We start from the raw sequence: 93872 nt of genomic DNA, 5'->3' as shown, positions 1-93872 counted from the left end.
TGGCTGCCTCGCGCGCCTCCAGCGCCGCCTTGCGCCGGGCGGCCTTCTCCTCGTCCGTCTCCTGGCGGCGGACGGAGGGCTTCTCGGCGGCGGGGGCCTCCGCAGCCAGCGATGTTGGAGCCTGCACAGCAGGCGTCGGCGCAGCCGGAGTCGCCGGCTCCAGCGCGGCTGGGGACTCTGCGGGCCGAGCAGCCTCCGCAGGCGGGGCAGACGGAGCCGGCTCCGGCGCGGCCGAAGCGTCCGCAAGCTGCTGCCCTTGCGAGTCCGGTGCGCTGCGCTCCGGTTCGCCGGTCACCTTTTCCCCCGTTGGCTTCTCCTCCTCGCTCATGCATTCGTCACCCGCTTCCCGGTTCTGGCCTCATAGCGGATCTTCTCCTGCAGCTTGTTAATGCCGTAGATAAGCGCCGCCGGATTCGGCGGACAGCCCGGAATATAGACATCGACGGGGACGATCTGATCGACGCCCTTAATTACGGAGTACGACTTGACATACGGCCCTCCCGCCGTCGCGCAAGACCCCATCGCGATGACCCACTTCGGCTCCGGCATCTGGTCGTAGAGCCTGCGGAGCAGCGGGCCCATCTTCTTCGTCACCGTGCCGGATACGATCATGACGTCCGCTTGGCGCGGGGACGTCCGGAACATAACGCCGAACCGGTCGAGATCGTAATGCGGCGCGCCGGCCGCCATCATCTCGATGGCGCAGCACGCCAGCCCGAAGGTGAGCGGCCACAGCGAGTTGCTGCGCACCCAGCCTTTGAGCGCTTCGATGCTTCCGACGAATACGTTGCGTTCCAGTTCCTTAACGTCTTCCGGCGACACTCCCGCTAGATTGAATTCCACTGCAGCACCTTCTTCCTCCAGGCGTAGACGAGGCCGACGAGCAGCAATCCGACGAAGATGAACATCTCCGCAAGCGCAAATAGGCCGAGTTGCTTATACGCCACGGCCCACGGATACAGGAATACGGTCTCCACATCGAAAATAACGAACATTAACGCATACAGATAATACCTGACGTTAAACCGAATCTGGCTGTCTCCCACCGGATCGTTGCCGCTCTCGTAGGTGGTCTCTTTCTCCGGGGTCGGGCTGCTCGGTCTCAACTGGCGGCCAAGCCAAAGCACGACGATCGGAAACGCGATGCCTAGTAACAAGAATACGGTTACAATGACATATTGATTCGCGTAATTCTCCACCTCATCGCCTCCAGAGCAAACTGGCATAAGAGACTGCGGATAAACTGGGAAAATGCTCCCACAATTATAACAAATGCTGCCAGTTGCGTCCATGATAAAAGCGTTTACATCGTTCGACGCGCTTCGTGTCTAACGAGGGCAAAGCGGCCCCGGACTTCTCGTCCGGGGCCGCCGTATTCTTCCATGCCATTAATCCCGCAGCAGCACCGTTGCCGTCTCGGCGTGCCAGCCGACCGCGATGCCCATCTGTTCCGCGATGAAGCGAATCGGCACATAAGTCCGGCCGCCGTTCACATACGGCGCGACATCCATCTTCGCCGTCGTCGCCGCTTCGCCAGCGATCTGAGTAACCTCCTGAGAGCCGACCGTCAGCGAGATCGTACTGTCCGCCCCCTTCAGGATCACGTTCGCGCCCTCGAAGGACACCGTATACCCGAGCGCCTCCGCGACCGCGCGTACCGGAAGCATCGTCCGGCCGTTCCGCAGCTCCGGCTGCGTATCGAGCTTGATCTCCTGCTCATTGTGCAGGACGCGGATCTCGCCGTTCGCCTTCCACCCGTTCGGCAGCTCGTAGAACTCCACCTTGCGAACCTTGTTGTTGAACGTATCCGCGACGTACAGATCGCCATCCTGATCTATCGCGACGTCCGATGGCAGGTACAGCCCAGCCTGCTCATCGACGCCGTTGGCGCTCCCGTATTCGCTGGCATTGCCGACGACCGTCGTCACTTGTCCGTCCTTCAAATAGCGGACGCTATGATTTAAGCTGTCGGCGATATAGAGGCCGCCTTCGGCATCAATGGCGAGCCCGTGCGGGCTGTTGAAGCGCGCGGCGGCGGCAGGGCCGTCGGCATACGCCCCTTCAGCGTACAGCTTGCCATCTGCAAGGTCTCCGCCGCCTGCCGCCGTCGTCACGGTGCCGGCTTCGAAGTCGATGTAGCGAATACGCTGATTCCCGGTATCGCTGACATACAGGTTACCCTTCGCATCGAGCGCCAGTCCGGACGGTTCATTGAACAGCGCCTCGGCGATCGGGCCGTCCCGGTAATCGCCGGTCGGCTCCACAATGCCGCCGAGCAATTCGGCGACCCGCTCCGACGGCGCATTCAGCGTCGTCACGTTACCGGCGGCATCGATCTTGCGGATCGCATGGTTCAGCGTATCCGCCACATAGATGTTGCCCGACGCATCGACGGCGACGTCGGACGGGGCATAGAGGGAGGCGCCTTTGCCTTGCCCGTCCTCATTCCCCAAGACGCCGTTGCCTGCGACGGTCGAGACGATGCCATCCGCCGAGATTCGGCGAATCGCGTGATTGCCCCGGTCGGCGACGTAGACGTTCCCTTCAGCGTCGGCAGCCATGCCCATGGGGCTGGAGAAGAAGCTCGCCTCGGCTTGGCCGTCTGCATACGCGCCTGTCGGAAGTCCGTCGTCTCCGAACAGAACCGCATACTCTGTCCCGGCATACACCTGAACGCTGCCGTTCTCAAGGATGCGAATCCGTTGATTGTCCGTATCCGAGACCAGCACCGAGCCGTCCGCGAGCGGAAGCACCGCGCCGGGATGGCGGAACGCCGCTTCCGCGGCCGCTCCGTTCCATTCCTCGTATTCGCCGCTGCCAGCTGCGTCGAACGCCTCGATCAACGGCCTTCCCTCCGGCGAATAGACCGCCGCGCTGGCGGAGACGGCTCCTCCAAGAAGGAGGGCTGCCGCCAATCCGCATATGCCGAATGTACGAATGATAGTCATAAGGTCTCCTTCTGATTAAATAGTAGGGTGAAATTCATCACCTTTGAAATAAATATGAGCCTCGATCGGATTGCCATCATAATCGAAGAACTCCGCGGATATCAGACTAAACGAATCGATAGACTGTCCATCGCCGTTGAACGAAATATAGGCCAGCCAATCGGTAGATTCGAACGTTACTCCCGTTCCCGAATAGAAATCGTACGTTGTTATGCCTTCGTCGGAGTTAACGCCTTCTTCAACCGTACTCGGGTCGATTTTATCGCTGTTATAGCACCCATACAGGCAAGTAGCTGTATCTCCGCCCGTGTCGAATTTAAGCTGCGCGTGGTATACCGCCGAATTGACGCTGAACCGGTCAAGCGAGATGGTCACATCGTACGACGAGTCGGGATAGAAGTCGACATCCACATATACCGATGGAGGAATCTCCGATTCATCCATCACCGTCAGCCTCGCCGCGCCTTCGCTTGCCGCCTGCTTATCCGTTCCGGTGAAGAATGCGCGATAAGTCCGTTCGTCTTCCGATGCGGTCTCCGGGATCTGCACGTCAAAGGTTACGATGCCTTCATCTTGTACGGTAAGTTCGTGTTGATCAAGCAATTCCCCGTTCTCATACAGTTCGACCTTCCCGACCGGCAAAGCGGCTCCTTCTACGACCGGGGATATCCTCACTTCAAACGGTACGGTCTCTCCCGGCGCAGCGAATCGACTCGGCGTCGACACTCTCGTCATCGTCTCGACTTGAGTTACGGTTACCTTAACAGGTTCAGAGACGCTCGGTTCCGTCGTGTCCGTCTCGGACGTGCTCGCCTCAATCCAATTGTCATCTATTGCGAGCAACTCCAAACTATCGTTCGGTGATAGGTACAAAGCGGTGACACCATTATCTGTGAATGCAGTACCAATCACCCGCTTCGTCTCATGATCGCGGAAGGTGACTTCCGTTCCATCCGGAACCGGCCGACCATCTTCCATGATGCTCACATTCGCGGTCAATTCGACCGATTCGCCCGCATAGATCGCATCCTTATGAACCGTTATACTCGTCTTTGTCGCTAATCCGGGCGCCTCCGGCGGCACCACCGTCAGCTCCGCACTGCCTTCGCTGCCTGCCTGCTTCTCCGTGCCGACATAGACGGCTCTGTACATGCGAGCAATATCCGAAGCCGGCTCATCGATCTGTACGTCGAAAGTCGCTGTGCCTTCCGCGTCCAGCGGCTTCGAGCCGATCTCCGTATCGCCCGCATACAGCTTGACGGTACCGACTGCTGCAGCTTGGCCGTGCTGCGGCGACACAGTGACGGTGAACGGCACCGTATCGCCGACCGAAGCGACTGGCTCCGGCGATGTCACTTCCGTCACGGTCTCGTTCTTATTCACCTTCAACATGACCGGCAAAGACGTGTTCGATTGGGTCGTCGATGTGCCTGCCGTGAACGCATTGATATAGTTATCTCCGACGTCGAACAGGGCAAGGCTGTCTTCTGGCGATAAGCTCGCCATGGCGACGCCGTCATGCGTCTCGGCCGTCGCGATCTGCTGCTTCGAGATTCGGTGTTGGAACGTTACCGTCGTACCGTCTGGAACCGGCTGACCGGTCCCGGAGAGACTCGCACGAGCGGTCAATTGGACGGACTCGCCTGCGTAGATCTCACTCTTGTTGAACGAGATCGTCGTTGTCGTCCCTGCCTTGGCCGGTTCGGACGAACCGCCGCCCGGGCTTTTGCCGGTCGTCGGTGTTGTCGGCGCCGTTGGCCTCATGGCGTCCGACTGTTGCTGCTTCTCGTCTTGCTTCTGCTGAACGCGCTGGTCCAACGCATCCCTCTGAGCATCTGTTAACTGGGACTTCAGCTTCTCAATCGCTTCTTGCTGCTTGCTCTCAGCCATCTTTTGATTCTGTTCCTTCAGCGCTGCCGCTTGCTGCTGGATCTGCTCGATCAGATTCTGATTGTTAGTCTCGAGCTTTTGCTTAATGTCTTCCTTCTGGTTCTGCTTCTGGTCTTGCTTCTGCTGCTGCAGTTCTCTCGCTTGTTCCAGCTGTCGCTGCTTCTCCAGAGATTCCTGGTTGCCTACATTCGGAATCTCCGGAATCTCGACTTCTCGATTCGGGCTATATTGAGCGGAATCCTCCAGCAGCTGTTGGATCTCTTCTTCCGGCAGCTTGCTCTGAGATGAGTTGATGATCTGCTGCAGAACACTCTGGAAGTAATCGAGGGAGGGAGGTGTCGAAGGGCTCGACGGCAATCCGTCACCGGATGAACCCGCCCCATTCGCAGCTTCGCCTGACTTCGCTTCCTCTCGGTTCTCCTGGTCGATCTTGTCAACCGCTTGGATGATGCTTGAGATGACCGAAGGCGGGACATTGTCGATCAGCGTCCCTGGATCGATCGAATTAGAGAACGGAATCGAATTCCCGATTACCTCCACTTGCTGTGCCGGACTCACGATCACTCCGCTTCCTCCAGCTGGCGTGCCTCTGCTCGGAGCGCTCGGCGGCGTGACGCCTACATGCCCCGACAGAACGGCCATGCTGGTCAAGCCGGTCACCGGGTCGGTCGTAACGACGTAATTCGTCCCCCGCGCGCTCATGATAGACGTCGGCGTCTCAACCTGATAGGAGCTGTTCGACCCGGTCAGCTTCTGGACGCTGTTCAACATGGTCCCCGTCCATGTATGGATGGCTGTCTCCGTGCTGCCGTCAGCGTTCCCTCTCAGCTTGGACAACGCTCCGTTCCAATTCTCGCCCAGCACGATCTCATCGTCGCGATCAGCGGCCTTCAGCGTCAAGCTGCCGCCCTTCCCGACTTTGATTCGGTCGCCTTCGTGGAACTCCATGCCTTGATACACACGAAGTTCCTTTGCTCCTCCGGCTTGCATCACGGTCACGGTGCCGACGACTTCGATAGCCGTCGCATAACGCGCCGAAGCCCCGAACGCCGTACCCGAGAATACGCTTAATATGATGGCAATGATTAGTGAAGATAAAGCCAATCGCTTTGCTTTCCTCAACCTCTCGTCCTCCTATTGGGCCAACTCTGATTTTTCCTCCGTTTACCATTCTAAAGGCAGAAGGAAGCGTTTTACAACGAAAATCTGAAAATAATAAAAACCGCCTATTCCGTAGGAACAGGCGGCTTAGGTCGTCGATATATCCTAATCGATGCCGTTATTGGCGCAGACTGCTGCTAGACACCGACAGGAAGCCCTTTGGCCGTAGCCGACAGGATCCAGATCTGCTTCTGAAGCTTCTCTACAAGACCGTTCAGGAAGTCCGATGTGACCGCGTCACCCGACTCATCCGCCTGCTTCGCCGTCTGCCTCATGCTGTCGGCCAGCTTCCGGAAGTCGTTAATGACCGCCTGCAGCATCTGCGTGTCCGTCGTCTCGTTGCCGGCTTCGGCGAGCGTCCCCTGCGACAGATACTGCTTCAACGAGGAGATCGGCTTGCCCCCGATCGCCAGAATGCGCTCAGCCACATCGTCCAGCGACTCCGCCGCGAAGTCGTACAGCTCCTCAAACTTCGCATGCAGCGCGAGGAAGTGGGGACCCGTCACGTACCAATGATAATGGTGCAGCTTCGTATAGAGGATGTTCCAATCCGCCAGATGAACGTTCAGCTTGTCCGCTATGTTCGCCATGTTCTTCGTACCTCCCGGGTGCTAGGTTCCCAAATATTGTACCCAGTTAAGGGAGGAAGCAATCCCTTGGACGTCAATTAGCTCTCTTGGCGGCGAGATGCTCGGCGATCATCCGCCCATGGAACCTTCCCGATTCGATGAAAATCTCGTTCGCATCGCGTCCCGTGGACACGACGCCAGCCAGATAGATGCCGGGGACGTTCGTCTCCATCGTCTCCGGATTGTGAGCCGGCGGAATCACGCCGTCCGGCGCGTCCACGCCCATCGCGCGAAGGAACGCGCGATCGGGCCGGAAGCCGGTCAGCGCCAGCACGAAGTCGGCTGGCAGCGTGGACTGCTCGCCTTCGGCAGCAGCCGCGGAGCTATCCGCCTTTTCGACCCGAATCCAGTCTAGCCCGATCTCCGCCACTCGCGACTGCAGCAAGAGCTGAATGGCGCCCTTCGCCACCTTGCCCTCGAAGAGAGGCCGTACCCAAGGCTTGATGTTGTCCGATACCGACTCGCCCCGGTAGACGACTGTTACGTTCGCGCCGACGCGCTCCAGCTCGAGCGCTGCGTCTACTGCCGAGTTGCTGCCGCCGATGATGGTGACTCGCGTGCCTGCATAGGGATGTGATTCGCGGAAGAAGTGGCTCACGTGAGGCAGGTCCTCGCCCGGGATGCCGATCCAGTTCGGATGATCGAAGTACCCTGTCGCCACCACGACGGCTCCTGTCCTCGTCGCCAGCTTCACGCCCGCTCGTGTCTCCGACTCCACCCGGAAGCCGTTCTCCTCTCTCACAACCGCAGTTACCCTCTCATAACGCCGAATTCGCAGCTCTCTGCGCTCCGATACGATGCGGTAATAGTGCAGCGCCTCCAAGCGGGAGGGCTTATCGTTCGGCGTCACGAACGGCACGCCGGCGATCTCCAGATTCGGGGCTGTGCTGAAGAATTGCATGTTCGTCGGGTAACAGCTGATCGAATAGGCGATGTTCTCCTTCTCGATAATAAGAGGGTTGAAGCCCTTGTCCTGCAGCTCGGCCGCGGCCGACAGACCGCATGGGCCGGCTCCGATAATGATGACGTCTTCCATGCCGATCGCCGCCTTCCTTGAACTCATATGTAACACTTATACCATAACGCCGAGGGTATCCCCAAATGGCAAAATCGCCGGGAAGCGCATCCTCACGGAATTAGCGCTTCTCGGCGATTCGGGTGAAGCTTATTGTTGACCGGACGTTTGAATGCGTGTCACGGCGCGTTGCAGAGCCAGTTCGGCGCGCTTGTGGTCGACTTCGTCGGCCTTAGCGGCTAGCCGCTGTTCAGCGCGTTCCTTAGCTTGCTGAGCGCGAGAGACGTCGATGTCGGAACCCAGTTCCGCCGCTTCCGCCAGGATGACCACTTTGTCCTTGCGCACTTCCATGAAGCCGCCGTGTACGGCGATGAACTCTTCCGAGTTCCCCTTCTTGGCCTTGATCGGCGCAATCTTAAGCGGAGTCACGAGCGGAATGTGATGCGGCAGAATACCGAGCTCTCCGGCGACGCCTTTGACGACGACCATGCTCACGTCTTCCTCGTAAACTTTGCGTTCCGGGGTCACGACCTCGAGCCGTAAGGTGCTCATCGGTATTCCTCCTTAGCGGCGGATTAGAGCCCTTGTGCGAGCTTTTTCGCCTTCTCGACGGCTTCCTCGATGGTACCAACGTTGTGGAACGCCGGTTCCGGAAGGTCGTCGTGCTTGCCTTCAAGAATTTCTTTGAAGCTGCGTACGGTCTCTTTGACCGGCACGTAAAGTCCCGGGATACCGTTGAACGCTTCGGCAACGTGCAGCGGCTGCGACAGGAACAGCTGTACGCGGCGGGCACGGTAGACGACCTGCTTGTCTTCTTCGGACAATTCGTCCATACCGAGGATAGCGATGATGTCTTGAAGCTCCTTGTAACGTTGCAGCAGCTTCTTAACGCCTTGAGCTACTTCGTAATGCTCTTGTCCTACAACTTCCGGCGCCAGAATCCGGGAAGAGGAAGCGAGCGGGTCAACGGCCGGGAAGATACCCATAGCCGCGATGTTACGCTCCAAGTTCGTCGTCGAGTCCAAGTGCGCGAACGCCGTCGCCGGTGCCGGGTCGGTGTAGTCGTCGGCCGGAACGTAGATCGCCTGAATGGACGTAACGGAACCCTTCTTCGTGGAAGTGATCCGCTCTTGCAATTGGCCCATCTCCGTTGCCAGCGTCGGCTGGTAACCAACGGCGGACGGCATGCGGCCGAGCAGCGCGGATACTTCGGAGCCCGCTTGCGTGAAGCGGAAGATGTTGTCGATCATGAGAAGAACGTCGCGTCCTTCTTGATCGCGGAAGTACTCGGCCATCGTCAAGCCCGTCAGAGCGACGCGCAGACGCGCGCCCGGAGGCTCGTTCATCTGGCCGAATACCATTGCCGTATTGTTGATAACGCCGGAATCGCGCATCTCGTGGTACAGGTCGTTACCTTCGCGGGTACGTTCGCCTACGCCGGCGAATACGGAGATACCGCCGTGCTCAGCCGCGAGGTTGTGAATCAATTCCTGCAGGGTAACGGTCTTGCCTACGCCGGCGCCGCCGAACAGGCCGACTTTACCGCCCTTGGCGTACGGGGCGATCAGGTCGATAACCTTGATGCCCGTCTCCAGCATCTCTTGCTGCGTGGACAGCTCGTCGAATGCCGGAGCCTTGCGGTGAATCGGGTTCTCAATCGAACGGTCGACATCGCCGTTTCCGTCGATCGGATCACCCAGAACGTTAAATACCCGGCCCAGCGTAGCCGGACCTACCGGTACCGTGATCGGTTTGCCCGTATCCACTGCTTCCATGCCTCTTACCAAGCCGTCCGTGGACGACATGGCGACGGCGCGGACCAGGTTGTCACCAAGGTGCTGCGCCACTTCAACCGTCAGGTTGATCTCGCGTTCACCGGTTTGCTGAATCTTGATCGCGTTGTAGATGTCCGGCAGGTAGCCGTGGTCGAACTCGATGTCGACGACCGGGCCTGTGATCTGGACAATGCGCCCCTTGCTCATGCGTGTCCCTCCTGTAACTTCTTAATCAATCCGCGCTTCGATTAGCTAAGCGCATTGGCGCCGCCGACGATCTCGGCAATCTCTTGCGTGATCGCAGCCTGACGCGCGCGGTTGTAGTGCAGCGTATATTGTTCGATCATCTTCGTAGCGTTCTTCGTCGCGTTGCCCATCGCCGTCATCCGGGCGCCGAATTCGCTTGCCTTGTTCTCCAGCAGAGAGCTGAAGACCAATGTCTCCGCGTACTTCGGCAGCAAGACGTTCAGCACTTCTTCTGGGGAAGGCTCGTACTCGTAATCCGCAGCAGGACCTTCCTTCTTGCTGAACTCCGCAGCATCCATCGGAAGCATCTGCTTGATCGTCGGGATCTGAGAGATCGCGTTGATGAAGCGGTTGTATACGACGAAGAGCTCATCGTATTCGCCGTTCTCGAAGCCCTTCACCGCAGCGGACGCGATCGATTTGATATCGGCGAAAGCCGGAGAATCGGGTACGCCGATAACTTCCTGCTGAATCGGGAGGCCGCGGCGCTTCAGATAATCATAGCCCTTCCGACCGATCACGAACAGAGTGAACTCGTCGTTCGACTTGTGCTTCGACTTGATCGTCTCCACCAGCTTCTTCAGCAGGTTCGAGTTCAGACCGCCCGCTTGTCCGCGGTCGGAGGAGATGACCAAATACGCGCTGCGCTTAATCTCGCGGCTCTGAAGCATCGGGTGCTTCACGCTGCCGCCGCCCGTCGCGATGCTCGCGACCACTTCCTTGAGCTTGTCGGAGTAGGGCCGGCTGGCGAGCGCCGCGTTCTGAGCGCGACGCAGCTTCGAAGCCGCGACCATCTCCATCGCTTTGGTGATCTGCTTCGTGTTCTGCGTGCTCTTGATCCTACGCTTAATCTCGCGCATTCCTTTAGCCATTCATGTCACCACCTTATTACCGGGCTGGTCCGATCGTTCGGCTGACAGCCCGGCGCAAGCTTATTCGGAACGTTAGCAGCCCGCCTTAAGCCGTCGGGGCAAAGCTCTTCTTGAAGGAGCCGATCGCTTCGATAAGAGCCTTCTCGTTATCGGACGTCAGGTCCTTCGTATCGCGGATGGAAGCGAAGATCGCCGGAGCGTTCGCATCCAGATAGGACAGGAATTCGGATTCGAAGCGGCGTACGTCTTGAACCGGAATGTCGTCCGTGTGGCCTCTCGTTACGAGGAACAGAGAGACGACTTGGCGTTCTACCGGCATCGGAACGTTGATGCCTTGCTTCAGAATCTCGAGCGTGCGCAGGCCGCGGTCGAGGCGGGATTGCGTCACTTTGTCGAGGTCGGAGCCGAACGCGGCGAACGCCGCAAGCTCGCGATATTGGGCCAGGTCGGTCTTGAGCGTGCCCGCAACCTTCTTCATGGCCTTGATCTGAGCGGAGCTGCCGACACGGGAGACCGAGATACCGACGTTAACCGCCGGGCGCTGGCCGGAGTAGAACAGGTCCGACTCCAGGAAGATCTGGCCGTCCGTGATGGAGATCACGTTCGTAGGAATGTAGGCCGATACGTCGCCCGCTTGCGTCTCGATGAACGGAAGCGCGGTAAGGGAACCGCCGCCCAGTTCGTCGTTCAGCTTCGCAGCGCGCTCCAGCAGACGGGAGTGCAAGTAGAATACGTCGCCCGGATAAGCCTCGCGGCCCGGAGGACGGCGGAGCAGCAAGGACAGCTCGCGGTAAGCGGCAGCCTGCTTCGAGAGATCGTCATAGATAATCAGAACGTGCTTGCCGTTGTACATGAATTCTTCGCCCATCGCGCACCCGGTGTACGGAGCGATGTAGAGGAGCGGAGAAGGCTCGGACGCGCTCGCCGATACGACGATCGTGTAGTCCAGCGCGCCTTGGCGGCGAAGCGACTCAACGACGGTACGAACCGTCGACTGCTTCTGGCCGATCGCGACATAGATACAGATAACGCCGTTGCCCTTCTGGTTCACGATCGTGTCAATCGCGATCGTGGTCTTGCCCGTCTGGCGGTCGCCGATGATGAGCTCCCGCTGGCCGCGGCCGATCGGGATCATCGAGTCGATCGCCTTGATGCCGGTCTGCATCGGTTCGAAGACCGACTTACGAGCCATAACGCCCGGAGCCGGAGCTTCGATCGGACGGAACTTCGTCGTGTTGATCGGACCGTTGCCGTCGATCGGCTGGCCCAGCGCGTTCACGACGCGGCCCAGCATCTCTTCGCCAACCGGTACTTCCATGATACGGCCGGTACGCTTCACTTGGTCGCCTTCGCGAATGCCAAGGAACGGACCCAAGATGACAACGCCGACGTTGTCTTCTTCAAGGTTGAGGGCCATGCCCACAGTGCCGTCAGCGAATTCAAGCAATTCGCCCGCCATACATTTCTCCAAACCGTGCACGCGCGCAATACCGTCACCGACTTGGATGACCGTACCGACGTCCACGACTTGAATATCGGATTGATAGTTCTGAATCTGCTGTTTGATCAGCGTGCTGATCTCTTCAGGCCGGATACTCAATTCGTTCACCCCTGTCTAATTTGCCGACGATTGCAGCGCTTTGTCCAGACGTTCCAGCTTGCTCCGGAGACTTCCGTCATACAGCGTGTCCCCGATGCGAACCGTCAGTCCGCCGAGCAGCGAAGCGTCCGTCTCGTTGTGCACGCGGACCGTCTTGCTCAGCAAAGCGCCGAATTTATTGGCCAATTTATCTTTGTCGCCTAGCGTCATCGGCTGGGCGGACTTTACATACGCGTCAACGCGTCCGAGCGCGTCGCCCGCGATCGTAAGGTATGCGCTCAGAACGCCGGACAGATCGTTATGACGTCCGCGCTCGACCAGAAGGCCGACCGTGTTCAGAACAATGGGCAACATCTGACCTGCGAAGGACGCCTTCACAGCTTCGATCTTGCTCGCCGCCGGAATGGCCGGAGCGGCGAGGAAGGCGCGATAATCCGCGTCTTGCTCGATCGCTCTTGTAAGAAGACTCAGCTGCGTCTCGACCTCGGCGACGACATTCTGTTCGCGAGCGAGCTCGAAGAGCGCCTTGGCGTAACGTTTAGCTACAACCGTGCCGCGGCTCATGACTTAGTCCCTACCTCTTGGAGGTACTGATCAACCAATTCCGACTGCGTCTTCTCGTCGATCTGCTTCTCGATGATCTTCGAGGCGATCAGGACGGACAAGCCGCTCACCTGTGCCTTCAAGGAAGCGATCGCTTTGTTCTTCTCGCTCTCGATATCGCGGAGCGCTTCTTCCTTCAGACGGTTCGCCTCGTTGCGGGCAGCCAGAACGATGTCGTCCGCTTGCTTCGAACCTGTCATTCTAGCTTGTTCGATAATATCGTGAGCTTCTTTGCGCGCTTGCTGCAGCGCTTGCTTCTGCTCTTCCAAGTAACGCTCCGCATCCGCGCGGCCCTTCTCGGCGCTGTCGATCTGCTCCTTCACCATCTGGCGGCGTTTCTCCATAATGCCGAACAGCGGTTTGAACGCAAACTTCGAGAGCAGAAGGTACAGGATACCGAAGGCTATGATCTGGATCAGGAAATTGGTCCAGTTAAAAAGGTTACCCACCGAGAGTCACTCCTTTCGCCTACTGCTGTCAAGAATTCCAAACTCTTAATTCATAAGGAAGGCGTGGAGGCCATTCGACACTCCGCGCCTAACGTGTGCGATGCAATTCTTAGCTCGCCATGAAGATGAAGGCAAGGACGAGGGAGATGATCGGCAGTGCCTCGACCAGACCGACGCCGATGAACGCCGTCGTTTGGAGAGCGCCGCGCAGCTCTGGCTGACGGGAGATGCCTTCTACGGTTTTGCTGAAGATCAGACCGTTACCAATACCGGCGCCCAGTGCGCCCAGACCGAATACGATAGCTGCTGCAAGCAGTGCATAAATTTCCATTGTGTAAATCCTCCTCAAATTTTGGGTGTGAAGCAGATCATTAAAAATTAATGTCCTTCTTCGTGGATGCTAGCTTGGCCGATATAGACCATCGTCAGCATCGTGAAGACGAACGCTTGAATCGCGCCTACGAAAATACTGAAGCCTTGCCAAACGAGCAGCGCCGGAATGCCGACCCAGCCCATCCCCAGAATAACGCTGATCATAACCTCGCCGGCATAGATATTGCCGAAGAGACGCAAACCAAGCGTCAGCGGCTTCGCCACCGTCTCGATCAGGTTGATCGGAAGGAAGAAAGGCCACGGCTCAAAGTAGTGCTTCAGGTAATGCTTGCGGTTGTGACGGAACCCTTGAATGTGGGACAGAACAATGACCGTCAGGGCAAGCGCCATCGTCATCGAGGCGTCGGCTGTAGGCGATTTCCACCAGGCGAATTCCGCTTCTTCCTGGCCGTTCATATACAGATCCATGCCGAGGAAGGTCGCGTGCCCGTGCGCCTCCGTGATGAAGTTGAACGGAAGGCCGAGCATATTGCCGATGAAGATGTAGAGAATCAGAGCCAGTCCGAGGCTGAGATAGACGCGTCCCCGTTTGAAATCGGTAGCCGTTCCGATAATGTTGCTGACGAACTCGACGACCCATTCCATGAAGTTCTGCAGCTTGCCGGGATTCTCTACCGAGAGGTTGCGAACGGCCAAGCGAGCGAGTACGAACGCCACGATGCTCGTTACGAGAATCATGATGATAGCCGCGAGATCGAGGTCGCCCCAGCTGAACTTAACGATTGGCGATAAGTGTTCCATAGTTAGTGCTTCTCACCCCTTTCATCTGTGGGATGGCCGTCCGATAGACGGCGTCTGGCGATAATACCCAACAGAAGTGTTGCCATCGACGGCACGATTAATCCCGCGGCCGTAGCCGCCAGATCGAATTCGAGCGTGCGCACCGAGACAACGCCGGCCAGAAGACCGATGCACGCCCGGGTCAGAAATCCGAGCCCGGAGCGAGGCTTGCGTCCCGCGGCGGCGGCATCGCCAAGCCTGACAAGCTTCCAAGCCAAATGCCAGGAAATCGCCAAGCCTCCGATTACGCCGATTAAGAACCCTCCAAAAACAGGCTTGTAACCGGGCAGAATCACCCAGCCAAGACAACCCATGGACAAAAAAAAGAAAGCGATTCTGGAAACTCTCTTGAGCAGAGCAGGCAATTCGTCCATTACTTCCGCCTTTCCCCTGCAAACTTCCGAATCAGGCCAATAGCGGAACCGATTCCGGCAACCAATCCGACGACAAGTCCGGCCAGATACCACTTCTCTGTTCCGTTATGGCGATCCGCTACCGCGCCGATCCACCAGCCCAAGCCAACGCAAACGGCCAGTTCAACGCCGATTGCCGTGACCAGTCCAGCAGCCCGCCAAGGATTCTCATCCGGCGGAGGCGGCGGCGGACGTCGGGATTCAGGCATAATATCCGCTCCTTCGACGCCCTTCGGACTTGAGAAAGGAGTAAAAGAAAGCCCTTTCCCTCCAAGGTTCCCGTTATATTGTATCTTTGCGGAAGGGCAATGTCAATTCAGCCATTTTCAAAATTTCTGTGAACTAGATCACAGAAATCCCTGTCGTGACGCGATTTGCAGGGATTAATAACCATACAGTTGCACTGTATGCTGTATGTTGGTTCCGTATGCGGGAATGCCAACATCTCCCGGCGTCTCTTCCCGGACCGTATGACATACCCATCTTCTGCCAAAAAAGAAGGGCCAAACCCCGACGATCCTTGCAATTTCGTCAGAATTTGGCCTTAATCCCCATCTCGCCATTATGCGGCGTTATTGTCTCCGGAACGGCTCCGGCCGCTCCCCGCGCCCGAAATGATGCAGAATCGCTTCGGCGATCCGTCTGGAGGCTTGCCCGTCGCCGTACGGATTGGCCGCATGGCTCATCCGCTCGTACAGGGCGGTATCCGTCAGCAGCGCGCGCGTCCTCTCGTAGACGGCCTGCTCCTCCGTGCCGACAAGCTCCAGCGTTCCCGCTTCGATGCCCTCCGGCCGCTCGGTCGTCTCTCGCAGCACGAGCACCGGAACGCCGTAGGACGGCGCTTCTTCCTGCAGACCGCCGGAATCCGTCAGGATGAGGTGCGCATGCGGGTAGAAATTATGCAGATCGACGACATCCAGCGGGTCGATCAGCTTGATGCGCGGATGGCCGCCGAGGATCGCTTCGGCCGGTCCCTTCACGGCCGGGCTCAGATGGACCGGGTAGACGATCGCGATATCGTCGAACTCGTCCGCGATTCGCCGCACGGCCTGGAAGATCCGGCGGTGCGGTTCGCCTTGGGCTTCGCGGCGATGGGCCGTCATGAGCACGAGCCGCTTGCCCTTCGCCCAGTCGAGCACTGGATGAGCGAAGTCGCTTCTCACCGTATATTGGAACACATCCGTCACGGTATTGCCCGTCACGTAGATGCTCTCCTCCGGCTTGTTCTCCTTGCGCAGATTGCCCGCGGACCAGTCCGTCGGCGCGAAGTGAAGATCGGCCAGGACGCCTGTCAACTGACGGTTCATCTCTTCGGGGAACGGAGACAGCTTGTTCCACGTCCGCAGTCCCGCCTCCACGTGGCCTACCTTGATCTGCTGCATGAAGGATGCGTAGCTCGCCAGGAAGGTCGTCAGCGTGTCCCCGTGCACGAGCACGAGATCCGGCTTGGCTTCCATGAGCACCGGCTCCAGCCCTTGCAGCACGCGAATGGAGATATCATTCAGCGTCTGGCCGGCTTGCATGATATCCAGATCGTAATTCGGCTTGATCTTGAACACGTCCAGCACTTGATCCAGCATCTGCCGATGCTGCGCGGTGACGCAGACGATCGGTTCGATCTGGCCGGGATACTTCTGCAGCTCCAGAATGAGCGGCGCCATCTTGATCGCTTCCGGACGGACGCCGAATATGGTCATGACTTTAATTGCGCTCACGTGCGTTCCCTCTTCTCGAACGGATGCTAGTCCCGCTTATTTGGTGCCGTACAGCCGATCCCCCGCATCGCCAAGTCCCGGCACGATGTAGCCGTGGTCGTTCAGGCACTTGTCCAGCGCGGCGACGAAGATATCGACTTCCGGATGCGCATCCTGCACGGCCTTGACGCCTTCAGGCGCCGCGATCAGGCAGACGAGCTTCGATGGACGGCAGCCCTTCTCCTTCAGCGACTGGATCGCCGCGTTGGCGGAACCGCCCGTCGCGAGCATCGGGTCGAGGACGATCAATTCTCTCTCGGTCACGTCGGAAGGCAGGCTGAAATAGTATTCAACCGGCTTCAGCGTCTCGGGATCGCGGTACAAGCCGATATGGCCGACCTTGGCCGACGGCAGCAGCTTCAGCATCCCGTCCACCATGCCGAGTCCGGCGCGCAGAATCGGGATCAAGCCGAGCATACGGCCCGCGACGACGCGGCCTTCCGCTTCCGTCACCGGCGTCTCGATCTTGACGGTCTCAAGCGGGATGTCCCGCGTGACCTCATATGCTAATAATGTCGACAATTCGTCCACCAATTCGCGGAATTGCTTGGTGTCCGTATTCTTGTCGCGTAAGAAAGTCATTTTATGCTGGATCAATGGATGATCGCAGACGACGAAACGACCCAAAACGTTCCTCCCCTTCCTCCGTACAGCTTGCCCGTACATTATATCATTGTCTCCCCGCCCGCGCACTCCATCCGTCTGCATGAGATTGAACGAATATCAACCGTTTGCCGGCGATCGACAATGGCGTATATGGCAGTCGGATTATGCGGATTTGAATTTGGAGATTAACCGGTGTTCGGGGTAAAATAAGATCCGATATCAGGCCATTCTAATTAGAGCCTGAATTTGGAGGAGGAGAGCCGTTATGAGCCGCTTAGGTTCGCCCTATACGTTGAAGTCGCTGTCTCTGCGCAATCGCATCGTTATGAGCCCGATGTGCCAATATTCCGTGGACGCGGAGGACGGGAAGCCGAATGACTGGCACTTCGTCCATTACGCCTCCCGCGCGATTGGCGGCACCGGCCTCATCATCATGGAGATGACGGATGTCGAGCCGGACGGCCGGATTACGAATCGAGATCTCGGACTATGGTCGGACGAGCACGTACCCGCCTTTAAGCGGGTGATCGGCGAGATGCATAAATACGGCGCCAAGGTCGGGATTCAGATCGCCCACGCCGGACGCAAGGCGCTGGACGCCGAACCGCCCGTCGGGCCGTGGAACGAGCCGTTCGATAAAGGGGAGAAGACGCCGCGCGCCTTAACGACCGAAGAGGCGTGGACGATGGTCGGCAAGTTCGCCGACGCTGCCCGCAGAGCCGTGGAAGCCGGCGTCGACACGATTGAGCTGCATGGCGCGCACGGGTATCTGATTCACCAGTTCCATTCGCCGGGCATCAACAAGCGCGACGATGAGTTCGGGCGCGATTATGCGAAGTTCGGCGTGGAGGTGATCCGCGCGGTCAAGAAGGTGCTGCCGCCGGAGATGCCGCTCATCATGCGCGTATCGGCGATCGAGTACGCGGAATACGGCTACGACGCGGAGCACATTCTGGAGATGTGCAAGGCATATCGCGACGCAGGCGTCGACATGTTCGACGTCTCCACCGGCGGCGAAGGCGGCCCTGCCGTGAAGCGCAAGCCCGGCAACTATCCGGGCTACCAGCTGCCATTCGCGCGGGCGGTGAAGGAAGCGCTGAACGTGCCGGTCATGGCGGTCGGCCTGCTGGACGATCCGAAGCTGGCCGAGAGCGCTCTTGGCAATGGCGACGCCGACCTGATCGCCGTCGGCCGAGGCATGCTGCGCAACCCGTATTGGGCGGTTGACGCCCTGCGCGAGCTGGGAGACACGGCGCCCGTCGTCGAAGCGTACAAGCGCGGCTATTGATGGAACCCAAGTTAAGAGCATCACAATAACAAGACCCGCTGCCGATTCGCAGTTCGCTGCGCCCGGCGCGGGTCTTCTTGCGTGCGGATCATCATCATCGTCATCGTCGCCTCGACACTCGGCCGAAGCCGCCGACCTTCGTTCGCGGAACCGTCGACTTGCGCGGCGTCAGCCATCCCGACGACTTGGAGCTTCCCGAGCTGCCGCTCCCGTCCCGCGTGATCGAACCCGTCGTGCCGGGCGACGTCGTGCTCTTCTTCTTGTTGAACAAGCCGCCGGAGCCGACGCCGCCGTCATCTCCGGACGTCGTTCGCTTGAAGATCGAGCCCTTCTTCTGCACCGTCATCGGCGGCGCCGCTTGGGTGTCCGCCGCCGTCGGCACCCGGTACGCGCCTTTGGCCGGCGGATTCGTGTTCAGGCTTCCATAGCCCTTGTAGCTGCCATAGCCGCCGGACGGGATCGAATCGAACAAGCTTCCGACCAAGGCGGCCACCAGGTAGCCCTCCAGGAACGAAGGGCTGTAATTCTGCCGCACGTACTCCTCGCTGTCGACCTCGATCAGCGAGTCGGCGGGGTTCTGCTCGTCCTTCTGCACATGAATGATCTGGTCCGAGTAGACCAAGAACATGTGATCCGGGTCTTCCTTCGACATCTGCTGGGGCTTCTGCTGCTCCGCAAGCTCCTTCGCCGCTTCGGGAACGGCCACTCCCGCCGCCCGGTAGACATAGGAGGTCTGGCCGCCGTCCTTGCTGACCGATTCCAGCGGATACGTCGCTTCGACGTTAACGGTGCCGCAAGCGGACAACAGCGTGACGACTAACGCCAGGATCACCGTTAGATGCAGCCGGGCCGCCTGCTTGCGCCAGCGGGGACTCATCTGTCCGTCCCCCGCAGCCACTCGACATCCGCCGGCAGAATCGACTCTCCCTCATACAGCATGAACCGGCCGTCCTGCCACTCGATACGAAGCAGCTTGCGCCCGTCCGATTGATACTGCCAGACATACAGCTCGCCGCCCGCCGAAGTGAACGGGGCGTTCCCCGCCTCTATAATCCGGGTGGAATACCGCTCTTCGAGAAAATAGTGGATGCCGTCGAGCTCGACTTCCGTCGGCACCTCGTCCACCGAATCCAATCGGCCGTCAATGACCTGGTACAGCCCGTAAGTCGTCTCTGCCCTCTCCTCCACGGATAGATAGCGGATATCGGCGCCGTCCCGAAGCGTCAGCCAGACGGCATTGCGCGACAGCGGCTTCGTGCGGCCGACGACCTGATACGTCACCAGCGAGACCTCGCACACGTCGCCTGGCCCAAGCGTCAAGACGCTTCTCTCTTCTTGGAGCGCTTCCGGCGCCTTGAAAATATTTCTGACTCGTTTGAACAAACTCATATCCGGTCCTCCCCCAGCCTAAGGCTTCACAAGCATGCGCCGATAATGAGCGCGCCTACGGCGTGAAGCGATCCGGCGATCAAGCCGTAGCCGACCATCCCGCCGCGCACCCCTTCTTCCAGCCGAAGATCGGCCAGCTTCCGAAGGATGACTTCGACAAGCCACTCCAGCAGGAACAGTATCACGAATGAGATGAACGAGACGAGCAGCGCTTCGGCCAAATTCTCGGAGGTGGCGATCGAGCGCGAGAGGATATAGCCCTGCGCCGCCAGCTTCAGCACGAAGCGGACGGTCACCGCCATATTGCCGTTCTTCATCTCCACCAGATCGCGATATTTCGTAAACAGCGCATCGATGCTCATCAGAATGAACAGCAGCACCGCACCGGACGCCGTCCACAATAAGGTTCCCAAAATCTCGTTCCACGTCAACTTGAACGCCTCTCCTTAAAAAGAAGGAACCCCCTAAGGGGTTATCCTTCTCGCGCTATATTCGCACTTCTTGATTCGCGCTCCCTTACTCTTACTCGTACTTCTTCATCAGCGCGGCCAGTTCGTCTTCGACCGCCTTATCCTTGCCCAGCGCGGCGATCTCTTCGTCGAGCGACTTGCCCTTCGCTCCGCTCAGCTCTTCGGTCGCTTCCGCGTGAGCTTCCATCTGCATGACCTTCTCTTCCATCCGCTTCAGCCCGGACATCGCGGTGTCGGAGCTGAAGCCCGTCATCGCCTTGTTGATCTCGGCTTGCGCTTTGGCGGCGTTGGCGCGCGCGACCAGCGTCTCGCGCTTGTTCTTCATCTCGGTGAATTGCTTGCGCATCTCATCGAGCTTCTCGCGCAGGCGCTCGGCAGCCGCTTTGTTCTGATCGTAGCTGGCCTTGTACTCGGCCGCCTTCTGCTCGGACGCCTTCTTCTCTTCCAGCGCGCGGCGCGCCAGTTCGATGTTCTTCGCTTGCGCGGCAATGTTGGCCTGCTCTTCGCGCTTCTGAACGAGGGCGGCTTGCTCCTCGTACAGCTGCTTGAACTTCTTCTCCAGCGCGATCTGGGCGGCGACCGCCTTCTCGGCGTCCTCCAGGTCTTCCTGCATGTCGCGCAGGTATTGATCGGTCATCTTGATCGGATCTTCCGCCTTCTCGATCAGAGCGTATACATTGGACAGAGTCAAATCACGCAATCTCTTGAAAATAGACATCGTTCATATCCTCCCTCGGGGTCAGCCCCGTTCTTTATGTAACTGTATACGCGCGAGGCATATTCGGGGTTTCACCCTATAGACAATGAGTCCCAGAAATCAGTCTCCGGTCTAGGCCGCGATGGCCCATCCATGGCTGCCGGGGCTCTACGAACATTATAATTTGCCAGCGTCGGAAATACCAGTATTTAGAAGTTCACATTGCGTCGGATGAGCAAAAAAGGCGACGGCAGGAGATTCTCCCCCCCGTCACCCTATTCGACGATCGCTCTATCAGTCCGGAATCTCATACGGAACCTTCAAGTAAGTCGTATCGCTCGGCGACTTGCCCGTTCGCTCGGAAGGCTCGTAGCCCTTCAATTCCTCGAAGGAGGACGCCTCGGCAGGACAGTCCAGAATCATGAACCGGCCATTCGCATCGCGATTGGACAGATGGCCCTTCACATAGGCTTTGCCGTTCTCGATCGCCAGTATCTCCACATAGCCGGACGAATGCTTCATCGTCAGCCTTGCTCTCCGGGCAGGTCCGGAGATACGGGACTTCACCGTCTCAGCCAGCCGGTAAGCCTCTTCGAGCGTCAACCGCGGCTGCCCGCTGCCTTCCGCCGGCTGATGCAGAACGAATTGATAAGGGATGACGTTCGCCCTCGTCAACCGTTCCAGCAGATCGACGATCGCATCCGGATCGGCATCCGATCCCGGCAGGAACGGAACCTCGCCCACAAGTCCGACTCCGGCAGCGCTAAGTGCACGGAACGCTTCGGCCGCACGGTTGTTCACTTCCTCCGGACGATGGAATTGCATCATCAGATGGAGGCTGCGGTTCGGGTTGGATTGGGCCGAGAGCAGATCGAGCAGCTCCCCGTTGCCGATAATACGCTCCGGCTGAAGAGCGGGAATTCTCGAGCACAGCCGAATCATCCGGATATGCTCAACCGCTGCGAGCAGTTCCATGACCTCGCGCAGGCGGCCGATCGGCAGATCCAAGCTGTCCGAGCCGGCTAACAGCACGTGGCTGATCTCTTCATGGCCGGCCAGATAGCGCATCGCTTCGGAATCATCGGCGATGAGACGGTCGGGCAGAATCAGCGTGGAACGATTGACGTGCAAATGCTTTATAGAGGCTTCAGCTCGGGGAGCAGTGTTGGCGTCGGATTCGGATTCGGCCATCGACAGCGGGCCAATCATTCCCATCACAGGGCCTAAAGCGTCGGCTTCGGCGTTATTGTCTAAATAGTCATGGGGCAGCGACATCTTACATCCTCCTTGTCCGGTTGATCGTTCTAGAGCCGGCGGGCTCGCTATTCATCTACACACGCGGCTTAGAAGAACGGGCACGCTTGCCAGCAAGGGGTCAAGAAAACAGAAAATGACCCTGGTTAACAGGGTCAATGTTCGCGGATAATCTATGGATTGACCCATCCTACTGCTGACGAGGTTAGCTGTCGGGCTCGGGTCAGATGGTACCCTATGCGCCAAGCTCGAGACTCGCGCAATTCGCCCCTATTGATTGGTTCCCCCGCTTTCCGGCGAGAACAGCCGGAAATTAAGCGTATTCCAAGTATAACCCTTATCTCTTGGCCGCGTCAAACGCAAAGGGCTGATTTTGCTTATTTTTAACCGATCGGCGCCGCTCTAATAGTTAATGCAGCTGGGCCTGATTGTGTGCGTCAAGCGAGGATTGCGGAGGGAAAGGAGGAGAAGGGAGGCAGCGTGTATGAAATATCGACCACATTCGGGCTTACGCCCCCTGTTCGGAACGATAAAAAAAAAGCGGGACGCCGCGGCAGCTGCCGTGCGTCCCGTCCATTCTGGCCCAGTCTTGCGCGAATTCGAGCGAGGCGATCGATTAATAGGCCAGTCCCGGATAGAGCGGGTATTGCGAGGAGAGGCCGCGCACGATGCCGCGGGCTTGCTCCAGCTTCGCTTCGTCGCTTGGGTTCTTCAGCGTGAGCGCGATCACTTGGCCGATCGTCTTCATTGCGTCCGCGTCCATGCCGCGGGAAGTGACGGCCGGCGTGCCGACCCGGATGCCGCTCGTGACGAAAGGGCTCGTCGGGTCGAACGGAATTGCGTTCTTGTTCACCGTGATGCCGACGGAGTCGAGCACGTGCTCGGCGTCCTTGCCGCTGATGTTCAGGTTGCGGGTATCGATCAGCATCAGGTGGTTGTCCGTGCCGCCGGAGACGAGGTTCAGCCCTTCGGCCAGCAGCGTGTCAGCCAGCACCTTCGCGTTCGTCACCACGTTCTGCGCATACTCCTTGAACGACGGCTGCAGCGCTTCGCCCAGCGCGACCGCCTTGGCCGCGACGATGTGCATGAGCGGACCGCCCTGCGTGCCCGGGAAGACGGCCTTGTCGATGGCTGCTGCCCAAGGCTTACGGCACAGGATCATGCCGCCGCGCGGTCCGCGCAGCGTCTTGTGCGTCGTCGTCGTGACGAAGTGCGCGTGCGGCACCGGGCTCGGGTGCTGGCCGCCGGCGACGAGGCCCGCAATGTGGGCCATGTCGACCATGAACAGCGCGCCGACATCTTGGGCGATCTTGCCGAGCGCTTCGAAGTCGATGATGCGCGGATAAGCGCTGGCGCCGGCGACGATGAGGCGCGGACGGTGCTTAAACGCCAGTTTGCGGACTTCGTCGTAATCGATCGTGAACGTCTTCTCGTCCACGCCGTAAGCGACGAAGTTGTAGAACAAGCCGGAGGCGTTGACCGGGCTGCCGTGCGTCAAGTGGCCGCCGTGCGCGAGGTTCATGCCGAGCACGGTGTCGCCGGGCTTCAAAGCCGCGAGGTAGACGGCCAGGTTCGCTTGCGCGCCGGAGTGCGGCTGGACGTTCGCATGATCGGCGCCGAACAGCTCCTTCGCGCGGTTGCGGGCGATCTCCTCCGGAATGTCCACGTATTCGCAGCCGCCGTAGTAGCGTTTGCCCGGATAGCCTTCCGCGTACTTGTTCGTCAGCACCGTGCCCATCGCTTGCAGAACGGCCTCGCTGACGATATTCTCCGAAGCGATCAGCTCCAGATTGTCGCGCTGGCGCGTCAATTCCAGATTCATCGCTTTGACGATCTCGGGGTCTTGCTTGCGCAGTTGTTCCATGCCGATACATCCTCCCTGGGATTCAAGAATGGTAAGTTCGATCGAATATTCCGATAAAAATCTATTGAAGCCCGCGCCGCCTAGTCGCAGCTTCCCGAAGCCGGCGTCTCGCCGTCACGCTCCGGCAGCGCGTAGACCGCGCGCTCCCCGCCGATCAGCTTCGGCCGCGTATACGCCATCGTCAGCCTCGCCGCGCCGATCCATGGCACGGACGGCCGGACCGGCACCGCGACCGGCCGCAGATGCATGCCGATCAGCGTCTCGCCGATGTCGATGCCGGCGTCCGCCTGCAGCGACTCCACCAAGCACGGATCGGCCAGCCTGCGATACGCATAGGCGGCCATCGACCCGCCGGCCTTGCGCACCGGCACGGCCGAGACGATCGTCCAGCCCTTCGCCTCGGCCAGCCCGCGAGGGACGACGAGCGCGCGATTGAGATGCTCGCAGCATTGCCAGACCGGCTGGAAGCCGATCTCCGCGCGAACCCGCTCGACGCCTTCGTAGACGAGCGCCGCAATCTCTTCGGCGCCGGAAGTGCCGATGCGCTCGCCGCGCACCTCGCTGGTGCTGCAGCCGATGACGAGGATGCGGCCTGCGCGCAGCCCGCCGGCAGACGCCAGCTCGCGGAGCGACCGCTCTACTTCGTCCGCTATCTTCGGGAGCTCACGGGAAGGTACATTTTCGAACATGGTCATGCCTATATTCCTCCCCTGTCAGCCGGGGTGATGTTAGGGATGAAGCGAATATTGCGACTCAATCGCCGCTACCTTGCCGAGACGGCCCTTGTGGCGCTCGCCTTGCGAGAACGGCGTATCGAGCCAGATCTTGATGATCTCTTCGGCCACGCCCGGTCCGATCACCCGCTCGCCCATCGCCAGCACGTTCGTATCGTTATGCTCGCGCGTCGCCTTCGCGGAGAACAGGTCGTGCACAAGCGCGCAGCGGATGCCGGGCGTCTTGTTGGCGGCGATCGACATGCCGATGCCGGTGCCGCAGATCAGGATGCCGCGCTCCGCCTCGCCTTGGACGACTTTGTCGCAGACCGGAACGGCGTAGTCCGGGTAGTCGACGGAATCGGCGCAATTGCAGCCTACGTCGATGATCTCATGGCCTTGAGCCTTCAGAAAAGGCACAATAACGTCCTTCAGGCGATAGCCGGCGTGGTCGGCCCCTATTGCGATAATCATGCTTGTCATAACCTCCCTTATAGTCAACTTGTATTATACCTAAAAGCGCGAAAAAAGACGAAAAAAGAGCAAACGCGCGAAAAGACGCACGCTGCTCTCTGCCCAGGCGACCGGCCGTTATTCCGATGCTCCACCGTGGTTAGGCCCACCTTGTGTCGCCAGTTACATCGGAACCGCAACTTGTATTCTCATCATAACGGAGGCTTGGGGAAAAATCAATCGGATTCCGCCATCTTGCTCGCGGCGATCTCCAGCGCTTCCGCAATCTCCTCCGCGCAGCTCTCGTACACTTCCAGCGGCCCGCCGAACGGGTCGGCGACATCGAAGCTCGGGAGTCTCCGCTGCAGCTCCAATAGCCGCTCCCGATCCTCCGCGGACAAGCTCTCGCCAAGCGCCTGCTTCAGCTGCCAGTCGGCGTAGATTCGCTCCGCTTCGGCCAGATCGGCCATGGCGGCTTCTCCGCTAAGCGCGTACTCTTTGAGCGTGTAGATCTTGCCGGCCGCGGATGGGTAGCGCTCCAGAACGGCTCTCTTGTGGCCGGATGTCATGGTGAGAATCAGGTCCGCCCATTCGGCCGTCTCGGCCGTCAGCGCCGAGGAGCCTTCCGGAACCGGCAGGTCGCGCTTGCGCAACGCTTCTGCGGCATGGCTGGAGACCGGCAGCCCGTTCACCGCGGATACGCCGGCGGACTTGACTTCGATGGGGAGAGACTTCTGTTCCGCCAGCTTACGCAGCATCGACTCCGCCATCGGGCTCCGGCACGTGTTGCCTGTGCAGACGATGAGAATTCTCGACGGTTGGGACATGCCATCTTCCTCCTTCCCGCAGCGCGAACGCTGATTGGGTGTTGCTAGCAGATCGGTATATGGTGAATCTAGTTATAGCAGAAATAGGATTCCGAATGCAAACAGAATCGCGCCGCCGAGCGCTTCTCCGTAGCCGCCTAGCGTGCCGCTGATCCGCCTTCCGAGCATCAGTCCCATCACGCTCATCACGCCGCCGAAGAAGCCGAACGTCAGCACCGTAACCATAATATGCGACGCGAACATTCCTAACGATACGCCGACGGAGAAGGAGTCGACGCTGACGCTCATCGCGAAGACGAGCACGCCCCAGAATGTGCGGTGGTTGAACGATTGGACCGATTCGCCGCGCAGCGAGCTGTAGATCATATGCCCGCCCAGCAGCAGAAGCAGCGCTCCGCCCGCGGAGGTGGCGACGCCGCCCAGCAGGCCGCTCACGTAGTAGCCCATTATCATGCCGGCGAGCGGCATTAGGACGTGGAACAGCGCGATGACCGTGCTTAACTTGAGAACGTCCAGCTTGCGCACGCCTTTGAGCCCGATGCCGACGCCGAGCGAGAAGGCGTCCATGCCTAGAGCGACGGCCATAATGATGATGGTGAGCATGTGCCCCGCGGACGCGGACATTGTATCCATCCTTCTGGTTCCCCCTTGCCGCATGCACGTGACGCGCGGTACTGTCGGCGGCGAGCGCGACACGAACAAGCCTCGCGCGCCGATACCTCAACATATGCGGACAAGGAGAGGAACATGTCCCTTGGGTTGCTTGGAGGCGGCGGGGCGGGGCGGCGGCGGGGGCTCGGAGTTAGTTCGATTTGAGATTAAATCCTGCTTTTGATCAAACGCTAATAACGCGTCCTCCGGCGGCTTTGCGCATCCGGTTCATGAGCGCGGCGCCGATGCCGTCCTCGGGGTAGCCTTCCGCGAGGATGAAGCCGATGCCGCGCTCGTCGCATTCGCGGAGCGCGGCGTAGAGCGCCTGCGCCGCCTGCTCGGGCTCGGCGCGTGAGCCGAGCCCGAGCACCGCGTCCGCGCGATAGCCAGGCGCGTGCTCGGCGCACGCGAGCACGGCGACGCGGCGGCCGCCGGCGCGTTCGCGGTCGGCGGCTTGCTGCACGGCCTCGCGCACGCGGGCCGGGTCGGCGCCGGTCACGACCGCCATCTCGCCTTGCGGGGCGTAGTGCGTGTACTTCATGCCGGGGGAGCGCGGGGCTTCCTCGGCGGCAGGTATGGCGCGGGCGCCGGCGTCGGCGTCCGCTGCCATGGCGGCATCAGCAGGCTCGACTGACGCGGATACAGCGTTGGCGGCAGCCCCGGCTAATGCGGCGTCGGCGCCGGCGAGCTTGCCTGCGGCAGGAGCTGCCGCTATGGCGTCGGCGGGCTGAGCTTCTGCCGCCGCAGCTTCGCCGGCCGATGCCGCGATCACTTCGGCATCGCCGCCGGCCGCTTCGCGAAGCTGCTCGGCCGTAATGCCGCCGGGGCGCAGCACATGAATCGCGCCGTCCAGCACGCGGACGACGGTCGATTCCAAGCCGATGCCGGTCGGGCCGCCGTCCAGCACGCCGTCGATGCGGCCGTCCAAATCCTCGAGCACGTGATCGGCGCGCGTCGGGCTTGGCCTGCCGGAGCGGTTCGCGCTCGGCGCGGCGATCGGGCAGCCCGATTCGGCGATGAGCCGGCGGGCCAGCTCATGGTCCGGCACGCGCACCGCGACGGTGTCGAGCCCGGCGGTCACCCGCGCGGAGACCGCGCCCGGCCGGACCGGCAGCACCAGCGTGAGCGGTCCGGGCCAGAACCGCTCCATCAGCCGGCGCTCGAGCGAGCTGATGGCAGACGCCAGCTTGGCCGCGTCCTCCGCGCCGGCCAAGTGCACGATCAGCGGATTATCCGACGGCCGCCCCTTCGCCGCGAAAATCCGCTCCACCGCTTCCGCGTTCCGCGCATCGCCGCCGAGACCGTACACCGTCTCGGTCGGAAACGCAACGACGCCGCCGGAAGCGATCGCCGCGGCGGCCTCGCGCACGCCGGCGTCCGTCTTCTCCGGCGGCCAGTAGATCGTTAGCTTCGTCATGGAGTATCCTCTTCTTTATCAGCAGATGATTGATGCCGTATATTATATCACACGGGCCGAGCGCTCTTTAAGAGAACAGGGAGGCCAGCCACGCGAACAGCTTCTTCAGCATCACGACGAGGAAGAATTCCGTCTTCGGCTCATCGCGATCCGGCGCAGCCTGCTGTGCAGCCGTTGCCGAGTCTTCATGAGACGCTTGGGCAACTGTATTAACGGCTTGCGTGGACTTCGCGGGCTTCGGCGCATCGGATCGCTCAGCGCCGTTCGCCTCAACACCTTTTTGACCCTGAGCATCTTCGTCCGAAGTCGCGCCAGCCAGACAGAGCGCCGGGAACAGCACGCACCACCAGTTCGCCCCTTCTCCTTCGCCCAGCGTGACGCGCAACGCTTCGTATTCGCCAGCCGGATAGACGCGGCCTTCGAACGTCTTGTCCGGGAATGGGACGACGGCCAGCTCAACCTTCGCGCCATAATCGGCGCCTTCCGCCTCCAGCACGCTGTCCGCCGCCTCTTGAATGTCCTGCAGGTGCGAACGAATGAGCGCTCTGGCGTCATCGATCGTGGAAGGCATCTTGCCCCAGGATACGATCTCCTCTGATACGCGGCTCTGAACCGCTCGCTTCACTGCCTGATCTTCATCGCTGTCCGAATTGGCAAGAATGCGAATCCGGATCGCTTCATCTGGAATGGCTCCTGCCCCAGAGGAAGCCGGGCCTGCCGCAGAAGAGAAATGGGAGGACACCGCCGTCCCGCCGATCAATACAACGGTCATAAGAATAATTGCCGGGATAAGACCACGCATCGTGCTCGCTCCTTGTGAGCGCCCGTCGGCGCCGTGCGATGCGTTCCGGAACGTCTTAGCCCTAGTATGTCCGGCAGCCGATTCTATAAACCTACGAATGGGGAAATGGTAGAGAAGTCACGGAGGCGCGGCGGGATGCGAAGGAATGCGATAGGATGCGACGCGAGATTACTTGCCGTGAAGGCGGAAAATGTACTGCATGAAGGCGGAAGCCCCGGGGGACAGCGGACGGCGAGAATGGGAGGAGAGGCCAATCGTGCGCAGCAGCCTCGGCATCAGCTCGCAGGTGCGGATACCTGGCATGCCGTCAGGTACGGACATCTTGGGCAATACGGTAATGCCGAGTCCGGATTGCACCATGGCCAATATCGCGAATGTGTCGCGAACGCCAAACTGATAAGGGGGCTGGCGGGCAGGATCGGGAAATAGCCGCTCCAGGAAGCGTTCGCAGCCGGTATCCCGAATGAAGGGCTCGTTCAGAAGCTGATCGACGGGAACTTCGGCCAGCTCCTTCAAGCTGTGGTCGTGCGGGATCACCGCCACGAGCGGCTCCTCCATGAGCGGAGTAAACTGAAGCGGCGCTTCGGCGAATACGTTAAAGCCGACATCGATAGATCCTTCCAGAAGCCAGCCGGCAATCTCTTCGTAATTGCCCTCCCGAAATTCAATGTCGATTCCGGGATAGAGGTCTTTGAATCCTTTGATTAGACGCGGCATATGCGCAGCCATGAAGCTGGGAAAGCAGCCGATCGTCAAAGCGCCGATCTGAACCCCCCGGATTGCGGCGGCCGCTTGCTGGAGCTGTTCCTCGCCTTGAAGCAATTCGCGGGCGAAGGGAAGAAGCGTCTGTCCGGCATCGGTTAAGGAGACCCCGGACTTGCTGCGGTGAAAGAGCGTCAGCCCCAATTCCGATTCCAGCGAAGCGAGATGCTGACTGACGGCGGATTGCGTGAGATTAAGCTGATCCCCCGCTTTGGTGATGCTTCCGCTGCGCGCAATGGCAAGGAAGACGCGTGCTTGAAGAAGAGTCAACCGATTCACCCTTTTCACCATTTATCAATTAGTAAATCTAATTATCTGGATTATAAACATTAATTTGTCTAATGGAAAGGAGCGTCTTACAATGGACCTATCTTCTTACATTGAGCCTATCTATTAAATAAGTCGGAGGCATACGCATATGGAGATGGACATGGATCAGATCAAAGTCGGCATCATTGGATTAGGCAGCGTCGGCAGCAAGGTCAAACAGGCTTTGGACGCTCACCCTGCCATGGAGGTCGCCGCGCTTTGCGAACAGAACCTTGATTTACTGCACAGCCACCTGGGTTCAAGCGAAGGGGTTGCCGCTTACAGCGATTATCGGTCCCTGCTGGAGAGAGAACAGGTCGACCTGATCTACCTCGCCGTTCCCCCGAAGCATCACCATGCGATAGCTTTGGATATTCTGCGCGCCGGGAAGCATCTTCTCTGCGAGAAGCCTCTTGCCAATTCGGTCGAGGAAGCCGAGGAGATGCTGGCGGCAGCCGACCGGGCCGGCGTGGTTCATGCGATGAATTTCCCTACCTATTATCGGCCTTCCGGCAGAGCGCTTCTGAATCTGGTTCGGGAAGGGAAGCTCGGCGCTATTCGCAAGATCGCGATCAAAGCCCATTTCCCGCAATGGCCGCGTTCTTGGCAGCGCAATTCGTGGATATCCTCCCGGGAGCAAGGCGGATTCGTAAGGGAAGTGCTTCCGCACTTCCTCCAGCTCGCGCATCGATGCTTCGGCAAGGCCGGCGAGATCATCACCCGGGTAGAGTATCCCGCCGACTCCGAGGCGTGCGAGACCGGCATTACCGCGTGGATGGCATTGACGGACGGCGGGAATGACCCGATTCCGGTGCTGATCGACGGATTAAGCCAGGCGGGCGTCAAGGAAGAAGCGTCCCTCACGATCTACGGCAGCGAGGGAACCGCTCAGTTGATCGATTGGTCTGGCCTGCGAATTGGCCGCGCCGAAGAAGACTTCACGGAACTTGCCCTGGAGCAGCATGACCATCTTCTCGAGCTGGTCGATCATGTAGCCAGAGCCATTCGAGGCGACCATCACGACCTGATCACCTTCCGCGAAGGACTCGAGGTCCAGAGAACGTTGGAGATGCTGAGGGGCAACTGAGGGGAAGATGAGGGGAAGATGAGGGGCAACTAAGAGGCAACTAAGAGGCAACTGAGGGGCGGCTGGGGCAAAAAGTAAGACGCCGCACGGCCTCCGGCGAGTAATGGGATTCCTCTCTTGGAGTCACGCGCGGCGTTGTCGCCTCGGTCTATTCGGAGCGGATCGCGAGGACATGCCGGTCGATGCCGGCGTAGTCGCGCACGAACCAGATCCGCTCCCACTCCGCGGCCTCGCGGAGCAGGGCGGCGGCGTCCTCGGCTTGCCCGGCGCCGACCTCCCACGCGACCAGCCGCGGCAAGCGCGGCAGACCGCGCAGCTGCGCCGCCATGCGGCGGTACGGCGCGAGCCCGTCCGGGCCGCCGTCCAGCGCGAGGCGCGGCTCGTGATCGCGCACCTCGCGCTGCAAGCCCGGCAGGTCGGCGGAGGGAATGTACGGCGGGTTGGACACGAGGATGTCCACCGCCAGCCCTGCCTCCCCGAACTGCCCGCCGCCCGCGCCGCCGACGAACGGCGCGAGCAGGTCCCCGCGGACGAACGTCACCCGTTCGTCCGCATCATTGGCGCGGGCATTGCCCCGCGCCACGGCAATCGCGTCCGCCGACAGGTCGGACGCGTACACGCGCCACGCCGGCCGCTCGGCCGCCAGCGTGACGGCGATGGCGCCGCTGCCCGTGCCGACGTCGAGCGCCGTCAGCGCACCGCCGCCGCATGCGGCCAGCACGGCCTCGACAAGCAGCTCCGTCTCCGGCCGCGGAATGAGCACGTCGGGCGTCACTTCGAACCAACGCCCGTAGAACGCTTGCCGGCCCATGATGTATTGGACCGGCTCACCCGCCGCCTTGCGCGCGAGGCTCCGCTCCCACGCCTCCAGCTTCGCCGCCGGCATCGGCTCGCGAAGATCGCGCAGCAGCTCGGCCTTGCCGATGCCAAGCGCATGCAGCAGCAGCAGCTCCGCGTTCGCGTCCTCTTCGCCGACGCCTGCTTCGCGCAGCTTCGCCGCGCCGGCGCGCCAGGCCTCGCCGATCGTCATCGGCCGGGGCGGTTCGTTCGCGCCCGACTCCAGTGCGTTCGGCTCTGCCACATTCGGATCCTCCGCGCTCGGCTCTGTCACATTCAGCTCCTCCGCGTTCGCTTCTGTCACATTCGGATCCTCCGCGCTCGCTTCTTGCACGCCTAGTTCCTTTGCGCTGGGGGCCTTCGCATTCCGCTTATTCACGCTTGGTTCCTCCACGCTCGGCTCCTTCATGCTCGGTTCCTTCACGCTTGGCTCCTCCATGCTCGGCTCCTCCGCGTTCAGCGCCGCGCTCTCCCGTTCCCGCTCCATCGTCAGCCGACTCCTCTCCCGCGCTCGCACTTCTTTCGTCATCTCAACCGTCTCCGGCGTTCAATATGTATTAAATTTAGCCCACATTTTCCGAATTTCTCACGATGGAGCAAATTATGCATTCCAAGCGCAGATGTATATTAATTTTAATACACAATCGCCGCCCTTTGCCCGATAGCGCTATGACCAGCCGGTCCATCTGCGCGCCGATCCGTCGGATCAAGCCAAACAGCAGCAGAAAGGCGGCCTCCCCCTCACTCGGAAGGGTTGGCCGCCGCCGCGCGTCTTATTCATCCGCAGGCCGTCAGCGCCAATCGTGCCGGACGATGCGCCCGAATGAGGGTGCCGCGCTCCGACCAACGCCCCGCTTCAAAAGCTGAGCACACAGCTCCATCGGTCCAGCCTTACGCCATGCCTTCCCGCTCCATCAGCTCGGTCTGCTCCGCCAGCGTGAGCGCCTGCACAATCTCGTTCATCTCGCCGTTCAGCACGGCGTCGAGCTTGTGCAGCGTCAAGCCGATGCGGTGGTCGGTCACCCGGCTCTGCGGGAAGTTGTACGTGCGGATCCGCTCGCTGCGGTCGCCCGTGCCGATCTTCTCCTTGCGTTCGCCCGCATACTTCGCTTCTTCTTCCTGCAGCTTAATATCCATGATGCGCGTCCGCAGCACCTGCAGCGCCTTCGCCTTGTTGTCGTTCTGCGACTTGCCGTCCTGACACGTCGCGACGATGCCCGTCGGAATGTGCGTGACGCGAACCGCCGACTTCGTCGTGTTGACGGACTGGCCGCCCGCTCCGCTGGAGCAGAACGTGTCGACGCGGATGTCCTTATCGAGAATCTCGATGTCGAGCTCTTCCGCCTCCGGCATGACGACGACGGTCGACGTCGACGTATGGATGCGTCCCCCCGACTCCGTCTCCGGCACGCGCTGCACGCGGTGAGCGCCGCTCTCGAACTTCATTTTGCTATATGCGCCGGCGCCGTTAATGGTGAAAATCACTTCTTTGAAGCCGCCCAGGTCGCTGACGCTCGCTTCCAGCAGCTCCGTCTTCCAGCCCTGGCTGTCCGCATACTTCGCGTACATCCGGTACAGCTCCGCCGCGAACAGGTTCGCCTCTTCCCCGCCAGCCGCGCCGCGGATCTCCACAATGACGTTCTTATCGTCGTTCGGGTCCTTCGGCAGCAGCAGAATACGGATCTGCTCCTCCAGCGACGTCTGCCGCTCCGACAGCTCCTCGATCTCGAGCTTCACCATCTCGCGCATCTCGTCGTCCAGCTTCTCTTCCAGCATGGCCTTGGCGCTCGTTAATTGTTCCATGACCGATTTATATTCCAAATAAGCCTGATAAGCCTCATTCAGATCCGATTGCTCCTTCGCATACGTGCGCAGACGTGTCGAATCGTTCACGACGTCCGGATCACACAGCAGCTCGCTCAGCTTCTCATATCGATCCGCCAACACTTGCAGACGGTCCAGCACTTCTCTTCAACCTCCGTAATAAGCTCCATTTATGCTGTGCAATATTATATCACAATTCGTTCGCATCGTGATGGGCTGGAATTAACGTTCAGCTGGAAGTATTCGCGATTGCGTCCGCGGCTTCGGCTGCCAATTGACCAAGAAGATGCCGATGCCGATCAAGACGCCGCCCGCCCCGACATACCAGTGAAGGCGCTCGCCCATAATCGCCCAGCCGCCAAGCACGCCGAAGAAAGGCGCCAGGAACATGAACGCGCTCGTGCGCGCCGGATCGCTGTTCCGAAGCAGGTAAGTCCAGATCGTGAACTGCACGACGGAATTCATCAAGATCAGCCACAGCAGCGAGCCGATCGTCGTTCCATCGAATGTCAGATGCGGGCTCTCCGAAGTCAAGCTTAGGACAAACAATGCGATACTTCCGAAAATCATCTGATAGGCCGTCATGACGAAGCTGTCATACGCGCCGCCCCAGCGCTTGATCAATAACGTCGATGCCGCGAAGAACAACGCCCCCAGCAAGCCGATGAACGTACCCGGCTGCACCTGGAAGTGCGTGCCGAAGGTCGCCGCCACGCCGAGCAGTCCGATGAGCACCCCGATCCACTGCTTCGCTCCATAGCGCGCTCCCAGGAACGCCGTGCCCAGCACGATGACCAGCAGCGGATTGACGAACGTCAGGATGGCGGATTCGCCGGATGTAATCCAATGCATGCTGTAGTAGGCGCAACCCATAACGCCCGCGCAATTGCATACCCCGATGACCGCCAGCCTCAGCCACGAATGGCAGCCGCGAGGCTGCGGCCTTCGCGCCGTGGCCAGCGCCATGCCGGCGCCCGCGACGGCGAACCGGACGGCCATCAGCAGGAAGGGGCTGGCGCCTTCCATGCCAAGCCTGCCGACCGGGAACGCCAATCCGCCGAGCAGCGTCATCGCGAGAATAAGTGAAGCATATAGCATACGGTTCATTTCCATCTGCCTCCCACACCTTCTATGATATTTGCTATTGTATTCGATCCTTGGTTTCATATAAAATAATTAGAAATAATATCAGCCATCATTCATATCGATATCAAGGAGGGAAGGCAATGGAAAGCGGAGATTTGCGAGTCTTTCAAGCCGTCGCGAATGAAGGCTCCATCACGAAGGCGGCAGCTAAGCTGAATTACGTCCAATCCAATGTCACCGCGCGAATTCAGCAATTGGAGACGGATCTGCAGACTGTGCTGTTCTATCGGCACAATCGAGGCATGACGCTCACCTCCAGCGGCAAGTCGCTCCTTACCTATGCCGACAAGATTCTGGGTCTCTTGGAGGAAGCGGCGCAGGCCGTCACCTCGTCGAGCGAGCCTCGAGGGACGCTGGCTATCGGTTCGACGCAGACGAGCGCCGCGGTGCGGCTGCCGAAGCTGCTCGCAAGCTACCACAAGCGCTATCCCGAAGTGGAGATCACGCTGACGACCGAGAACAGCATCCCGATGGAGGAACGGATTCTGCGCTACGAAGTAGACGGGGCATTCCTCGCGGGACCAGTGGAGCACGAGGATCTCCTGGCGATTCCGGCCTTCGACGAAGAGATGGTGATCGTCTCGGATGCCGGGGTGGATCGGCTGATGGATGCGGCCCCCAAGCCTGTTCTCGTATTCGCCGGGCGCTGTTATTATCGGCAGATGATGGAGAAGTGGCTGAAGGCTAACGCATGGTCCAAACTGCGAATGATGGAGTTCGGCACTCTAGAGGCGATTATAGGGGGCGTCGAAGCCGGCCTTGGCATATCGATGCTGGCCAGGTCCGTCGTAGCCAAGAAAGCGGAGGAAGGGACGCTGCGGATTCACGAGCTCCCGGCACCCGACCGCCGATTGCGCACGAGCTTCGTGATGCGGAAGGACGCCTTCGTCAGCCGGCCGCTGCAATTGCTGCTGGAGGAGCTGGAAGCGGCGCGGGATCTGAATCTCATCTCGAACGCCTCTTAAATGAATCCGCCCAATGCGCCCCAACAATAAACGGGCCGATCCGCCCGGTCTTAAGCAAAGACCGGGCGGATCGGCCCGTTAACGTTCAAGCGGCCAACCGCCGCCTTCCCGCTTAATGCGCTCCCGCAGCCTTCGGCTGCAGCTTGCCGGATTGGGATGCCATCAAGTTGCGAATGAGCATCACGACGATGAATCCGGCCAAGAAGGCCAGCAGGATGCCGAAGTTCTTCCAATATACGCTCCATTCGCCCGTCGAGATCGCCGCATGGAAGCCGCGCTGCACGTAGGTCATCGGCAGGCATCGGCCGATCGCCTGAATCCACTGCGGCGCCAGCTCGAATGGGAACGTGCCTCCGCTCGACGAGAGCTGCGTGACGACCAGCGCGACGCCGAGCAGCTTGCCGAACGTGCCCAGCAAGACCACGAGCATCATGATCAGCGTCATGAAGGTCAACGAGACAAGCAGACTGTACAGCAGCATCATCGGAAGGTTGACCGGCTTAATGCCGAAGGCGAACAATAGCAGCGCGTTCACGATAATCGTCTGCACAACGGAGATGACATAGAACACCCCCATCTTGCTAAACGTAAACTTCAAGCCGCCTACCTGCGGGCTCGCCGGGAAGTTAAACGGAATGATGTTGAATGCCATCAGACCGCCGACCAGAAGGCCGAGAGCCAAGAAGTACGGCGCCGATCCCGTGCCGTAGTTCGGCACCCCGGATATCGGCTGCTCGACTAGTTGAATCGGCTGCGCATACATGTTCAGCATCTCGTCGCTGGCTCCGGCGCCTGCCGATTGGGCCGCGGCGTCCTGCAATTGGCCGCTCAGCTCCTGCGAGCCGTTGACCAAGCTGACGAACCCTTGCGCAAGCGCCTCCGCCCCGGTGTTCAATTGCGCGGAGCCGTCGGCCAGCGAGTGGAGCCCGGCGCCGAACGCGCTAAAGCCTTGGCTCCAAGACCCAAGCCCAGCGTTGAATTGGCTCATGCCCGCGGCCAGCTCCGAACCGCCCTTCGCGCTAGCCGCAAGGCTCGACGATACGGCCTCCAAGCTGTTGGTCAGCTTGGTATGGCCTGCGCTCAAGCCTGCAGCCGACTTGGCCAGCTGAGCCGCCGCCTGTTGCGACGCAGAGCTGTCTGCTTCCAGTTGTTCGCTCGACTTCATGATAGCGGCCAGCGCCTCATCCGACGCTAGATCGGGATGCTCGCCGGCGAACTTCTTGAGAGCTTCGCTCAATTGAACGGCTTCATCCGAAGCTCCGGCCGCCCGCTTCTGCTCATCGCTTAATCCAGCCGCCAGCTGCGCCAGATTCGCGTCTACGCCCGCGCTGCTCTTGGCCAGCTGCGCCTCGGCGGCGTCCAGCTTGCCCAAGCCGCCGGACAGCGATGCGGCGCCATCCTGCAGTTGCTCCGCGCTCTGCCGCAGCTTCTTCATCCCGTCGGCGAGCGGGGATAGACCATCCTCCAGCTTGTAGGCGCCGTCCTTCAGCGAGCCGATGCCGGCCTCCAGCTGGTCGGCTCCTTCTTTGGCGCTAGCCGCGCCTTCGGACAGCTTGCCTGCGCCTTCGCCTGCTTGCGCGAAGCCGTCGGATAGCTGCCGGATGCTGTCCATTACCGTCGTCGTATAAGTCTTAATAATGTTCTGGCTGACTTCATCCTTCAGCTTCGTCAAGGCGGAGCTGCCGATCTGGCCGGACACGTAGTTGTTGCCCGGATTGGTCTTGTAGATCAGCTGCGCCTGCTCGGGATGATCGCCGTTCAGCGACGCGATATTCGCGGAGAAGTTCTCCGGAATCACTATGCTTAGATAGTACTCTCCCGTCTCCAGTCCTTCGTCCGCTTCCTCCAGATTAACGAAGCGATAATCGAAGCTGTTCGTCCGCTTCAGCTCGTCGACCATATCCTTGCCGACATCGAGCTGCTGCCCGGAGATCGCCGCTCCGTGATCCAGGTTGACGACCGCAACCGGGAGCTTGTCGAGCTTGTCATACGGATTCCAGTAGCCTGACAGGAACATCCCTGCATAGAGCACCGGAACGAGCAGCAGGATCGCCACCGCTATGCGAAGTTGCTTGTGGTTCAGGATGAAATGCCAGTCGTGCCTAAACAAACTTTTCTGACGCATGAACACGATCTTCCCCTTGCCTATAAATTCATCATCATGCCTCGTCGGCGAATCATCGGTTGCATGATACAACCTTAACATTGTATGATACAAGTTATTAAGCGTCAATGGAAAAATCAGCAGGCGAACAACCTTGCACCTGCCGTCTATCAACGGTAAGCTAGAAATAAGGATGACATTCGGAACGGGAGTGGCCATGGAGATGGGAGATGAAGTGTTCGACGCCATTGAGATGGAGATCGCCATCTTCATGCGTCGCGCGGAAGCGGTTCGATTAGCCGGCCTGAGCGGCATCGAGCTGGATCGTTCAGCATATCTGCTGCTTCGGTACTTGGAACGCAAAGGACCCGTCGGCATCAAGGCGCTTGCCGATGAGCTGCAGCTGGACATCTCGACGGCCAGCCGTCAGACGGCTGCGCTCGAATCCAAAGGGTATGTCGAGCGGATGGCAGACCCTCAAGACGCGCGGGTCAGCCTGCTGCGGATTACCGACGGCGTGCCGGCCATGCTGACGGAGGTGCGACGGAGCCGCAAAGAGTTCTATGCCAAGCTGCTGAACGAGTGGCCTGAGGAAGACTGCCGCAAGCTCGGCGAGCTGCTCGGCAAGTTCAATCGGACAGCTGAACAGAGACAACGGCGCAGAGGGTAACAAATAGAGGCGTTCACCGGCAGCTTGGCTGCCTTGCGAACGCCTCTTCTGTCTATTCGGAGAGGATTATTGCCCCAGGAAGCCTTCTGCGATCGAATCGCCGTCCAGCACCACGATCAGCGCTGCCGAGCTTTGCGGAGGAAGGCTCCGCGTCTCGATCGGTCCGTAATAAGCGCGAACCTTCGTCCCTTCCTTCAGATCCTCCAGCTTCACTGACTCGCCGTTCTTCTTCACGACCAGCGTATCGTCGCTAACGTTCAGCACGACGGAGGAAGCGGAGAACTCGCCGTTCTCATCTATCGGCGCGCCAAGCTGCACCTGCCAGCCGCGCTTGGTCAGTTCTACTCGGCTGACCGTATCTTCCTTGACCAGATGATCTACGCCGATCACGATCTTGGAAGCGGACGATTGGCCCGGATAGCTCATCGCGATGATCGGACCGTAGTCGGCCGTAATATGCGTGCCTTCCTTGATGTCGCTGACGGTCTTAACAGCGCCGCTCTCGTCGGTGATCGCCGTGTCGCTGTCAGCATAGAGCATCATCCATTGCGCGCCCCCTGCGCCGCGGACTTCCAACCGCGTCGGGCCGCCGTCCGTCGCTTGGGATACGCCCACGACGACGCCGGACATTTGGATTGCCTCCAGTTCATCTTCCACAGGTTCAGGCGTAGACAGCTCGATTTGTTTGCCTTGTACGTTAATCGTATAGCCGAGCGCGTCTGCCGCATCCCGAACCGGCACATAAGCTCTGCCGTTTATGTAGACCGGTTCAATCGCCGTCGCTTCGCCGTTAACAGTAATTTGCACGTCCGAACGCAGCAATCCGGCAACCTTCTCTTGCAGCCCGGAAGCGCCTACCGCTGCCGAAGCGCCGAGTACGCCGGCCGCCGTCAATACGAGCAATGCTTGCTTGTGCTTCATGTAATCCCTTCTCCTCCCACATCTTGGCTGTATGGTCTTGCATGATCCCTGACGGAGCTGAAGAGTCAAATGTTGCACCCGGCGTTTGAGAAAGCAAACAGCCCCCGGCCACAAAGCCGGAGGCTGCGATTCGTGCTTGTCGGCGAGCGGATCGCCTTCCTTAGACGTTAAAGCGGAAATGCATGACGTCGCCGTCGGCGACCACGTACTCCTTGCCTTCCAAGCGAAGCTGGCCCTTGTCGCGGGCAGCTCCCATAGAGCCGGCGGTCACGAGGTCTTCGTAGGAGACGACCTCGGCGCGGATGAAGCCGCGTTCGAAGTCGGTGTGGATGACAGCGGCCGCTTGCGGCGCCTTCGTCCCCTTGCGGATCGTCCATGCGCGGACTTCTTGCACGCCGGCCGTGAAGTAGGTGTACAAGCCAAGCAGCTTGTAAGCGGCGCGGATGAGACGATCGAGGCCGGATTCGGCAAGGCCAAGCTCTTCGAGGAACATTGCCTTGTCTTCGCCTTCCAATTCCGCGATCTCCGACTCCACCTTCGCGCTGATCGGCACGACCTCGGAGTTCTCCGCCGCCGCGAATTCGCGAACCTTCTGCACGTAAGGGTTGGCGTCGGCATTCGCCGCTTCGCTCTCATGAACGTTAGCCGCATAGAGCACCGGTTTGATCGTCAGCAGATGGAGGTCGCGGATGACCAGCTTCTCCTCATCGGAGAGCTCGACGCTGCGCGCCGGCTTCTCGTTGATCAGCGCGGCGCGGACGCGCTCCAGCACTTCCAGCTCCTGCGCGTACTTCTTGTCGCCGCCCTTCATGTTCTTGCGGCTGCGGTCGATCCGCTTCTCCACCGAGTCGATGTCCGCCAGAATAAGCTCGAGGTTGATTACCTCGATATCGTTGATCGGGTCGATCTTGCCCGACACGTGGGTGATGTTCTCGTCGACGAAGCAGCGAACGACGTGAACGATCGCATCGACCTCGCGGATGTTGGCGAGGAACTTGTTGCCCAAGCCTTCGCCGCGGCTGGCGCCCTTCACCAGACCGGCGATATCGACGAATTCGAAGGCAGTCGGCACGATCCGGTTCGGATTCACGATCGCCGCCAGCTTCTGCAGCCGCTCGTCCGGCACTTCAACGACGCCGACGTTCGGGTCGATCGTGCAGAACGGATAGTTGGCCGACTCAGCGCCGGCTTGCGTAATCGCGTTAAATAACGTCGACTTGCCTACGTTAGGAAGACCGACGATGCCACAGGATAAAGCCATTGCTCGTACACTCCTGACTTGGCGCGTTCGCCGTCGGACCTGGCCGGCCCGCGGGATAGCGCTCGTTCAATTCTCAGGTCATTATACCGGAATGACGGACGCTGCGTCTACTTGTTCCCCTGCCCGGATAATGGACGGCGCCGCGGCGCACAATGAGGAGCAGCGGCTGTACCGCATTCGCCGCCTGCCAAGGAGGGAATCGAGCATGGAGAACGATACGCATCGCGGCAACTATAAGGGCACGACGAACATGCACGCCAAGAACCAGGACATGGCGTTCGTCAACGATACGCTGGAGAATACGAAGTCAGTAGCCCCCGTTCCGCAGAAAAAGAAAAAGACAGATTAAGCCGAACGTACGGCAGCATCAGAGAGAATGGAACAACGGCAGCGGACCGATCGGGTTCGCTGCCGTTGTTCGTTGTTCCGGCTCATCTGCCTGCGATTCCGGACGAGCAGAGCCCATTTTTGACGAACAAATGCGGTCAAGCGGAACATATCGCTCGTATTTGCGTCTAACGATTACCGTTACTTCTTCAATAGGAGGAATGAATATGACGCGCAGATGGCTCCCGCTCCTCACAGCGGCGGTGCTCGCGCTTCAGTTGGCCGGCTGCAGCGCCGGCGGCTCCGGGAACCGCTCGGACTCCGCCCCTTCAGCCTCCAGCTCAGAAGCTACTATGACAGCCTCTCCTACCGGCGTTCAGGAAGTTCCCGGCTCCGAACCCGCACCGTCTGGCGAAGTCTCGGCTCCCGAAGAGACGAATTCGCCTGATCCTGCGCCTTCTTCGCCTGCCGCGGATGAAGCGCTTCTGGATGCCGCCCATGAAGTGGCGGATGCCCTTCGCGACCGCGACCTGCCGCGGCTGCTCGATTGGATCAGCCTCGATACCGGCCTCCGCTTCTCGCCCTACGCGCATATGGACGATGGGCACGATATCGTCTGGCTGCCGCACGAGATCCCGTCGTTCAAGGATCCGGCAACGTTCGACTGGGGCGTCTATGACGGCTCCGGCGATCCGATTGAACTAACGTTCCGCGACTACTTCGAGAAGTTCGTCTATGACGAAGACTTCGCCGATGCGCCGAGCATCACCGCCAACAAGCTGGTCAGCCAGGGCAACGTTGAATTTAACGTCAAGGATATTTATCCGGATGCGTCGTTCGTGGAGTTCCACTTCCCCGGCGCCGATCAGAATGACGGCATGGACTGGAAGAGTCTCATTCTCGTCCTCACGCCTTCCGGACAGGACTGGAAGTTAAGCGCTATCGTTCACTCCCAGTGGACGATATAAGTTATATTTTTGACAATATTCGGTATTATTCGCTTCATTCGTTCCCATTCATCGTGTTCCTATGGTACGATGCTACTATTATTATTGACGGAGACATGTCCCCCATGGGTAACTCGATATCATCCTATATTACGATCGCCGCCCTCTCCGGCGTCTTGAACCTCATTCTGTTCTTCTTCGCGAGCTTGAAGAAGTCCAATTTCTCCGGCATTCGTTACTATGCGCTGAACGCCATCGCCTCCGCCATCTATGCATGGGGCTTCGCTTTCGAACTTGCCAGCCGTTCATTGGATGAGATCAAGTTCTGGGTTGCGGTCGAATATCTCGGCATGCCGTTCGCCCCCCCTCTATGCCTCCTGATCGCGATGCATTACGTCGGTATGGAACGGCGTCTGCGCGGAGCGTGGAAGCTGTTGATGTTCGTCATTCCTGCAATCTCGTTCCTCTTAGTCGCGACCAACGATTATCACCATTTGTTCTACCAGTCGATCTATCTGCGCGAAGGCGCGCCGACTCCCATGGCCGATATTAAGATGGGCGAATGGTACATCGTGCACGGGAGCTATACTTTCGGGTGCTTGTTCGCCGCCGTCCTCCTGCTGGCCCGGCATTGGACGAAGACCAAAGGAGCTTATCACCTCCAGCTTGGCATTCTGATCGCCAGCATGCTCGTTCCCATCGTCGCCGCGTTCGTCTATCTGATGGGCCTCACGCCGAACGGGATGGACCCGGTTCCGGTTCTCACCTGCCTAACGACGGCGCTGTCGGCGTGGGCTATCTTCACGAACCGCATGCTGACCGTCGTTCCCGTCGCCAGGGACACGATCTTCGAGAGCATGCGCGACGGCGTGCTCGTGCTGGATTCGGATGGACGCCTCGTCGACTACAACCATGCCGCCGCCGCGATGATCCCTTCCCTCGGGTACCCGGACGTTGGAAGATCGATCGACGAGATCTGGCGAGAGAAGAGCGGCAGCAGCTTCCCTCTCTGCTTGGCGGGCGACCGAGACGAACGGGAGTTCGCGGATGAGCAGACTAGGCAACACGAGCATGGCGGACAAGCTAGTCAAGGCATGCAGGGCGCGCAAGACAGGCAAGACGTGCAAGGCAGGCAAAGTGCGCTAGATGAACAAGCAGCGTTAGCTGATCAAGTGGAACAACAGATCGAGTGGCCGGGCAAGGACGGCGTATTCTATTATCGAATTCACTCGGCCGCCGTTCGCAAACCGAATGAGGCGCGGCCAGGCCGGATCGTCACGCTGATCGACGTGACGGAGCAGCGGAGACTGCAGCAGAATCTGCAGCTGCTGGCTTATTATGACGGGCTCACGCGGATCTACAATCGGACCCGGTTCCTTCACCTGAGCAAAGAGCAATTGGAACGATCAGCCGCCGCTGGGGAGCCGTTGTCCATTCTTCTCTTCGATATCGATTACTTTAAGCAAATCAACGACACATACGGACATGACGTGGGCGACGAGGCGCTGCGCCACGTCGTCTCGATCTGCAGCCGCGCGCTGGGACCGGACGCGCTGTTCGGGCGTTACGGCGGCGAGGAATTCGTCCTCTGCCTGCCGTCCGCCGGAATGGAGGCAGCAGCGGCTTGCGCCGAGCAATTGCGGCGGGACATCGCGGACAGCCCGCTCTCGATGCCGGATGGTGACATCCGCATCACCGCCAGCTTCGGCGTCGCCGAAGTGTCGGAGGCGGCTAACTCCATTCAGGCATTGCTGCGCGAGGCGGATAAGGCGCTCTATCGCTCCAAGGAGGGCGGACGCAACACGGTTCGGCTTGCCGGGGCATAGCGCGGATGGCGGCGTACGGGGAAGCCCGCGACAGATTGATGGCATCGGAGTACAGCGGCGCGGATGGACGTCGGGAATTTGCCGCCAGGTGCGGATGGACGTCGGGAATTTGCCGCCAGGTGCGGATGGACGTCGGGAATGTGCTGCCAGGTGCGCGGATAGCGCCGCGAGCTCGGAGCGTAGAGGAGCAACGGGAGACCACTCTATGCCCGCCAGCGTAATGGGCGAGGTACGTTGTGGGCGTTTAATGCACATGTACAGTTAGTTCAGCTCATCTCGGACTTTTGGGAAGAACTAATTGCAGTACGTGCAATTAGTTCGGCTGCCAAAGCTCCTCCAGAGGCTGCACACCCGAAACTAATTGTACATTCTGCAACTACGACCACCTCAAACAGGCTTTTCACGAAATTAACTGTACATTCTACAACTAGACTCCTCGGTGCCTGTTCCTCGGTGCCTGTTCCTCAGTCCCCAGTTCATACTCAGTAGTCCTCACTCCCTCGTCCCAACAGCAACAGCACCCAGCCCTCGCGGGTTGGGTGCTGTTGCTGTTGCATTTGCTTTAGCCTTCGTTACGCTGCGCTGTACGGCGCCAACAGCCGAAGCTGGCGAACCAATCTTACATTTGGTTCTGGATCTTCGTCTTGAGCGCGTCCTTGCTCTGCAGGCCGACCATCTTGTCGACCGGCTGGCCGTTCTTGAACAGGATCAGCGTCGGGATGCTCATCACGCCGAATTGCGAAGCCAGTTCCGGCTCTTCATCCACGTTGACCTTCGCGATCGTCGCTTGGCCCTTCAGTTCCTCGGACAGCTCCTCCACGATCGGAAGCTGCATCTTGCAAGGTCCGCACCAAGGCGCCCAGAAATCGAGCAAGGATACGCCTTCGGAGACGGTCGAGCTGAAGTTGTCTTTCGTTACGGCTACTGCCATGATACTCCACTCCTTCTTGGGGATGTATAATAGATGTTCACGAAATGTATGATGATCGGGGACCGGGTATCCGGATCCAAAACAAGCTTCTCCCCGCTGCATCCAAACTGTCTCTGCGTTAGGCGTTCTGCCGCTCCCGGATCTGCGCGAGCATCGAACCGATCGTGATCTGCGAGAAGTACTGCTCCAACTGCTGATCCGCTCCGCAGAACACCGAATTCATAACGTCCTGCATGTTCGATCCGACCATGCACTCCATCTCCGGGTTGCCTGAGCACCAGCTCGGAGCCAGCGATCCCGCCGCCATCGCGCGGTAGACATCGGCCAGCGTCACTTCCTCCGGCTCCTTGATGAGCGTGTAGCCGCCCCCGGAGCCTTCGCGGGTCGCGACGAAGCCTTCCTTGCGAAGACAACCGAGCACCTTGCGAATCCGCGCCGGATGCGTGCAGACGTTCGTGGCGATCTCTTCGCTCGATGCCGTCCCTTCCGGCCGATGCGCAAGAAGCACAAGACTGTGAACGGCAATGATAAATTCGCTATTCATCGATCTTCGCCTCCCCGGTCGTTACTGTAATATTATCAATTACAGTTAGAGATGTCAAGGGTTCAAAAGTCGAAGTTATCCGGATCCGCGCCGAACCGCCGATCCTCGTTCAACCCGTCGATCCTCGCCATGTCTTCGCGGCTGAGCTCGAAGCCGAAGACGTCCGCATTTTCCCGGATGCGCTCTGCTCTCGCCGACTTCGGAATCGTCACGATATCAAGCTGCAGATGCCAGCGGATTAGAATTTGGGCGGGTGTCTTGCCATACTTGGCCGAGAGCTCCTGAAGCAAGGGGATATCGAAGCCGCCCCTCATGAGCGGACGCCAGCTCTCCGCTTGAATGCCCTCGCGTTTGCAGAATTCCAGAAGCGGCTTGCGTGTCAGCAGCGGGTGCATCTCCACTTGATTGACCATCGGCTTGATGCGGCAGGAGCCCATCAGATCCTCCAGATGATGGACGAGGAAATTGCTGACGCCGATCGCCCGGACCTTGCCCTCCTCGTACAGCGTCTCCAGCGCGCGGTACGTCTCCTTATATTTTCCCGGAACGGGCCAATGCACTAAATAAAGATCCACGTAATCCAGCCCCAGCTTGTCCATGCTCGCCTGGAACGCCTTCAGCGCGGTGTCGTAGCCCTGCTCGCTGTTCCACACCTTCGTTGTGACGAAAATCTGTTCGCGCGGAACGCCCGAGCTGCGCACGGCTCTTCCGACGCTCGCTTCGTTCTCGTACAGCGCGGCCGTGTCGATCAGGCGATAACCGGCTTGAAGCGCTGCGCTGACCGCATTCTCCGTCTCCGGACCTTCCTTGGACCTCCAAACCCCGAGACCGAGCCGCGGCATCCGGATGCCGTTCAGCAATTCAACCGTCGATTGGGCGGTTAAGTTCATGATGGTTCTTCCTCTCTTCGGTTATTCGTTTGTAGGTTTTATTTTATCATCGGCGAACGGGCGGCGCACATTGTATCCGGCGAATCTGTCTGTCATACTAAGGGTGACTATGGGGTTAGAGGTGATTCGCATGCAGATCCGCATCTATTCCGATATGGTATGTCCGTGGTGCCGCATCGGCAAAAAGAATTTGTCAGACGCCATTCAAGAATGGGGCGAACGGACTGGAGAAGAAGTGGCGGTGAGCCATCACGCGTTCCTGCTGGACCCTTCCCTGCCGCCGGAAGGACTTCCTTATAAGGAGTCGATGGCGGCCAAGTTCGGAGGCGAGGATCGAGTCGCGCCTATGCTCGATCGGGTGCGGGAAGCCGGCGCGGCTGTCGGCGTCACGTTCCGCTGGGACCGGGTAACCCGCATGCCGAATACGGTGCTGGCGCATCGCGTGACGGCGCTGTTGCCGGAGGATCAGCGGGAGCAGTGGGTGGACGCCGTCATGTCGGCGTACTTCGAGTATGGCCGCGATATCGCCAAGCCGGAGGTATTACTTGAGCTGGCCGGCGATCTCGGCTTCGATGCCGGGAGCTTGAGCTTGCAGTTGAAGGAAGGCCGCGGCTCCGAAGAAGTGCAAGCCGATCTGGAGCAGGCGCAGCGCATGGGCATCAGCGGCGTGCCGTTCTTCGTCATCGACAATAAGTATGGCTTGTCGGGCGCCTATCCGGCGGCGGAATTCGTCCGCGCGTTCGAGAAGATCGCCGAGCAGAAGCAGCAGAACGGTTAGGCGATAGCCACTGACGCAAGTAGGTAACTGGATTACTCTCTTGCGTGGATATCCGGGGGTTCGGCGCAATGTAGGTAACTGGATTACTCTCTTGTGCGGATATCCGGGAGTGCGGCGCAATGTAGGTAACTGGATTACTCTCTTGCGCGGATAGCCGGGAGTTCGGTGCAATGTAGGTAACTGGATTACTCTCTTGCGTGGATATCCGGGGGTTCGGCGCAATGTAGGTAAATGGATTACTCTCTTGCGTGGATATCCGGGGGTTCGGCGCAATGTAGGTAACTGGATTACTCTCTTGCGCGCGCACGAGCCTTATCGACCCGGGCTCGCCCACTCGCGAATAGCACCAAAGCCCGCCTGGCACCCCAGGCGGGCTTTGGTGCTCTTGCTGTTGGCGGCAACCACTGCCGACCCGGCCGGTGCAGCTTGTGCGCTCAGCGCCGCCGCGCGGCCGTCGCCCCTCCCGCGGCGGCTACGCCAGCGGGAAGTGGCACGCCACTTGCCGGCCGGGTGCCGCTTCCAAGAGCGCCGGCTCCTCCGCGCGGCACCGTTCCTGCGCGAACGGGCAGCGCGTGTGGAAGCGGCAGCCGCTCGGCGGGTTCGCCGGCGACGGCACGTCGCCCTGCAGCACGATGCGCTCGCGCTTGCCCCGCAGCGTCGGCTGCGGAATGGCGGAGAGCAGCACCTGCGTATACGGGTGCAGCGGCTTCGCGAACAAAGCGTCCGTGTCCGCGACCTCTACCATTTTACCGAGATACATGACCCCGATCCGGTTCGAGATGTGACGGACGTCGTTGAGGCCGTGCGCGATGAACAGATAGGTCAGCCCCAGCTCCTCCTGCAGCTTCATCATCAGGTTCAGCACCTGCGACTGAACCGACACGTCGAGCGCCGACACCGCTTCGTCCGCGACGATGAACTTCGGCTCCAGCGCGATCGCCCGGGCGATGCCGATCCGCTGCCGCTGGCCGCCGGAGAATTCGTGCGGATAGCGGTTGCGCCGCGTCGCGTCCAGGCCGACAAGCTCCATCAGCTGCACGACGCGGTCGTCGATGGCGGCGGACGACAGCTTCGTGTGGAGCTTCAGCGGCTCGCCGATCAGATCGCGCACGAGGAAGCGCGGATTGAGCGACCCCATCGGATCCTGGAAAATAATCTGCATCTCCTCGCGCAACTCGCGCATCTCCCGCGGGCCCAGCGCATGGATGTTGCGGCCTTCGAATCGCACCTCGCCCGCCGTCGCGCTCTTCAAATTCAGCATGACGCGGCCAAGCGTCGACTTGCCGCAGCCGGATTCGCCGACCAAGCCGAACGTCTCGCCCTCGCGGACGCCGAAGGAGACGTCGTCCACCGCCTTCACATGGCCGACGACGCGGCTGAACAGCCCTCGCTTAATCGGGAAGTACTTCTTCAAATTCCGCGCCTCAATCAAATACGGCGCTGCCGATCCCGGCTCCGCCAACGTCCCGCCTGCCACGCTTAAGCCGACCGCCGCCGCGCCAGTCCCAACGGCATGGGGTCCCATCGCGTTCCGCTCGACTGCATTCGGCTCCGTCATGACGTCTTCACCTCCGGTCCGCTCTCCAGCCAGCAAGCCGAGCGATGCCCGTCCGGCGTCGGCAGGAGCGGCGGCTCCTCGCGGAAGCAGCGCTCCGCAGCAAACGGGCAGCGCGGGCTGAACCGGCAGCCCGCAGGCAATTCACCAAGTCGCGGTATGTTCCCTTGAATCGCATACAGCTCCGTGCCGCGCTCGCCCGACAGGCCGGGAATCGACTTCAGCAGCCCGTGCGTGTAGGGATGGCGGGAACGCTCGAAGATGTCCTCCGCCGTTCCTTCCTCGACGATCACGCCGGCATACATGACTGCGATGCGATCCGCCATCTCGGCCGCGACGCCCATGTCGTGCGTGATGAGCAGGATGGACATGCCCATCTCCCGCTTAAGCTTCTGCATCAGCTCCAGAATTTGAGCTTGAACCGTCACATCCAGCGCCGTCGTCGGTTCGTCGGCGATGACCAGCTCCGGGTCGCAAGCGAGCGCCATCGCGATGACGACACGCTGGCACATGCCGCCGGACATCTCATGCGGGTACTGCCGCGCTCGCACTTCCGGATCGGGGATTCCGACGAGCCGCAGCATATCGATCACTCTGCTCCAAGCGGCTCCAGCACTCAGCTGCTTATGAAGCCGAAGGCTCTCCGCGATCTGTTCGCCCACGGTGAACACCGGGTTAAGCGCCGACATCGGGTCCTGGAACACCATCGTGATCTTGTTGCCGCGGATCCGGCGCATCTCCTCTTGGGACTTCACCGTCAGGTCTTGCCCTTGAAAATGCACTTCGCCTTCCGCGATTACGCCGCCCGCGTAATCGATCAGACGCATAACCGCGAGCGAAGCGACGCTCTTGCCGCTGCCGGATTCCCCGACGACACACAGCGTCTGCCCCTTCGGGAGCGACAGCGAGATCCGATCCGTCGCCCGGACGAACCCCTTCTCCGTCAGGAATCCGACCGTCAAATCTTTGATTTCGAGAAGCTCTTGCGCCATTGATCTAACCTCCTCGGGGACATCATCGCTTTCTTCCTCGGGTCCATCGCATCGCGCAGTCCGTCCCCGATGAAGTTCACGGCGAGCACGACAATGAGAATACATAGACCCGGATAGACGGCTTGCAACGGATCAATCAGCATGAACTCCTGCGCGTTGGACAGCATCTGCCCCCAGCTCGTCTGCGGCGGCTGCACGCCCATCCCCAGATACGAGAGCGCGGATTCGCTCAGAATGGCGCTGCCGACCATCAGCGTGGCGTTGACGATGATCGGAGCCGTCGCGTTGCGCAGCAAGTGGCGAATGATGATGCCCCAGCTCGATACGCCAATCGCTTGCGCGGCCTCTACGTACTGCATCTCCCGCAGCTGGAGGTACGATCCCCGAACGAGCCGTGCGACCCCCATCCAGCCCGTGAAGGTCAGAATGAGAATCATATAGATAAACTTCGGATCGAAAATAGCCAGCACGAGAATGTTCAGAAACAGCAGCGGAATGGAGTTCATCACGTCGACGAGACGCATGAAGATCGTGTCCGCCCATCCTCCGAAATAGCCGGAGACGGCGCCGATGAACGTGCCAATCATAACGGTTGCGACTGCTACGCTGAAGCCGACAAGCAAAGATACTCGGCTGCTGAACAACAAACGGGCGAATATATCCCGGCCTAGTTCATCCGTGCCGAGCAAGTGATTGCCGGTGCCCGGCTTCAGGTTCGGGAACATCATATCGATTCTGTCCGGCTTATAAGGCGTCAGCCATGGCGCGAGTGCTGCCACCAGCACGAAGAACACCAAGACGATCAGGCCGACAACCGCCAGCTTATTGCTCGAGAACTTCTTCCACCCCGTCCGAAGAGCGCCGGGAGGCCGTCTGCTGACCTTCGGATTGCCAGTCGGGGCTAAGGGAGCAGACTGGGTCTCGCTCATGCCGAGACTCCCCCCTTCTTCCCCAGCTTGACGCGCGGGTCAACGATCGCGTACAGGATGTCGGCCACTAAGTTGCCGACGACGACGAATAGAGCGGTCACGAGCGTAATCGCCATTAGCATGGAATATTCGCGCTGGCCCGCTGATTCGACGAACAAGCGTCCCATGCCCGGCCAATTAAATACCCTCTCCGTCAGAGCCGCGCCGGAGACGAGAATCGGCAGATCGAGACCGAGAATGGTAATGATCGGGATGAGCGCATTGCGCAGCGCGTGGCGGAACACGACTCGGCGTTCCTTCAGCCCCTTCGCGCGGGCCGTACGAATGTAATCCTGGTCCAATACCTCCAGCATGCTGGAGCGCGCGTACTTCATGTAGCTCGCGAGGAAGCCAAGCGACAGGACGGACACCGGCATGATCAGGTGAAGCAGCAAATCGCCGATATCGCCCTCATTCCCTAGCTTGTACATGTCGGATAGCGGGAGCCAGCCTAACTTCAACGCGAAGATCTCTTGCAGAATAATCCCGAACCAGAAGGACGGCATCGCGAATCCGATATAGGAGATGAAGGAAGCCGTCTGATCCGACAACCCGTATTCCCGGGTACTGTTGTAGATCCCCCACGGGATCGCGATAATGAGAGACACGATCCATGCCGCCGCCATGAGCACTAACGTATTCTTGACGGTCGGCCACATAATCTCGCCTACCGGGATGTTGTTCTTGAAAGTATTGCCGAGGTCGCCTTGAAGCATGTTCCCCAGCCACTTGACATATTGAATGGGTACTGGCTGATCAAGACCGAGATTGCGCTCCTGAATCTTCGCCACTTCGGGCGATACGCGAGGAGACATCATGATCGACTTGGGGCCGCCGGGGGCTGCATGAATTAACAGAAAAGCAACCACGGATATGAGGAACAGCACCAGAACGGACTGCAGCGTACGACGAATAAGATACTCCGTCAAGGTCATCGCCTCCTGGGGAAAGTAAAGAGAGAGGAAGGATCCGGCGGAACCTTCCCCTCACAAGCGCCATCCAGATGTCAAATCTGCTTTACTTAATCCACCAATTGATGATGTGGAAGAATTGTCCGTACGCCAGCGACGCTTCCGGCTTATCTTCTTCCGCATAGTTGATCTTCTTGTTGAACGCTTGCGGCGTGCCGTATTGATACAGGAAGATGTACGGCAGGTCAGCGGAGATCTCGGCGCCGATCTGCTTGTAGATCTCGGTGCGCTGCGCTTGATCAGTCGTCGAGTAACCGTCCACCCACAGCTGGTCGATCTTCTCGTTCTTGTACCAGATGTTGTTCTGTCCGGCCGGCGGATAGTACTTCGAGGAGAAGATGCTCTCTTGGTCCGGATCCGGGTTGCTAAGCGACCAGGCGCCGAGCGCGGCCTCGAATACGCCCGGATTCAAGTTCTGATCGACCCACGTCGCGAAGTCCAGCGCCGTCGTCTTCACCTCGATGCCGACGTCCTTCAAGTTCTGCTGGATAACGGCGGCTACCGATTCGCGGCGGCTGTTGCCCGAGTTGTACTGAAGCTCGAACGAGAACTTATGGCCATCCTTCTCGAGAATGCCGTCCTTGCCCGCAACCCAGCCGTCTTCGGCGAGAAGCTGCTTCGCCTTCTCGGGATCGTAGGTATAATTCGTCGCCGCGTCTCCCGGATTGGCCCAAGAGGTCGCGAGGAACGGCGAGTTCATGAGCGTGCCCGTACCCTTCAGAATGTTGTCGACCATGCCTTGGCGGTTAAGCGCATAAGCGATCGCTTGACGGGTCTTCTGGCCCTTAAACAGCGAATAGTTGCCCGGGAAGTTCTCGTCCTTGAAGTTGAAGGCAAAGTACTCATATTGCGGTCCCGGCGCCAGATTCACCGCGATGTCCGAATTGCCTTGGACGGTCTCGAGCAGCGGCAGCGGCACGGCAGCGGTCATGTCGATGTCGCCCGTGAGGAGCGCTTGGACCTCCGTATTCTGGTCGGCGTAGATCTTGTAAGTGATCTTCTGAATGTGCGGCTTGACGGAGCCCCAATAATTCGGGTCGGCTTCGAACGTCAAGTATTGGCCCTTGTTCCACTCCGTCCACTTCCACGGTCCGTTCGTGACGGTCTGGGCCACGTCGGAGCCGTACGGATGCTTCTCGAGTTCCGTAACCGGCACGTCCTTGAGAATGTGATATGGAGCAAGCGCCGTATAGAGGGAATAAATAAACGGAGCATAGACTTGCTTCAGCTTGAAGGTAACGGTCTTGTCATCCACCTTCGTGATCGTGTCAATCTTGTCGGTGACGCTGATGGCCGGCGAACCGGCGTCCGGATTCTTCATCGTGTTATAAGTGAAGAGGATATCATCGGCGGATACCGGCGTCCCGTCGTTCCACTTGGCTTCGGGCTTCAGCTTGACGGTATAGCTCAGGCCGTCGGCGCTGATCTCCGGCAAGGAAGCGGCCAGCGACCATGGTTCGGCAGCGACCTTGCCGCTGCGGTCCAGATCGTACAGGTTGGCGAGGGCGAAGGTGGCGACATCGCCGGAGGATGTGTCTTGAATATAGATCGGATTGATCGCTACAATGTCGGAGAACGTGCCGATGACGAGGCTTCCGCCGTCAACCGGCGCATTCGGGTCCTCAGACGGACTGGCGCTCGGCGATTCGCTGGGGGATGCACTGGATGCGGATGCCGATGGGCTCGGCGATGCGGAGGAGTTCGTAGTATTATTGTTATTGCTGCAGGCGGCTAGCAATGAACCGGCTAGCGCGATGATGGACAAGCATACGGTTAACTTGTTCATTCTCTTCATGAATCCAACTCTCCCTTGATCCGAATGGACGTTCACTACCACTTGTGCCTGCACCAGTTGGTTAGCCAGTCTCTCTTCCGACCTTTTGCCTTTTCATTTGTCGAAATTTTCCGATAATTAAAGGCGGGGATCTTGCAATATGACGAAATATGTAATATATCACCTCCGCTACGGTAAATTACCTAACATAGTTTTCTCAAAGAATTATATAAATTTATCGCGGAGTTTACAATTGTTTTCTGAAAATTAACACAGTTATTTAAATGCACAATTGGAATATAAATACTTTTGTTCTCAAAAGCTGTACAGCGGCTATCGAATACAGCGACGACGCGTTAAACATCCGATAACGACGCTGGCGGAGCGACCCGCTCGCTCCGCCATGCCATCTTGCCGCGGTATTCGCCTATCACCCGCGCCTATTATCCGCCGATGCGCTCCGCAATGCCGCGAGCGATCCAGACGCCCGCCGCGCCGGCCTGCGCCAAGCCGCGCGTGACGCCCGCTCCGTCGCCGCCGCAATAGAGCCCTTCGATCTCGGATTCGAGCCGATCGTTCAAGAGCGGCCGCGCCGAATAGAACTTCGCTTCCACGCCGTAGAACAGCGTGTGCTCGGAGGCGATGCCCGGCGTTACCTTCTCCAGCGCCTCTACCATCTCTACCAAGCTCTTCATCGTGTTATACGGCAGCACGAGCCCCAGATCGCCCGGCACCGCTTCCTTCAGCGTCGGCTCCAGGAAGCCTTCCTTGATGCGGTCGGCGGTCGAGCGCCGGCCGCGCAGAATGTCACCGTACTTCTGCACGATGACGCCGCCGTTGGAGAGGTCGTTCGCCCGCTTGCAGATCTCGCGGGCGTATTCGTTCGGCTTGTCGAACGGCTCGGTGAACTTGTGCGAGACGAGCAGCGCGAAGTTCGTGTTGCTCGATCCGAGGGCCGGGTCCTTGAACGCATGGCCGTTGGCGGCCATGACGCCGCTATGATTCTCGACGACGACGTGTCCTGAAGGATTGCTGCAGAACGTCCGCACGCGCGTGCCGACCGACGTATTGTAGATGAACTTGCCCTCGTAGAGGTTCTCGTTGATCTCGCGCATGACGATATCCGAGGTCTCGACGCGCACGCCGACGTCCACCTGGTTGTTGTACATCTTCAGGCGGCGCTTGCGCAGCACCTCTGTCATCCAAGCCGATCCGTCGCGTCCGGGAGCGACCACGACCGTATCAGCGAGAATCTCCTCCCCGTTCTTCAGCAGAACGCCGCGAACGCGATGCTTGCCGTCCTTCTTCTCCGTTAACAGGTCTGCGACTTCCGTCTTGAAGAGCATGTCAATGCGAGTCTCCAAGTAGTCGGCAATTGACTTCATAATCTCCAGATTCTGCTCGGTGCCCAGATGGCGCACTTGCGCGCGAAGCAGCTTCAGTCCCGCGGCGTATGCCCGGCGCTCGATGCCCTTGACGGTATCGGTCGTCGGGTCGGTGATCGTATCCGTGGCGCCGTGCTCCAGATTCACCTCGTCCACGTAGCGGATGAGCGAGAGCACTTGAGAAGCCGGCAGATAGTCGGTCAGCCAGCCGCCGAACTCGGTCGTAATATTGAACTTCCCATCGCTGTAAGCGCCTGCGCCGCCGAAGCCCGCCGTAATGGAGCAGGCCGGGAGACAGCCGGCGAATTCCTTCTTCCCGGCCGCAGGAGGACAGAGCTTAATCTTCTCCTCCAGAATCGGACAGCTCCGGCGGCGAATCTCGTGCCCTTTGTCCACGAGCAGCACCTTCAGCTCCGGCGCCTTGCGGCTCAACTCATAACAAGCAAAGATTCCTGCGGGTCCGGCACCAACAACGACGACGTCATAACGATTCAATGAAGTCATCCTTCCCATAATTTAGACTGTGGTCCGCCGCAGCCGGCAAAAACGCAAAAAATCCCGGCTACAGACGGCAGGTGATAACGTTACGGTTAACGTCCCACTTCCGTCGTAGTCAGGAATTTGCGGTTCCCGGTAGAGACTCCCGGCCCATATCGCCGGGGATATACGAGAGGAAGAAACATATGAAGGCCATAAGGCACTTCAAATGCTACCCCGAATACCCGAATATGTCAAGCGATCATACGACTAATTATTCGCTATTTAAAGGATGATGGCGATAATTAGCGATAAAATATGAAATAGAAGGGCATGAATCCGAACGATATCGCGCCGCCTCAACTGTTCCATTCGGTCCCCGCGGCCAACCGCCTTCCAGCTTGCGCGACGCGACCGCAGCCATTCAGCCCGCAGGCGTTCGGCCCGCAGGCAGTTCAGCCGCAACCGTTCAGCCCGCCGCTAGCCGCACATCCACCGTCACCAGCAGCTCCTGTTCGCCGGTGCCGCGGTAGATGCCTTTGACCGGCACGATGTCCAGGTAATCGCGGCCGTGCGCGAGCTTGATGTAGCGCCAGTCGACGAGCCCGTTGTTCGTCGGGTCGAAGCCCTGCCAGCCGACGCCCGGCACGTAGGCCTCCACCCACGCGTGCGAGGCCTGCTCGAAGTCCGCGCCGCGCCCCTGCAGGTCGCCGACGTAGTGATAGCCGCTCACATAGCGGGCGGCCACGCCGCGAATGCGGCACACCGAGAGCATCAGGTGCGCGAAGTCCTGGCACACGCCTGCGCCAAGGCCGATCAGCTCATCAGACGTCGTCTGCACCCCCGTCGACTGCGGCTTATATTCGAAGTCCTCGTTGATCCGCCGCGTCGCCTCAAGCGCGAAGCCATAGACGCCGCCTTCGTCCCCGCCGATCCCGTGCGCATATGCCGCCACATTCGGATGGAAGGATGCATAGACAGTCGGGAGCAAATATTCGGCGTTCGCATTCACGAATGCCGCGCTTCGCACCTTCGCCCACTCGGCATACGGGTCGGCGTCGGGGACGCGCGAATAAGAAGAATCTCTCGTCACGACGGTTGAACGCGATGTAATGACGAGCTCACGGTGCGGCTCGTAAGCCGTGAATGAATGCACCCGATTGCCGAAGTAGTCTTCGTAAGACAGCAGCGAGACATTCGGATCGATCGCCAGCGTATGATGGTAGCAAGCCTGCCGCTCGTCCGTACGCGGCGCGAGGCGAAGCTCATTGACACTGTCCGATACGTTGTCCCCATACCGGTACCTTGTTGTATGGCAGATCTCCAGCCTCATGCGATAACCTCCCATCCAGGGGAAAAAAACGCCCGCGCCATCGCCTCTCCCAATTGGCGATTGGCGGCGAGCAACTGCCCGATCACCGCTCCGATCGAGGCTGGCGTCACATCCTGCCGGTCCAGCCAGCTCAGTTCGGATCGAGCTTTGCCGGCCATGCGGATAATCTTGTCGATTGCGGCACCGGACCGGTCGGCCCCCGACTTCATCGCTCGAACGCTTGTCTCGAATGACGCGATCGCGTAATGGGCCGACCGCGGGAACGCCTCCTGCAGCAGCAGGAACGAAGCGACCTCTTCGAGCGACAGCTCCTCGATCGCGAGCCGCCGATAGGCTTCGTAGCCGCCGACCGACTTCAGAACGGCCAGCAAGCAGGAGAAGCTGGACTCTCCCTTCTCGCTGACTGTCTGGCTGACCGATTGCAGCAGGCGAACGATATTTTCAGATCGTTCCAGGTATCTTCCGCTCTCCATCAGGTGCCACGAATGGTCGCGCAGCGTGATGGACACCGCCGTTCCTTGGAAAGCCGCCAATCCCTCCTTCACCCGCTCGAAGAACCGGTGCGGCTCGGCGATCACTTCCCCGATGGCAGCTTGACGCAGCCACAGATAGAAGCCGTTCAACCGATTCCACAGATCGGACGGAAGCTGCTCCCGTATCTTCTTCAGATTATCCCGCGCCTGCGCGATGCACGTAATGAGCGAGTTCGGCTGGCTTGGATCGAGCGTCAAGTAATGCAGCACTTCCCGTTCCCGGTACTCGCGGTATCTCTCCTCGTAGCCGGATAGATCGCCGATCGCGCCGACGATCCGCTTCCACAGCCCCGCATCCTCTCCGTCCGCCTCCTCGCGAACGTGATAATACACGTCGATCAGGCGCGCATGGTTCTCCGCCCGTTCCGTGTAACGGCCGATCCAGAACAACGACTCGGCTGTTCGGTCCAACATGGCTACTCCCCCTTGGCAATTATCTCGCGAGCACCCAGGTGTCCTTGCACCCGCCGCCTTGCGACGAGTTGACGACAAGCGAGCCTTCCCTCATCGCGACCCGCGTCAGCCCTCCCGGCAGCACATGCACGTTCGGCCCGTCGGAGATCGCGAACACCCTTAGGTCGATGTGCCGCGACACCAGCTTGCCGTCCAGCACGACCGGCGCCGTCGACAGCTGAATCGTCGGCTGGGCGATATAATTGTCCGGATTGTCGCGAATCTTCTCCGCGAACCGCTCCCGTTCCCGTTCGGTCGAGGACGGGCCGATCAGCATGCCGTACCCGCCGGACAGAGCCGTCTCCTTGACGACCATCTGGTCCAGCCGCTCCAGCACATATTCGCGCTCCTCCGGGCGGCTCATCAGATACGTCGGCACGTTCGCCAGGATCGGCTTCTCGTTCAAGTAATACCGGATCATCTCCGGCACGAACGAATAGATCGCTTTGTCGTCGGCCACGCCGGTTCCCGGCGCGTTGGCGATGGCTACATTGCCGAACCGGTAGGCATTCATCAGGCCGGCGACGCCGAGCAGCGAATCCGGCCGGAATGCCAGCGGATCGAGGAAGTCGTCGTCGATGCGGCGATACAGGACGTCTACCCGCTTCAGCCCGTTCAGGCTTCGGATATAGATCTTGTGGTCGCGGCAGACCAAGTCGCGCCCTTCCACCAGCTCAAGCCCCATCTGCTGAGCCAGGAACGCATGCTCGAAGTAAGCGGAATTGAAGCTGCCCGGCGTGAGCAGCGCAATGACGGGATCGCTCTTGCCGCCCGGCGCCAGATGGCGAAGCGCGGAGCGGAAGGCGCCAAGCGATCGGTCGAGGCCGCGGACCGGGTAGGAGAAGTACATCTCGGGGAAGTCATGCGTCATGATTGATCGGCTCTTGTAGATGTAGGAGAAGCCAGACGGCGAGCGCAGGTTGTCCTCGAGAACGAAGAAGCGTCCTTGTTCGTCGCGGATCAAGTCGATGCCGGACGCCGTAATATATGTGCCCGCGGGAACGGACATGCGCATCATCTCGGTACGGAAGTATCGGTTGCCGAGCACCATGCGGCGGGGAATGAGGCCATCCTTGAAAATGTTCTGATCATGATACACGTCGCGGAGGAATGCGTTCAGCGCCCGTACGCGCTGGCTGACCCCCCGCTCGATCACGTCCCATTCTTCGGCCGTCAGAATCCGGGGCAAGAAGTCGAACGGGATCGTTCGCTCGAGCGCATCCGGCTGGTCGGCCTGCGCCAGCGTGAACGTGATGCCTTCCTCCAGCAGCCGGCGATTCATGGCCGCTTGGCGGGCTTCCCGCTCGGAGAAGCTAAGGCGAGACAGAAGGGCCTGTACCCTCTCGTAATGGGGCCTTACTGCCTGGCCGCTGAACATCTCGTCATAGAATCGGGTTGGAGAAGGGGGAAGCGAAGAGATCGCGTTCCAAAGTTCCATGCGGATCGGCTCCTCTGCCGAGGAATTGGTATTAATTGTTATGATATGGTCAGCCGATCTAAGTGTCAATATTGTTTACACATGTCCTTGAAAATTTAACCTTACATTGACGTTGATATTTCTCTTTATGTTAGTTTTGAGTCATATATGTAGCAGTAAAAGAAGCGATTCGCTCCTTGTGAGCGCCTCGCTTCCGAATGTTCGTATTTAGGCCGCGGCATCCATCTTCCGTTTGAGCGCGATAAATCTCCGCGCCATGGCGACGCGCCAAGGGAGGAGCATTCCGAAGGCCAGCAGGAAGAAGAGCGCAGCCGTCTGCGGGATGGTGACATGCTTCTCGACGACGTCATGAAGCAGAATTCGAACGACAAGCAAGGCGATGATGATCACGATGAAGATTTTCGACCGCTTGAGATAGACCTCTCCGTCCTTCACTTCGAAGTGGGAGGTGAGAATAAGCGGATACGCGAAGAACACCGCTCCGACCGCCCAGGCAATCAGCCCCCACAGGAAGTGGATGCGCACGTCGGGGACGACGAACATCAGGAAGCCGGTCGCCATCCCGAGCGGAGGCGCGACGATCTTCCGAAGGTTGGTCGGCTTGCTCGTCCCCCGAAGCCGAAGCGTAATGACAAGCACCCCGGCAGCGACCGAAGCAGCTAGAGATAATAGCTGAGGAAGCGATGTGGACATATCGATGAAGACTCCTTTCCGGCATGGGGAAGACCCCTTATCTATTGTAATGGCGATAGATCATCGCCGCAAATCGCCTTTCTGTGTTAAACTATAGACAACATGGACATCCTAAGTCCGACGGAAAGGGTGGATTCCGCCCATGATTGCAATTGAATCGTTAGCCGATATAGATACCAGCAGGTCTTCAGCCGATAGGTTGAGGACCTGATTTATTTTTTGCGCTGGGCAAACACTTTTTGAAGGGGTCATCATTGTGGCGGTAATGCATTCCAAGAGCCTGATTGCGATCTGGGTCAGCTTGATCAGCAACGTCTTCCTCACTCTCATCAAGATCATCATCGGGCTTCTGTTCGCCAGCCCCGTACTGGTCGCCGACGGCATTCACAATGCCGGCGACATTCTCGCCACAGTAGCTGCGCTCACCTCGTCCATGGTATCCAAGAAGCCCGCTGACGACGACCATCCCTACGGCCACGGCAAAGCGGAGGTGATCGCGGCCGCGATGGTCGCGATCATCCTGGCGATCGCGGCGCTGTGGATCGGCTATCAATCGACGCTGTCGCTGATCAATCCTCCCGAGAGCGAGAGCTGGCTCCCGCTAATCGCAGCCGCCGTATCGCTCGTCTGGAAGCAGGCGCTGTACATCTACACCATCCGGGTCGGCCGCTCCGAGAACAGCAAGAGCGTCATCGCAACCGCTTACGACCATCTGGCGGACGTCTACGCTTCGCTGGCTGCCGTCATCGGCCTTGGCCTCGCGCTTGCCGGCTCCAAGCTGGACTGGGAATGGTCCGTCTACGGCGACCCGGTGGCGGGCATTATCGTCGCCTTGCTCGTCTTGAAGCTCGCCTTCAATATCGGCAAGGATTCCGTCGACATCCTGATGGAACGCACGGTGCCGGCCGAGAAGCTGGCCGGCTATGAGAAGCTGATCGGAGGCCTCGAGGAGATCAAGCGGATCGACCGCGTGCGCGCCCGCGAGCATGGGCACTACATTATCGTCGACGTGCGCGTCGGCGTGCCGAGCCATTACACGATCCAGCGCGGCCACGATATCGGCCGCGAGATCAAACGCTGCATCATGGAATATGACACGGACGTCATCGAAGTGATGGTTCACCTCAACCCGTGGAACGAGGGCGAGGACGAGGGCAAGGGCGGGGATAAGGGCAAGGGCGTGTAAGGATCCGCTTGTGCGCCAAGCAGGCGGGCCCTGTGCTGTAACCCGGTTTTTTCGGGTTACAGGGCTCGCCAGCGGCGCTTCCCGTGCTGTAACCCGGTTTTTTCGGGTTACAGCGCCCGCTTGCGGCACTTTCCGTGCTGTAACCCGGCCAAACCGGGTTAGCGCGTACAACTTACAAAGGCGCCGCCTGCAAGTCCATACGCGGACTTGCAGGCGGCGCCTATCATGCTATATAGCCCAACTTAATGGGCGACCATATTATAATTCATGATCCACAGCGAGCCGAGGACAATCGTCACGACAATCACGATGCCAAGGATCAGTACCATCAGGTTCCAACGCGGGCCCTTCTCTTCCTTCAAGTGCATGAAGAAGAACAGCTGAACCACGAATTGCAGCACGGCGGTGACGATCAACAGCGCTGTAGCCGCGCCGCCTTCGACCATATCTTGCAGAATGGCGACAAGCGGAATGATCGTTAGTACGATCGACAGGACAAAGCCGATAATGTAAGACTTGAGCGAGCCGTGCGATTCATGGGCTTCGCCATGTCCATGCGCACCATGCGTGTTCGGATGCTGCGACATCTTACATCACCCCCATCATATAGACGATCGTGAAGACGAAGATCCACACGGCGTCCAGAAAGTGCCAGTACATGCTGATAATATTGACTTTCCGCTTCGTCGTCGAGTTGATGCCGCGGCGGGACAACTGAATGATCAGCGCGATCATCCAGAAGATGCCGAGCGTGACGTGGCAGCCGTGCGTGCCAACCAGCGTGAAGAACGAGGACAAGAACGCGCTGGTCGACATCTTGTGGCCTTCGCTCATCATGTTCGCGAACTCGGTTACTTCCATGCCGACGAAGGCCGCGCCCAGAACGAGGGTGACGATCAGCCAGCCGATAAGACCCTTCTTGTCCCCGCGGTTCATGGACAGAACCGCGAGGCCGCTGGTGAAGCTGCTCGTGAGCAGAATGAACGTCTCGGCGATAATGCCCGGCATCTCGAACAATTCCTTCGCCGTCGGGCCGCCCGCCGTATTGTTATGAAGAACCGCGTATGTCGCGAATAAGGTCGCGAACAGAATACAGTCGGTGATCAAGAAGAACCAGAAGCCCATCTGCCGCAAGGCGTCTTGGTCGTGATGACCTTCGTGCCCGTGGCCGTGCGCAGCGGACACCGCATGATTGCTATGATTCGCCATCAGACTTCCCTCCCTGCAGCCAATTCAGTGCGTCGAACTTCATCTACCGGAATGTAGAAGTCGGTATCGTAGCGGAACGAATGAACGAGCATGGATGCCGCAACCCCGATCAGTCCCGGAATCGCCATCCACATCCAATCGAATACAAAGCCGAAGCCGGCGAAGAAGAAGAACCCTGCCATGACGACCGGCATACCCGAGTTCTTCGGCATGTGGATTGGAGCCAATGCCGGCTTCGGACGAGGCTTGCCGCCTGCCGCGATGCGCTGCTTCTCTTCCCAGAAGTCGTCGGTCTCGCTCACGACAGGATCTGTCGCGAAGTTGTAGAACGGCGCAGGCGATTGGATCGTCCATTCGAGCGTTCTGCCATCCCACGGGTCTCCCGTCGTATCCTTCAGCTTCTGCATGTTCTTGATGCTGTACAGGATCTGCCACACTTGCACCAGGAAGCCTGCGCCCATCAGGAACGCGCCGATCGTCGACGTCAGGTTGAGGCCGAACCAGCCGGTATCCCAGCCGTACGTGCTGTAGCGACGGGTCATGCCCATGAGGCCGACCAAGTATTGCGGCATGAAGCAGACATAGAAGCCGATATTCCAAAGCCAGAATACCCAGCGGCCAAGCTTCTCGTCGAGGGAGAAGCCGAACATCTTCGGCCACCAGTAGTACAAGCCGGCGAAGTAACCGAACACGACGCCGCCGATGAGCACTTGGTGGAAGTGCGCGATCAGGAAGTAGCTGTTGTGGAACTGGAAGTCCGCAGGCGCGATAGAGAGCAGCACCCCGGTCATGCCCCCGACGACGAAGCAAGGAATGAAGCCCATCGTCCACAGCATCGGCTGCTTAAACGTGATCTTGCCCTTATACATGGTCAGAATCCAGTTGAACACTTTGACGCCTGTCGGAATCGCGATGATCATCGTCGAGATGGCGAAGAATACGTTAACGTCCGCGCCAGAGCCCATCGTGAAGAAGTGGTGGGCCCATGTGAAGAACGATACGATGCTGATGCTCATGAGAGCGAACACCATCGACTTGTAACCGAACAATCTCTTCTTCGAGAACGTCGCCACAACCTCGGAGAAGATGCCGAAGGCGGGCAGAATAACGATATATACCTCCGGATGTCCCCACATCCAGATCAAGTTGATGTACATCATCGGGTTGCCGCCGCCGTCCAGCGTGAAGAAGTGCGCGCCGGCGAACCGGTCGATGAACAGCAGCGCCAGCGTCACCGTCAGAATCGGGAACGCCAGGATAATCGTCAGACAGCTCGCAAGAACCGACCAAGAGAACATCGGCATCTTCATCAGCTTCATGCCCGGCGCCCGCATTTTCAGAATCGTAATAATGAAGTTAATGCCCGTCGCAAGCGAGCCGATACCGGAGATCTGAATGCCCCAGATGTAGAAGTCTTGGCCTACGCCCGGACTGAACATCTTCTCGGTCAGCGGCGGATAAGCCAGCCAGCCGCCGTTCGGCGAACCGCCAATCACGAACGACAGGTTGAACAGCATCGCGCCGGCGAAGAAGAGCCAGAAGCTGACCGAGTTCAGGACCGGGAACGCAACGTCGCGCGCGCCGATCTGAAGCGGTACGGCAATGTTGAACAAGCCGAACATGAGCGGCATGGCCATGAACAGAATCATGATAACGCCGTGCGTGGTGAAAATCTCGTTGTAGTGCTCCGGCTTCAGGAACTCCAGATCCGGAGCGGCCAGCTGCGCCCGCATGAGCAGCGCGTCCATTCCGCCGCGGAAGAGCATGAGCAGCGAAGCGAGAATATACATGATGCCGATCTTCTTGTGGTCAACGGTCGTGAGCCATTCGCGCCAGAGCCAGCCCCACTTCTTGAAGTAGGTCAGCACGAAGAGGATAGCAACGGATACGAGGACGATAGCCACGTCCGCTCCGTATATCATCGGATCTCCGGTCACGAAGAAGTCGGATGAGAAATCTTTGATCTTATCCCACATAGGACACCCTCCTTTACCTAATCATGTTGATGCATCTGTTGGTTCGAATCCGATGCCTGCGCCGCGTCCGTGACGCCTTCTGCGGACGACATGTCCATGGACGTCATGTCCATGCCATCCATGCCTTCGTCAGCGGCTTCGCCGGAATCGGCGGCCGAAGAGCCGTGCTGATGTCCCGAACCGGTGCCCGTCGCGTACTTGTTCACGATTCGGTCGAATAGACCGTCCGGGAACGAAGAATACGTTACCTTCGTATCCAGAACGCCTTGCTCTGCCAATTCATCGTAGCCTTGCTGCGTCAAGGCAGGCGATGACTGCTTCACGTCCTCGACCCACTTGTCGAAGTCTTCTTGAGAAGTCGCCTTCGCGATGAAGCCCATCTTGCCGAAGTGCTCGCCGCTGAAGTTCGCGCCCTTGCCCGGGTATTCGCCCGGCTCATCGGCCATCAGGTTCAGATGCATGGCCATGCCCGACATCGTGTACACCTGGCCGCCCAATTGCGGAATCCAGAATGAGTTCATCGGCGCGTCGGCCGTCAGCTTGAAGTGTACCGGCACATCTTCCGGGAATTGAACGTAGTTGACAGTGGCAATTCCCTGATCAGGGTAAGTGAACAGCCATTTCCAATCGAGCGCCGTCACTTCGATCGTGATCGCATCCGCTTCCGATTCAAGCGGCTTGGAAGGCTCCAGCTTGTGCGTATAGATCGAAGTCAAGATCGCGATGATGAGAATAACAACGATCGGAACGCCCCACATGACGGTCTCGATCTTGCCGCTGTGCGACCAGTTCGGTTTATATTCCGCATCTTCCTTCTTGGCGCGATACTTCCATGCGAATACATACGTCATGACCAGTACCGGCACGAGAATGACCAAGCAGAGAATCGATGCGATAATAATCAAATTCAGTTGCTGACGCGCAACGGTTCCTTGCGGGTCGAGGATACCCATGTTAACATCGCCGCACCCTGACAAAAGAAAGACCATCGCAGCCAGCGGAAGCCCGGCGGCCAGCCGACGATACCATCCCTTCATCTTCATCCTGTCTCATCTCCTACTGCCTAACGGCAACCTCTTCACGCGGCGGAAATCACCCTTCCCCGCGTTGTCTGAACCTAAGATAGCAGAAAGACCAGCGACTTACCGCACAGTTAACAAATGCGTCAATTAACCGTTGATAATTTGCAATAATTTGTTCACCGTTTCGACGTAACTCCTGTCAGCCCAACACAAAAAGACTGCCGAACCGCCGAGGTTACCCTCAGCAGAGGCAGTCTTCGCTTCTATCGCAGGACGCTGAATGGCCGCTCTAGGAACGTTCTTCGGAAGGCTTCGCCTGCTGTTCGCCGCTCCTTAGGAGCAGTCCGGCGATCGCGCTGAACATCCAGATCTGTACGCCGCCGAAGAGGAAGCCGATCCCGATCATCAATCCAAGGTTGCTGTCGCTGAATTCCGTAATGTGCACCGCGCTGCAGATGATTCCGCAGGCGATGACAATAGCCGCTATCCATTTAAGAGCCTTGAACATATCCAAGCCGTTCTTCATGCTCGCGCACTCCCCTCGCACCGTGTAAGCGCTATATGTGAACATTGTATCACAGAGTTGTGACGAAATCATGTCTTTTGGCAAAATTATGTCTTTATCCCTGCCCGATTCTCACCAGCCCCGCCTTAGGTCGAGTATCGAACTAAACCGCGGGCCGTTCGGCGGAAGCCGCCTATCCGTTACAATGACAATAGTAGAACTCTCAGCAAGGAGCCTATTATGAATAAAAATGAATTCTTAAGCGCGTTATACGAATGCTTGGCCCCGCTGCCGGAAGAGGGACGGCGCGAAGTGGTGCATTATTATGAAGGCTGCTTCGATCGCGGGATGGCGAGCGGACACTCGGAACAACAAATCGCACGCGAGCTCGGCAATCCTCGGATGCTGGCGGCGGATGCGCTCGGCATCCGGTACGATCCGGCGCCTCTGATGAACGCCGCTCCGCGGCGGAGCGGATCCGGCCGTCTGCTGGCCATGACGATCTTGCTCTTCTTCTTAAACATCCTGTTCATGATCCCCATCGGAGCCGCGTTATGGTCCGCCCTGCTGTCCTTCGGCGCTGCCGCGGTCGGCGCCATTCTCGCACCGGCCGCCTTCGCTCTCGACTGGCTCGCGAACGGGGAGTACTATCCCGCCAAGCTGTTCATCAGCATCGCGGGAACGGGCGTCGGCATTCTAATGGCACTCATCTTCATTCGGATGGCCAAATTCGGCTATCGCGCAACGGCAGAGTATGTGCAATGGAACGTCCGCACTTGGAGAGGAAGGAACTAAACAGATGAAGAAATGGATTAGCATCGCCATCGGACTGATCGCGATCGGGGTCGGAGGAGCGGCGCTGTTCGGATTCACATTCGATAAGCCGCTTCCGGCATACAGCCAGAAGTGGACCTTCAGCGACGGAGAGCTGCGGAATTTGAACGTGAACCTGGATTACCAGGCTGCCGTCGTCGACTTCGTTCCGAGCGAGGACGGGAACAACTCGGTGGTGATCGAAGGCAAAGCCAAGCAGGAGATCATCGACAATCTGAAGAACGTTAAGCTCACAGACGGCGAATTAAGCCTCGATCTGGATTCGAGAGATACTTGGTTCTCCCTCAACTTCGACTTCTCCTTCGACAGACAGCATATCACCGTTGCCTTAACCGAAGAGGCGGCACAGGCGCTGGACACCGTGCGCGTCTATTCGGACGCCGGCTCCTTGAAGACAAGCGGCATTAGAGCCCGTACGGCCTCCATTGCCACCGATTCCGGCAGCATTCAAGTGGTTGACAGCGTCAGCGGGCAATTATCGATCAAGTCCGACTCCGGAAGCATTCGCGCGAGCGACATCCATGCCGATCTGCAGGTATCATCGGATTCAGGCAGCATCACCGTGGACCATCTGACGGGAACCGCGGCGCTCGCCTCGGACTCCGGCAGCGTCAAGCTCGTGAAGGACGATCTGTCTGGCGCCGACATCAAGAGCGACTCCGGAAGCGTAAGAGTCCAACTGCCGGCCGCCTTCGGCGGAATCTTCGACCTGCGCTCCGATTCAGGCTCGATCCATGCGCCCGATTCCAAGGGAACTAGCCAACAGACGATCAAGGTGCGGACCGACAGCGGCAGTATTCGAATCACGGAATCCTAGCAGCTCGGTACTCATACCTCAGAAGGCAAGGCGGAAATCTCCGTTTTGCCTTTTTTTCTGCGAATATTCGCTGGAATCTCAAATCGATTTGTGAGAAAATTGAAGAAACCGATATCTGGGAGGCTTGAGATTGGCGGATTACGAAGAGCTCGTCGAACTATTCGGATTAGTCCGATTGCACGGCCATTTGTGGCGGACCGAATGGAGCAAGGACAACCCCCAGGATATCTCAATCAGCCAATTGCAAACGCTAGATCTTCTCGTCAACGAAGGCCCCAAGGCCAGCTCTTACCTGGCGCAGATCATCGGCGTCACTTCCGGCGGCATGACGGTCATCTCTGACAAGCTCGTCCGGCTTGGACTCGTGCAGCGCGTGAATGACGAGAACGATCGCCGGGTGGTGAAGCTCGAGATCACGGAGAAGGGGCGAGAGGCTCTGCGTGATATTCAGGCGAAGAGGGTTGCCCTGATGGAGAAGATGTACCACGTGCTGAACCCGGAAGAATTCCAGCAGCTGCTTCACATCTACCGCAAGTTAATCTCCGCTTACGAACAATAACGAACCGTCTAACCATATCACAAGGGGTGTATTCCTCCGGCCGCTATCTTGACCAGAGGAACACACCCCTTTGCTTTGCCTGGAATCAGCTTACCAGAACTTGTAGCCAGGCGATCCCGTACCGCCCGTGATCATATCGGCGAGCGGAATCGTATAGGCGATCAGAATAAGCGCGGCGGACACGCCGATCCACAGACCCCAACGCTCGAACAGCTTCGGCGTCTTCTCAGCCGTATCGATCACTTCGCCGATTGGATATTCTTCGACTCCTCTTGGCGCAAGGAGCAATCCGACGACCGCTGCGAGAAGAACGATCAGGCTGATGAAGAGGATAATGCCGCCGACTGCCATCGCCACATGGTATGGCATCCACAGAATCGATTCCGGGCTGTCGTTGTACGTCGTGTAGTCGGTACGGCGCGGATCGCCGAACAGTCCGGTAATGTGCATCGAACCGGACATGAACAGCATGCCAATGCACCACGTCACGACTTGGATGATGCCCAGATTGTTAAGCCGCTTCGTCAGCCGGCGTCCCGTGACGACGGGAATGAGCCAATAGCCGATGCCGAAGAAGGTGAGCGCCACGCTGGTCGCGACGGTCAGGTGGAAGTGGCCCGTCACCCACAGCGTGTTGTGCACGACAGCGTTCATCTGGTTGCTGGCGTTAATGATGCCGCCTGCCCCGGCCGGGATGAAGACGAGCATGCCCATGAACGGAGCGAAGAAGCGAACGTCCTTCCAAGGCAGCTTCTTCAACCAGCCGAATAGGCCTGTTGCGCCTCTCGCCCGCCCGTTCAGCTCGAAGGTAGCGAACAGCGAGAATGCGGTGATGAGCGAAGGCACAATGACCATGAATGTCAGCACGACCTGAAGGAACTTCCAGAACGGCGCGATGCCCGGCTCCATCAATTGATGGTGGAAGCCGACCGGGATCGAGAACAGCAGAAGCAGGATGAAGGCCAGACGCGCCAAGGCGTCGCTGTAGATCTTGCCGCCGATGATCTTCGGAACGATGACATACCAGCACATGTAGGCCGGCATAAGCCAGAAGTAGACGAGCGGGTGGCCGAAGTACCAGAACAAGGTACGGCTGAGGAGCACGTTAATCGTCTCCACCCATCCGAACGACCAAGGAATGAATTGGAGCAGTACTGTAGCCGCTACGCCAAGCGTCGCAATCTGCCACAGCAGCATCGTGACGACCGCCATGAACGCGAGCAGCGGCGACAGCTTGCCCGTGTTGGCCTTGCGCCAAGTGCGGTACTGCGCGAATATGCCGTAGCCGCTCAGCCAGCTGCCGACGACGAGCAGCACCAGCGCGATGTAGAACCAGGGCGATGCCTTAAGCGGAGCGTAGAAGGTATAGAGGACCGTCGCCTTGTTCAGCAGGATCATGATGACGCCGAGCACGGTACCCGCCGCCATCAGCGTGAAGCCGATCCAGCCGAGCGAACGGGAGACTCCCGTCAACGATCCTCCGAGCGTGCGGCTGATGCCGGAATAGAGAAACCCGATGATGAAGAAGGTGGTGAACACGAGCGCCATCAGCACGCCGTGCGCGGTGAGCAGCTCATAATAGCCGATATTCGCCGGCAGCGTGATCGAGCCGCTCTTCACCATGCTCTGCAGCATGCCGCACACGCCGCCCAGCAGCAGAGCAACGTAAGCGAACAGCAGGTGCGCCAGCACCAGCCGGCCGTCCTTGCGGTCAAATGTTGGATTCATGTGTATCGTCCTTTCGGCTAGTGTGCAGGATCTGACGATCAGGTGACGATCAGCTTCGTGAACATGGCTTGATGACCGATGCCGCAATACTCATTGCAGAGAATCAAATATTCGCCGGGCTCGTCAAACTTGTGGGAGACATGGTTCACTTCTCCCGGCAGTACCATCATGTTCACGTTCGTGCCCGGAATCTCGAAGCCGTGCACGACGTCAGAGCTCGTGACCGAGAAGTGAACAGTCGAGCCCGCCGGTACGACCAGCTGGTCCTGATCGGGACTATAGCCGAATGCCCAAGCCGTCATGACGGCTTCGTATTCGCGGTCGCCGATCTGCGTAATGGCCGGATGGTCGAACGGCGGCGTCTCGCTTAATTTAGCGGCATGAACCGAGTGGTCGTGCCCGCTGTTCGGCGTATCCATCCCCATCGTGAAGGCGGACAGCCCGAGAATCAGCAAGAACACCGCCAGCATCGCCATGCCGAAGGTGAGCCAGATTTTCTCCAAACGATGAATGTGCATCATCTACTTCCCCCTCTTCTGCGGTTGTCGGTTACTTGCGGTAGAGATACAGAATGAACACGGCTACCCAAGCCGCCAGCAAGAAAGCGCCGAGCAGCATGACCGACGCGAACGTCCCCTTCAGCTGCGGCTCGCCGGAGGATGGTTGTTCGGATGCCGGAACAGCCCCCGGCTTCTCCTTCCGATCCTCGCCCTGGAGAATGTTCTTGACGCTCTGAGCCATATCTAATCCCTCCAATGGACTGTGGTTCGTTAGACACTCATCCATCTTAAGGGCGGCAGTCGGCGGCTAACTATGACCTGCATCACACCGTCTCGCGCGAGCGGTTGAACAATCTGTGACAGGCCATTCGCGGCGACTCGATGTCGGACGCGATGGCCGACGCGGTCCTTGACTGCGATCATTCGTCGATATTCATTCTTGATGGATACCGATGGCTGTGCTAGATTAGTTGAAAATTGACTCTATCAAATGGCGGTGAGGAAGATGGCCGAGACCGGCAAGAACCCTATTCTGCTCGACATTCCCGAGAGCTTCGAATCGGAACGGCTGCTCATTCGAGCTCCGCAATGGGGAGACGGCGCGGCGGTGAACGAAGCGATCCGCGAGAGCCTCGACGAGCTGAAGCCGTGGATGCCTTGGGCGCAGCAGGCGCCTACGGTTGAGGAGTCGGAGCTGAATCTGCGGGAAGCGCGATTGCGCTACCTGGAACGCTCGGATCTGAGACTGCAGCTCATCTCGAAGAGCACGGGACAGTTCATCGGCGGCAGCGGCCTGCACCGCATCGACTGGCAGTCACGCAAGTTCGAGATCGGATACTGGGTGCGCACTTCGTGCGCCGGCCAAGGCTATATCACGGAAGCGGCGAAGGCGATCGCGAACTTCGCGGCGACCGTGCTGGAGGCGAACCGGATTGAGATTCGCTGCGACGCCAAGAATCACCGCAGCGCCCGGGTAGCGGAGCGCCTCGGCTTCACGCTGGAAGGCGTCCTGCGCGATGAGGCGATCGGCACGGATGGAATGCTGCGGAGTACCAAGGTATTCTCGATCGTGCGGGGCATTGAATTCTAGCCTGGCGCGGCAAGAGCTAAGCACAAGCGTAATGCACAAGCGCAACCCTAAGAACAATGCACAGAGCGACGCAGAAGCGCAAACTCACACGAGCGACGCACAAGCGCATCAAAAGCTCCAACGCAAAAAAAGGCGTTCGAGCCTGCGCCGGCCCCTCGCGATCATTCGCGATATTGCCGGACGCAAGGCTCGAACGCCTTCTGCGTACTGTTACAAGTTCGTGAAATTGGATCAAAGAGTGCTGAGAGAGCTTCGCAGCAAGCGTCAGACGCCCTCCAGCTTCAGCTTACCCAGCGCCTCCGTCGCCCGCTCGCGAGCGGCTTCCACCGTCTCGGCGGCCGCCAGCGCGACGGCCATGCGGCGGCCGGCCTTCGTCACCGGCTTGCCGAAGATGCGCAGCTGCGTATCCGGCAGCGCCAGCGCCTCTGCCGCGCCGAGCAGCCGGTAGTCGGCCCATTCGGCGTCTGCCTTCAGCGGGCGGCTCGCGCCGGGCGCGGTCAGCTTGATCTCGGGAATCGGCAAGCCTAGGATCGCTCTCGCATGCAGCGCGAATTCCGATAGATTCTGGCTGACGAGCGTCACCAGCCCGGTGTCGTGCGGGCGCGGCGACACTTCGCTGAAGTAGACTTGGCCGCCCGCCAGGAACAGCTCGACGCCGAAGATGCCCGCTCCGCCAAGCTCATCCGTGATCGTGCGGGCGATCCGCTTCGCTTCCTCGAGCTGCCCTTCCGTCATCGCATGCGGCTGCCAAGATTCAATATAGTCGCCGTCCTTCTGAATGTGGCCGATCGGCGGGCAGAACTGCGTCCCGTGAACGGAACGCACGGTCAGCAGCGTAATCTCCGAGTCGAAGCGGATGAACTCTTCGACGATGACGCGGCCTTGCTGCACGCGGCCGCCTTCCATGGCGATCTGCCAGCTGCGGGACAGCTCCTCCTCGGAGCGGCAGACGCTCTGGCCCTTGCCGGACGAGCTCATGAGCGGCTTCACGACGCACGGGAACCCCATGGCCCGCGCGGCTTCCGCGAATTCCTCGTATGTATCGGCGAAGCGGTACTTCGCTGTCGGCAGGCCGAGCGTCTCGGCCGCCAGCCGGCGTATGCCTTCCCGGTCCATCGTCAGCCGGGCGGCGCGCGCCGTCGGGATCACGCGATACCCTTCCGTCTCCAGCCGCACCAGCTCCGCCGTCGCAATCGCCTCGATCTCCGGGACGATCAGATCGGGCCTCTCCTTGTCGACCAAATCCCGCAGTTGCTGCCTGTCCAGCATGTCGACCACATAGCTTCGATCCGCCACGTGCATCGCCGGTGCGCCTTCGTACCGATCCACTGCGATCGTCTCCACGCCGAGCCGCTGCGCCTCCATGATCACTTCCTTGCCGAGCTCCCCCGAGCCCAGCAGCATAAGCTTCGTTGTCTGGTACATCTAGCGCCCCCGCCCTCATCTTCATCGTTTGCCCCCATTATACACGAACGCCGACTAACGCCGATACTTCCGTCGCGGCGCTTGTCCGGGTATGAACGTCCGCCAGATCACCCATTCTATAGAGGAGAGGAGGTGAGCACGATGGCACAAGACGTGTTATGCGAAGTGAACTCTTGCAAGTACTGGGCGAACGGCAACAAATGCGCCGCTTCCTCGATCTATGTCGTCAGCAACCGCAAGGAAGCCCGCAATTCCGAAGAGACCGACTGCAAGACGTTCGAACCGAAGGTTTAAGGCTATATGGCGTTGGGAGAGCGGCTCGTGGGCGGGCCGTTCTTCTTGTTCTTCCATCTCTTCTTGCTTCATGAAGCATTATGCCCGCAATTGAGAACAATTATCATATGGGTTGAAAAATTTCCCTGCGCCCGGCTGCGGTTATCCCAGGAACTTGCCGTCGCGATAATCCTCGTACGCCTGCACGATCTGCTCCATCGTGTTCATGACGAACGGTCCGCGCGCGACGACGTGCTCGCGCACCGGCTCGCCGGCGTATAGCAGCGCCTTAAGCGGGCCATTCGGCGCCGAGATCTCGATCTCGCTGCTCTCGTGGCCGTCCGCTCCGCCGAGGAACAACACCTGCCTCGCCGTTCCGCGCGTTCGGTCTGCGCCGAACTCGCCCTCGCCTTCCAGCACGAAGAGGAAGCCGTTGTACGAACCCGGCAGATCCTGCTTGATCGAAGCGCCGGGCTCCAAGCGGAATTCCGCCATCGTGATCGGCACGATGTTGCGGGTCGGCGCGGCGATGCCGCCGGACGAGCCGGAGAAGACCCGAACGGTCGCGCCGGGCTCCTCGCGAACCGGCATACCCGCGCTGCGCAAGTTCTGATAGTGCGGCTCGATCATTTTGCTCGCGCTCGGCAGGTTGACCCATAGCTGCAGGGAGTGAACTGTCTCGCCGACGGCGGGATCTTCCTTATGAATGACGCCGCGCCCGGCCGTCATCCATTGGGCATCGCCCGGCCCGAGCGTCTCGGACTCGCCGGTCTTGCTGTCGTAGTGCTCAAGCCGGCCCTCCATCACATAGGTAACCGTCTCAATGCCCCGGTGCGGGTGCACATCGAATGAGCCTCGCTGGAACCAATCCTCCATGAGCACCAGGAACGGATCGTGCTCCGACCACTTGCCCGGCTCCAGCACGAAGCTGTGCCGATGCCCTGGTCCCGCGTGCTGGATGTCGGCCGTTCGGGTGCCGCGAATGCTGCGTGCGTATGCTGTCACTGTCGAACCCTCCTCGCTGTTTGGGTTGATTATAAGCCCAATTCTTACTTTTATCAAGTAACTTTATTTAATTGCGCACAAGTGATCCTCAGACAGACGGATGCTGCATGCTGTTGGGTGATGCGAGTGACTGCATGTATTGCGGAACCGTTGTGGCGGCGTATATTGCTAGAGAGCCGGCCGCCGATTCGGACCCATCCACACCTCATCTTCCGATAACGGAACAAGCTTCCGTTATTAACCCGCCGACACACCGAACCGCAACCCAGCTACTCCCGCTGCTCCCGCAGCTCCCCATACTTCCGCAACTCCCGCCACCCAGCCAATCCGCCGACTTCCGCAACCGCCAGCTACTCCAACTGCTCCTCCGCCACGGCCGCTTCCATCGCGTTGATGAAGAACCGCAGGCTGTTCATCATCCCCAGCGTCACCTCGCCGTTGATGTACATCTCCTGCAGCGTATCCCGCTCCAGCTGGATCGCTTTGTTCTCGAGCTCCTTCTTCTGGCGGGTGAACAGTTCCTTCCGTTCGGGCGACCGGATGCTCTCCTTCAGCCGCTCGACCACCTCTTGGTAGCGAACGATCAGCGAGAGAACCTCCTCCCGGTTGCTGTCGTTCATGAACTCGCGAAGACGGGCCATCGCCGCTCGCGAGGTTTGAATCTTGAGCTGCTTCCGCTTCCTCGCCTCTTCCGGCGTCCAAGCGTCCCCGTTCCGGCCGTGCTTCAGCCTCCGCCACAGCCGCGATAACGCCAGCCTGAACGCCGTCGCGAATACCCGCGTGCGGCTTTGGAGCAGCGACTCCGCGCGAGACAGCGTCTCTTCGAAGTAGACAGCCGTATCCGGCTGGATTCTCCCTTCTTTGAGCAGCCGCTGCGCCTCCGCCCGTTCCGCGCCGATCGCCGTCAGCCATGCCTGCAAAGCGACCGTTCGCGCTTCTTGGCGCTCGCGGAAATCATGCGACTGCGTTCCCATCTGCTGAAGCTTGCGGTTATAATCCGCGATGACCGACAGCATCGCTTCCTTGTTCTCTTCGGTCATCTCTTCTCGGAGCGCTTCAACGGTCCGCTGAATGATGCGATACTGCGCCTCCCGCTCGGACAGCCGCTTGGCATCCCCGCCTTCTTCTTGGGGCTTCCCTCTCGACAAGAGCGGCAGCGCAATGCTTGCGATCACCAGCGTGAGAAGGATGACGCCCGCCGACAAGAACAGAATCAAGTTCCGTTCGGGGAAAGGGCTGCCGTCATTCAGCACGAGCGGAATCGAGAACGCGCCGGCCAGCGTGACCGTTCCCCGAACGCCGGACAGCGTCGTCAGCACGGCGGACTTCAGCTTCTCGCGGTGCGTCTGGCCGCCGCGCTCCAGCAGCGAGAAGAGGTAGACCCACACGAACCGCAGGGCATATAGAAGCGCCACGATCACGACGATGTACCCGGCAACCTGGAAATTGTCGAACGCCGGATCCTCGATAATGGTCGAGCCCACATGCGGAATCTGCAAGCCTAGCATGAGGAACACAAGGCCGTTCAGCACGAACAGAATAACCGACCAGGTGCTGGTGGAGACGATCTGCAGCTTGTTCACATAAGGCTCCATCCGGTCTCTGGCAATCGCGTGGAAGATGCCGCCCGCCACGACGCCCAGAATGCCGGATACGCCCATCTCTTCGCAGATCAGGTAGATGATGAACGGCGTCAAGATCTGAATGAGCATGTGCATCGTGACGTCTTCGATTCCCAGCCGGCGCAGGAAGGCCCGAAGCCCGATCAGCAGGAACGACAGCACGACGCCGCTCAGCAGTCCGCCGACAGCGATGAACAAGAAGCTCAGCGTCGCTTGCGGCAGCGAGAAGGCGCCGGTGACGGTCGCCGCCACCGCGAATTTGAACGCCACCAGGCCTGAAGCGTCGTTCATGAGCGACTCGCCTTCCAATAGCCGAATGATGCTCTTGGGCAGATGCACTCGCCCCGCCAGCGCGCCGACCGCGACGGCGTCCGTCGGCGACAGGATGGCGGCGAGGCCGAACGCGGCCGACAGCGGAATGGACGGAATCATGGCGTGGATCGCGTAGCCCCCGACCAGCACGGTCAAGAAGACAAGCCCGACGGCCATGAGCAGAATCCAGCCCCTTAACGCCCAGAGCTCGTCTCTCGGCGTTCGCTTGCCGTCATTGAACAAGAGGGGCGCAATGAAGAGAACGAAGAACAGCTCCGGCTCAAGCTCTAGGTGTATGCCGGGCCCTATCGAAAGCATCGCGCCGAGCGCGATCTGGAACAGCGGAATCGGCACCGCCGGGACAATCCGGTTCAGGACATGCGAGACGCCAATTAGCGCCAGCAGCCCCAAGATAATGAGGAACAATTCCATCGGGCTAATCCAACCTTTTTTTAAATTGTAGTCTGCTTCCATTCAGGTTGCCCCAAATAAGCGCAAAAGCGGAATTCCAACGAGCACTTCCGTCGCCCGTCAGAACTCCGCTCGTATGATGCTTCATCTCAATCAAACGGCGTTCAGCCGCGATCAGCCAATCAGATACAGCCGGCTGGTCTCTTCCCAGATCTCGCCCCGCTCAAGGCCGATCAGCCCGATCTCCTCGGCCGGCAGTCCCGAGATGTTCGGCGCATTAACCAGATTCACTTGCGGCTCTGGACAGAAGAAGCCGATCTCTGCCCCGTTGTTCCAGATCATCCACTGCTTGTAACCGGTGCCTGCGTCGTAGATCAGCTTCACGCCCGCGCGCGTATCGGTCAGCTCCATGTAGTTGCGGCCGTTCTGCGGCTTCGCCGTGTAGTGGTTGTCCATCGACTCGAAGAACGGCGTCTGCGTGCCCTCCGCCATCTTCTTCTCACCCTCGGACAGCGGCTGGAACCGCCCGGTCGGGAGCATCCGCCCATCGTCGCCCATCTGCCAGCGATCGCCGATCGTCAGCTTGAAGCGGATGTCGTCCTTCCCGCTTCCCGGCATGAACGGCGCATTGACGGTCGTGTGGAACGCCAGCAGACAAGGCAGCCGTTTGCCGCCGTTGTTGCGCACGCTGACTCGCTGGTGCAGCCCTTCCTCGCTCAGCGTGTATTGCAGCTTCAACGTGAATTCGAACGGCATGTATTGGTAGATCGGGTGTCCCTCGCCGACCGTCAGCGACAGCGTCACGCGGCTCTCCAGCTCGTCCGCGCTGAAGTGGTCGACCTGCCACGCCGCCGAATGCGCGAAGCCGTGCAGGTGATTGCCGCGGTCCTCTTCGTTGATCGGAAAATGATACGTCTCCCCATCCCACTGGAACTTGCCGGCGTCGAACCGATTCGGCGGGAACAGCACCGGAATCCCGTGCACGAACGGACGCGCCTTGAACGCATCCATCTCGTTCTCTCCCGGCTCGCGCAGAATCGCGATGCCCCGCTTCGTGTCGCGGAAGGCGATCAGGTTCGCGCCGATCTCCGGCAGCACCGCCGCTTCATAGGGACCTGCCTTCAGCCAGACGGCTCGCTCGCCTTGATATGTACCCTCGTATGCTTGCGTTAACGTCATGGGGTTAATCCTCCTTCTATATCATCGGATGATGTCTTGACGGAACATTCTTCCTCTAAAGCATACCATAGGGCAGGTTCCGAGAGTAGGTCTTCCAACGTCCTCAGTCCTTGTCAATGCGCTTAAGGCAATAAAATTCAAAATCACCCTCTCTTGCTCGCTATAAAACAACCGTGTAGGGTAGAATCGATAAAGAGAACTCATGTCAGAATCAGGAGGTTCAGCCAAATGGAATATCGGACAGAACACGATACGATGGGAGAAGTGCGGGTACCTGCGGAGGCGATGTGGGGCGCGCAGACCGAGCGGAGCCGCCAGAACTTCCGGATCGGCACGGAGAAGATGCCGCTCGAGCTGATTCAAGCGTTCGCCATGCTCAAGAAATCCGCCGCGAGCGTCAACCGCGAGCTCGGCACGCTGGCGCCCGAGAAGGCGGACGCCATTATCGCCGCTGCGGATGAGATTCTTAGCGGACTGTGGGACGATCACTTCCCGCTCGTCGTCTGGCAGACGGGCAGCGGGACGCAGACGAACATGAACGTCAACGAGGTCATTGCGCGCCGGGCGAATCAGTTGCTCGAGGCGGCCGGCAGCTCGCAGCGCGTCCATCCGAACGACGACGTGAACAAGTCGCAGAGCTCGAACGACACATTCCCGACGGCGATGCATATAGCCGGGCTGATCGCGATCGAAGACACGCTGCTGCCCGCGCTGGACGAACTAAAGGAGACGCTGCGTCAGAAGATGGAGTCGTTCCGGCACATCGTCAAGATCGGCCGGACGCATCTGCAGGACGCGACGCCATTGTCGCTTGGGCAGGAGATCAGCGGCTGGCGGGCGATGCTCGACCGCTCCGGTCTCATGATCTATGAGAGCGTCAAGTCGCTCTCCGAGCTTGCCATCGGCGGCACCGCTGTCGGCACCGGCATCAACGCCGACCCTGCGTTCGGCGACAGAGTCGCGGAGACGCTCAGCAAGGATACGGGCAAGACGTTCGTCTCCTCGACGAACAAGTTCCATGCGCTGACCAGCCACGACCAGATGGTCTACACGCACGGAGCGCTCAAGGCGCTGGCCGCCGATCTGATGAAGATCGCCAACGACGTGCGCTGGCTCGCGAGCGGCCCCCGCTGCGGCATCGGGGAGCTGACGATCCCGGAGAACGAGCCGGGCAGCTCGATCATGCCGGGCAAGGTGAACCCGACGCAGAGCGAAGCGATGACGATGGTCGCCTGCCAGGTCATGGGCAACGACGCGGTGATCGGCTTCGCAGCGAGCCAGGGCAACTTCGAACTGAATGTGTTCAAGCCGGTCATTCTGCACAACTTCCTGCAGTCCGTCCGGCTGCTGGCCGATGCCATGCGCTCGTTCAACGAGCATTGCGCCGTCGGCATCGAGCCGAACGAGCGCGTCATTCGGCGCAATCTCGAGCAGTCGCTCATGCTCGTCACGGCGCTTAATCCGTACATCGGCTACGAGAATGCGGCGAAGATTGCGAAGCTGGCGCACAAGGAAGGCATATCGTTGAAGGAAGCCGCGGTCGCCACCGGCCTGCTGACCGCGGAGCAGTTCGATCAGTACGTGCGGCCGGAGAATATGATCGGGCGGGCGTAGTCGCAAGCGTCTCGCCGGCGTTCGGCGCAAACCATATAAGCGGCAGTTCAGGCAATATCATATGCCCAGACTGCCGCTTTGGCTGATGGAATTCGTATTCATACCCGGTCTCTCGCTTGATTCTTGGCGCGGTACATCGCCGCATCCGCATGCCGGATGAGCGCCTCCACCTCGTCCCCGTCTTCGGGATAATAGGAGACGCCTATGCTTGCCGCGATTGATAGGCTGCGGCCTGCAATCAAGAACGGTTCGGCGATGGCTTCCTTGATCCGCTTCATCAGAGAATCGATATCCGCCTTGCTCTCGATATGCGCCCGAAAGACCGTGAACTCGTCACCGCCCCAACGGGCTACGATCCCCTGGTCCCCCGCCGCATCCATCAGCCTCCTGGCCGCCTGCGTCAGAAGCCGGTCCCCGATGTCATGCCCGAACGTATCGTTGACGTATTTGAACCCGTCCAGATCCAGCAGCATCAGCCCGTGGAGCGCACCGGGTTCCTCCAAGAGCCGGCTGACGTCGTCCTTGAACAACCGTCGGTTCGGCAGCTCGGTCAGCGAATCGTGATAGGCCAAGTGAGCGATTGTCTCTTCCGCTTCCTTGCGATCGGTAATATCCCGCCCGACGCCAATCGTTTGAATGATCTGTCCATGCTCGTCGCGAATATATTCCGCGGTCGTCTCATACCATCGATATTCGCCGTTCTTATGCCGGACGCGGCCGGTGAACCTCACCGTGTCCCGGTCGATATAGGTCGAATTGCGATATCTGCACAATTTATCGTTGTCATCCGGATGGTTGAAGATCGCTCCCGGCTGTCCGATCACCTCTTCCGGCGAATACCCGAGCAATGCCTTCACCGTCGGAGAGACATAAGAGAATACGCCGTCAGCTGTGAAGGAAGAAATGATGTTCTGAGACTTCTCCGAGATGAACGCGAACATATCCTGAACATCGGAGAGCTCCTTGCGGTGCTGCCGTTGCCGGGCGAGCGGCTCGAACGCGACGATTCTTCCGATCTCCTCCCCGCCGCTTACATAGGGAGTACACGTCAGCCGAACATAAACCAAGTAACCTTTCTTGTGCAGCACGGCCCATTCCGTCTGGTCTTGGACATTCCCCCGGGAGCCGCTTCGGCTGCCGCACGGCCCGTTCCATAGTTGATCCAGCGATTGACCCAGCATCTCTTCTTGCGTGTAACCGAACATGTCCAGCAGAGAAGCGTTGACCTTCCGGAAGAGACCGTCCGAATCCACGATGCCTAAACCGTCTGGATGATGCTCGAAGAAATAGCGATATACATCGGGGTGTGTGGAGTTATGATTCTGAAGCATGGTTGTCTGCCCACCTTAGTCGAGAACGAATGATTCCTTCCGGCTGCATTCTGCGCATATGTTCCATTATAGCATCCTTCTAATTCCGCTTATATGCCGTCTCCGAAAGTTTGAGACGTCTCCGGCGGAGCCTCCAGACGCTCGCCGCGCTCCCCGCGCCGTCCCATGAACGGCCACCAGTTGGCCTCGCCGAACAGGCGGACCATCATCGGGATGAACAGCGGAAGCACCGCAATCGCATATAGGAACAGCCCGCACAGCACAGTGACGGCAATCTGCATCAGCGACAGCACGCCGGCCGGGAGCATCGCCGCGAAGGTTCCGCCTAGAATGACAGCTGCGGACAGGATGACCGTGCCCATGCTGCTCATGGCGCTCAAGATCGCTTCGCGCGGCGGCAGGTGACGGTATTCCTTGAACCGGTCCATCAAGAAGATGCTGTAGTCAACGCCCAGCGCCATCAGCATGACGAAGCCAAAGAACGGAATGACCCAGCTCGTGCCGGAGTAATCCAGCATCCGGGTGAAGATCAGCTCCGTCGCGGCCATCGACGTGTAATACGTCGCGAGCAGCGAGACGATCAGATAGAGCGGAATGACCAGCGAGCGGAATAGAACGAGCAGAATAAGCCCAATGCCGGCGATCATGAAGATAACGGTCTGCCGGTAATCCTTCGACGAGACGGTGTCCAGGTCATGGTACAGGCTCGTCACACCGCCGATCTCCACCTGCGCCCCCGCGTATTCGCCGACCTTGAGAGAGCGCAGCGCCGCCTCCCGCACATCCTCGATCCGGTCCAGCGTCTCCACATCATAAGGGTTCCCGGTGAAAATCACCTCTAGCTTCGCGATCGTCCGGTCCTCTGACAGATAGGTGCCAAGTGCCGCCTGGAAATCCGCGTTGCCCAGCGCCTCGTCCGGCACGAACCAGCCGGACAGCTGCTTGTCGGACGCCCCCGACAGCTCCCCGAGATAGCTCTGCGCCGACTTCAAGCCGCCGCTCACTTGCGCGAGGCCGCTGGCGCTGTCCTGCAGCCCGTCCGTCAGCTCCCCGAGCTGATCGTTCAACTGCTTGACCCCGTCCGCCAGCTGCTCCTGCCCCTCAGCTAACTTCGCCGCGCCAGATGTCAGCTCCGGCAGCTGCGTGACGATCTGGCTCTGGCCGTCGGCTGATTGCCCAAGCCCGTCCGCCAGCTCCGCCAGCCCCGTCGCGAGCGACTTCAACCCCTTAGCCAGCTCTGCCTGCCCGCCTGCCGCCTGATCCAAGCCGGCATTCGCTTGCCCAAGCCCCGTCGCGAACCCCGCCAGCTGCGCATTCAACTGCTCCAACCCGACCGCCGAAGCCTCGGCGCTCTGCTGCAGGCTGCCAATCGCCGATTGCGCCTGCAGGAAGTCCTCGTCCTGCTGCAGCTCCGGATACTTCTGCGCCAAGCCGCCAAGCCCGGCGCTGACATCGCCCAGCCCCTGCGCGAACGCCTGCTGGCTCGCCGCCGCCTTGCCGTAGGCGGTTGTCAGCTCGCCAAGCGCCGCGCCAAGCTGCTCATACTGCCCTTGCAGCTGCGCGCTCGCGGCGGCTAACTGCTCGGCGCTGGCCTGCGCTTGCGCCAGGCCCGCCTCGAGCTGATCGGCGCCGGCCGTGCCGTCTCGCAGCCCCTGCTCTATGCGCTTCAGCCCGTCGCCTAGCCGGCCAAGCCCGGCCTCCAGCTCGCGCGTGCCGCTCGCCAGCTGCTCGGCCCCTTCGGCCGAGCTCTGCAGCTGCGGCGCTCGGCTCGCCAGGCTGTCGCCCGCTTGCTTCAGCCCGTCGGCGATCTGGTCGACGCCGTCCGCGCCTTGGCCGAGACCGCTGTCCAGCTGGCCGACTTGGTTCGCCACTTGCAGATCCGCCAGCGGATCGCCGGTCGGGCGCGTGGCGCTGCGTACGATCTTCACGCCGTCCACCTGCGCCAGCTCCCGCGTCATCTTCTCGACCAGTGCCAGTCCCTCCGCCGAATCGAACGGCTGATCAGCCTTCACCACGACCGTCGTCGGCAGCGAATCGCCAGGGCCGAAGCCGTCCGCGATGTAGTTGAACGCCTTGACGGAGTCGTACTTGCCGCCGATCTCCTCCATCGAGTCGAAGGAGACGGCGCCTCTATAGAAGCTAAGAAGCGGCGCGATCACAACCGCGAGAATGAGCAGCGCGATCAGCGGTCGGCGATAGGCGAAGCCGCCGACGGCGCCCCAGACGCGATTCGGCTTGTGCTCGAGCGCCTTGCGCGACGGCCAGAAGATGGCGCCCCCCATCGACGCCAGCAGGAACGGCACGAAGGTGAACAGCGCCAGCATCAGCACGGCGACGCCGACCGCCACCGCGACTCCCGAGCGGAACAGGCTGAACGAAGAGAAGCCGATGCAGGCGAAGCCGACGAATACGGCGATGCCGGAGAACAGAACCGTGCGCCCGGCGGTGCGGTAGGTCGCCAGAATGGCGTCGACGCGGCTGCGCCCATGCGCGAGCTCTTCCTTGAAGCGGCTGATCAGCAGGATGCAGTAGTCCGTTCCGATGCCGAACATGATCGCGACGAGGAAGATCTGCGTGAACGTCGACAGCGGGAAGTCAAGATACTTCACAAGGTAAGCTACGATCGACTGGGAGGCTAAATAGCTGATCCCGATCGTAACGAGCGGCAGGAACGGCGCGAACGCGGAACGGAAGACGACGAACAGAATCGCCAGGATGAACACGACGGTGATCCATTCGGTCTTGTGCAGCCCCTCCTGGGAGCTCTTCACGACGTCCTCCTGGATGAGCCAGTTACCCGTCAGATAATGATCGACCTTCACGTCCTGGAGCGCTTCGTGCAGCGCGCTTCTCGCCTCTTCCGGCGAGCGGCCGTCAAGCGACACCTCGAGCAGCGCCAGCACCGTGCTGCCGTCCGCAGAGACGGCCTGACTCGCGAGCTCCGGCATATCGAAGTGAGTCAGCACCGACGCAACGCCCAGCTGGTCCTTGTTGTTCTTCAACTTCTCCACGCCTTGCCGAATGTCTTCCAACTGAGCAGCGTCCAGCCCCCCCTCCCCGTGGAAGACCAGTATGGTCGATTGGGTCTTCTTCGGACCGGAGCCGGGACCGTTCATCTCGGAGAGCAGTTGGCTCGCCTGCACGGAAGAATAACCGTCCGGAACCGATAGCTGCCCTTTGTCCCGCACGAGCTGCTGCATATTCGGCGCCGTAAGCATGAGCGCAGCGACAGCTAGGAGCCAGACAGCAAGCACCAGCCCTTTGTAACGAATGATTCCCTTCATCGGATCTCTCTCCTCCTATCCAATCCTTTAACCGTTCTGGAGAACGCTTGCCAGCTTCTCGTACGTCCGCATGAATTGATCGATCTCCTCTTCGCCGAAGTGCCCCCAGTAGCCGGCCAGCAGCGACTCCAGCGCGGCGTCCGCCTCTCGGGCGACACGTTCGCCTTCCTCTGTCAGCGCAAGATACACGACGCGCCGATCCTTCTCGTCCGGGATTCGCCGGATCAGGTTCTTGTCGAACAAGCGGGAGATGATCGCGGTAATCGAGCTCTTCCCCACGCAGAAAATATCGGCCAGCTCCGAATGCGTGCATTGCCCCTGCGACAGAATGGAGCTCATGATGAGATACTGATCTACCGTCAAATCCTCGGGCACCAGCTCGCGCATGAGCAGGTTCATCCGGCGGTTGATCGCGAACATGGCCGATTTGTACCGTTCGATCGTATGCAATAGCTTCTTCTGATCGTCCATACGGTTGGTTTCACCTTCTAATTGTTCGATAAGCGAACTATTTGACAATCAAACTATAGACCATTCAAAAAGCCCAGTCAACGCTCATTCGGGCCATGCGCGCAGATGCTGGGCTTCCGCTGGTTGAGCGGGGGCCGAGATATATTTTTGGACAAAGTTGAGCACGGTGCTCTCGTACTTCTGCCTGTCGGTCAGGAACGAAGTGGCGTGCTGCGCCCCGGGAACGATCCACTGATCCTTCGGTCCCCGAATCGCCTCGAAGAGCTCAGCGGCCATCGACGTCGGCACGAACGTGTCGCTGTCGCCATGGATGAGCAGAATCGGCAGCTTGTTGTTCCTTAATTGACGAATGGCCGACCCCTCTCCGAAAAAGTACCCTGCCCGGCATTTGCAAACCAGGCTTGTCAACGGCAGAAGCGGAAACGCCGGCAGCTTGAAGATCTGCCTCAGCTGATACTTCAGGATGGCCTTCACCGAAGTATAGGCGCAGTCGGACACAATGCACCGCACCTGCGGCGGCAGCGGCTCGCCGCTCGTCATGAGCACGATGCCTCCGCCCATGGACACGCCGTGCAGCACGAGCTTCGCCCGCTCGCCGATCCGGCGGACCATATATTCGATCCAGCGCACATAATCATGGCGGTCATGCCAGCCGAAGCCGATGTAATGGCCGTCGCTCCGGCCGTGGCCGCGGTTGTCGGGCATCAGCACGCGGAAGCCTTGCTCGTGGTAGAACCTGGCGAAGACAGCCATGTCCTCTCCCCGGCCGGAATAGCCGTGGGCCAGAATGACGGCGTTCTCCGTCGGGCACTTCGCCTCCAGGTAGCGGCCTTGAAGCGCCAGACCGTCGTGCGAGCGGATCGTCACGTCCTCGAACGGCTGCGCGCGGAACCATTCGCGGACTTCGCGGATGATCTTCTCTTCCACCTGCGGCATGTTGGGATCGCTTCGCATGAACGACTTGGGGGTGCGCTCGATGGCGAAGCGATACAGGTACAAGCAGAACACCAACAGCAGCGCCGCCGTCGCCGCAGCCCCGCTTCCCGCCAACATCCATCCGCGGATCATAGGCCTCTCCTCCAACTGATGCTCATTGCGCTTTAGTTTGACTTCAGCGCAGCGGGTTCATACGGGGGAGGCGCGGGCGGAGAAGCTTGATTTAATCGAGTATCTCCTGCGGTCAGCAGCTCGGCGGCTTCAGCCAGCGGACAACGCGTTGCGGGTAGCGAGAATCCACTTGGACTGGTCCAGCGGATTCACGCCGCGGCGCGGACGTTCGGCATCCACGTCGGGCGGGCATTCCCGGTAGCCTTCGAAGAAAGCGGACAGAATGCCGCGTCCCTTCGTCATGGACCCGAGCCTCGCCGGGAAGTCGAGGGAGGTGGCCACAGGCAGCGTTCCCTCCAGTTCGATGCGGCCTCCTGCGATGACGGGTGCATCGAATGCCCCGCGCATCAAGATCAGCTCGTTCATCAGCTTGCCGCCGAATTCCTCCGGCGCGGACAGCCGGAAGCGGAGAATCGGCTCGAGCAGCTTCGTCCCAATGTTCGCCAAGCCGTTCATGATGCCCATCGGCGTCGCCACGACGAAGTCGAGCGGATGCGTATGCCACACATGGTGCTCCCCTTCGACGAGAGTCACCTTCAAGTCCGTCACTTCCCAGCCCCGAAGCCCTTGCTGCAACGCTTCGGGCACGCGCCGGGCGACTTCGTTCTGATAGCTCTCGAGCAGATGCTCCGGCCGGACGACGGATAAGTACTGCAAGCCGCTGCCCCGTTCGCCCGGCTCCATCCGGAAGCGAAGAATTGCCCAGCACGGCTTCGGCATCGTATAAGCGATGAACCCTTCGCCCGATCCGGCCAAGGTCTCCTTGTAGATCACCGAAGGCGCGCCGAACGTGATCGTCAGGCCGAAGCGGCTCTGCACGAGCTGCGTCAGCACCTCCATCTGGATCGCTCCCATCACCTTCAGATGCAGCTCGCGTTCTTCCGGCAGCCATTGCAGATCGAGCAGCGGGTCCTCGTCCGCCAGCTCTTGGAAGGCGGCGACGACAGCCGGATACTCCGCTTCGTTCGCCCAGTGCACCTGCACCGTCAGCAGCGGCACCGCAAGCCGCTGCTCGCCGGGCACGCCTTCGCTCGTCCCGAGCACGTCGCCGATGCGCGCCCGGTTCAAGCCGTAGACGGCGGCGATGTCGCCCGCCTCCAGCACGCCGACGTCCTCCGACTTGCGGCCGTCGACTTTGCGGATCTGCGTCACCTTGTCCCAAGCGTCCCGCGATTCGTTGTACACCGAATCGCGGTTGCGGATCGTGCCGCCGTACAAGCGAACATACGCGATCCGGCCCATCGCCGGGTCGCGCTCCAGCTTGAACACGACGCCTGCGACCTGCGCCTCGGCATCGGTATCGCCTGCCGGAGCCGGCAGCAGCTCGATCATCGCATCCATCAGCCGCTCGACGCCAATGCCGCGTCCGGAAGCGCCGAACAAGACCGGGAACAGCTCCGTGCGAACCATACGATCCTTGACGACCGGCACCAGCTCCTCCACCGTCAAGGCTCCTTGCTCGAAGTACCGAAGCAGCAGCGTCTCATCGCTCTCCGCCACCGTCTCCTGAAGCAACTGCATATAACGCTCGAAGCCGGCGGCATAGAGCTCTGCCCCTTCTCCACCCGCCGACTCCCGATCCATCGGCAGCAACTCCACGCATCCCGCGAAATCCGCCTCAGCCCCAACCGGCGCTTGAATCGGCGCCGCTGCCGTGGACAGCAGCTTGCGGATCTGCCCCAGCACCGCTTCCGCATCCGCCCCGACCCGATCCATCTTGTTCACGTAGATGATCGTCGGAATGCCCTTCTCGCGAAGCGCGTGCCAGACGATCTCCGTCTGCGCCTGCACGCCTTCCGCGGCCGACACGATCAACACCGCGCCGTCCATCACGCGCAGCGAACGCTCGACCTCCGACAGGAAGTCGACGTGCCCCGGCGTATCGACGAGATTCACGCTGACGCCGCGCCATTCGAACCGCGTCACGGCCGCGCGCACCGAGATTCCCCGCTCCCGCTCGACGTCCAGCCAATCCGTCTGCGCCGTTCCGTCGTCGACGCTCCCCGGCGTTCGGATTCGTCCGCTGCGGTATAGAATCTGCTCGGTTGTCGTCGTTTTCCCCGCGTCGACATGGGCGAATATCCCGATGTTGCGAAGCTCTCTGCCGCTAATACGATTCCTGTCTTGACCCGCCATTCGTCCCGCCTCGCTTACTCTCTGTCAGCCTTTGCCGCGCCCCTAACGGACGCTTCACTGTACAGTCCATTGTAAGCGATCCCGCCGAAGATTCAATCGGCAGCCTAGCGGAATCCTTCCACTATATGTGCCGATTCTCATAACTAAAACGGCCGAAGGGAAGCATTGCGCTCTCCTCCGGCCGCTTATCGCCCGAACTATCTTATTGCTCGATCTTGTTCCAGAACGTAATATCGTCGATCGGCAGTCTCACCGTCGGCCTTCCCGGCGTCGACGCTCTGCCCACTGCGATCAGCAGAAGCGGAGCGAGGTTGGATGGAAGCTTGAATTCTTCAATCAGCTTCTCCGGGTTGAAGCCGCCCATCGGTACGGTATCATAGCCGCGCGACTTGGCTGTCAGCATGAATTGCATGCTTACCAGGCCGCCGTCGAACCCGACGAGATTCCTCATCTTCTCGGGAGACAGGCCGGCATACATCGGCAGGCTGCGTTCCAAGTACTGCTTCGCGAAGTCTTCCGGCATATATCCGGCGCGCACGGCGTCGCCGTAGATGCGCGTCATCTCCTTGTAGCCGTCCAGGTCGCCGAGCACGACGATGACCGCGGATGCATCGAGCACCTGCTGTTGGCCGTTGGCGATCGGATGCAGCCGCTTCTTCGCCTCGTCGTTGGTGATGACGAGGAAGCGCCACGTCTGCGAATTGCTGCTGGATGGAGCCAAGGAAGCCTCCTCCAGCATCTCCCTCAGCTCCGAGTCGGGAATCTTGAAGGTTGGATCGTAATGCCGTACGGACCGGCGTTCGCGGACGACCGTCCGATAATCCGCTGTCTGAGCCGTCGTTGTTGACATGGTCTCACTCTCCCTAATATGCCTCTATCCGGATCCGCGCGCCAGCGGCGAGGAACGGTGGCATTTATTTGCACAGTTAATATTTGCATTAAACTGTGTTAATCTACGCACAGTATATATCCGGCAACTGACGCTGTCAATCGTTCCCTCTTCTGCTTGCTTCGCACGTGTGCAGCCGCGGACATCGCTCTTAATTTGCCCGCGGCCGGACAACCGCATGTGTGGGTAAAAAAATCAATGGCCGAAGCCGATATCGTCAAGCATCGCCCGGCCCGGCCCATCCGCGAAGACGAACGCGATCCGTGTAATCCGGTCTGCCTCAAGCTCAGGATTTGCTTGTACGAAGCGGTCCAGCGGTATCTCGTACGTCTGGAACGCGGCTTGGGCCGTATGCTCATATTTGCCTTTATTAAAGGCGCGATCCAGCCCGTTCAACCAAGTGAACTTCGTCCTCGCGGCCGGCTGAACCGGCATGATCCGGTCAAGCGGAACGCTCGCGGTCTGTCCCTGCGCGTCCTCCGCCGTCACGGATACGCGAGGCGCTATCCCGGCACTGGCGGCGCCATTCAACTCCCAAGTCAAATCGGCCATGGAGAAAATCAGCTTCGCCGAGCCGCCCGCCGCAGACGGCATCGGGAAAGCGCCGGCGTCGGACTCCAGCGTGTAGGAGCCGCCCGCCGCCTCCCATTGGAGCTCGACTCCGTGGTTGCCTTGACCCCGGCCTTGCCGATCCTTCGCTTCCTCCCGCGACCATTGCGTCATTCCCGCCGCGCCGGCTGTGACCGTCGGGGACGGCCGACTCTTATCATCGGCATTCTCGAATCGGGCGATGTACTGGAACGAGCCGTTCTCGAACTGATTGTACAAGACGGCAGCCGGCAGGAATGCCGCTCCCGCCCGATAATCGCGGAACAGTGCTTCATATGCGTCTTGTCCATGAAGCGCGCTCTCCAGGAACGCCGATACGTAAACCTTGGCGATCTGGCGCTGCTCCTCGCCGCTTAGATCCGGCTTGCTGAGGAATAAGCCCGCCGGCAGCGAATCGTCGCGCGCGCCCCAGGTAGTATTGAACTGGCCATGATTGGCGCCGGCGATATACAGCGAGGACTTGAACGCCGCCGAGCTTGGCGAATAGCTGACCCGGTTGTACTGTCTCTCGCCGTCGAAGTTGCTGATATCCCCGTCTCCCGCCCCCTGCAGCAGCAGATAAGCGATGTCCCGAAGCGAAGCCGAGCGGCCGTCGACGACGACATCGGTCGGCGCGAGAGCGACAACCGCGCGAATCGTGTAGCTGTCCTCGGCCGGCAGGCCCGGGGCGGAGCCGAACCAGGGGCCGCGGTCCGCCGCCATGGCGACCGCCTGCCCCCCTCGGCTGTGGCCGACAAGCGCGACGCGTTCGAAGTCGAGCTTGCCGTAGAGCGGCGTGGACGCATCCGAGGCGAACTGCTGGAGCTGCCCGATATGCTTCAGCAGCAGCCAAGCTCGCACCTTCTGATCCTGATTCGGAATGCCCGACCAGACGGAGTAATTCAAGAAGTTCTCATCTACCGATACGGCGGCGAAGCCCCGGCTCGCCAGCAGCTCGCCCAAATATGCGTAGCCTTCGTCGGAGAAGTCCTCCATCGAATGGTTGCCGTGCACGATCAGCACGACCGGGAACGGGCCGTCGCCTTCCGGCATCCATACCGTTCCGTTGAGCGGGAGACGATCCCGGCCGAAGCCCCAGAACAGCTTGCGTTGCCAGGGCCATTCGCTTGCGCCAATATAAGCCGAAGCGTCTGCGGGAGCGGACTTCAGATCAGCCTGCGAACCGAACTCCGCGCGCTGCCGATTCGTGCCGCTGCCGTAAGTGAACGTGCTGTAAGCGTACGGTCCCGGCAGCGAAGGATCTTCGGCGGCCGAGAGCTCCGCCGCTTCCGCCGGGCTCAACTGGCCGCTGTCGGCCAAGGCGGAGACGGCCTTGTCCGCTGCGCCGCGGGCAGCGCCGGTCCAAGGATCGCCGGCAGCCGAAGGGCCGCCGACGGCTGCATAGCCAACGCCGGCCAGCAGGACCAGCGCTGCCAGCAGCGACGCGAGCTTGAAGCGCCAAGCGTGCCGCCGGCTGAACAGAACGCCGGCCAGCCAGCCCGCTCCAGCACCGACGCCCAAGTAGACCGACGATACTAGCAGCGCGTACGGCCAGGCAATATTGGCGAAGTAGAGGATGAACGTTAACAGCGCGACGGAATAGACCGCCGATCCGATCGTCAGCGCCGGCAGCTGCCAGCGGCATATTCGGAACAGCCATGCGAACAGCACGCAGACGAGCGCAAGCGCCGCGGCATTAAGCGCGATGGCAGCCGGCACATCCACGCCCGCGCCAAGTCCGGTCGGCACGCCGAGCGCGCCGACCGCCGCGCCAAGCGAGCACGCGATCCACATTCCGCCTGCGGCCGCGCGCCATAGCCCCGCCTCGAACCGCGAGCTTCGCTTCGGCACAGACGCCTGATTGATCTCTATATTCATTGATTCACATCTCAATCTATTTCAAGGATGCCGATGCCTTCTGCGAGATTCTCGGCTCTATCCTAAATTATAAACCTAGCAAGCGCTTGATCCCATCCCGAAAAACATGGTCAGCCTTCCAACGCGAAGCCCGTTAGCGGCAGCCTAGCATGCGCACGCCAAAAGGGCGGCGCTGAGAGTTCCTCCGCGCCGCCTTCGCCGCTTCCGTTCAATAAGGATAGTCGTCTTCCGCCTTCGGACGAGCGGCATGACGTTCGTTCATGCGCCGCAGCACCTCGTCGATCTCGTCCGGGTACAGCAGCTCGACCGGCGATATCCCTTTCTCGAATTGGAAGGTATCCCCTTCGATCAGGACGACATAACGTCCGTTCATGCGGGCGATATGGACGTTCTCGCCGTATTCGGTCATCTTGGCCTTCACCGAGACGTCGCCAAGCTTGAACTTCAAGTCCAATTCAGGCTGGAACTCCGTCAGCCTGGCCGTTGCTTGCGCCACATCGTCGTGCGTCCACTTCTCCTGCAGCTGCCGCTTGTCGGAAGCCGCCCACGCCTCGAACTGCGTCGCCTCCCGCTGCTTCTCCGGCGTCCAATTGCCGGAAGGGATCAGGTAAGGCCCGCTGGCTGACGCGCGCTCTTCCTCGTAACGGCCGGCTTCCGCCGCCTGCAGATAAGCATCATTCTCGACAAAGCCCGCTTCTTGTCCATAGGCATGGCCTGCACCGAGCTCTGCTGCGGCGCCGTCCGGCTCCGCGGCCTGCGAGTACGCTGCATCCGATGTCGGCGTCAAGCCTGGCGAACCGGCGCCGTCCCCCTGCCACTTCGTCTCGATATATTGCTGCACCATCTCCAGCACCTGATCGGTAACGATCTCCGGCTTCGACTTCTCATAGGATACGAATTTAAGGAAGTCCTCGAAATAGCGCGCATGCGAAGCCTGGTGAATCTTCAGCTCGTACGGCTCCAGCATGCCTTCCTCCGGCATGTGCGGATATTGGATTGACTTGATGTTCCGCGCGCTGATGGCCATCTCGACCTTGGAGATGAGGCTGCGCTCGTCCGAGATGCGGGCGATCTTCGATTCGAAGTCGCACTTAAGCACGAAGACGAACGGATCGTCGAACAGCTCGTTCAGCTTCCCCAGCGCGACGATGAACGCCCCTCCGCGCACCGCGCTCGTATTCATATACAGCCGAAGCATATCGTCGCACGCCATGTGAAAACTTGTCTTGTCCGTCGCCGTACGCAGCTTCTGGAACAGATTATAGTTCGGATTGCTGTCCAGCTCGTGCCCCGGTTCCAACATGAAGCGGCCGATCTTGGTCGGCGCGTTGTCCGTCTCCGAATGGATCTCGGCCTTGCGCTTCCCGATCCGCGTGAATTCGCTGTCGAGGAACAGCCGGATCTCGCTGTCTTCGTAATCGAAATGATCGAGCGTCTGGTAATGCTTGTACCGCTTGACCGGATCCTGCTCCTGCCCGTCGTTGTTAATCACGAAAAAAGATAAGTACTGGATCGAAAATCTCATGTGCGGCTCCTTTGTGATCGCAGATCTGGCATCATAACCTCCATCATACCATCTGCTTCAGCCAAAGAAAAAGCCCCGGCCGGTCCTTCGGCGGACCAGCGGAGCATGCTTGTTGTACGTTGTCTGCGCGAATGGGCGCGGCCAATTGACTCACTCTCATCCCGGATCCCGCACGCCGAATTCCGGTTATGGCTCGGAGCGGTTCGCCAGCTTCTCCTGCGCCAGCCGGATCATCTCGCGCACCATCGTACCGCCGATCTTGCCGCCCACATGCCCGGCCGATTCGGTCGACAGCCCCCCGTTATCCCCAGGGCTTAGCGGCACGCCGAGCGACTTGGCCACCTCGTACTTCACGTCGTCCGGGCGGTTCGGATCGACCGCGTACCCTTCCCGGCGCATCACTTCGGCCTTGAAGGCGTTCACGCCTTGCTCCGCCCCGGGCACGGCTAAGCGACGGCCGCTTCTTCTTCTGGACATCGGATGCCCCTCCTTCGGAGACCAAATGAATGTGCTTCACCTGATCGTTCCCCCGGCAGGAGCCGATTATGCGGCTTCTTCTCCAGCGGTCAGCCCGAGCGGCCGCCCTGCCGCAGGAACAGCAGCCGGAACTCCCGCGGCGTCATGCCCTCGCGCTTGCCGAAGCAGGCGGCGAAGTAAGCGGCCTGCCGGAAGCCTGTATCGAGCGCGATCTGGCCGATCGACAGATCGGTCTGCAGCAGCAGCCGCTTCGCCTGTTCAATGCGGTAGCGGATCAGGTACTCCATCGGCGAGCAGCCGAACTGCTTCTGCATCCGGCGCGCGATGTAGACCGGATGGAAGTTCAGCGCGGCGGCCAGATCGCGGGAGGAGACTTGGTCCTTGTAGCGCATGCGCAAGAAGGACGCCGCCCGATCCGCGACGTCCTCGCCGACGTGCGGCCGCTCGGCGCGCAGCGATTCCCCCAGCTGCATAAGCACTCGCTGGAAGATCTCCTGCTGCTCCCAGCGGACTTGATCCCGGTGGGAGTGGCGGTCCAGGTCGATGAGGCGCTGGAGCAGATCGTACATTTTTCCCGGATGGAGAAGCCTTGTGAATTGGGGAATGTCGACGGCGAAGGCGGGCTGGCGGCTGCGAAGCGGGACACCCTCCTCCGTCTGCTCAGGGAAGGATGCTTCAATCGGCTCCTCCTCCGTACCATTCAAAGCGCGCCAGTCCCCCGCCGTCTGAAAATGCACCCAATAAGTCCCCGTCCGCTCCCTGCAGCCCTCCGTCGGGTAATGATGCAGATCGGGACGCAGCACCAGCGCGTGTCCCTCGGACAATTCATACTGCCGATCCTCTTCGCCGATGTAGATGCACCCCTGCTTCCCGACGAGCAGGTCGAATTCGCCGATCGCATAGCGCTCTGGATGCTTGCGCCCCGGCCCGACCACGCTATAGCCGCCGTGAATGTAATAAGGAAGCGGCAGCGCCGCGAAGCGAAGGACCGTCATCTCGTTTGAGCCTCCATTTAGGTTGCAATCTTGATAGCAGAAGCAGTAAAGCCGAAACTTTAGAATCAGTATAACACCTGTAAACAAAAGTGTATAAGCAAGTCTGCGAATAGGCACCGCCGACAGCCGCAAAGGTTGCATTCGCATGATTCCAGTGTCTGACTAACATGCCCGGCGTTGCATGCAGAGTGAGCGGACGATTGCGATACTGGCGAGAGGATTGCGTGGTATGCGGCGTTTGGGGTGAATGTAGGTAATCTGATT

General features: G+C 59.8%; 87 protein-coding genes, 1 pseudogene and 3 riboswitches. Of the genes and pseudogenes, 15 read left to right on the top strand and 73 right to left on the bottom strand.

The genetic code is table 11. The features are described from left to right. The 19 genes and pseudogenes from H4Q31_RS05455 to upp all read right to left on the bottom strand — a co-directional run. Positions 1-328: pseudogene (locus H4Q31_RS05455) on the bottom strand (NADH-quinone oxidoreductase subunit C); the annotation flags it as partial. Further along, positions 325-843 (bottom strand): NuoB/complex I 20 kDa subunit family protein, encoded by a 519-nt coding sequence (locus H4Q31_RS05450; protein WP_185178055.1) that lies wholly within the window; start codon positions 841-843, stop codon positions 325-327. The pseudogene H4Q31_RS05455 and the gene H4Q31_RS05450, both read right to left, overlap by 4 nt. Beyond that, positions 828-1226 (bottom strand): NADH-quinone oxidoreductase subunit A, encoded by a 399-nt coding sequence (locus H4Q31_RS05445; RefSeq protein WP_185178054.1) that lies wholly within the window; start codon positions 1224-1226, stop codon positions 828-830. Before H4Q31_RS05445 ends, H4Q31_RS05450 begins: the two co-directional genes overlap by 16 nt. Before the next feature lie 162 nt (positions 1227-1388). Then, positions 1389-2948 (bottom strand): stalk domain-containing protein, encoded by a 1560-nt coding sequence (locus H4Q31_RS05440; RefSeq protein ID WP_185178053.1) that lies wholly within the window; start codon positions 2946-2948, stop codon positions 1389-1391. Positions 2949-2963: 15 nt separating this feature from the next. Further along, positions 2964-5960: an Ig-like domain repeat protein gene (locus tag H4Q31_RS05435; protein WP_185178052.1), complete on the bottom strand. Its 2997-nt coding sequence runs from the start codon at positions 5958-5960 to the stop codon at positions 2964-2966. A 176-nt stretch (positions 5961-6136) separates the two neighbouring features. Beyond that, complete coding sequence (locus tag H4Q31_RS05430; protein WP_185178051.1) at positions 6137-6589, bottom strand: Dps family protein; 453 nt, start codon at positions 6587-6589, stop codon at positions 6137-6139. Between the two features lie 73 nt (positions 6590-6662). Then, positions 6663-7664, bottom strand: coding sequence for a YpdA family putative bacillithiol disulfide reductase (locus H4Q31_RS05425; RefSeq protein WP_185178050.1), 1002 nt, complete (start codon positions 7662-7664; stop codon positions 6663-6665). A 129-nt stretch (positions 7665-7793) separates the two neighbouring features. Next, positions 7794-8195 carry a F0F1 ATP synthase subunit epsilon gene (locus tag H4Q31_RS05420; RefSeq protein ID WP_185178049.1) on the bottom strand — a complete coding sequence of 134 codons (402 nt, stop codon included), beginning with the start codon at positions 8193-8195 and terminating at the stop codon, positions 7794-7796. Between the two features lie 23 nt (positions 8196-8218). Continuing rightward, complete coding sequence (gene atpD / locus H4Q31_RS05415) at positions 8219-9625, bottom strand: F0F1 ATP synthase subunit beta (RefSeq protein WP_185178048.1); 1407 nt, start codon at positions 9623-9625, stop codon at positions 8219-8221. A gap of 41 nt (positions 9626-9666) precedes the next feature. Beyond that, entirely contained in the window at positions 9667-10536 is an 870-nt protein-coding gene (atpG, locus tag H4Q31_RS05410) for an ATP synthase F1 subunit gamma (protein ID WP_185178047.1), read from the bottom strand. A gap of 85 nt (positions 10537-10621) precedes the next feature. Further along, positions 10622-12136: a F0F1 ATP synthase subunit alpha gene (atpA, locus tag H4Q31_RS05405; protein WP_185178046.1), complete on the bottom strand. Its 1515-nt coding sequence runs from the start codon at positions 12134-12136 to the stop codon at positions 10622-10624. A 15-nt stretch (positions 12137-12151) separates the two neighbouring features. Next, positions 12152-12700: an ATP synthase F1 subunit delta gene (gene atpH / locus H4Q31_RS05400; RefSeq protein ID WP_185178045.1), complete on the bottom strand. Its 549-nt coding sequence runs from the start codon at positions 12698-12700 to the stop codon at positions 12152-12154. Further along, positions 12697-13188, bottom strand: a complete 492-nt coding sequence (gene atpF, locus H4Q31_RS05395; RefSeq protein ID WP_185178044.1) for a F0F1 ATP synthase subunit B — start codon at positions 13186-13188, stop codon at positions 12697-12699. Before atpF ends, atpH begins: the two co-directional genes overlap by 4 nt. A gap of 109 nt (positions 13189-13297) precedes the next feature. Beyond that, positions 13298-13519: a F0F1 ATP synthase subunit C gene (atpE, locus tag H4Q31_RS05390; RefSeq protein WP_185178043.1), complete on the bottom strand. Its 222-nt coding sequence runs from the start codon at positions 13517-13519 to the stop codon at positions 13298-13300. A gap of 47 nt (positions 13520-13566) precedes the next feature. Continuing rightward, on the bottom strand, positions 13567-14322 hold the full coding sequence (gene atpB, locus H4Q31_RS05385; protein WP_185178042.1) for a F0F1 ATP synthase subunit A: 756 nt from the start codon (positions 14320-14322) through the stop codon (positions 13567-13569). Between the two features lie 2 nt (positions 14323-14324). Continuing rightward, positions 14325-14735, bottom strand: a complete 411-nt coding sequence (locus H4Q31_RS05380; protein ID WP_185178041.1) for an ATP synthase subunit I — start codon at positions 14733-14735, stop codon at positions 14325-14327. Beyond that, positions 14735-14983, bottom strand: a complete 249-nt coding sequence (locus tag H4Q31_RS05375) for an AtpZ/AtpI family protein (RefSeq protein ID WP_185178040.1) — start codon at positions 14981-14983, stop codon at positions 14735-14737. The genes H4Q31_RS05380 and H4Q31_RS05375 overlap by 1 nt, the downstream gene beginning before the upstream one ends. 363 nt (positions 14984-15346) lie before the next feature. Beyond that, positions 15347-16489, bottom strand: a complete 1143-nt coding sequence (wecB, locus tag H4Q31_RS05370; RefSeq protein ID WP_311771688.1) for a non-hydrolyzing UDP-N-acetylglucosamine 2-epimerase — start codon at positions 16487-16489, stop codon at positions 15347-15349. Positions 16490-16525: 36 nt separating this feature from the next. After that, positions 16526-17155: a uracil phosphoribosyltransferase gene (gene upp / locus H4Q31_RS05365; RefSeq protein ID WP_185178039.1), complete on the bottom strand. Its 630-nt coding sequence runs from the start codon at positions 17153-17155 to the stop codon at positions 16526-16528. A gap of 244 nt (positions 17156-17399) precedes the next feature. On the opposite strand from upp, the gene H4Q31_RS05360 reads away from it, so the two are divergent. Then, positions 17400-18422 (top strand): NADH:flavin oxidoreductase/NADH oxidase, encoded by a 1023-nt coding sequence (locus H4Q31_RS05360; protein WP_185178038.1) that lies wholly within the window; start codon positions 17400-17402, stop codon positions 18420-18422. A gap of 100 nt (positions 18423-18522) precedes the next feature. On the opposite strand, the gene H4Q31_RS05355 is transcribed toward H4Q31_RS05360, so the two are convergent. The 13 genes from H4Q31_RS05355 to H4Q31_RS05295 form a co-directional block, all read right to left on the bottom strand. Next, on the bottom strand, positions 18523-19299 hold the full coding sequence (locus H4Q31_RS05355; RefSeq protein WP_185178037.1) for a DUF4247 domain-containing protein: 777 nt from the start codon (positions 19297-19299) through the stop codon (positions 18523-18525). Beyond that, positions 19296-19811: a DUF4178 domain-containing protein gene (locus H4Q31_RS05350; protein WP_185178036.1), complete on the bottom strand. Its 516-nt coding sequence runs from the start codon at positions 19809-19811 to the stop codon at positions 19296-19298. The genes H4Q31_RS05355 and H4Q31_RS05350 overlap by 4 nt, the downstream gene beginning before the upstream one ends. A gap of 26 nt (positions 19812-19837) precedes the next feature. After that, a complete protein-coding gene (locus tag H4Q31_RS05345) occupies positions 19838-20242 on the bottom strand; it encodes a DUF350 domain-containing protein (RefSeq protein ID WP_185178035.1) in 405 nt (134 codons plus the stop codon). 91 nt (positions 20243-20333) lie between these two features. Beyond that, positions 20334-20999 carry a PspA/IM30 family protein gene (locus tag H4Q31_RS05340; RefSeq protein WP_185178034.1) on the bottom strand — a complete coding sequence of 222 codons (666 nt, stop codon included), beginning with the start codon at positions 20997-20999 and terminating at the stop codon, positions 20334-20336. A gap of 273 nt (positions 21000-21272) precedes the next feature. Then, the gene (locus H4Q31_RS05335; RefSeq protein WP_185178033.1) at positions 21273-22253 is read right to left on the bottom strand and encodes a hypothetical protein; all 981 of its coding nucleotides are present in this window, start codon (positions 22251-22253) and stop codon (positions 21273-21275) included. A 158-nt stretch (positions 22254-22411) separates the two neighbouring features. Then, positions 22412-22562, bottom strand: a riboswitch (cyclic di-AMP (ydaO/yuaA leader). Positions 22563-22848: 286 nt separating this feature from the next. Further along, positions 22849-24096, bottom strand: a complete 1248-nt coding sequence (glyA, locus tag H4Q31_RS05330) for a serine hydroxymethyltransferase (protein WP_185178032.1) — start codon at positions 24094-24096, stop codon at positions 22849-22851. An 80-nt stretch (positions 24097-24176) separates the two neighbouring features. Then, complete coding sequence (locus H4Q31_RS05325; RefSeq protein ID WP_185178065.1) at positions 24177-24785, bottom strand: TIGR01440 family protein; 609 nt, start codon at positions 24783-24785, stop codon at positions 24177-24179. Positions 24786-24824: 39 nt separating this feature from the next. Then, positions 24825-25283: a ribose 5-phosphate isomerase B gene (rpiB, locus tag H4Q31_RS05320; RefSeq protein ID WP_185178031.1), complete on the bottom strand. Its 459-nt coding sequence runs from the start codon at positions 25281-25283 to the stop codon at positions 24825-24827. 93 nt (positions 25284-25376) lie between these two features. Further along, positions 25377-25459: riboswitch (ZMP/ZTP riboswitch) on the bottom strand. 39 nt (positions 25460-25498) lie between these two features. Further along, a complete protein-coding gene (locus tag H4Q31_RS05315; protein WP_185178030.1) occupies positions 25499-26089 on the bottom strand; it encodes a low molecular weight protein arginine phosphatase in 591 nt (196 codons plus the stop codon). A gap of 72 nt (positions 26090-26161) precedes the next feature. Then, positions 26162-26722 (bottom strand): manganese efflux pump MntP, encoded by a 561-nt coding sequence (locus tag H4Q31_RS05310; RefSeq protein WP_185178029.1) that lies wholly within the window; start codon positions 26720-26722, stop codon positions 26162-26164. A 202-nt stretch (positions 26723-26924) separates the two neighbouring features. Further along, entirely contained in the window at positions 26925-28157 is a 1233-nt protein-coding gene (locus H4Q31_RS05305) for an L-threonylcarbamoyladenylate synthase (RefSeq protein WP_185178028.1), read from the bottom strand. A gap of 67 nt (positions 28158-28224) precedes the next feature. After that, positions 28225-28959 carry a stage II sporulation protein R gene (gene spoIIR / locus H4Q31_RS05300; protein WP_185178027.1) on the bottom strand — a complete coding sequence of 245 codons (735 nt, stop codon included), beginning with the start codon at positions 28957-28959 and terminating at the stop codon, positions 28225-28227. Positions 28960-29127: 168 nt separating this feature from the next. Continuing rightward, the gene (locus tag H4Q31_RS05295) at positions 29128-29991 is read right to left on the bottom strand and encodes a LysR family transcriptional regulator (protein ID WP_185178026.1); all 864 of its coding nucleotides are present in this window, start codon (positions 29989-29991) and stop codon (positions 29128-29130) included. 148 nt (positions 29992-30139) lie between these two features. Between H4Q31_RS05295 and H4Q31_RS05290 the strand changes: the two genes are divergently transcribed. Next, positions 30140-31117: a Gfo/Idh/MocA family protein gene (locus tag H4Q31_RS05290; RefSeq protein WP_185178025.1), complete on the top strand. Its 978-nt coding sequence runs from the start codon at positions 30140-30142 to the stop codon at positions 31115-31117. 148 nt (positions 31118-31265) lie between these two features. On the opposite strand, the gene prmC is transcribed toward H4Q31_RS05290, so the two are convergent. The 3 genes from prmC to H4Q31_RS05275 form a co-directional block, all read right to left on the bottom strand. After that, positions 31266-32147, bottom strand: coding sequence for a peptide chain release factor N(5)-glutamine methyltransferase (prmC, locus tag H4Q31_RS05285; protein ID WP_185178064.1), 882 nt, complete (start codon positions 32145-32147; stop codon positions 31266-31268). Between the two features lie 698 nt (positions 32148-32845). Beyond that, positions 32846-33919, bottom strand: coding sequence for a peptide chain release factor 1 (prfA, locus tag H4Q31_RS05280; protein ID WP_185178024.1), 1074 nt, complete (start codon positions 33917-33919; stop codon positions 32846-32848). An 81-nt stretch (positions 33920-34000) separates the two neighbouring features. Next, a complete protein-coding gene (locus H4Q31_RS05275; protein WP_185178023.1) occupies positions 34001-34885 on the bottom strand; it encodes a DMT family transporter in 885 nt (294 codons plus the stop codon). Positions 34886-35004: 119 nt separating this feature from the next. Here H4Q31_RS05275 and H4Q31_RS05270 point away from each other — a divergent pair, with 119 nt between their 5' ends. Continuing rightward, positions 35005-35889: a LysR family transcriptional regulator gene (locus H4Q31_RS05270; RefSeq protein WP_185178022.1), complete on the top strand. Its 885-nt coding sequence runs from the start codon at positions 35005-35007 to the stop codon at positions 35887-35889. Between the two features lie 112 nt (positions 35890-36001). Here the strand turns inward: H4Q31_RS05270 and H4Q31_RS05265 are convergent, their stop codons facing one another. Next, positions 36002-38014, bottom strand: coding sequence for a YhgE/Pip domain-containing protein (locus H4Q31_RS05265; RefSeq protein ID WP_185178021.1), 2013 nt, complete (start codon positions 38012-38014; stop codon positions 36002-36004). 202 nt (positions 38015-38216) lie between these two features. Here H4Q31_RS05265 and H4Q31_RS05260 point away from each other — a divergent pair, with 202 nt between their 5' ends. Next, entirely contained in the window at positions 38217-38663 is a 447-nt protein-coding gene (locus tag H4Q31_RS05260) for a MarR family winged helix-turn-helix transcriptional regulator (protein ID WP_245347258.1), read from the top strand. A gap of 66 nt (positions 38664-38729) precedes the next feature. On the opposite strand, the gene H4Q31_RS05255 is transcribed toward H4Q31_RS05260, so the two are convergent. Together H4Q31_RS05255 and ychF are read right to left on the bottom strand one after the other, a co-directional pair. Beyond that, positions 38730-39584 carry a stalk domain-containing protein gene (locus H4Q31_RS05255; protein ID WP_185178019.1) on the bottom strand — a complete coding sequence of 285 codons (855 nt, stop codon included), beginning with the start codon at positions 39582-39584 and terminating at the stop codon, positions 38730-38732. 160 nt (positions 39585-39744) lie between these two features. After that, entirely contained in the window at positions 39745-40845 is a 1101-nt protein-coding gene (gene ychF, locus H4Q31_RS05250; protein WP_185178018.1) for a redox-regulated ATPase YchF, read from the bottom strand. 205 nt (positions 40846-41050) lie between these two features. Between ychF and H4Q31_RS05245 the strand changes: the two genes are divergently transcribed. The 3 genes from H4Q31_RS05245 to H4Q31_RS05235 all read left to right on the top strand — a co-directional run bounded on the left by H4Q31_RS05245 (position 41051) and on the right by H4Q31_RS05235 (position 43945). Further along, positions 41051-41194 carry a hypothetical protein gene (locus tag H4Q31_RS05245; RefSeq protein WP_185178017.1) on the top strand — a complete coding sequence of 48 codons (144 nt, stop codon included), beginning with the start codon at positions 41051-41053 and terminating at the stop codon, positions 41192-41194. Between the two features lie 205 nt (positions 41195-41399). Continuing rightward, positions 41400-42140 (top strand): hypothetical protein, encoded by a 741-nt coding sequence (locus H4Q31_RS05240; RefSeq protein WP_185178016.1) that lies wholly within the window; start codon positions 41400-41402, stop codon positions 42138-42140. A 104-nt stretch (positions 42141-42244) separates the two neighbouring features. Next, on the top strand, positions 42245-43945 hold the full coding sequence (locus H4Q31_RS05235; RefSeq protein WP_185178015.1) for a histidine kinase N-terminal 7TM domain-containing diguanylate cyclase: 1701 nt from the start codon (positions 42245-42247) through the stop codon (positions 43943-43945). 619 nt (positions 43946-44564) lie between these two features. Here H4Q31_RS05235 and trxA read toward each other — a convergent pair. The 3 genes from trxA to H4Q31_RS05220 form a co-directional block, all read right to left on the bottom strand. Beyond that, entirely contained in the window at positions 44565-44876 is a 312-nt protein-coding gene (gene trxA, locus H4Q31_RS05230) for a thioredoxin (RefSeq protein ID WP_185178014.1), read from the bottom strand. A 118-nt stretch (positions 44877-44994) separates the two neighbouring features. Further along, the gene (locus tag H4Q31_RS05225; protein ID WP_185178013.1) at positions 44995-45420 is read right to left on the bottom strand and encodes an RrF2 family transcriptional regulator; all 426 of its coding nucleotides are present in this window, start codon (positions 45418-45420) and stop codon (positions 44995-44997) included. Positions 45421-45482: 62 nt separating this feature from the next. Continuing rightward, complete coding sequence (locus H4Q31_RS05220; RefSeq protein ID WP_185178012.1) at positions 45483-46310, bottom strand: aldo/keto reductase; 828 nt, start codon at positions 46308-46310, stop codon at positions 45483-45485. 130 nt (positions 46311-46440) lie between these two features. Here H4Q31_RS05220 and H4Q31_RS05215 point away from each other — a divergent pair, with 130 nt between their 5' ends. After that, on the top strand, positions 46441-47088 hold the full coding sequence (locus H4Q31_RS05215) for a DsbA family oxidoreductase (protein WP_185178011.1): 648 nt from the start codon (positions 46441-46443) through the stop codon (positions 47086-47088). A 472-nt stretch (positions 47089-47560) separates the two neighbouring features. Here H4Q31_RS05215 and H4Q31_RS05210 read toward each other — a convergent pair whose 3' ends face one another. The 10 genes from H4Q31_RS05210 to H4Q31_RS05165 all read right to left on the bottom strand — a co-directional run bounded on the left by H4Q31_RS05210 (position 47561) and on the right by H4Q31_RS05165 (position 59660). Then, a complete protein-coding gene (locus tag H4Q31_RS05210) occupies positions 47561-48646 on the bottom strand; it encodes an ABC transporter ATP-binding protein (protein WP_245347257.1) in 1086 nt (361 codons plus the stop codon). Beyond that, entirely contained in the window at positions 48643-49635 is a 993-nt protein-coding gene (locus H4Q31_RS05205; RefSeq protein ID WP_185178010.1) for an ABC transporter ATP-binding protein, read from the bottom strand. Before H4Q31_RS05205 ends, H4Q31_RS05210 begins: the two co-directional genes overlap by 4 nt. Then, complete coding sequence (locus tag H4Q31_RS05200) at positions 49602-50564, bottom strand: ABC transporter permease (protein ID WP_185178009.1); 963 nt, start codon at positions 50562-50564, stop codon at positions 49602-49604. The genes H4Q31_RS05205 and H4Q31_RS05200 overlap by 34 nt, the downstream gene beginning before the upstream one ends. Continuing rightward, a complete protein-coding gene (locus tag H4Q31_RS05195) occupies positions 50561-51532 on the bottom strand; it encodes an ABC transporter permease (protein WP_185178008.1) in 972 nt (323 codons plus the stop codon). The genes H4Q31_RS05200 and H4Q31_RS05195 overlap by 4 nt, the downstream gene beginning before the upstream one ends. Before the next feature lie 88 nt (positions 51533-51620). Beyond that, complete coding sequence (locus H4Q31_RS05190; RefSeq protein WP_185178007.1) at positions 51621-53369, bottom strand: ABC transporter substrate-binding protein; 1749 nt, start codon at positions 53367-53369, stop codon at positions 51621-51623. A gap of 422 nt (positions 53370-53791) precedes the next feature. Next, on the bottom strand, positions 53792-55228 hold the full coding sequence (locus H4Q31_RS05185) for an NAD(P)/FAD-dependent oxidoreductase (RefSeq protein ID WP_185178006.1): 1437 nt from the start codon (positions 55226-55228) through the stop codon (positions 53792-53794). 95 nt (positions 55229-55323) lie between these two features. Further along, a riboswitch (purine riboswitch) is annotated at positions 55324-55423 on the bottom strand. A gap of 256 nt (positions 55424-55679) precedes the next feature. Beyond that, positions 55680-56543: a transglutaminase family protein gene (locus H4Q31_RS05180; RefSeq protein WP_185178005.1), complete on the bottom strand. Its 864-nt coding sequence runs from the start codon at positions 56541-56543 to the stop codon at positions 55680-55682. Continuing rightward, positions 56540-57490 carry an alpha-E domain-containing protein gene (locus H4Q31_RS05175; RefSeq protein ID WP_185178004.1) on the bottom strand — a complete coding sequence of 317 codons (951 nt, stop codon included), beginning with the start codon at positions 57488-57490 and terminating at the stop codon, positions 56540-56542. Before H4Q31_RS05175 ends, H4Q31_RS05180 begins: the two co-directional genes overlap by 4 nt. A gap of 19 nt (positions 57491-57509) precedes the next feature. Continuing rightward, positions 57510-58967 carry a circularly permuted type 2 ATP-grasp protein gene (locus tag H4Q31_RS05170; protein ID WP_185178003.1) on the bottom strand — a complete coding sequence of 486 codons (1458 nt, stop codon included), beginning with the start codon at positions 58965-58967 and terminating at the stop codon, positions 57510-57512. A gap of 207 nt (positions 58968-59174) precedes the next feature. Next, positions 59175-59660, bottom strand: coding sequence for a CcdC family protein (locus H4Q31_RS05165; RefSeq protein WP_185178002.1), 486 nt, complete (start codon positions 59658-59660; stop codon positions 59175-59177). A 265-nt stretch (positions 59661-59925) separates the two neighbouring features. Between H4Q31_RS05165 and H4Q31_RS05160 the strand changes: the two genes are divergently transcribed. Next, entirely contained in the window at positions 59926-60846 is a 921-nt protein-coding gene (locus tag H4Q31_RS05160) for a cation diffusion facilitator family transporter (RefSeq protein WP_185178062.1), read from the top strand. 242 nt (positions 60847-61088) lie between these two features. On the opposite strand, the gene cyoD is transcribed toward H4Q31_RS05160, so the two are convergent. The 5 genes from cyoD to H4Q31_RS05135 all read right to left on the bottom strand — a co-directional run bounded on the left by cyoD (position 61089) and on the right by H4Q31_RS05135 (position 65579). Continuing rightward, a complete protein-coding gene (cyoD, locus tag H4Q31_RS05155; RefSeq protein WP_185178001.1) occupies positions 61089-61433 on the bottom strand; it encodes a cytochrome o ubiquinol oxidase subunit IV in 345 nt (114 codons plus the stop codon). Between the two features lies 1 nt (position 61434). After that, complete coding sequence (gene cyoC / locus H4Q31_RS05150) at positions 61435-62055, bottom strand: cytochrome o ubiquinol oxidase subunit III (protein ID WP_185178000.1); 621 nt, start codon at positions 62053-62055, stop codon at positions 61435-61437. Beyond that, a complete protein-coding gene (locus tag H4Q31_RS05145) occupies positions 62055-64031 on the bottom strand; it encodes a cbb3-type cytochrome c oxidase subunit I (protein WP_185177999.1) in 1977 nt (658 codons plus the stop codon). The genes cyoC and H4Q31_RS05145 overlap by 1 nt, the downstream gene beginning before the upstream one ends. A gap of 17 nt (positions 64032-64048) precedes the next feature. Further along, positions 64049-65074, bottom strand: coding sequence for a ubiquinol oxidase subunit II (cyoA, locus tag H4Q31_RS05140; RefSeq protein WP_376698216.1), 1026 nt, complete (start codon positions 65072-65074; stop codon positions 64049-64051). Positions 65075-65342: 268 nt separating this feature from the next. Further along, positions 65343-65579, bottom strand: coding sequence for a hypothetical protein (locus H4Q31_RS05135; RefSeq protein ID WP_185177998.1), 237 nt, complete (start codon positions 65577-65579; stop codon positions 65343-65345). A gap of 219 nt (positions 65580-65798) precedes the next feature. On the opposite strand from H4Q31_RS05135, the gene H4Q31_RS05130 reads away from it, so the two are divergent. The 3 genes from H4Q31_RS05130 to H4Q31_RS05120 all read left to right on the top strand — a co-directional run bounded on the left by H4Q31_RS05130 (position 65799) and on the right by H4Q31_RS05120 (position 67768). Continuing rightward, on the top strand, positions 65799-66353 hold the full coding sequence (locus H4Q31_RS05130; protein WP_185177997.1) for a DUF1700 domain-containing protein: 555 nt from the start codon (positions 65799-65801) through the stop codon (positions 66351-66353). A gap of 4 nt (positions 66354-66357) precedes the next feature. Continuing rightward, entirely contained in the window at positions 66358-67209 is an 852-nt protein-coding gene (locus H4Q31_RS05125; RefSeq protein WP_185177996.1) for a DUF4097 family beta strand repeat-containing protein, read from the top strand. A 130-nt stretch (positions 67210-67339) separates the two neighbouring features. Further along, the gene (locus H4Q31_RS05120; RefSeq protein WP_185177995.1) at positions 67340-67768 is read left to right on the top strand and encodes a MarR family winged helix-turn-helix transcriptional regulator; all 429 of its coding nucleotides are present in this window, start codon (positions 67340-67342) and stop codon (positions 67766-67768) included. 90 nt (positions 67769-67858) lie between these two features. On the opposite strand, the gene H4Q31_RS05115 is transcribed toward H4Q31_RS05120, so the two are convergent. From H4Q31_RS05115 to H4Q31_RS21555, 3 genes are read right to left on the bottom strand one after another with little or no spacing between them, the layout of a single operon-like run. After that, positions 67859-69496 carry a b(o/a)3-type cytochrome-c oxidase subunit 1 gene (locus tag H4Q31_RS05115; RefSeq protein ID WP_185177994.1) on the bottom strand — a complete coding sequence of 546 codons (1638 nt, stop codon included), beginning with the start codon at positions 69494-69496 and terminating at the stop codon, positions 67859-67861. A 38-nt stretch (positions 69497-69534) separates the two neighbouring features. Beyond that, positions 69535-70014 (bottom strand): cytochrome c oxidase subunit II, encoded by a 480-nt coding sequence (locus tag H4Q31_RS05110; protein ID WP_185178060.1) that lies wholly within the window; start codon positions 70012-70014, stop codon positions 69535-69537. 31 nt (positions 70015-70045) lie between these two features. Next, on the bottom strand, positions 70046-70237 hold the full coding sequence (locus H4Q31_RS21555; RefSeq protein ID WP_245347256.1) for a cytochrome c oxidase subunit 2A: 192 nt from the start codon (positions 70235-70237) through the stop codon (positions 70046-70048). 264 nt (positions 70238-70501) lie between these two features. Between H4Q31_RS21555 and H4Q31_RS05100 the strand changes: the two genes are divergently transcribed. Continuing rightward, positions 70502-71086: a GNAT family N-acetyltransferase gene (locus tag H4Q31_RS05100; protein WP_185177993.1), complete on the top strand. Its 585-nt coding sequence runs from the start codon at positions 70502-70504 to the stop codon at positions 71084-71086. A gap of 264 nt (positions 71087-71350) precedes the next feature. Here the strand turns inward: H4Q31_RS05100 and purT are convergent, their stop codons facing one another. Further along, positions 71351-72511: a formate-dependent phosphoribosylglycinamide formyltransferase gene (gene purT, locus H4Q31_RS05095; RefSeq protein ID WP_185177992.1), complete on the bottom strand. Its 1161-nt coding sequence runs from the start codon at positions 72509-72511 to the stop codon at positions 71351-71353. A gap of 141 nt (positions 72512-72652) precedes the next feature. Here purT and H4Q31_RS05090 point away from each other — a divergent pair, with 141 nt between their 5' ends. Then, a complete protein-coding gene (locus H4Q31_RS05090) occupies positions 72653-72805 on the top strand; it encodes a DUF1540 domain-containing protein (protein ID WP_185177991.1) in 153 nt (50 codons plus the stop codon). 141 nt (positions 72806-72946) lie between these two features. On the opposite strand, the gene H4Q31_RS05085 is transcribed toward H4Q31_RS05090, so the two are convergent. The 3 genes from H4Q31_RS05085 to H4Q31_RS05075 all read right to left on the bottom strand — a co-directional run bounded on the left by H4Q31_RS05085 (position 72947) and on the right by H4Q31_RS05075 (position 77313). After that, a complete protein-coding gene (locus H4Q31_RS05085; RefSeq protein ID WP_376698215.1) occupies positions 72947-73789 on the bottom strand; it encodes a pirin family protein in 843 nt (280 codons plus the stop codon). Positions 73790-74139: 350 nt separating this feature from the next. Next, a complete protein-coding gene (locus H4Q31_RS05080; RefSeq protein ID WP_185178057.1) occupies positions 74140-76155 on the bottom strand; it encodes a Na+/H+ antiporter in 2016 nt (671 codons plus the stop codon). Positions 76156-76308: 153 nt separating this feature from the next. Then, positions 76309-77313, bottom strand: coding sequence for an aldose 1-epimerase (locus tag H4Q31_RS05075; RefSeq protein WP_185177990.1), 1005 nt, complete (start codon positions 77311-77313; stop codon positions 76309-76311). Between the two features lie 228 nt (positions 77314-77541). On the opposite strand from H4Q31_RS05075, the gene fumC reads away from it, so the two are divergent. Next, positions 77542-78927: a class II fumarate hydratase gene (gene fumC, locus H4Q31_RS05070; protein ID WP_185177989.1), complete on the top strand. Its 1386-nt coding sequence runs from the start codon at positions 77542-77544 to the stop codon at positions 78925-78927. Between the two features lie 98 nt (positions 78928-79025). On the opposite strand, the gene H4Q31_RS05065 is transcribed toward fumC, so the two are convergent. The 10 genes from H4Q31_RS05065 to H4Q31_RS05020 all read right to left on the bottom strand — a co-directional run bounded on the left by H4Q31_RS05065 (position 79026) and on the right by H4Q31_RS05020 (position 93608). After that, positions 79026-80258 (bottom strand): diguanylate cyclase domain-containing protein, encoded by a 1233-nt coding sequence (locus H4Q31_RS05065; protein WP_185177988.1) that lies wholly within the window; start codon positions 80256-80258, stop codon positions 79026-79028. 89 nt (positions 80259-80347) lie between these two features. Then, complete coding sequence (locus tag H4Q31_RS05060; RefSeq protein ID WP_185177987.1) at positions 80348-83542, bottom strand: efflux RND transporter permease subunit; 3195 nt, start codon at positions 83540-83542, stop codon at positions 80348-80350. A 27-nt stretch (positions 83543-83569) separates the two neighbouring features. Beyond that, the gene (locus H4Q31_RS05055; protein WP_185177986.1) at positions 83570-84013 is read right to left on the bottom strand and encodes a MarR family winged helix-turn-helix transcriptional regulator; all 444 of its coding nucleotides are present in this window, start codon (positions 84011-84013) and stop codon (positions 83570-83572) included. Between the two features lie 84 nt (positions 84014-84097). After that, positions 84098-85081 carry an alpha/beta hydrolase gene (locus H4Q31_RS05050; protein ID WP_245347255.1) on the bottom strand — a complete coding sequence of 328 codons (984 nt, stop codon included), beginning with the start codon at positions 85079-85081 and terminating at the stop codon, positions 84098-84100. Between the two features lie 129 nt (positions 85082-85210). Continuing rightward, entirely contained in the window at positions 85211-87256 is a 2046-nt protein-coding gene (locus H4Q31_RS05045) for a GTP-binding protein (RefSeq protein ID WP_185177985.1), read from the bottom strand. Between the two features lie 202 nt (positions 87257-87458). Next, complete coding sequence (locus tag H4Q31_RS05040; protein WP_185177984.1) at positions 87459-88106, bottom strand: nitroreductase family protein; 648 nt, start codon at positions 88104-88106, stop codon at positions 87459-87461. Positions 88107-88340: 234 nt separating this feature from the next. Continuing rightward, a complete protein-coding gene (locus tag H4Q31_RS05035) occupies positions 88341-90611 on the bottom strand; it encodes an alpha/beta hydrolase family protein (RefSeq protein ID WP_185177983.1) in 2271 nt (756 codons plus the stop codon). A 208-nt stretch (positions 90612-90819) separates the two neighbouring features. Continuing rightward, positions 90820-92136: a DUF3900 domain-containing protein gene (locus H4Q31_RS05030; protein ID WP_185177982.1), complete on the bottom strand. Its 1317-nt coding sequence runs from the start codon at positions 92134-92136 to the stop codon at positions 90820-90822. 186 nt (positions 92137-92322) lie between these two features. Further along, the gene (locus H4Q31_RS05025; RefSeq protein WP_185177981.1) at positions 92323-92613 is read right to left on the bottom strand and encodes an alpha/beta-type small acid-soluble spore protein; all 291 of its coding nucleotides are present in this window, start codon (positions 92611-92613) and stop codon (positions 92323-92325) included. 89 nt (positions 92614-92702) lie between these two features. Further along, a complete protein-coding gene (locus H4Q31_RS05020) occupies positions 92703-93608 on the bottom strand; it encodes a helix-turn-helix transcriptional regulator (protein ID WP_185177980.1) in 906 nt (301 codons plus the stop codon). Between the last annotated feature and the right edge of the window lie 264 nt (positions 93609-93872).

Origin of the sequence: Cohnella lubricantis (assembly GCF_014212015.1) — a bacterium.
In the GTDB taxonomy this organism is placed as follows: domain Bacteria; phylum Bacillota; class Bacilli; order Paenibacillales; family Paenibacillaceae; genus Cohnella; species Cohnella lubricantis.
This window is presented reverse-complemented; position numbering and strand designations above follow the sequence as displayed.

Coding starts and splice junctions, on each gene's coding strand:
- H4Q31_RS05265 (WP_185178021.1), bottom strand. CDS start 38,014: ATGCGTCAGAAAAGTTTGTTTAGGCACGACTGGCATTTCATCCTGAAC.
- H4Q31_RS05040 (WP_185177984.1), bottom strand. CDS start 88,106: ATGTCAACAACGACGGCTCAGACAGCGGATTATCGGACGGTCGTCCGC.
- H4Q31_RS05310 (WP_185178029.1), bottom strand. CDS start 26,722: ATGGATACAATGTCCGCGTCCGCGGGGCACATGCTCACCATCATCATT.
- H4Q31_RS05255 (WP_185178019.1), bottom strand. CDS start 39,584: ATGAAGCACAAGCAAGCATTGCTCGTATTGACGGCGGCCGGCGTACTC.
- rpiB (WP_185178031.1), bottom strand. CDS start 25,283: ATGATTATCGCAATAGGGGCCGACCACGCCGGCTATCGCCTGAAGGAC.
- trxA (WP_185178014.1), bottom strand. CDS start 44,876: ATGGCAGTAGCCGTAACGAAAGACAACTTCAGCTCGACCGTCTCCGAA.
- H4Q31_RS05240 (WP_185178016.1), top strand. CDS start 41,400: ATGACGCGCAGATGGCTCCCGCTCCTCACAGCGGCGGTGCTCGCGCTT.
- atpE (WP_185178043.1), bottom strand. CDS start 13,519: ATGGAAATTTATGCACTGCTTGCAGCAGCTATCGTATTCGGTCTGGGC.
- H4Q31_RS05190 (WP_185178007.1), bottom strand. CDS start 53,369: ATGAAGAGAATGAACAAGTTAACCGTATGCTTGTCCATCATCGCGCTA.
- H4Q31_RS05200 (WP_185178009.1), bottom strand. CDS start 50,564: ATGAGCGAGACCCAGTCTGCTCCCTTAGCCCCGACTGGCAATCCGAAG.
- H4Q31_RS05360 (WP_185178038.1), top strand. CDS start 17,400: ATGAGCCGCTTAGGTTCGCCCTATACGTTGAAGTCGCTGTCTCTGCGC.
- H4Q31_RS05425 (WP_185178050.1), bottom strand. CDS start 7,664: ATGGAAGACGTCATCATTATCGGAGCCGGCCCATGCGGTCTGTCGGCC.
- H4Q31_RS05335 (WP_185178033.1), bottom strand. CDS start 22,253: ATGTCGCTGCCCCATGACTATTTAGACAATAACGCCGAAGCCGACGCT.
- H4Q31_RS05065 (WP_185177988.1), bottom strand. CDS start 80,258: ATGCTTCAGAATCATAACTCCACACACCCCGATGTATATCGCTATTTC.
- H4Q31_RS05210 (WP_245347257.1), bottom strand. CDS start 48,646: ATGACGGAGCCGAATGCAGTCGAGCGGAACGCGATGGGACCCCATGCC.
- H4Q31_RS05165 (WP_185178002.1), bottom strand. CDS start 59,660: ATGTCCACATCGCTTCCTCAGCTATTATCTCTAGCTGCTTCGGTCGCT.
- H4Q31_RS05035 (WP_185177983.1), bottom strand. CDS start 90,611: ATGAATATAGAGATCAATCAGGCGTCTGTGCCGAAGCGAAGCTCGCGG.
- ychF (WP_185178018.1), bottom strand. CDS start 40,845: ATGGCTTTATCCTGTGGCATCGTCGGTCTTCCTAACGTAGGCAAGTCG.
- H4Q31_RS05045 (WP_185177985.1), bottom strand. CDS start 87,256: ATGGCGGGTCAAGACAGGAATCGTATTAGCGGCAGAGAGCTTCGCAAC.
- H4Q31_RS05305 (WP_185178028.1), bottom strand. CDS start 28,157: ATGACGAAGCTAACGATCTACTGGCCGCCGGAGAAGACGGACGCCGGC.
- H4Q31_RS05430 (WP_185178051.1), bottom strand. CDS start 6,589: ATGGCGAACATAGCGGACAAGCTGAACGTTCATCTGGCGGATTGGAAC.
- H4Q31_RS05290 (WP_185178025.1), top strand. CDS start 30,140: ATGGAGATGGACATGGATCAGATCAAAGTCGGCATCATTGGATTAGGC.
- H4Q31_RS05170 (WP_185178003.1), bottom strand. CDS start 58,967: ATGGAACTTTGGAACGCGATCTCTTCGCTTCCCCCTTCTCCAACCCGA.
- H4Q31_RS05115 (WP_185177994.1), bottom strand. CDS start 69,496: ATGAATCCAACATTTGACCGCAAGGACGGCCGGCTGGTGCTGGCGCAC.
- H4Q31_RS05125 (WP_185177996.1), top strand. CDS start 66,358: ATGAAGAAATGGATTAGCATCGCCATCGGACTGATCGCGATCGGGGTC.
- H4Q31_RS05135 (WP_185177998.1), bottom strand. CDS start 65,579: ATGAAGAACGGCTTGGATATGTTCAAGGCTCTTAAATGGATAGCGGCT.
- H4Q31_RS05275 (WP_185178023.1), bottom strand. CDS start 34,885: ATGAACCGTATGCTATATGCTTCACTTATTCTCGCGATGACGCTGCTC.
- H4Q31_RS05175 (WP_185178004.1), bottom strand. CDS start 57,490: ATGTTGGACCGAACAGCCGAGTCGTTGTTCTGGATCGGCCGTTACACG.
- H4Q31_RS05420 (WP_185178049.1), bottom strand. CDS start 8,195: ATGAGCACCTTACGGCTCGAGGTCGTGACCCCGGAACGCAAAGTTTAC.
- H4Q31_RS05145 (WP_185177999.1), bottom strand. CDS start 64,031: ATGTGGGATAAGATCAAAGATTTCTCATCCGACTTCTTCGTGACCGGA.
- H4Q31_RS05030 (WP_185177982.1), bottom strand. CDS start 92,136: ATGAGATTTTCGATCCAGTACTTATCTTTTTTCGTGATTAACAACGAC.
- fumC (WP_185177989.1), top strand. CDS start 77,542: ATGGAATATCGGACAGAACACGATACGATGGGAGAAGTGCGGGTACCT.
- H4Q31_RS05180 (WP_185178005.1), bottom strand. CDS start 56,543: ATGAGGCTGGAGATCTGCCATACAACAAGGTACCGGTATGGGGACAAC.
- spoIIR (WP_185178027.1), bottom strand. CDS start 28,959: ATGCGTGGTCTTATCCCGGCAATTATTCTTATGACCGTTGTATTGATC.
- H4Q31_RS05205 (WP_185178010.1), bottom strand. CDS start 49,635: ATGGCGCAAGAGCTTCTCGAAATCAAAGATTTGACGGTCGGATTCCTG.
- H4Q31_RS05375 (WP_185178040.1), bottom strand. CDS start 14,983: ATGCCTGAATCCCGACGTCCGCCGCCGCCTCCGCCGGATGAGAATCCT.
- H4Q31_RS05025 (WP_185177981.1), bottom strand. CDS start 92,613: ATGTCCAGAAGAAGAAGCGGCCGTCGCTTAGCCGTGCCCGGGGCGGAG.
- H4Q31_RS05220 (WP_185178012.1), bottom strand. CDS start 46,310: ATGAACTTAACCGCCCAATCGACGGTTGAATTGCTGAACGGCATCCGG.
- H4Q31_RS05315 (WP_185178030.1), bottom strand. CDS start 26,089: ATGTCCCAACCGTCGAGAATTCTCATCGTCTGCACAGGCAACACGTGC.
- H4Q31_RS05380 (WP_185178041.1), bottom strand. CDS start 14,735: ATGGACGAATTGCCTGCTCTGCTCAAGAGAGTTTCCAGAATCGCTTTC.
- glyA (WP_185178032.1), bottom strand. CDS start 24,096: ATGGAACAACTGCGCAAGCAAGACCCCGAGATCGTCAAAGCGATGAAT.
- H4Q31_RS05445 (WP_185178054.1), bottom strand. CDS start 1,226: ATGCCAGTTTGCTCTGGAGGCGATGAGGTGGAGAATTACGCGAATCAA.
- H4Q31_RS05235 (WP_185178015.1), top strand. CDS start 42,245: ATGGGTAACTCGATATCATCCTATATTACGATCGCCGCCCTCTCCGGC.
- H4Q31_RS05325 (WP_185178065.1), bottom strand. CDS start 24,785: ATGTTCGAAAATGTACCTTCCCGTGAGCTCCCGAAGATAGCGGACGAA.
- H4Q31_RS05080 (WP_185178057.1), bottom strand. CDS start 76,155: ATGGAATTGTTCCTCATTATCTTGGGGCTGCTGGCGCTAATTGGCGTC.
- cyoD (WP_185178001.1), bottom strand. CDS start 61,433: ATGTCGCAGCATCCGAACACGCATGGTGCGCATGGACATGGCGAAGCC.
- H4Q31_RS05090 (WP_185177991.1), top strand. CDS start 72,653: ATGGCACAAGACGTGTTATGCGAAGTGAACTCTTGCAAGTACTGGGCG.
- H4Q31_RS05160 (WP_185178062.1), top strand. CDS start 59,926: ATGCATTCCAAGAGCCTGATTGCGATCTGGGTCAGCTTGATCAGCAAC.
- H4Q31_RS05055 (WP_185177986.1), bottom strand. CDS start 84,013: ATGGACGATCAGAAGAAGCTATTGCATACGATCGAACGGTACAAATCG.
- H4Q31_RS05225 (WP_185178013.1), bottom strand. CDS start 45,420: ATGAATAGCGAATTTATCATTGCCGTTCACAGTCTTGTGCTTCTTGCG.
- prmC (WP_185178064.1), bottom strand. CDS start 32,147: ATGACGATCGGCGAGGCCTGGCGCGCCGGCGCGGCGAAGCTGCGCGAA.
- atpD (WP_185178048.1), bottom strand. CDS start 9,625: ATGAGCAAGGGGCGCATTGTCCAGATCACAGGCCCGGTCGTCGACATC.
- H4Q31_RS05440 (WP_185178053.1), bottom strand. CDS start 2,948: ATGACTATCATTCGTACATTCGGCATATGCGGATTGGCGGCAGCCCTC.
- H4Q31_RS05020 (WP_185177980.1), bottom strand. CDS start 93,608: ATGACGGTCCTTCGCTTCGCGGCGCTGCCGCTTCCTTATTACATTCAC.
- H4Q31_RS05245 (WP_185178017.1), top strand. CDS start 41,051: ATGGAGAACGATACGCATCGCGGCAACTATAAGGGCACGACGAACATG.
- H4Q31_RS05100 (WP_185177993.1), top strand. CDS start 70,502: ATGGCCGAGACCGGCAAGAACCCTATTCTGCTCGACATTCCCGAGAGC.
- H4Q31_RS05130 (WP_185177997.1), top strand. CDS start 65,799: ATGAATAAAAATGAATTCTTAAGCGCGTTATACGAATGCTTGGCCCCG.
- H4Q31_RS05060 (WP_185177987.1), bottom strand. CDS start 83,542: ATGAAGGGAATCATTCGTTACAAAGGGCTGGTGCTTGCTGTCTGGCTC.
- atpB (WP_185178042.1), bottom strand. CDS start 14,322: ATGGAACACTTATCGCCAATCGTTAAGTTCAGCTGGGGCGACCTCGAT.
- atpH (WP_185178045.1), bottom strand. CDS start 12,700: ATGAGCCGCGGCACGGTTGTAGCTAAACGTTACGCCAAGGCGCTCTTC.
- H4Q31_RS05350 (WP_185178036.1), bottom strand. CDS start 19,811: ATGAGTTTGTTCAAACGAGTCAGAAATATTTTCAAGGCGCCGGAAGCG.
- H4Q31_RS21555 (WP_245347256.1), bottom strand. CDS start 70,237: ATGGCTCAGAGCGTCAAGAACATTCTCCAGGGCGAGGATCGGAAGGAG.
- H4Q31_RS05110 (WP_185178060.1), bottom strand. CDS start 70,014: ATGCACATTCATCGTTTGGAGAAAATCTGGCTCACCTTCGGCATGGCG.
- H4Q31_RS05355 (WP_185178037.1), bottom strand. CDS start 19,299: ATGAGTCCCCGCTGGCGCAAGCAGGCGGCCCGGCTGCATCTAACGGTG.
- purT (WP_185177992.1), bottom strand. CDS start 72,511: ATGTACCAGACAACGAAGCTTATGCTGCTGGGCTCGGGGGAGCTCGGC.
- H4Q31_RS05215 (WP_185178011.1), top strand. CDS start 46,441: ATGCAGATCCGCATCTATTCCGATATGGTATGTCCGTGGTGCCGCATC.
- H4Q31_RS05075 (WP_185177990.1), bottom strand. CDS start 77,313: ATGACGTTAACGCAAGCATACGAGGGTACATATCAAGGCGAGCGAGCC.
- cyoA (WP_376698216.1), bottom strand. CDS start 65,074: ATGAAGATGAAGGGATGGTATCGTCGGCTGGCCGCCGGGCTTCCGCTG.
- atpG (WP_185178047.1), bottom strand. CDS start 10,536: ATGGCTAAAGGAATGCGCGAGATTAAGCGTAGGATCAAGAGCACGCAG.
- H4Q31_RS05050 (WP_245347255.1), bottom strand. CDS start 85,081: ATGATCCGCGGATGGATGTTGGCGGGAAGCGGGGCTGCGGCGACGGCG.
- H4Q31_RS05340 (WP_185178034.1), bottom strand. CDS start 20,999: ATGTCTATTTTCAAGAGATTGCGTGATTTGACTCTGTCCAATGTATAC.
- H4Q31_RS05270 (WP_185178022.1), top strand. CDS start 35,005: ATGGAAAGCGGAGATTTGCGAGTCTTTCAAGCCGTCGCGAATGAAGGC.
- H4Q31_RS05260 (WP_245347258.1), top strand. CDS start 38,217: ATGGGAGATGAAGTGTTCGACGCCATTGAGATGGAGATCGCCATCTTC.
- cyoC (WP_185178000.1), bottom strand. CDS start 62,055: ATGGCGAATCATAGCAATCATGCGGTGTCCGCTGCGCACGGCCACGGG.